The sequence below is a fragment of the Rhodococcus sp. Q1 genome, from assembly GCF_004153645.1.
GTDB lineage: Bacteria > Actinomycetota > Actinomycetes > Mycobacteriales > Mycobacteriaceae > Rhodococcus > Rhodococcus gordoniae.
In genome coordinates this window covers 1-115343 of record NZ_SDMJ01000002.1, presented here as the reverse complement: position 1 = coordinate 115343, position 115343 = coordinate 1, and the positions used below count along the sequence as shown (strand labels likewise).

Here is a 115343-nt window from a genome sequence, read left to right as displayed (position 1 = left end):
TGCGGTCCCCGGCCGACGTCGAACTCGTCCACGAGGTGATGGACCGGGTCGGCCGGCACGTGCCGGTGATCGCCAAGCTCGAGAAGCCCGAGGCCGTCGAGAACCTCGAGGCCGTGGTCCTCGCCTTCGACGCGGTCATGGTGGCGCGCGGCGATCTCGGCGTCGAGCTGCCGCTCGAGGAGGTCCCGCTCGTGCAGAAGCGCGCAATCCAGATTGCGCGCGAGAACGCCAAGCCCGTCATCGTCGCGACGCAGATGCTCGAGTCGATGATCGAGAACTCGCGTCCCACCCGCGCCGAGGCCTCCGATGTCGCGAACGCGGTGCTCGACGGCGCCGACGCTGTGATGCTCTCGGGTGAGACCTCCGTCGGGAAGTTCCCGGTCGAAACGGTCCGCACGATGGCGCGCATCATCACCGCCGTCGAATCCGATTCGACGGAAGTGCCTGCGCTGACGCACGTTCCGCGTACCAAGCGCGGTGTCATCTCGTACGCCGCCCGCGACATCGGCGAGCGTCTCGACGCCAAGGCGCTCGTCGCCTTCACCCAGTCCGGCGACACCGTGCGCCGACTGGCGCGTCTGCACACGCCGCTGCCGCTGCTCGCCTTCACGCCCGCCCCGCACATCCGTAACCAGCTGGCACTGACGTGGGGCACCGAGACCTTCTCGGTCGAACCGGTCGACACCACCGATCAGATGGTCGAACAGGTCGACGCCGCCTTGTTGTCGCTGGGCCGGTACCAGCGCGGCGACCTCGTAGTGATCGTCGCCGGTGCGCCCCCCGGACGTTCGGGTTCGACCAACCTCATCCACGTGCACCGGCTGGGTGAGAAAGACACCCGGTGACGCGTTCGGGCACAAGGGATCTCGATGTTCTCCTCGGCCTGCTCGATCTGGAGCAGGTCGAGGAGAACGTCTTCCGGGGCGGGCATCCGGCGCAGGTCGGCAGCCGCACCTTCGGCGGACAGCTCGTCGCGCAGGCGCTCGTCGCGGCCGGGCGGACCGTGGGTGATCGTCCCGTGCACGCGGTCAACGCCCACTTCATCCGGGGCGGCGACGTCAAGCGACCCATCGACTACCACGTCGTCACCCACCGGGACGGCCGGGATTTCGCCAACCGGATGGTCACCGCCTGTCAGGACGAGCAGGAACTGTTCGTCATGCTCGCCGCTTTCCAGCGATGGGGCAAGGGACTCGAACATTCGGTGACCGTCCCCGAAGTTCCACTGCCCGAAGCGCTTCCACCGATCGGCGAACGTCTGCGCGGCTTCGAGGACCAGCTGCCGCACTTCGTCGGCGCACTCAAGCCGATCGACATGCGTTACGCGAACGACCCTGCATGGGTGCTGCGGGGAGCGGGGGAGAAGCTCGGTCACAACCGTGTATGGATGCGCGCCGACGGGCAGTTGCCCGACGATCCGCTGCTCCACGTCGCCACGCTGGCCTATGCGTCCGACACGACCGTCCTCGATTCGATTCTCACCACCCACGGTCTGTCGTGGGGACTCGACCGGATCGTGGCCGCGACGGTCAACCATTCGATCTGGTTCCACCGTCCGCTGCGCTTCGACGAGTGGCATCTGTACGCCACCGAATCGCCGGTGGCCGCGGGGTCCCGCGGGATGGCGACGGGCCGTTACTTCACGATCGAGGGTGAGCTGGTGGCGACGGTCGTGCAGGAAGGGCTCATCCGTCACTTCCCGCCGCGTCGTCCGTCGGGGAGCTGATCGGCCGATCGGTCGACCGCGGCGGACAGTGCGCGCATGCCCTGCACGATCGTCATCGGGGCTTCGACGCCGGTCTCGTCGCACGGTGCGCGTGCAGCGTCGGCATGGGTCGGACCGATCGCGGAGACCGCGCCGAGCAGGTCCGTCTCGCGGTGTTCCGTCACGACCCGGACGCCATGAGCTCGCAATAGCCTCGCGGGTCGCGCTCGCCGTAGAGGGCGTACCAGGCGTCGAGGACACGCGGTTCGTACATGTCGAGCCGCGCGAAGATCGCGCGGGCGAAGTCGACCGGGGCGATGCCGCTCGCGGTGATGAGATCACCGTCCGTGACCGCGGGCGCGTCCCGGTACAGCCCCGCGCCGCCGTATCCGACACCCTGCAGGAACTCGAGGGCGTTGCTCGTATGGGGCCGCTCGTCGAGCAGTCCGGCAGCGGCGAGCGCACCGGTCGCGCCGCAGACCGCGGCCACCGGTACGCCGGCGTCGAGGAACTGCCGGGCCTTGTCGACGAAGGGGGCGTAGGCGTCGGTCGACCAGATGTCGTTGCCCGCGAGGATCAGCATCGCGCTGTCCTCCGGCGTCGCATCCGCGAGCACGGTGTCCGGGACTATCCGCAGTCCGCCCTTCGTCGTGACCGGCTCGGCGGAGACGCCGACCGTGCGGACGCGGTACCGTCCGGGATTCCGCTGCCATTCGGGATCCGCGATGTGCGCCGTGACGTATCCGATCTCCCAGTCCGCCAGGGTGTCGTACACGGCGACGTGAACCGTTTCCACCATGACAGTATGCTGGCAGGAACGTACTGTGCCGGCAACGGGCCTCGTTGCCCGTCGGGGGTGATTTGCCCGGTGGTCGCGGAGGCGATTAGCCTTGATCAGGACCACGTCGTGGCGCCACTGTCGTCGAAGGTCGCGCGCGGCCTCATCGGAGGAGAACATGGGCAACACTCACACGCAGACTGTGAGCACACGCGCTCGGGGCGCCGTGGCTCCTGCGTGTTGTCGTTGCCGCTGATCTCCCTGCCCGGGCAGCTCGTCCTGCCCTCACGATTTCCCTGAGTCCGCCGCGACCGACGGTCCGGCAAGCGACCGGGAATCCTCGCATCCGATGCGGTTCGAAAGGCACATCATGTCCGATTCGGCGGTATTACCCGTCGTCGATCTGTCCGATCTCGACGGCGACGACACAACACGTACTGCTCTGCTCGATCGTCTCCGGGTCGCCACCCACGAGATCGGGTTCTTCCATCTCGCCGGCCACGGGATCGACACCGTGCTCGCGGACGACCTCGTCGCCGCGGCCCGCGAGTTCTTCGCCCTTCCCGAGGCGGACAAGCTCGCCGTCGAGAACATTTACTCGCCTCACTTCCGCGGCTACACCCGCGTCGGTGGCGAGCGCACCCAGGGCAACGTCGACTGGCGCGAACAACTCGACATCGGTCCGGAGCGCGACGCCGTCGCCGAGATCGGCCCCGACCGTCCCTGGGAGGTGCTGCACGGCCCCAATCTGTGGCCGGAGCGGATCCCGCGACTGCGCGAACTGGCACTGCGCTGGATCGACGAGGCCGGCAACGTCGGACGCCGGCTGCTCGGTGCCTGGGCCGAATCGCTCGGCGCCCCGGCCGATCACTTCGAGAAGGCCTTTGCCGATCCCGACCCGCTGCTCAAGATCGCGCGCTATCCCGGGCACGACCGGTCGGTCACCGACCAGGGAGTAGGCAGTCACAAGGACGTCGGTGCGTTGACGCTGCTGTATCCCGAACCCGGCAGCACCGGATTCCAGGTCGAACTCGACGGTAGCTGGGTCGACATCGACCCGCTCCCAGGGCATTTCATCGTCAATATCGGGGAACTCCTCGAGGTCGCCACCGGTGGTTACCTCCAGGCGACGGTCCATCGGGTGCTGCCCCCGCCCGCGGGCACGGACCGCGTGTCGTTGCCGTTCTTCCTCAATCCCGGCCTCGACCGGGCACTCCCGCCGGTGGAGTTGCCCGCAGAACTCGCAGCAGCCGCCCGCGGTGTCGGTCCCGACGCGCACGGCGGTACCCTGCACGCCGTCTACGGCCTCAACGCACTCAAATCCCGCCTCCGGGCACACCCGAACGTGGCGGAGCGTTTTCACGCGGATCTCCTCGCCCGCTTCGCTGCACCCCGATAATCGATTCTGTCCGTCCCGCTATCCCTACGGAAGGTATCCACCCGATGTCACTGCGTCGTATCGTCGTCGCCTCCGCTGCGCTCACCCTCGCGGTGGGTCTCGCGGCCTGCTCGTCGTCCGAAGAGGACGGCACCACCCTCCGGATCTCTGCATCGTCCACTCCGCACGTCGAGATCCTCGACCACGTCGTGAGCACCGGGGCGCTGGGCGACTACACGCTCGACATCGTCGAGATCACCGGCGAGGTCGATCCCAACGAATTGCTCGAGGCCGGCGACGTCGACGCGAACTATTTCCAGCACGAGCCCTACCTGACGGACTGGCAGAAGCAGAAGGGTGTCGACGATCTCGTCGCGGTCGCCGACGTGCACCTCGAGCCGATCGGCCTGTACTCGAACAAGATCGGCTCGCTCGACGAGCTGAAGGACGGCGACACCGTCGCCGTGCCGCGCGACACCACCAACTACGCCCGCGCGCTGTACCTGCTCGAATCGGCCGGGCTGATCGAGATGGACGTGCCCTTCGAGGACGCCGACCTGTCGGTGGTCACCGAATCGAACATCACCGCCAACCCGAAGAACCTGAACCTCGTCGGCATCGAGCGTCCGCAGCTCGCCCGTCAGCTCGACGACGCGCAGATCACCGCCGCCGTGATCAACTCCAACTACGCGCTCGAAGCCGGCCTCGATCCGGCCGACGACGCCATCGTCACCGAGAAGGTGGAGAACAACCCCTTCTCCAACCTGCTCGTCGTGCGGGCCGAGAACGAGAACGACCCGGCCGTCACCGCTCTCGCCGAGGCTCTCGAATCGCCCGAGACGGCTGCCTGGATCGAGGAGACCTACTCCGGCGCCGTGCTTCCGGTTCACCCGACGAACTGATGATCGTCGTCGAGAACCTCGTCAAGACCTTCCCCGGAGCCGGGCGCTCCGGGGAGGTCGCGGCGCTGCGAGGGGTGTCGCTCGAGATCCCGGACGGCGAGATCTACGGCATCGTGGGCCCGTCCGGATCCGGCAAGTCCACCCTGTTGCGCTGCCTGAACCTGCTCGAGCGGCCCACCTCGGGACGGATCCTGCTCGGCAAGGACGATCTGTCGACGTTGTCCGGCGCCGATCTGCGTGCGGCCCGTCGCCGGATCGGGACGGTCTTCCAGCAGTTCAACCTGCTGCATTCGCGCACGGTGATCCGGAACGTGGAGTTCCCGCTCGAGGTAGCCGGGGTGAGCAAGGAGCAGCGACGGAAACGAGCCCTGGAACTGCTCGATCTCGTCGGCCTGGTGGGCAAGGGGGAGAGCTTCCCGTCGCAGCTGTCCGGTGGTCAGCAACAGCGTGTGGGTATCGCCCGCGCACTCGCGGCCGAACCGGAGGTACTGCTGTGCGACGAGGCCACGAGCGCCCTGGACCCCGACACCACCGATCAGGTTCTCGATCTCGTCGCCGAGGTGAACAGACGACTGGGTGTCACGGTCGTGGTGATCACGCACGAACTCGGGGTGCTGCGCCGGATCTGCACCTCGGCCGCACGTCTCGCCGCAGGGCAGGTCGTCGAGACCGGCCGGATCGTCGATCTCGTCGCCGATCCCGAATCGGCACTCGGGCACGCACTCGTCCCGGTCGGCACCGACCCGTCGGCGGGATCGGGTGCGGACACGGCTCTGGTCACCGCAATCGGCGATGCCGCACACGGACCGTGGCTCGCGGAGATGATCCGTGCCCTCGACACCGATGTCGCAGTGGTCGGTGGCCGGGTCGAACAGGTCGGCAGCGTCACCGTGGGCCGGATGCGCCTGCGGTTCACGGCGGGCACCGACCGGGCACGCATCGAGGGATTCGTGGCCGAACGCCCGTACCTGAGCCTTGCCTGGGGGACGGAAGGCGAACTGGAGGGACTCACGGAATGACGGTGCAGGCGCGATGAACAAGCTGCAGTGGTACGACGCCTTCCCGGAAGTGTGGGAAGCCACCCTCGAGACGCTCTACATGGTTGCCGTGTCGTTCCTGCTCACCATCGTCGGTGGTGTGCTGGTCGGGATCGTATTGCAGTTGACCTCACCGTCCGGACTGTGGCCCCGCAGGACGCTCAACACCGTTCTCGGTGTGATCGTCAACCTGTTCCGGTCGCTGCCCTTCCTCATTCTGCTGATCGCCCTGATCGGGTTCACCCGCTTCGTCGTGGGCACCGCGATCGGGCCCACCGCGGCGATCGTGCCGCTCACCATCGGCGCGATCCCGTTCTTCGGCCGGATCGTCGAATCCGCGTTGCGGGAGGTGCCGCGCGGCCGGGTCGAGGCGGCCCAGGCGATGGGAGCCACGAACCTCCAGATCGTGCGCAAGGTGCTGCTGCCGGAGGCGTTGTCGCCGCTGATCGCCGGAGCCACCCTCACGCTCGTGCTGCTGGTGGGCTACTCGGCGATGGCCGGCGTCATCGGTGGTGGCGGTCTCGGCGACTTCGCGATCGTCTACGGCTACCAGCGGTTCAACACGCCGGTGCTGCTGGTCGCGGTGGTCGTTCTCATCGTGATGGTGCAGATCATGCAGTCCATCGGTGATCTTATGATCCGCAGGCTCGCGCACCGGCGGTGACACCCGGGAGCCGAGCGCACCACCGGTGGCGTCCGGCTCAGCGGTCGAGCTTCGCGATCGCCTCGTCGATGAGCGGGATGTAGCGGTCGATCGCCCACGGCACGGTGAGCGGATTGATGATCGACGAGCCGGTGACGAAAGGTTGTTCCTTCGGCGCGACCAGCGACCCGCGGGCGACCGCCGGGATCTGCCGGTAGACCGGCTGGGCTTCGATCTCGGCGCGGTTCGCCGGGTCGGAGTAGAAGGTGAAGATCAGGTCCGATTCGGACAGCAGGCCGGCGTTCTCGAGACCGATGACCGCGGAGTCGGTGCCCTCGGTCTCCTCGAGCGTCTCCGCGACCGGGTCGACCGTCAATCCGAGTCCGCGGACCATCGCCACCCGTTGTTCATCGGGCATGAACACCCCGAGCGTGCCGGGGCCGGTGTTGTAGATGTAGGAGAACGTCACGTCGGTGTACTCGGGATGGGCAGCCGCGGCGGCCTCGAAGGTGTCCTCGATCTCGGTGATCAGGCCGAGGGACTCCTCGTGCCGGCCGAGGGCGGTGCCGATGGTCTCGATCTGGTCCTGCCAGGTGATCGTCCACGGCAGTTCGGGATAGGCGACGGTCGGGGCGATCGCGGACAACAGGTCGTACTGTTCCTGCGTGATCCCGGACCACGGAGCAAGGATGACGTCCGGCGCGAGTCGGGCGATCGCCTCGACGTCCACCTCGGCTCCGCCGGTGAACTGTTCGGGCAGCGGCTCGTCACGCTCGGTCAATTCCTCGTGGATCCAGGGCAGATATCCCGTTTCGTCGCTGCCCCAGGGATATTCCTCCACACCGATCGGGGTGACACCCAATGCGATCGCCGTCTCGGCCGAGCCCATCCCGAGCGTGACGACCCGTTCGGGTTGCGCGTCGATCTCGGCGGTCCCCAGTGCGTGTTCGATCACGACGGGCTCGAATTCGCCGGTGGGTGAGTCGTTCGGCTCGATGTCGGCTCCGGACGAGCAGGCCGTGAGGGCGACGGCGGCGGCGACCAGCACGGCGGTCGCGCGCGGAATGCGCATCAGGGCTACCGGGCGAGGCTCGCGGCCGGGGCGCAGGGATCGGAGTTTCATGGGTACCTCTCGGCGATGGGGGCAGATCAAGAGGTGAGCCTAACCTTCTTTCGAGCCCGTCGGTGACCGGCAGATTTCAGGGTGCCCGTCGGATTCGTGATGTCCCACAAACAGATCACGAGACGCATGTCACATTTGATAGTATTCTGTTATCGAAACCGCTCACGGCCCGAGCGGAGAAGGGAATGGCCGTAACCGGCTCCTGCGGGGGTTCGCTCGTCACCGACAATTCGTCGACAGGGATGGTGAGTGGACGCGGGAGTGCGGGAGGGGTCGTTCCGGGGAGGAACGGAGATGCTCATGGTTGCATCCACAGGCAAGAGGTCCGATTCGATACCACGCTCGAGTCGGCGAATTCTCGCGATCATCGCGCTCACGGGAATGCTCACGATCGGTTTCCTGGCGGCGGTGTTCACCGGGTCCTATCTGATCGGCGGTGCGTTCGCCATGCTGACCGGTGCGTGCATCGTCCTGGCGCACCTGATGATCGCGCCCGCCTCGATCATCCACGACGACGAGGCGGAGACGGCTGCCCGTTCCGATGTCCGGGGGCGGTGGCATCTTCTCGGAAGCGGATCCTGATCTCGGGCTCCGTCTCCGTACCGCCCCGCGACACGCGGGTTCCCCGGGCGAACCACCGGCCTCGGCTAGCATCGTGCCCGTGACCGACTCGCTGCGCATCCTCGTCTACAGCGACGATGCGACCGTGCGGCAGCAGGTTCGTGATGCCCTCGGTACCCGCCTGCACCCGGATCTGCCCCCGCTCGACTATGTGGAGGTCGCGACACCACCGGTCGTCGTCGAACGCATGCATGCCGGCGACATCGATCTCGCCGTGCTCGACGGTGAATCCGCTCCGGCCGGCGGAATGGGGATCGCGAAGCAGCTCGAGGACGAACTCGACTCGTGTCCGCCGATCGTCGTCCTGATCGCCCGCGCCGACGATGAATGGCTGGCCCGCTGGTCGGGCGCCGAGGTGGCGCTGCGGCGTCCGGTCGACCCGATCCGGCTCGGCCGGCAGGTCCTTGCTCTGCTCACCTCCCGCTCCCGCCACTCCTGACCCTTCGGGCGCGGCCGGCAGACCGCGAACCTGTATGAGGGGAGGGGAATCTACCCTCCTTCCCGGTGCGGAGCAGCCCGACACGCCGCCCCGAATCGGGGGTGTGAAATCGCGACAAGTCCGACGCGAACACCACTAGTGTGTGCCGTAACTCACATGCCCGCCCTGGGGCGAGGACCCCGGTGCACGGCGGAGTGGGTGCGCGGGCGACGAGAAGGCCCGCGGCCGGATTCGCGCGAGGAACCGGAGGTGGCATGAACGCCTATGTACCGATCCTGGTACTCGGTGGCATCGCGCTGGCCTTCGCGGTTTTCTCCGTCGCGGTGGCGAGCCTCGCGGGCCCGAGCCGATACAACCGCGCCAAGCTCGATGCGTACGAGTGCGGCATCGACCCCACACCCCAGCCGGTGGGAGGTGGCCGCTTCCCGGTGAAGTACTACCTCACCGCGATGCTGTTCATCATCTTCGACATCGAGATCGTCTTCCTGTACCCGTGGGCGGTCCATTTCGACGCGCTCGGCGTCTTCGGTCTGGCGGCGATGGCGCTGTTCATGTTCAACGTCTTCGTCGCCTACGCCTACGAGTGGAAACGAGGAGGCCTGACATGGGACTGACGACCCGCGTGTACGACGGGATGTCCTGCCAGCGAAGGGGTTACGAGAGCGGACGGCAAACGACCGGGCGTCCGGTCCGATTCCGGGGAAGGTGACGGGCGATGGGCATCGAGGAGAAGGTCCCCAGCGGTTTTCTGCTCAGCACCGTCGAGACCCTGGCCGGTTTCGCGCGCAAGGGCTCCTTGTGGCCGGCGTCCTTCGGGCTCGCGTGCTGCGCCATCGAGATGATGGCCACCGCCGGTGGCCGCTACGACATCGCCCGCTTCGGTATGGAGGCCTTCCGGGCCTCCCCGCGACAGGCCGACGTCATGATCGTCGCCGGCCGAGTCAGCCAGAAGATGGCTCCCGCCCTGCGCCGCGTCTACGACCAGATGGTCGAACCGAAGTGGGTGCTCGCGATGGGCGTGTGCGCCTCGTCGGGCGGCATGTTCAACAACTACGCGATCGTTCAGGGGGTCGACCACGTCGTCCCCGTCGACATCTACCTTCCGGGCTGCCCGCCCCGGCCCGAGATGCTCCTGCACGCCATCCTCATGCTGCACGAGAAGATCGCGCAGATGCCACTGGGTGTGAACCGGGCCGAGGCGATCCGCGCCGCCGAGGAAGCGGCCCTGGCCCAACGTCCCCTCATCGAACTGACGGTGCCGCCGCGATGACCGATCTCGAACGGACAGGATCCGACCACGACGACCGCGCCGACGAGGTGATCGCCGTCCGACGCGGCATGTTCGGGGTGCGTGGATCCGGTGACACCAGCGGCTACGGCCGCCTCGTGCGCCGGGTGACGCTGCCCGGCAGCACCGAGCGACCCTACGGCGGGTACCTCGACGACCTCGTCGACACGCTCGAGGACGTCCTCGACGAGCGATCCGGCGACACCGGCGTCGGCTATGCCCAGGCGGTCGAGAAGGTCGTCGCGCACCGCCACCAACTGACCGCCTTCGTCCGCCGCGAGCAGCTGCCCCTCGTGGCCGGCACCCTGCGCGACCATCCCGCGCTCCGATTCGAGCTGTGCCTCGGGGTGTCGGGCGTGCACTATCCGCAGGAGACGGGCCGGGAACTGCACGCGGTGTATCCACTCGTCTCGATCACCCACAACCGCCGCATGCGTCTCGAGGTCGCGATCCCCGACAGCGACCCGCACGTCCCGTCGCTGTACCGCATCTACCCGACGAACGACTGGCACGAACGCGAGACCTACGACTTCTTCGGGATCGTCTTCGACGGTCATCCCGCGCTCACGCGCATCGAGATGCCCGACGACTGGCGCGGGCACCCCCAGCGCAAGGACTACCCTCTCGGCGGAATCCCCGTGAAGTACAAGGGAGCCCGGATCCCGCCACCCGACGAACGGAGGGCGTACACGTGATGAGCGAACCCGCCGGCGAGACCGTCTTCGACGCCGTCGGACGCGACTGGGACGACATCGCCGCCGCCGTGCGCGACAGCGGTGAGGACCACATCGTCGTCAACATGGGACCCCAGCACCCGTCCACCCACGGCGTCCTGCGCCTGATCCTCGAGATCGACGGCGAGACGGTCACCGAGGCGCGTTGCGGAATCGGGTATCTCCACACCGGAATCGAGAAGAATCTCGAATACCGCAACTGGACCCAGGGCGTCACCTTCGTCACGCGCATGGACTACCTCGCGCCGTTCCACAACGAGACCGCCTACTGCCTCGGTGTCGAGAAACTCCTCGGCATCGAGGATCTCGTCCCCGAACGCGCGCAGGTCGTGCGGGTGATGCTGATGGAACTCAACCGCATCTCCTCGCATCTGGTGGCGCTGGCCACCGGCGGCATGGAACTCGGTGCGACGACACCGATGCTGTTCGGATTCCGCGAGCGCGAACTGATCCTCGACGTCTTCGAGACGATCACCGGACTGCGGATGAACCACTCCTACATCCGGCCCGGCGGACTCTCCCAGGACCTGCCCGACGAGGCCGTGCCGATGATCCGCGACCTGCTCGCCGCGCTGCCCGCCCGGCTCGCCGATCTCGAAGCGTTGTTCACCGACAATCCGATCTTCATCTCGCGCACCCGAGACATCGGCTGCCTCGATCTCACCGGATGCATGGCCCTCGGCGTCACCGGCCCGATCCTCCGATCCACCGGACTGCCCTACGACCTGCGCCGCGCCGAACCCTATTGCGGTTACGAGACCTACGAGTTCGACATCGTCACCGCCGAGGGATCCGACTGCTACGCGCGCTATCTCGTGCGGATCGGGGAGATGCGCGAATCGTTGAAGATCGTCGAGCAGTGCCTCGACCGGCTCCGTCCCGGCCCGGTGATGGTGCAGGACGGCAAGATCGCCTGGCCGTCGAAACTGCAGCTCGGACCGGACGGACTCGGCAACTCGCCCGACCACATCCGCCACATCATGGGCGAGTCGATGGAGGGCCTGATCCACCACTTCAAACTCGTCACAGAGGGCATCCGCGTCCCGGCGGGACAGGTCTACATCGGCGTCGAATCGCCACGCGGCGAACTCGGCGTCCACCTGGTCAGCGACGGCGGCACGCGGCCCTACCGCGTGCACTACCGCGATCCGTCGTTCACGAATCTGCAGGCCGTCGCGGCGATGTGCGAAGGCGGCATGGTCTCCGACGTCATCGCCGCCGTCGCCAGCATCGACCCGGTGATGGGGGGAGTGGACCGATGAGCACCGAATTCGTGCGCGCCGCGGGCGCGGAGACCGTCGGCACCGCGGCCACGAGCGAGACCACCGCCGCCGTGCCGATGACCGAACCCGCTGCGCGCGAACCCGTCCTCGTCCCGCTCGGACCGCGACCCGACGAGGACACCTATCTCACCCCACCCGACGCGCCGCGCCGCTATCCCGACGACGTGCGCGCCCGTCTCGACGCCGACGCCGACCGGATCGTCGCGCGCTACCCGCAGCCACGATCGGCGCTGCTACCGCTGCTGCATCTGGTGCAGGCGGAGGACGGCTACATCACGCCCGCCGGGATCGAGTTCTGTGCCCGGCGGCTGGGGCTCACCGGCGCCGAGGTCGCCGCCGTCTCGACCTTCTACACCATGTACCGCCGCTCGCCGACGGGCCGCCACCACGTGGGGGTGTGTACGAACGCGCTGTGCGCGGTGATGGGCGGCGACGAGATCTTCTCCGCGCTGTGCACCCGGCTCGGCATCGGACACGACGAGACCACCGCCGACGGCGCGATCACCCTCGAACACATCGAGTGCAACGCGGCGTGCGACTACGCCCCGGTGATGACCGTCGACTGGGAGCTGTTCGACAACCGCACCGTCGACTCCGCGGTCGAGCTCGTCGACGAACTGCTCTCCGGCGGCACGCCCACACCGACGCGCGGCGCACCGCTGCGCAGCTTCCGCGACACCGCACGCCTGCTGGCCGGTTTCCCCGACCGCCGGCCCGGCGCGCTCGACGCCGCCGGCACCGCCGGACCGGCCTCCCTGGCCGGACTCGGGGTCGCCCGCGAGCACGACATGCGGGCACCGGAACCGCCGGAGAAGGACGAGGCCGTCGTCACCGTCGGGAAATCCCCGACGGGTCTGACCCCTGTGCTCACCCGTCACTGGGACGAGGAGCGGGCGTGGACCCTCGACGCCTACCGGCGGCACGGCGGCTACGAGGCCCTGCCCATCGCGCTCGGTACGGATCCGGACGCCGTCATCGCCGCGGTGAAGGACTCCGGGATCCGCGGCCGCGGCGGTGCCGGATTCTCCACCGGCACCAAGTGGTCGTTCATCCCGCAGGGCGACGACAAGCCGCACTACCTCGTCGTCAACGCCGACGAATCCGAACCGGGAACCTGCAAGGACATCCCGTTCATGCTGGCCACCCCGCACGCCCTCGTCGAAGGCGTCATCATCGCCGCCTACGCGATCCGCGCCCGGCACGCGTTCATCTATCTGCGCGGGGAGGCCGTCCCGGTGCTGCGGCGCCTGCACGCCGCGGTCGCCGAGGCCTACGAGGCCGGCTATCTAGGACGCGACATCCTCGGTTCCGGATACGACCTCGAACTCGTCGTCCACGCCGGTGCGGGCGCGTACATCTGCGGTGAGGAGACGGCCCTGCTCGACTCCCTCGAGGGCCGACGCGGCCAGCCTCGTCTGCGCCCACCCTTTCCCGCCGTCGCCGGCCTGTACGCGTGCCCGACCGTCGTCAACAACGTCGAATCCATCGCGAACGTCCCGCTCGTCGTCCGCAACGGTGTGGACTGGTACCGCTCGATGGGCACCGAGAAATCACCGGGCTTCGCGATGTTCTCCCTGTCCGGGCACGTCACCGCCCCCGGCCAGTACGAGGCTCCGCTCGGCATCACACTGCGGGAGCTGCTCGGCTACGCCGGGGGTGTGCGCGCCGGCCACCGGCTCAAGTTCTGGACACCCGGCGGTTCGTCGACCCCGATCTTCACCGACGAACATCTCGACGTCCCTCTGGACTACGAGAACGTCGCCGCCGCCGGGTCGATGCTCGGGACCCGGGCCCTGCAGATCTTCGACGAGACCACCTGCGTCGTCCGCACGGTGCTGCGCTGGACGGAGTTCTACGCCCACGAATCGTGTGGCAAGTGCACCCCCTGCCGCGAGGGCACCTGGTGGCTCGTGCAGATCCTCGACCGGCTCGAACACGGTCGGGGTACCGAAGCCGACCTGGAGAAGCTGCTCGACATCTCCGACAACGTCCTCGGCCGGGCATTCTGCGCGCTCGGTGACGGTGCGACCAGCCCGATCACCTCCTCGGTGAAGTACTTCCGCGACGAGTATCTCGCCCACTTCGAGCACGGCGGCTGCCCGTTCGACCCGCACCTGTCGACGCTCGCCGCCGATACCCCCGCGGAAGGAGGCGAGCGATGACCGCCGTGTCCGGTGCCGGTGCGGAGAAGTCCGAGACCACCGACCTCGTGAACGTCACCATCGACGACACCGAGATCGCCGTGCCGAAGGGCACTCTCGTGATCCGCGCCGCCGAACTGATCGGGGTGCAGATCCCGCGGTTCTGCGACCACCCACTGCTCGAGCCGGTCGGCGCGTGCCGCCAGTGCCTCGTCGAGGTCGAGGGACAGCGCAAACCGCTCGCCTCGTGCACCTCGGTGGTCACCGACGGGATGGTCGTGCGCACCCAGTTCACCTCGCCGGTAGCCGACAAGGCACAGCGCGGCGTGATGGAACTGCTGCTCATCAACCATCCGCTCGACTGCCCGGTGTGCGACAAGGGTGGTGAGTGCCCGCTGCAGAACCAGGCGATGTCCAACGGCCGCGCCGAGTCCCGCTTCGAGGACACCAAACGCACCTATCCGAAACCCATCGCGATCTCCTCACAGGTGCTCCTCGACCGCGAACGGTGCGTGCTGTGCGCCCGGTGTACCCGCTTCGCCGATCAGGTCGCGGGCGACCGGTTCGTCGACATGCTCGACCGCGGAGCGCTGCAGCAGGTCGGCATCTACACCGAGGAACCGTTCGAGTCGTATTTCTCCGGCAACACCGTCCAGATCTGCCCGGTCGGTGCCCTCACGGGCGCCGCCTACCGGTTCCGCGCCCGCCCGTTCGACCTGGTCTCCACACCGAGCGTGTGCGAACACTGCGCGAGCGGTTGCGCCCAACGCACCGACCACCGTCGCGGAGCCGTGCTGCGCCGCCTCGCCGGAGACGACCCCGAGGTCAACGAGGAATGGAATTGCGACAAGGGACGCTGGGCGTTCACCTACGCCACCGCCGACGACCGCCTCACCACGCCCCTCGTCCGCGACCACACGGGAGCGCTCGTCCCCGCCTCGTGGATCGAGGCGCTCGGGGTCGCCGCCCGCGGCCTGGCGGCGGCACGTGGCAGGGCCGCAGTCCTGACCGGCGGCCGGCTCACCGTCGAGGACGCCTACGCCTACGCGAAATTCGCGCGTACGGCGCTCGGCACCAACGACATCGACTTCCGCAGCCGCGCCTTGTCGGACGAGGAGACGGCCTTCCTCGCCGCACGGGTCGCCGGACGGCACCTCGAGGTCACCTACCGCGACCTCGACCGCGCGCCGGCGGTGCTGCTCGTCGGATTCGAACCCGAGGAGGAATCGCCGATCGTCTTCCTGCGACTGCGCCAGGCGGTCCGGCGGAACAGGCTGCAGGTCTTCACGATCGCACCGTTCGCCTCGCGCGGCGTGCACAAGCTGTCGGGGCGACTCGAGCAGTGCGTACCGGGCGACGAGGCGCGTGCACTCGACGCGATCCGCACCGGGTCGTCCTCCGACGCGGCCGCCGCAATGCGAACTCCGGGTGCGATCGTGCTGGTGGGGGAGCGCGCTGCGGCATCACCCGGTGCGCTGTCTGCCGCGGCGGCCCTCACCGATGAGACCGGGGCCCGCCTGGCGTGGATCCCGCGGCGCGCCGGTGACCGCGGGGCCCTCGAAGCGGGTGCGTTCCCGACCCTGCTGCCCGGGGGCCGCCCGGTCGACGACCCGCAGGCCCGTCGCGACATCGAGTCGGCGTGGGGTATTCCGCCAGACACCCTGCCGTCCCGACCGGGCCGCGACACCGCGGCGATCCTGGCCGCAGCCACCGAGGGCGCGCTGGGCGCGCTCGTGGTGGCCGGGGTCGAACCCGCCGACCTGCCCGATCCCGATGCCGCACATGCCGGCATCGACGGCGCCGGGTTCGTCGTGAGTCTGGAAGTGCGGCGCAGCACGGTGACCGACCGCGCCGACGTCGTCTTTCCCGTCGCGCCGGTAGCCGAGAAGGCCGGGAGCTTCCTCGACTGGGAAGGGCGCGAGCGGGTGTTCCCGATCGCGCTCCGCGACACCGGGGCACTGCCCGACCACCGCGTGCTCGCGGCGATCGCCGATGCTCTGGATCCGGATACCGGACTCGACGGTCCCGGCTCCCACGACGTCGACACTCTGCGCCGCGAACTCGCGGCCCTCGGGCGATGGACGGGCGCCGTCCCCGAGACACCGGTGACGTCTCCGCGACCTGCACCTCGTCCCGTGCTCGGGGAGGCGGTCCTCGCCACCTGGCGGATGCTCCTCGACGCGGGCCGGTCGCAGGACGACGAACCCCACCTCGCCGGGACGGCCCACGAACCCGTCGCCCGCCTGTCGGCCGCGACAGCAGCGGAAATCGGGGCGGCCGAACACCGTTCGCTCACCGTCTCCACCGGGCGTGGGTCGATCACGCTTCCGCTGGTGATCGACGAGCTGCCCGACCGCGTCGTCTGGTTGCCCACCGCGTCGCCGGGATCGATGGTGCACGCCGAGCTCGGCGTCACCGCCGGTGATGTGGTGCGGATCCGAGCCGCCGCGACGACGAGCACGGGATCGGCCGAGGAGGATCCGCGATGAGCGTCACCGCCCAGCAGTCCGTGGACCTGTCGATGTTCGGTATCGATCCGTGGTGGCTCGTCGTCGTGAAGGCCCTCGCGATCTTCGCGTTCCTGGTTCTGACCACGCTCGTGATGATCCTCGCCGAACGCAAGATCATGGCCTGGATGCAGATGCGGGTCGGACCCGACCGGGTCGGACCGAAGGGGCTGTTCCAGACCGTCGCCGACGGCCTGAAACTCGCTCTCAAGGAAGGCATCATCCCTACCGGGGTGGACAAGCCGATCTATCTGCTCGCCCCGATCATCGCGACGGCCCCGGCGTTCATGGCGTTCGCGGTCGTCCCGTTCGGACCGGAGGTGTCGATCTTCGGAACTCGAACGCCGCTGCAGCTCACGGACCTTCCCGTCGCGGTCCTCTACGTCCTGGCGATCACCTCCGTCGGCGTCTACGGCATCGTGCTCGCCGGCTGGGCCTCCGGCTCGACCTACCCCCTGCTCGGTGGCCTCCGCTCCACCGCGCAGGTCATCTCCTACGAGATCGCGATGGGACTCGCGTTCGCCGCGGTCTTCCTGCAGGCGGGCACCATGTCGACCTCGGGGATCGTCGCCGCGCAGAACGATCTGTGGTTCGTCGTGCTGCTGCTCCCGTCGTTCCTGGTGTACTCGGTGTCGATGGTGGGGGAGACCAACCGCGCTCCCTTCGATCTTCCCGAAGCCGAAGGCGAACTCGTGGGCGGCTTCCACACCGAGTACTCGTCGCTGCGGTTCGCGATGTTCATGCTCGCGGAGTACGTCAACATGGTCACTGTCTCCGCGCTCGCGACCACCTTGTTCCTCGGCGGCTGGCACGCGCCGTGGCCGCTGACGCTGTGGAGCGGCGCGAACTCGGGCTGGTGGCCGCTGCTGTGGTTCGTGATCAAGGTGTGGGTCGTGCTGTTCGTCTTCGTCTGGCTGCGCAGCACTCTGCCGAGGTTGCGATACGACCAGTTCATGGCCCTGGGCTGGAAACTGCTCATCCCCGTCTCGGTGGTGTGGGTGATGGTCGTGGCCGTGCTGCGCCTCCTCGACGGCGACGATGTGCTTCCCGGCACCGCGAGTCTCATCGTCGCCGGTGTGCTGTCCACGGCGCTGCTGTTCGGCTACCTGTCCCTGCGCGCGCGGCGGACCCGGCGTACCGCACAGGCGATCGAGCTGCCCGGACCCGACGAGGAATTCGACGCCATGGCCGGTGGATTCCCCGTGCCGCCACTACCTGCCCGGTCGGGCACCCGACCGAGCCCGCCCGCTTCGGCGGGTCGTCTCCCAGGAGGATCGTGATGGTCGAATTCCGCGGCCCGCTGGCCGGTTTCGGTGTGACGCTCACGACGATGTTCAAGAAGCCCAACACCGAGCAGTATCCGGAGCAGAAGAGACCCACCGCACCCCGCTATCACGGACGCCACCAGCTGAACCGGTATCCGGACGGGCTCGAGAAATGCATCGGCTGCGAACTGTGCGCGTGGGCGTGCCCGGCCGACGCCATCCACGTCGAGGGCGCCGACAACACCGATCAGGAGCGGTACTCGCCCGGGGAACGATACGGACGTGTCTACCAGATCAACTACCTGCGGTGCATCGGCTGTGGACTGTGCATCGAGGCGTGCCCGACCCGCGCGCTCACCATGACCAACGAGTACGAGATGGCGGCGGACAACCGCACCGACATGATCTACGAGAAGGACCGGTTGCTCGCCCCCCTCGAATCCGGGATGCAGCCACCTCCGCATCCCATGGCGCCCGGCGCCACGGACGAGGACTACTACCGGGGCACGATCCCGGTGCCCGAGCACGTGTCCGCCGCCGACGGGGAGGAACACCGGTGACCACCGCCCTGCTCGCCGCCGAACTCGTCACGACCTCCACCGGGGAGGCCGTGCAGTTCTGGATCCTCGGTGCCGTCGCGGTGCTCGGGGCGCTCGGCGTCGTCGTCGCCCCGAAAGCCGTGTACTCGGCGCTGTTCCTCGCCGTGACGATGATCGTGCTCGCCGTCTTCTACATCGCGCAGGACGCCGTGTTCCTCGGTGTGGTGCAGGTCGTGGTCTACACCGGCGCGGTCATGATGCTGTTCCTGTTCGTGCTCATGCTCGTCGGCATCGACTCGTCCGATTCCCTCGTCGAAACCATCAAGGGCCAGCGCGTTCTCGCGATCGTCGTGGCGATCGGGTTCGCGGTGATGCTCATCGGCGGCATCGGGAACACCGCGGTGTCCGGATTCGCGGGACTCGACGCCGCCAACGCCGGCGGCAACGTCGAGGGCCTGGCGGTGTTGCTGTTCATCGACTTCGTCTGGGCGTTCGAACTCACCGGGGCGCTGCTCATCACCGCCACCGTGGGCGCGATGGTGCTCGCCCACCGGGAACGATCGGAGCCCAGGAAGACCCAGCGCGAACTCGCCGCACGCCGGTTCCGTGAAGGAGAACGGGTCACTCCGCTGCCGGCTGCGGGTGTCTACGCCCGCCACAACGCCGCCGACGTTCCGGCCCTGCTCCCGGACGGCTCGTTCTCCGAACTGTCGGTCGGTGAGCTGCTCGGCCGCATCGGCCGCGACTGGGACCACACCGAGCTCGGCCTGCGCGAACCCGGCGGTGACGACGCGAGGAAGGATCGGCGATGAACCCCGAGAACTACCTCTACCTGTCGGCACTGCTGTTCACCATCGGCGCAGTGGGAGTTCTCGTCCGCCGCAACGCCATCGTCGTGTTCATGTGCGTCGAACTGATGCTCAACGCCGCCAACCTGGCCTTCGTCACCTTCGCGCGGATGCACGGCAACCTCCACGGCCAGGTGTTCGCCTTCTTCACGATGGTCGTCGCGGCCGCCGAGGTCGTCGTCGGTCTCGCCATCATCGTGACGATCTTCCGGACGAGGCGATCCGCCTCCGTCGACAACGCCGACCTGCTCAAGTACTGACGACCCACGAGGACGGTGAGTGTGAGAGCCCACGACGAACCGAGAGGACACGCGACATGACGTCGTTCCTGAACTCGGCGCTGTGGACGATACCGGCACTGCCCTTGGCCGGCGCGTTCGTACTGCTGCTCCTCGGGCGGCGCAGCGACAGCTGGGGACATCTGCTCGGATGTGCCACTGCGATTGCCTCGTTCGTCGTCTGCGCCGTCATGTTCGCCGGGTTGCTCGGACTCGACGCGAACGCCCGGCTCGCACAGCAGACCTTGTTCGCCTGGGTGCCGGTCGGCGAGCTGCAGGTCGATCTCGGCCTCCGGCTCGACGCGCTGTCGATCTGCTTCGTGCTGCTCATCACGGGCGTGGGAACGCTGATCCACCTCTACTCGATCGGGTACATGGCACACGATCCGGAACGCCGGAAGTTCTTCGCCTATCTCAACCTGTTCCTCGCGGCGATGCTGGTGCTCGTCCTCGCCGACAACTTCCTCGTCCTGTATCTCGGGTGGGAAGGGGTCGGACTCGCCTCCTACCTGCTCATCGGCTTCTGGCAGTACAAGCCCACTGCCGCGACCGCCGCGAAGAAGGCGTTCGTCGTCAACCGCGTCGGCGACATGGGGCTCCTCATCGCTCTCCTGATCATGTTCGCGACCTTCGGCAGCCTCGACTACGACACGGTCTTCGCCGCGGTCCCCGCCGTGACCGAAGGCACGGTGACGGCGATCGGCCTGTGTCTGCTCCTGGCCGCGTGCGCGAAATCCGCTCAGCTGCCGCTGCAGTCGTGGCTCGGCGACGCGATGGAAGGTCCCACCCCGGTCTCGGCGCTCATCCACGCCGCGACCATGGTCACCGCCGGCGTCTATCTCGTCGTCCGGGCGAACGCGATCTTCGACGCCGCACCGGCGGCACGACTCGCCGTGGTCGTCGTCGGTGCCGCGACGTTGCTCTTCGGCGCGATCATCGGCTGCGCCAAGGACGACATCAAGAAGGCGCTCGCGGCGTCGACGATGAGCCAGATCGGCTACATGGTGCTCGCCGCCGGGCTCGGCCCCGCCGGCTACGCCTTCGCGATCCTGCACCTGCTCACCCACGGCTTCTTCAAGGCCGGGCTGTTCCTCGGCGCCGGTTCGGTGATGCACGCGATGAACGACGAAACCGACATGCGCCGCTTCGGCGGTCTCCGCGCGGTCATGCCGATCACCTTCGCCACCTTCGGGCTGGGGTATCTCGCCATCATCGGCATCCCGCCGTTCGCGGGCTTCTTCTCCAAGGACAAGATCATCGAGGTCGCCTTCGCCGCGGGTGGCGTCGAAGGAGCCGTGCTCGGTCTCGTAGCGCTGCTCGGCGCGGGGCTGACCGCCTTCTACATGACCCGCGTGATGATCCTGACCTTCTTCGGCGACCGGCGATGGGCGTCCGGCGCCACCCCGCACGAGTCGCCGGCCTCGATGACCTGGCCGATGATCGCTCTCGCCGTGGGCTCCGTCGGCGCCGGCGGGCTGCTGGTGCTCGGCGGCGCGCTGCAGCACTGGCTCGAACCCGTCGTCGGATACGACCACCACGAGGGCGGCCTGCCCGTCCTGCTCGTGACCACCCTCACTCTGGCGGTCGTGCTCGCCGGTGTCGCCGTCGCCTACCGGCAGTACGTGCGCGAACCTGTGCCCGAGACGGCACCGGAGGCGGTGTCGGCGCTGACCGTCGCCGCGCGCCGCGACCTCTACGGCGACGCGGTGAACGAAGCGGTGCTCATGCGTCCCGGCCAGGGCATGGTGCGCGCCCTGGACGCCGTCGAGTCGACCGGGATCGACGGCTCCGTCACCGGTGCGGCCACCGGGATCGGTGCGCTCTCGCGCGGACTGCGCCGATTGCAGACCGGCTTCGTCCGTTCGTACGCGTTGTACATGTTCGCCGGCGCGACCGTCGTGGTCGGCGCGCTCGTCCTGGTGACGCTGTGATGGGGGTGTACCGGTGACCACCGTTCCCTGGTTGACGATCCTGTGGGTGCTGCCGCTGCTCGGCGCCGCCGTGATCGCGGCCCTGCCCGCACGACATAGCTCCGCCGTCAGGGCGCTCGCCCTCGCGGTATCGATCGCCGTCCTGGTGGTCGCGGTGATCGTCGCCGTCGGGTTCGACCGCGCGGGCGAGCGTTTCCAGTTCCTCGAATCGCACGACTGGATCCCGTCGTTCGGTGCCGGCTACCGGCTCGGCGTCGACGGGATCGCTCTGGTGCTCGTCCTGCTCACCGCTGCACTCGTGCCGTTGCTCCTGGCCGCCGGGTGGCACGACCACCGCGCCGCCGACGAGGAGGCCGGCTCGGCGCGCCCCCGATCCGCCCACACCTATGTGGCCTTGATCCTGCTCGTCGAGTCGATGGTGCTCGTGTCGTTCACCGCCCTCGACATCCTGCTGTTCTACGTCTTCTTCGAAGCGATGCTCGTCCCGATGTACTTCCTCATCGGCGGATTCGGTTCCCCGGGAACACCGCGAGCCGACCGGGCGCGCGCCGCCGTGAAGTTCCTGCTGTACAACCTGCTCGGCGGGTTGGTGATGCTCGCCGCGTTGATCGGCTTGTACGTGGTCACCGCCCGATCCGGGTTGGGGGAGACCGCGGGTGTCGGTACCTTCGACGTCCGGACCGTCACCGCGGCGGCCGTCGCCGGCGATCTCGACGCGACCCCCGCCGTGCTCGGCGCCCTGTGTTTCGGTTTCCTCGTTGCCTTCGCGGTGAAGGCCCCGCTGTGGCCGCTGCACGGATGGTTGCCCGACGCGGCGGTGCGGACCACCCCGGTCGCCGCGGTGCTCATGATGGCCGTGGTCGACAAGGTCGGCACGTTCGGGATGCTGCGCTACTGCCTGCAGCTCTTTCCCGACGCCTCGGTGACCTTCGCGCCGGTCGTGGCGACCCTCGCCGTCATCGGCATCGTCTACGGCGCCATGCTCGCGATCGGCCAGACCGACATCATGCGCCTGATCGCCTACACATCCATCTCACATTTCGGGTTCATCGTCCTCGGTATCTTCGCGCTGACGGCGCAGGGGCAGGCCGGCTCCACCCTGTACATGGTCAACCACGGGATCTCCACGGCCGCACTGTTCCTCATCGCCGGATTCCTCGTCTCGCGGCACGGCGACCGCACGATCGCGGCGTACGGCGGCGTACAGAAGATCGCGCCGGTCCTCGCCGGAACCTTCCTCGTCGCCGGGCTGGCGACCCTGTCCCTGCCCGGACTCGCCCCGTTCGTCAGCGAATTCCTCGTCTTCGTCGGCACCTATCCCCGCTATCGGGTGGCGGCGGTGATCGCGACGCTCGCGCTCGTGCTGTCCGCGCTCTACGTGCTGTGGCTCTATCAGCGCATGATGGGAGGCCCCGTGCGCCTACCCGGCCGGGACCACGACGGGGACGACGGCGCCGAGCACACACGCAGGCTCTCCGATCTCGTGCCGCGGGAGATCGCGGTGGTCGCGCCGCTGCTCGCGTTGCTGCTCGTACTGGGGATCTATCCGAAACCGGCGCTCGATGTCATCACCCCCGCAGTCGACGACACGCTCGTCTCGATCGACATCTCCCGGCCGGAGCCGGTGGTGCCAGCCGAGCGTCCGATCGCCGAGAGTGACGTTCCGGACCACGGTTCCGAGGAAGGTGAAGCCGAATGAACCCCTCCGAGGGCATCGTCGTTCTTGCCGCGTCCCTCCCCGCCCCGGCGATCGACTACGGCCTGATCGCGCCCATCCTGATCGTGTTCGCCGCCGCCGTCGCCGGCGTACTCGTCGAATCCTTCGTGCCGGCCTCGGCGCGCTATCTCGCCCACGTGGTCCTGACGACGGTCGCGCTCGTGGCGGCGTTCGTCGCGGTCCTGATGCTCGCCGGAACCCGCGCGACCACCCTGTCGGGGGCGGTCGTGATCGACGGCCCGGCGCTGTTCCTGCAGGGATCGGTCCTGATCGTGTCGTTGCTGTCGGTCGCGCTGGTCGCGGAACGCAGCATCGAACCGGCTCGTGCACACGCCGTTCCCCGCACGGCGGTCGGTGCGCATCTCGACGCGTTCGCACCTCAGGCGTCGGCGATCCCGGGTACCGCCGCCGAACGACAGGCACTCGCGGCGGGCGGCGCACGGACCGAGGTCTTCCCGCTCCTGCTGTTCGCGGTGGGTGGGATGCTCGTGTTCCCCGCCTCGAACGACCTGCTGACGATGTTCGTCGCACTCGAAGTGCTGTCGCTGCCGCTGTACCTTCTGTGCGGGCTCGCGCGGCGCCGACGGTTGCTCTCGCAGGAAGCCGCGCTGAAGTACTTCCTGCTGGGAGCGTTCTCGTCGGCGTTCTTCCTGTACGGGGTGGCGATGCTCTACGGCTACGCCGGCACTGTTCACCTCGGAGGTATCGCCGCAGCGATCGACACGGGTGCGGGCAACGAGACCACAGCGCTCGTCGGGGTGGGCCTGCTGGCCGTCGGCCTGCTGTTCAAAGTCGGAGCGGTGCCCTTCCACTCGTGGACCCCGGACGTCTACCAGGGGGCTCCGACCCCCGTCACCGCGTTCATGGCCGCCGCGACGAAGATCGCCGCGTTCGGCGCCCTGCTGCGCGTGCTCTACGTCGCGGTCCCCGGTTCCGCCGACCAGTGGCGGCCGATCCTGTGGGCCGTCGCGATCGCGACGATGGTCGTCGGCGCGGTCCTGGCGGTGACGCAGAACGACATCAAGCGCATGCTCGCGTACTCGGCGATCAGCCACACCGGATTCGTGCTCACCGGCGTCGTCGCCGGCACTGCGTCCGGCGTGTCGTCGACACTGTTCTACCTGCTCGTCTACGGCATCGGAACGGTCGGTGTGTTCGCCGTCGTGACCCTCGTCCGCGACCCGGACGGTGAGGCCTGGGAGTTGTCGCGGTGGGCCGGCCTCGGACGGCGCTCGCCGCTGCTCGGAGGGGCCTTCGCACTGTTCCTGTTGTCACTGGCGGGCATTCCGCTCACCAGCGGGTTCATCGCCAAGTTCGCGGTCTTCGGTGCCGCGATCGCGGGAGGCGCGGCTCCACTCGTGATCGTCGGTGTGCTCGTCAGCGCGGTCGCGGCGTACTTCTACGTACGGGTGATCGTGCTGATGTTCTTCACCGAGCCGACCGCCGACGCCCCGCAGCTCGCGACCTCCACCGTGGCGACGAGCGCCGCGATCGCGTTCGCGGCGGTGGCGACGGTGCTGCTCGGCATCCTGCCGCAACCCGTCCTCGACCTCGCCGAGCAGGCGGCGATGTTCGTACTCTGACCAGGAACAGAGTGCGCGGTGGGAATGCCCGGGCTCCCGTATCGGTTCCACCACCCGAGGAGGCGTAATGACCGATACACGCACGGCGATTCTGGCAGGCGGATGCTTCTGGGGCATGGAGGAGCTGATCCGGCGGCAGCCCGGGGTGGTGTCGACACGGGTCGGCTACACCGGTGGGCAGAACGATCACCCCACCTACCGCAACCATCCGGGGCACGCGGAGTCCGTCGAGATCGTCTACGACCCCGCACGCACCGACTACCGGGCACTGCTCGAGTTCTTCTTCCGGATCCACGATCCGACCACCGTGAACCGGCAGGGAAACGACGTCGGAGCGTCCTACCGTTCGGCCGTCTTCTATCTCGACGACGAGCAGAAGCAGGTCGCGGTGGACACCATCGCCGACGTCGAGGCGTCCGGTCTGTGGCCCGGCAGGGTGGTCACCGAAGTGACTCCCGCGAGCACCTTCTGGGAAGCCGAACCCGAGCACCAGGACTATCTCCAGCGCTACCCGAACGGGTACACCTGCCACTTCCCGCGGCCGGGCTGGAAGCTGCCGAACAGCCGCATCGTCGACGCGCCGAACTGAATCGCGCGCACGGGCAGTTCCACGGAACTGCCCGTGTCGCCGACGGCGACTACTCCTCGGCGTTCCCGCATCCGTATCGTGGAAGTACCAGTTCTGATGACATACGGAGGAGTACTCGATGGGAATGTTCGGTAAGGCTATGAAGAGCGCCGCCGCGGTCAAGGCGATCCAGGTCGTCCGGCGTGAGGCGGCCAAGCCGGAGAATCAGCGCAAGGCCAAGGAGATGCTCGCGAAGCTGCAGCAGAAGCGTCGCGGTTCCCACTGAGCTGCCGCTCGACATGTGAGACCCGCCGGACAGGCGGAGAGAAGGTGAACCGTGCTGCGGTTCTTCCTCGTCGGTTTCCTGGGCCTGACTCTGGTTCTGGTCGGTGTGATCGCCGCAGTCGGAGGGTGGGGCTGGTGGGTGCTGGTCGCCCTTCTGACGTTCCTGTCGGTGGTCGGAATCTACGATCTCGTGCAGCGCCGGCATTCGGTGCTGCGCAACTATCCGGTGCTCGGCCACATGCGGTATCTGCTCGAGAGTGTGCGCCCGGAGTTCCAGCAGTACTTCGTCGAGCGGAATTTCGACGGCCGCCCCTTCGACAGGGACGTGCGCACCGTCGTCTACGAACGGGCGAAGGGAATTCACGGCGAGTTGTCGTTCGGCACCGAACGCGACGTCTACGAGGTCGGGTACGAGTATCTCGTTCACTCGACAGTGCCGGCGGCCGAACCCGACGAACCACCGCGGGTGGACATCGGAGGGCCCGACTGCAGCCGGCCGTATTCGATGTCGCTGCTGAACGTTTCATCGATGAGTTTCGGCGCTCTGTCCGCCAACGCGATCCGGGCGTTGAATCGTGGGGCGGCCCGAGGTGGGTTCGCCCACGACACCGGCGAAGGCGGGCTGACACCGTATCACCTCGACGGTGGTGGTGACCTGGTGTGGGAGATCGGATCCGGGTACTTCGGGACGCGCGACCGCGACGGACGATTCGACCCCGCAGAGTTCGCCGACAAGTCGGCTCACGACCACGTGAAGGCGATCTCCCTCAAACTCAGCCAGGGGGCGAAACCCGGCGTGGGTGGCGTGCTCCCGGCGGCGAAGGTGAGTGAGGAGATCGCACGCTATCGTGGCGTTCCGGCCCACGAGAAGTGCGTCAGTCCCGCAGCGCACACGGCCTTCACGACACCGCGCGAACTGATCCGCTTCCTCGCCGATCTTCGGGAACTGTCCGGAGGAAAACCCGTAGGTGTCAAGCTCTGCGTCGGTTCCCGCGTCGATGTGCTCGCGATCTGCAAAGCCATGCTCGCGGAAGGGACGGCACCCGATTTCGTCATCGTCGACGGGGCCGAGGGTGGCACCGCCGCAGCACCCCTCGAATACGAGGACAACATGGGGCTTCCGCTCACCGACGGGCTGATGACGGTCCACAACGCCCTCGTGGGTACCGGATTGCGGGACCGCATCAGGGTCGGCGCGAGTGGCAAGGTCGCGACCGGAAACGACATGGTGAAGCGACTGATCCACGGTGCGGACTACACCAATTCGGCACGGGCGATGATGATGGCGCTCGGATGCATCCAGGCGCAGCGATGCCACACGAACAGGTGTCCGGTCGGAGTGACGACCCAGGACCCGAAACGAGCGCGGGCGCTCGATGTGGCGGACAAGGCATTACGAGTGCAGCGGTACCACGCGAGCACGGTGCGTCAGGCGGTTCGACTCATGGCGTCGATGGGCGTCGACGAACCCGGCGGGCTCACGACGGACATGCTTCGGAAGAAGGTGTCGCCGACCACCGTTCGCTCCTACACGGAACTCTACGAATGGCTCGCTCCGGGCGAACTCCTCACCGATCCACCGCCCATGTGGTCAGCGGATTGGCGTGCAGCCACGCCGGATTCGTTCCGCCCCCGGTCTCGCTCGTGACAGATCCTCATGATCGCTGTCGCTGCTTCACGAGGGTGAACTGCTGGACGTCGACGAGGCGCCGTCGGAAGTTCGCGGCGCAACCGGTCAGATACCTGATGTATCGCTGGTAGACCTCGTCGGAGGCCATCCGGACCGCATCGTCGCGACGCGACTCGAGGGCCTGCGCCCACAGGTCGAGTGTGCGGGCGTAATGGGGTTGCAGCGACTCGATGTTCTGCACCCAGAAACTGTTGCGTTGCGCGCCGGTGATGACCAGGTCCCGGTCGGGTAGCTGCCCTCCGGGGAAGATCTCCCGCATGATGAATCGCAGGAACAGGGCGTCCTCCCGGGTGACCGGCACCTTCATCGCCTCGAGTTGGGCGCGGGAATGACCGACGATGGTGTGCAGCAACATCCGGCCGTCGTCGGGCAGGATGCGCGAGGTGCGTTCGAAGAAGGTGTCGTACCGCTGCCGGCGGAAATGCTCGAACGCCCCGATGCTGACGATGCGGTCCACAGGCTCGTCGAATTCCTCCCACCCCTGCAGGCGAACCTCGGCGGTACGGCCGCCGGCCGACATTCCCGAGAGCAGACCGGACACGTGCTCGTACTGGTTGCGGCTCAACGTCAAGCCGATGACGTGCACGTCGTATCGCTGCGTCGCCCGCACCATCGTCGAGCCCCACCCGCAACCGATGTCCAACAGCGTCATTCCGGGCCGGAGATCGCACTTGCGGAGAGCAAGGTCGACCTTCGCGATCTGCGCTTCCTCGAGGCTCATGCCGTCGCGCTCGAAATAGGCGCAACTGTACGTGCGGGTGGGGTCGAGAAACAGTTCGAAGAAGTCGTCGGACAGGTCGTAGTGGGTCTGGACCTTTTCGTAGAACGGCGTCAGCTTCTGCATTCGGACCTACTCTCCGCGAGGAGTGGGACGAGAGTTCCGGTGTCGGCGTCGATGCCTCCCGACGGACACACCGCTCTCGGTCGATAGTGCTCCCGCAGAGCGCCTTCGCACACGAGAACGGCGATTCCTGGGGCAGTTGTCCGACTCGGTCACACGAGTGTGTTACCGCTACTCCGTGACGTCAGCCTGCACGGACGGATGGCTCGTCGTCGTCCGGCTCGATGCCGAGGGCGTCCTCGAGTGCTTCGAGGGCTGCGTCGAAGTGGTCGAGCAGCGGCTGCAGTTGCGGCAGGCTGCGACTGCACGAGGTCAGGCCGAAGGCGATGGCGTCGTCGGTGCTCGTGCACGTGATGTTCAGCGCCTGGCCGTCGACGGGCACGGACAGCGGATACACCGCGTCCACCCGAGCGCCGTTCCAGTACAACGGATCCGGGGATCCCGGCACGTTCGAGACGATGACGTTGAAGGGCGGGCGGGGGAGTGCGCGATTGCGGGTGAGGATGCCCACCGCCAGTGGCGCGACGCCGAGCGCGCTGGTCGCCAACCGCGACAGGGTGGACATGCCCTGCATGGAGGCCTTGCCCTCCGTGGTCGACGCCGACACCCGGGCCAGCCGGTCGGCCGGATCGGCCAGGTCCGTACCCAGATCGCACATCAGGACGCCGAGTTCGTTTCCTGCGCAGTCCTTGTCGGGCCGGAGGCAGACGGGGACCATGGCTACGAGCGACTTGTCGGGCAGCGCTTTCTGCTCCGTGAGAAGAGCGCGCAGTGCTCCCGACGACATGGCCAGCACGACATCGTTGACGGTCGCGTCGGCCGCCCTCGCCACGGTGCGCAGACGGGCGAGCGGCCACGACCGCGCAGCGAACCGGCGCGTGCCCGAGATGGGGACGTTGATCACGGTGTTCGGTGCGGCGAGCGACAGCGATCCGCCCCCACCGCGCAGTGCCCTGTTCACGGTGCCGGCCAGCGCAGGCACGAAGCCTGTGACCTCGGCGGTTGCGGCCCGCACCGCCTGCATCGCGGCTTCGGGGAGACCGAGCGCCGTCCCGGGCGAGTGGGGGCGGCCCGGCGTGTCGAACGGGGCCCACGGCGCCGGCATGTCGGTGCGCTCGGAGTCCGGGCTCAGGGCGCGGCGCAGCAACTTCATCGCACCCACGCCGTCGGCGAGGGCGTGGTGGATCTTGGTGTAGACGGCCAGTCGGCCGTCCGTGAGACCCTCGATGACGTGCATCTGCCACAGGGGCCTGCTCCGGTCGAGCAGCGTGCTGTGCAAACGGGAGACGAGATCCCACAGTTCGTCGAGGCCGCCGGGTTGCGGCAGCGCGTTGCGCCGGACGTGGTACTCCAGGTCGAAGTCCACGTCCTGCTCCCATGCCCACTGTCCGAAGGTGCCCAGGGAACGGACCGCGCGCTTACGCCACAGCGGGGCGACCTCGCCGTTCTCTGCGGCGGCGGTGAACAGGGCCCCGAGATCCGCGGCGGTTGCTCCCTCCGGGGGACTCAGAAGGATCAATCCGCCCACATGCATCGGATGATCACGGGACTCCCCGAGAAGGAACATCGAATCGGTGGGAGACATGGGTAGACGCATGAGAACGTTTCCTCGGCTCGGAACACCGAGCAGTTCGTGGCGAGACCCCCTGCTGTCCCGCCGGCATGTGCGCCAAGCCATGACCCCCGTCACAGATTTATGACGCGACACAACTAATACGCGATCCCGGACCATGTCGCCAAGTCCGGGAGTCGATTTTCGTACCAAAACGACAATTGTTGTCCGATTTGCGAACTCCAGGTCGAATTCGAGGACGCGGTCGTGGAAGGCGTCGAGAGTGCTGCTGTGTCCGACGCCGACGATCACGGCGATCAAGACCGGGACACCGGATCGCGTAGGTCGGTCCCGTGATCGGTCACTCTTCGCCCCCACGATTGCGACGACGCCACTGCACGGCGGCCGTGAGCAATCGGATCCCGACAGCCAGGAAGACCAGATTTGCGACCATCTGCACCGACACGACGGCTCGCGCGGTCTCGGATACAGCGGCGATGTCCCCGAATCCCACCGTGGAGAAGACCGCCAGACAGAAGTACAGGGCATCGACGCGGGACAGTGGTTCGGTGAAGTGGTCCGGATCCGCCACGGACATGCGGAGGTAAAGGGTGGCGAAGACCACGAGATAGGCGGACACGATCGTGGTGAGTGCCTCGACGGCCTGGACCACCGGGTACTCGGAAGCGAGAATCCTGCGGATCTGCCACCAGCCGACCATCAGGACCGCCGTGCCGCCACCGATGAGGGTCAGGGCCTCGGAGGTGCTACGGACATGCTCGACCGGAATCACGAAGTAGACGCTGACCAGGACGAAGGCGGTGAGCGTCGGACGCGCTATCGCAGTCAGGATCAACCGTCTCCGCTCCCGCGGGTCCGGTATTCGCGGAGAATCGACCATGACGATGCCCGTTCCGGAATGGTGACTTTCGCCCCTACGGTATCGACCGGGTCGAGGCGACGATGGGAAGACCGAGGAACCGATCCGGCCCGAAAGGTCGACATGGGGCGGCGAAGCGTGGGGAGTCACCGATGACCGAACACAACCTGTGGGTTCGACCGATCGGCGAAGTAGGCGCCACCGACGCGCCGACGGTGGGCGGTAAGTCCGCGAATCTGGGGGAACTGACCCGCGCCGGGTTCCCGGTCCCCGCCGCGTTCGCCGTCACCACCGACGCCTACCTCGATGCGATGGAGGCTGCCGGAACACGAACCGAGCTGGCCGCCGAGGCGGTGCCCGCACCGGACATCGACGACGCCACACTCATCCGCACGTCTGCCGCCCTCGCCGCCCTGGTGACCGATTCGACCGTTCCGGACGAGATGCGTGCGGCGATCGTCTCCGCCTACGAACGTCTCGGACCCGATGTCCCCGTCGCGGTGCGGTCGTCGGCTCCGGCGGAGGATGCCTCCGACACGTCGTTCGCCGGGATCCACGAGTCCTACACGAACGTCATCGGCGCCGACGCAGTGGTCCGCGCGGTGCAGGCGTGCTGGGCCTCGTTGTGGTCCGAACGCGCCCGCACCTATCGCGGACTGCGCGGAGTCACCGACGAACCGTCCATCGCGGTGGTCGTCCAGGTCATGGTGAAATCCGAGTCCTCGGGTGTGGCATTCACCGCGGACCCCCGCACCGGCGACCTCGACCGCATCGTGATCGAAGCGGCGCTCGGTCTCGGCGAGGTCGTCGTCGGCGGGCAGGTGGAGCCCGACACCTACGTCGTCGCCAAGGACACCTTCGAGGTGCTCGACGTGCATCTCGGTCACCAGGAGTTCCGGATCGCCTCGACCGACACCGGGGACAGTCGTGTCGCGGTCGATCCGACTCGCAGCACCCGGGTGCTCGACGACGATCAGCTCGACCGCGTCGCGCGGCTGGCCGCCGGAGTCGAACAACACTACGGTCGGCCCCAGGATCTCGAATTCGCATTCGCGAACAACGAGCTGTGGATCGTGCAGACCCGCCCCATCACCACTCTCGATCAGCCGGCTCCTGCCGCCTCGACCGGCAACGGCGAAGCACGACCGTTGCTGACCGGCCTCGGCGCCGGCCCCGGGGCGGCGACCGGGCGTGTACGGGTGCTGCACGAACTCGTCGACGGGAAACGTCTGAGCGACGGCGAGATCATCGTGGCGCCCATGACCCGGCCGGACTGGCTGCCGATCCTGCGGCGCGCCGGTGGCATCGTCACCGACGGCGGCGGCATCACCTGCCATGCCGCCATCGTCGGACGGGAACTGGGCAAGCCCGTCGTGGTCGGTGCCCGGACCGCCACCACCGATCTGCACGACGGACAGTTGATCACGGTGGACGGCAACGCCGGGGCGGTGTTCGACGGGGCGGTCCACACCGCCGAGCGGCCCGCGGCGACGACATCCGCACCGGCGACGTCGCCTGCCGGAGCTGCGACCGTCACGGCCACAGCGGTATACGTCAATCTCGCCACTCCGGACGCGGCAGAGGCGGTCGCCGCCACCGATGTCGACGGCGTCGGCCTGCTCCGCGCGGAATTCATGATCACGGAGGCGCTCGCGGGAGAGCACCCGTCGCACATGATCGCGCAGGGCCGTCGCGACGAGTACGTGGAGAAGATGACGGAAGGCGTCGCGACGATCGCGGCGGCGTTCGCGCCACGTCCGGTGGTATATCGCGCAATCGATCTGCGCAGCAATGAGTTCGCCGATCTCGAAGGAGGCGAGATCGAGCCCCACGAGGAGAACCCCATGATCGGCTACCGCGGATGCTTCCGGTACGTGCGGGATCCTGAACTGTTCTCGCTCGATCTCGATGTGCTGCACCGCGTTCGGAGTGCACATCCGAACGTGCACCTGATGATCCCGTTCGTGCGCACCCGCTGGGAACTCCGGGACTGCCTCGCCCAACTCGACCGGCATCCACTCGGATCCGACCAGCGCATGCTGCGCTGGATCATGGCCGAAGTCCCTTCCGTCGTCTACTGGCTGCCGGAGTACGCGAAACTCGGAATCCATGGGGTGTCGATCGGCAGCAACGACCTCACACAATTGATGCTCGGGGTCGACCGGGACTCCGAGGTGTGCAAGGACCTGTTCGACACCCTCGACCCGGCCGTGCTCGACGCGATCGACCACATCATCGAACGAGCCTCGGCCGCGGGACTGACGACGTCGTTGTGCGGGCAGGCCGTGTCGACCAGCACCGACCTCGCCGAACATCTCGTGCGGCGCGGGATCACCTCGGTGTCGGTCACAACCGACGCCGCAACGCAGACGAGACGGACCGTGGCGCGAGCGGAGCAGCGCATTCTGCTCGACCGCGCCCGCAGCTCGGAGACGTGAGCGAATATCGACGTCCGCCACCCGGTGGGCCTCGAGAGGGCGTCGATAGGTCGGGTCCCCTGCCTCGGATCCGCCAGCGATCTGTTCCCACCGTCGTTTCGATCTCCCGCTGCAGGCCGCCGAGACTCGCGCTCAGTCCCGGAGCCCCTCTTCTGTGGTGGTTCGGTTCCCATCCCCGAGGTACTCGGAATCGCCCGAACGAGCCGGGGTAACTGTGCGCCTCCACCCCCACAGGGGCGCTGCGGCAGCGAGTTCCGCCGGAGTGGCGCTGCGGAACGGAGCCGCAGCGACCGGAGGAGCCTGACGGCCCCGGCCGCGGGTGACGTACAAGCTCGCAGCGATGGAGGCCCCGATGATCGTGGTCACCACGGCCAACGAGATCGTGGTGGGGATGTAGAACACGTCGATCTTCAACGCCATCTTGAATCCCACCCAGACGAGCACCAGCGCCAGGCCGACCTTCAGGTAGACGAAGCGGTGGATCAGATCGGCGAGCAGGAAGTACATCGCCCGCAGGCCCAGGATGGCGAACGCGTTGGCCGTGAACACCAGGAACGGAACGTCGGTGACCGCGAAGATCGCCGGGATGGAGTCGACGGCGAAGACGATGTCGGTGACCTCCACCAGTACCAGCACCGCCAGCAGCGGAGTGGCCAGCACCGTGCCACCGATCCGAACGAAGAACTTCTGCTCGTGGAAGGCGTCGGTCATCGGAACGTAGCGGCGGAACAGGCGTAACGTGCGCGAGCGCTCCGGATCGAGGTGCTCGTCGCGGTGGCGCAGCATCCGACAGCCCGTGAGGATCAGGAAGGCCGCGAACAGATACAGGATCGCTCCGAAACTCGCGATCAGCACCGAACCGGCAGCGATGAACAGGCCACGGAAGACCAACGCTCCGAGCACCCCGAGGAAGAGCACCCGGTGCTGCAACCGGCGGGGCACCGCGAAGTATGTGAAGATGATCGCCCACACGAAGACGTTGTCCACTGCGAGGGATTTCTCGATCAAGTATCCCGCGAAGTACTGCCGGCCGAACTCCGCGCCGGCATTGAGCCAGATCAGAACACCGAACCCGATCCCGAAGCCGACCCAGACGGCGGACCAGACCGCCGCCTCACGCACCCCGATCACATGGGCGCGGCGGTGAGCGAACAGGTCGATCGCGAGCATCACCACGATGGATCCCAGCACCGCGGCCCAGGCCCAGAACGGAACAGTCATCGACACACCTCCGGTTCGTGATCAACCGGAGGTCTTTCCCGCCCGCCGAGACAGGCCCGCTCGCCGGGTCCGGATCGCCGGACCGTCGTGACGACGAGGCGGTTGGGGGATACTCCCCTCCATCGGAGACCAGTGAAACCGATCCAGCGGAGTTCTGCAAGGAATTTCGCCGAGTGCGCTCACGGTCGTCCCCGTCGAGATTCCGAGGACTGCGCGACTCGTGGGACGGAAGGGGTCTGCCGCCTGAGCAGGACCGACATGGTCGCGCCCGTCACCGCAGCCATGGCGAGCGCCATGCCCACGCCCGCGACGAGTCCGATCGCCACGACGAGCGCCGGGGGTTGGCCGGGGTGCCAGAACGGTGGAGCTACTGCGAAGAAGACGGCGAGACCGACGAGCCAGCCGAGAGCCGTTCCGAGTATCCACCAGGTCGCACCGGACAGATGACGGCGTAGTTCGAGCCATTGAGCGAGACCGATCGACGTCAGGAGGACGACAGCACCCGCTCCGAAGAAGAGCGCCTGCGCGATCAGTGGCCAACTCGTCCACCGGGCAGCGAGTGCGGAAGGCAGGAGACCGATCGCGTACGCCGCCGTCGCCGCTGCCGCTGTGAGTGCCACCCATCTCCGTCTCGACAGTTGCGGCAGCCGCCGGTGCAGTACCGCTGCCTGCGAGATTCCCAGGATCGCACCTTCCACGGCACCCGCGGCCAGAAGCAACGGAAATGCCGATGCGGAATCCCTCGTGAGGACGCCGACTGCGGCGGGCACAGCGAAACCCGCCGCTTCTCCTGCCGTCACCACCGCGATCCACGTCGTGAGCCAGCGTCGCGTCGGTTGCTCGTTCATCCGTGCTGCGCTCCGTTCCCAGTCCGACGCCACCATCGGAACAACTCGTCGCATCCCCACACGATGACCGGTAAGGGAAGCAACAGGGTCAGCAGCCAGATGTCCGGGACTGCGGTACCGAAGACGATCTGCAGCGGGGGAAGGGTCACGACCGCTGCCGCAAAGACGATTTCGAAGGCGATGCCCCACAACAGCATCCGATTCGTGGTGAATCCGATTCGGGCGAGTGGACTGCGGCTGGTGCGGGCCGCCATGGCGGTGCCGATCTGGCAGGCGACGATGCCGAGAAAGGTCATCGTCGTCGCCTGCTGCCAGGTGTGGTGCAGTTGTCCGGTGCCGGTGTCGGCCCCGAAGGTCCATCCGCCGTCGAGGAGGGTGAGCAGGAACAGTCCCATCACGAGGACGGCCGAAACGCCACCGAGCAGGCCCCATGAGCGGGCGAGCATGGGGCCGTCGATCACCGACTGTGTACGCGGCCGAGGCGGACGCCGCATCAGATCCGGTTCGGCGTTCTCACGACCGAGTGCCAGGGCGGGAAGTGTCTCGGTGCCGAGATCCACGGCCAGGATCTGCATGATGGTCAGCGGCAGAGGGATCGCGCCGCTGGTGAGTGCGTACGCGAGGAACGGCACGACCTCCGGTGTGGCGTGCGCGAAGATGTAGACGATGAATTTGCGGACGTTGTCGTAGACGCGCCGGCCCGCTTCGATGGCGCCGACGATCGTGGCGAAATTGTCGTCGACGAGGACCATGACGGCGGCTTCGCGCGCGACGTCCGTGCCCGAACGCCCCATCGCCACTCCGATGTCGGCCTGGCGCAACGCCGGTGCGTCGTTCGCTCCGTCCCCGGTCATGGCGACGATATGGCCCGATTCCTGCAAGGCGTCGGTGATGCGCAGTTTCGTCTCCGGTGAACTACGGGCGAAGACGATCTCGTCGTGTCCTGCGAGTGCCGCGTCGAGTTCACGATCCGACATGGCGTCCGCCTCGTCCCCGCCGATGACGCGCAGACCCCTTTCCCCGATGTGCACACTCTCGGCGATCCCCCGGGCAGTGAGCGCGTGGTCGCCGGTGACGACGATCAGTCGGATCCCCGCCGAGTGACAGCGGTCCACGGCTTCGGGTACCTCGTGGCGGGGTGGATCGATCATGGCGGTGATACCGAGCAGGGTCGAGCCCTGTTCCGCCTGTTCGCGGGTGAGGTTCGCGGGGATCTCGGACGACGCGAGGGTGCGTTCGGCGATCGCGAGCAGACGCCGGCCTCGCCGCGCCCAGTCGGCGATGACCGCGTCGACCGTGGCACGATCCTCGTCCGTCAACGGTCTGGTCGAGGTCTCCTCGGCGATGTGCGTACAGCGTGCGAGGACTTCCTCGGGTGCGCCTTTGGTGTGCACGACGACGGATGTGCCGACGCGGTCCACCGTCGACATTCGTCGCAGAGCGGGATCGAAGTGGAACTGCGCCAGCCTGTCGTCCTTGCTGCGATGGGGGTCGATGCCGACCTGCGCGGCGGCCTGGAGGAGAGCGAGTTCGGTCGGGTCGCCGATGCCGGTCTTCGCGGCATGTTCACCGTCGGGTCGGATCGTGTCCGGAGCTTCGGCCGGTTCGGAATTGTTGCACCATACCGCCGCGGTCATCAGCCGGTGCGAGACCGAACGTGCGGCGGGCGGATCCGGGAGGGCTTCGAAGTCGACGACTCCGTCGCTCGTCCACGCCGTCGTGACGGTCATCCGGTTCACGGTCAGCGTGCCGGTCTTGTCGGTGCAGATGACGCTCGTCGACCCGAGTGTCTCGACGGCCGAGATCCGCTTGACCAGGGCGCCCTGTCGGGCGAGCAAGCGTACCCCGACGGCGAGAGCGAGGGTGATGGTGGGAAGCAGTCCCTCGGGAACGTTGGCAACGATCAATCCGATCGCGAAGGTCACGGAGTCTGCCAGGGACAGTCCGGCCAGCAATGTGCCGAGTGGTATGAATGCGGCGCCCATCCCGACGGCGACGACGGCGATCAGCCGCGCAACCCGTTTGACCTGCTTTTCGAGGGGACTTTCCTGATGTCCGCCGCCTTGGGACAACGCCGCGATCCGTCCGAGCTCGGTGTGCATGCCGGTGGCGAAGACCACGGCTGTCGCTTCGCCGGTGACACAGGTGGTGCCGCTGAACACGACGTCCCGCGCGTGGATCAGAGGCACGTGGCTGTCGGCGCTGTCGGCGGTCACCCGCACCGGCATCGATTCTCCGGTGAGAGCCGAGGCGTCGATTTCCGCCACGCCGTCGAGCAGTCGTGCATCGGCGGAGACCCGATCCCCCTCGGAGACCACGATGACGTCACCCGGCACCAGCTCCCGGGCGTCGATTTCCCCGTCGGTGTCGTCGCGCAGGACTCGGGCACGTTGGGGCAGGTACGCGGCGAGAGCTTCGACCGCCTGGTCGGCGTGGCGTTCCTGCACGAACGCGAACGCGGCGTTGAGGGCGATGACGACGACGATCGCAACGGCGAGAGGAACGGAGGACGACAGCGCCGCAAGGAGAGCCGCGACCCAGAGCAACAGCGCGAGCGGGTGCACGAGTTGCCGGCTCAGGGCGCGCAACCAGCCTTCGCTGCGGCGACGGACCAGTTCGTTGTAGCCCGACACGCCCAGGCGCCGCTGCGCTTCGCGGGTGGACAGGCCGGTACGGGACGAACGCAGGTCCCGTAGCAGGCGGTCGAGGGATTCGAGGGGATCGACGGGAGGGCCGTGCTCGGCGGTGTCGGTCGTGAAGTGACTCATGAGGTCTCATTCCTGCCGCATCGCACAGGGGCTCGGTGGTGGAGCACAGGGAACCGGTGTCCGCCGCGTCCGACGACCAGAAGGATCTGTTCCGCGACAGCGCCGGCGGTCACTTCTGCAGAATAGGCCTGCACGGCCGGTCGAGCAGCGGCCTCGCCGTCGACCGCGTGAACAGTGACGAGGGACCCCACGCCTCTCGCGTTCGGGCCTATCGTGGACGTCGACGGAAATCGGAGCACACGGGAGGCCGTGATGCGGTCGGTGTCGGCGGCGATCGAGGCGGTGCAGAGTCTCGGCTCGCCGGTGGGAGGGGATGCACTCGATGGGGACTACTCCACCACACACCGTCTGCGCAGATCTGGTGCTCCGCCCGCTCGGTCCGCAGGACGAGGAGCGAGTCCGCGCATTGCACGAACATCTCACCGAACGGGAGACCTATCTGCGATTCTTCACGCTCGTCCCGCGCCACCTCGACGATCTCGTGGACATGCTGTGCAATCAGGACGACCAGCACGTGAGTCTCGGGGCCTTCGACGACGGAACGCTCGTCGGAGTCGCGAACTACACCGTTCTCGAGCCCGATCGCGAGGCTCCTACGGCGGAATGTGCCGTCGCTGTCGGTCATCCGTTCCAGCATCACGGGGTCGGCACCACCTTGCTGCAGCGATTGGTGGGAATCGCGTGGCGCCGCGGCATCCGACATCTGTCGGCCTTCGTCCTGGCCGAGAACAGTACGATGTTGCAGGTGCTCGAGGACCTGGGGTGGTCGCGCGACGGACGAGCGCCGGGGCCCGTGATCGAGGTGAAGATCGACCTCGCGGATCCGAGGGGCGAGGACGACCTCCGAAACCTGATCGCCGGGCCGGTCGGTTGACGCAGTGCCACCTGTTCTTCCCGTCCGGTGGCTGCGGCGCGACGAAAACCGTGCAGTGTGCGACGCATTCGCGTTCGAAATGCGCTGCCTGCGCCCCGGAATGCGCGTAATCTCGGCACCGTGTCCCCGGCCGTGTCGGTGAATCAGCTCGTCAAGACGTTCGGCACGACCCGCGCGCTCGACGGCCTCGATCTCGAGGTCCGTCCCGGTGAGGTGCACGGTTTTCTGGGACCCAACGGGTCCGGCAAGTCCACGACCATCCGGATCCTGCTCGGATTGCTTCGTGCCGACTCCGGAGAAGTGTCACTGCTCGGTGGCGACCCGTGGCGTGAGGCGGTGTCGCTGCACCGACGTCTCGCCTACGTGCCGGGAGACGTCAACCTCTGGCCGAACCTGACCGGCGGGGAGGCGATCGATCTCCTGGCCGGACTTCGGGGAGGTCTGAACGAGACGCGACGCGCCGATCTCGTCGAACGATTCGAACTGGATCCGACGAAGAAGGTGCGGACGTATTCACGAGGCAACCGGCAGAAGGTCGCGATCGTTGCAGCGCTGGCCTCGGACGTGGACCTGTTCCTGTTCGACGAGCCCACCTCCGGTCTGGACCCTCTCAAGGAGGAGGTCTTCCGGGACTGCGTGCGCGACATGGTTGCTCTCGGCTGCTCGGTGTTGCTGTCGAGCCACATCCTGGCGGAAGTGGAGGCACTGTGCGACCGCGTGACCATCATCCGTCGTGGCCGCACCGTCGAGTCGGGCACACTCGCCGAACTGCGCCACCTGACCCGCACGTCGGTGACCGCCGAAACCGTTCGCCCGGCGGTGGGCCTCGAGACGATCGAGGGGGTGCACGATCTGGACGCGCACGACCACACCGTGCGCTTCGAAGTCGACACCGGACATCTCGAAGCGGTGTTGCGCGAACTGCTCGGATTCGGTCTGACCTCGCTGACGAGTACTCCGCCCACTCTCGAAGAACTGTTCCTGCGGCACTACGGCGACGATCTGCCGGGTGAGCACAACCATGCACCCGGAACACGCTCCGCACCGCGGTGAAGGAGCCGGATCCGTCATGAGTGCGGCATTCGTCGGAACCGGCCACCTGATACGGCTCGCCGCGCGCCGCGACCGGGTGCAGCTGCCGGTGTGGCTGGCAGCGATCACGGTCGTCTACACGGTGTCGGTGTCGAGCCTCGAGGGTTTGTATCCCACGCAGCAGGATCTGCACGTGCTTGCGGTGAGTTCTGCGGTCTCGCCGGTGGTGCTCGCCACCAACGGTCTGGTGTCGGGGGACAGCCTGGGGGCGGTGGTCGCCGCGCAGACGCTGTTGTTCCTCGCGCTGGCCGCCGGATTGATGAGCACGCTGGCGATGGTGCGGCACACGCGGCAGAACGAGGAGACCGGTCGAGCGGAGTTGGTGGGCGCCAACGTCGTCGGCCGACGCGCGATGCTCACCGCAGCTCTGGCCGTCACCGCCGGGGCGAATCTGGCGCTGGCGGTGCTGTCGAGCGTCGTGTCCATCGCTTTCGGATTGCCCGTGGACGGATCCGTGGCCCTCGGTGTCGCGACCGGTGCCGCCGGTCTCGCCTTCGCGGCCGTCGCCGCTGTGACCGCCCAGATCGCCGAGGGAGCTCGGGCGGCGAACGGGCTCGCCGGTGCCGCCCTCGGCGCGGCTTTCCTGCTGCGTGCGATCGGTGACAGTGCCGGCACGGTGGATCCGTCCGGTGTTCGCGTCACGAGCATGTGGCTGTCGTGGCTGTCGCCGATCGGATGGGCCCAGCAGATCCGGCCGTTCGACGCGAACGCATGGTGGATCCTGCAACTGTTCGTGGTGTTCGTGGTCGTGATGGTCGGGCTCGCATATGCCCTGACGGAGCGACGGGATTTCGGTGCCGGATTGATGCAGTCGCGTCCGGGACCTGCCCGTGCGGCCGAGCGGTTGCCGACGGCCTTCGGTCTCGCCTGGCGGCTGCAACGCACCACGCTGCTGTGGTGGGCGGTCGGTCTCGTGATCCTGGCTGCGACCTACGGCAGCGTGGCCGACGAGATGAACGACTTCCTCGACGAGGGCGGCGGGGTCGCCGACCTCATGAAGCAGCTCGGAGGCGGTGCGGAAGCGCTCACCGACGCGTACTTCGCCATGACCTTCCTGATGATGGCGTTGTTGACGAGCGGCTATGCGGTGCAGTCTATTCTGCGGTTGCACGGTGAGGAGACCTCCGGCCGTGTGGAATCGGTGCTCACCACCGCCCTGGGGCGGGTGCCGTGGGTGCTCACCCATCTCGTCGTCGTGGTGATCGGTGTGCTGATACTGCAGCTCCTCGTGGGGATCGTGCTGGCACTGACATACGGTGCGGCGATCGGCGACGTCGCCGGTCCGTCGGCCGATCTGCTTCCGGCGGCACTCGTGTACGTGCCGGCGATCGCGCTGGTCGCAGCCACGGCCGTGCTGTGCGTCGGGGCGCTTCCGCGTCACGGCGCGGCCGTCGCATGGGGACTCTTCGCGGTCTGGCTGCTCATCGGGCAGCTCGGGGTACTGCTCGATCTCCCGCAATTCGTGCTCGACCTGTCGCCGTTCACCCACGTACCGGCGCTCCCGGCGGCGCCGTTGCGGATCCTGCCGCTCGCTGTCCTGTCGGTGCTTGCGGCAGCCACCGCGACGGCGGGGGTGTTCGCGATGCGCCGCCGCGACCTCGTCCTCCACTGATGTCTAGGGGACGACCATCACCGGGCAGGTCACCGTGTGCAGCAGCGCCCAGGTGGTCGACCCGAGCAGCAGGTTGGGGAATCCGCCTCGTCCGCGACGGCCGAGGACCAGCAACTGCGCGTCGGCCGCGTGCGACGCCAGATAGCGGGAAGGCTGGTCCAGGACCACCACCGGCCGCACCGTGACGTCGGGGAACTGTTCACCGTGCCCGGAGAGGCTCTCCGACAACAGTGCTCGCTCCCGGTTCTCCACACTGTCCCAGTCGATCCTGAAGCGGAAAGGTGCCCGCACGTCGAGATCGGACCAGGCGTGGACGGCCACGAGCTCGGTGCCGCGCAATGCCGCTTCCTCGAACGCCGCGGCGATGGCGCGGGAACTGTGCTCCGAACCGTCGACCCCGACCACGACCGGCCCGGAGATGTCGTTGATCTCGACGTGCGGCAGGTCGCGCACGACCACTGCAGGAGCGTGCGTGTGCGTCACGAGCGCCGTGCCGACCGACCCGAACCGCTCCCAGCCGAACCGGTTGTAGCCGGCACCGACGACCACCATCGACGCCGACTTCGAGCGGTCGACCAGTTCGAGGGACGGAGAACCGGTGCACAGGTGGGTTTCGATGTCGAGTTCACGATCGGGGACCGCGCGGCGCGCATACTCGGCGGCGTCGAGAAGTAACTCGCGTCCTTCGGACTCTTCCTGTTCGAAGAAGCCGGCGGGCATACCGATGGGAACACCGAAGGTGTTGCGGACCGACACCGTGGTGACCAGTGCCAGCGAGAGCCGGCGGCGGTCGGCTTCGCGTGCCGCCCAGGCCACGGCCTGAAGGGACGCTTTCGACCCGTCGACTCCGACGACGACGGAGCGATGTGCGGACATGGCGACCACCTCGGGAATGTCCGGGCTACGGGGGCACTGTCAGTACACGCGCGTATCCATCGGTCGCACTAGAGTCGACGGTCCCGAGTCGATCGGAACGGGTGACCAAAGGCCCTCGTGGGCCGCCGACTCGATGTTCACACTGAGAACTACGAAGGGCACCGAATGCCACTACACCCGAAAGGCCTGACATGTCCGTCCTGGTCGGTTACGCGACCGCCGGAGGATCGACGCGCGGGGTCGCCGAGCGCATCGCTGCGGGGCTGGAGCGTGGCGGTGCGGTGGAACTTCGAGCGTTGACCGAGGTCGACTCGGTGCGGAAGTACGAGGCTCTGATCCTCGGAAGTGCGATCCACAACGGCCGATGGCTGCCCGAGGCCACCGCAGCCGTCGACCGGTTTCGCGCGGAACTCGCAGGGCGGCCTCTGTGGGTCTTCTCGGTCTCGTCGGTCGGGGCGACGAGCACGACCCTGTCGCCCCGGCTCGCGGGACGTCTGCGCCGGATGACTCCTGAACCACAGGCGGTCCAGGATCTCCGCTCGTCCGCGGATGTGCGCGACCACCGCTTCTTCGCAGGAGCCATCGCCCCCGGAGATTGGCCGGGAGTGGGGCGGATCGTCTTCCGTCTGATGGGCGGACACTACGGCGACGCCCGCGACTGGGACGACATCGATGCGTGGACGGGACGGATCCGGGCAGGACTCGTCGAGAACGCGCCGTGATCAGGGCGGATCGGTGCCGTCCGGGTCCGGCGACGACGTGACGGTGCTCGGTTCGACGGGTTCGACGGGTTCGCGCGCGCCCTGGTCGAACCGGAACGGCGGGTACTCGTCGCGCATCAGCGCGGCATACGCCCAGACCCGGAACAGCCACCGATCGATGCCCATCACGACATCGAACAACCCCCGCGGGTAGGTGCCGGTGATCAGCACCGCCACCGCGGCGAACAACACCAGGACGCCCAGCAGCGAGCCGAAGGCCCAGCTGCCGTTGCCGGCCGGATCGTCGTGCCCGTCGCCGGTCGCGACGCCGACGCTCCACCCGCCGACCAGCACCGCCAACACGATGTAGTGGGGGATCGCAAGCAGCCACCACTTGATCAGCACCAGCCCGCGGGAGAGCCGCTCGGGATACTCGACGTCGAAGTCCGCCGGATAGTCGGTGCGGTGGAGACCGAACGGCGGGTACCTGTCGGTGCCCAGCGCCGAGTAGGTGTAGAAGGCGACCCGCCAGGTCCACCGCAGTACACCGACGCCGAAATCGAACAGTGCTCGTGGATACCGACCGGTGAACAGGATGGCGAATCCGGCTGCGATCGTCGTCACGAGAAAGGCGATGTGCAGGAAGAACAGCACGATGAAATGGGGTATCGCAGCGGCCCACTTGATCAGCCACAGCCATCGCGAAATCGGTTCGTCCAGGTCACCGCGCAGATGTACCGGATACGGCGCTGCAGGCGGGGGCGACGGTGCGGCGGATGCGGCGGTCGTTCCGGCCTCCTGCGGGGACACCGGACCCGGTGGAGGAGGCCCGTGCCGACCGAGCCCGACGGCACCGGCGAGCACCAGCGGCACGCCGAGGACGAGGAGCACCAGGCCGAGGATCAGCAGCGCGAGCACGGCCGGTCCGAGCAGGTCGATGTGGATTCCGGCCTGCACGTCGACACCGACCCCCGCGGACCCGTCGGCGTTCATGACCACGACGGTCCACGCGCCGTCGCGCAGATCCCACTCCAGTTGCCGCGTGCCGGTCCCTTCCGCCGACGCTACCCAGAACTGTTGTGCCGCCGGTGCCGTCGGGGCGTCGCCGCCGGGAACATCCCGGTACGTGACATCGAACGGCTCGAACCGCAGGTCGGTCACCACGGTATGGGCGACACCCGACAGATAGGATTCGACGTCCTCGACCGGGGCGATGCCGACGAACACCGCCTGTGTGGGATCGGTTGCGGTGGCGCGCACCGACAGTCGGCCGATGTCCTCGCCGCGCAGCCCCGACGGAGTCTGGTCGTCGGTGACCAGGTCGAGTCGTTCGGAGACCAGCGCGTGTGTCTGCGTCCGGAAGGTCTCCGTGGGCCCGGTGAGGAATCCGCCGTCGCGCTGGAGGACGAGGAACCATCCCAGTACGAGCGCTCCGACCGCGGCAGCGGCGCCGAGAAGCGCGAGGAGAGTTCCGACGACCAGCATGATCACTCTGCCGACGTTCATCGATCCGTCCTCCGGACAATCGTGGCGGCCCTCGACGTGCGATTCGTTCACGATAGCTGTCGTCCGGGACGGATCTCCAGCAACGCTCGGTCGCCGCAGCCCAGGTGGACGTGGCTGTCCGGCTTCTCGCCGGCGAACGAGAAGCCGGACAGGGTCAGAGGGCGAGTTCCGCTCGGGCGCGGCTCAGCCAGTCCATCGCGGCGCGGGGGTCGTCCACTGTCCCTCCGCCGAAGCCGAGCACGAGACCGCGTCGCAGCTCCTCGAACGTGCGGACCGGCCAGCCGCCCATCTCGTATCCGGCGTCCTGGATCCGGGTGACGAGGTCGTCGGTCAGCCCGTCCCAGCCGCAGTAGAACGCCTCGGCCTCGACCTCGGCGAGCACCTGTTCGATTCCACCGGGATGTCGTTCCGCATCGGGCCACCCGTGCGTGATCAACCCGCGCGGGACGTGCGGCGCAAGCACGAGCATCCGGTGCAGGGCTTCGGGCCGGAAGCTCGTGAAGCGGATCCGCGGGGTGTCCTCCGGACGATCGGCTATCGCCGCGGCGACAGCCTCGCACGCCTCGACGGCCTTGATCTCGACCTGCAGGAACACGGTCGTGGCGTCGAGGACCTCGGTCAGGGTGGGCACGTGGCGGCCCTCGCCGACGTCGACGGCCCGGATGCGCTCGTAGGCGAGTTCCGCGACAGGACCGAGCCCGTGGGCGGAGGGGTCGACCGCGGTGCGGTCGAGGGTCGCGTCGTGCAGCACGACGGGCACACCGTCGGCGGACACGCGTACGTCGAATTCGAGTTCGTGGACTCCGATCTCCTCGGCGAGCCGGAACGATTCGATGGTGTTCTCGGGGGACAGATCCTTGGCGCCGCGGTGCCCGACGACGTGGTAGACGGCGCGATCGGGGGTCGATCCGGTGGTGGTCATCAGGCGACGAGCTCCTCGTAGCGGCTGCGGATGTCCTCGGTGTCGCGCCGGATCACCGTTGCGGCGGCGGCGAGCGCGGCGGCCGGATCGGCGTTCTCGGTGTAGAGCTTCTGGATCACGGTGCGCATCTCGAGGATGGTCGACGACACGTACCGGCGGACCGCGTCGGGCTGGCGGGCACGGTCGAGTTGTTCCACGGCCAGGCCGTAATTGGGGTTCTCGGCAATGCGGCTCGTGACGATCGGAGACGTCGTCGCCCCCTTCGTCGCCGGCAGGTACCCGGTGCCGACCGCCCATTCTGCTGCCGCGTCGTCGCCGGCGAGGAACTCGATCACCTTGGCTGCGGCCGCCTTCCGCTCGGGGTCGGCGTGCTTGAGGATGCCGAGCCCGGCACCGCCGGTGGGCACACCGGTGTCCTGTGCGACGGGAAGGAATCCGGCTCCGAGCTCGAACCCGGCCGCTTCGGCGCCCTTCGTCAGACCGCTCAGCGAACCTGTCGAGTTGCAGACGGTGGCCACGAGCCCGTTCGTGAAGTCGGTGTTCATCTCCTGGGCGAGATAGCCGATCCGGTCGTCGTTGACACAGGCGCGGTCGAACTCGGCGGCGGCGATCGCGGCTGCGGAGTCGACGGTGACGTCGAGCCCGTCGGAGATCGAGCCGCCGAAGTTCCACAGCAGCCCCTGCATGTACCAGTCGTCGGCGCCGGTGTAGGCACGCATCATCAGCCTGTTGCCGCGGTAGTCGCGCCCGGTGATGCGATTGCCCCACTCGCGGAACTCGTCCCAGGTCTCGGGTGCGCGATCGGGCAGACCGGCGTCGGCGAAGATCTCCTTGTTGTAATAGAACAACGGTGTCGACCGGCCGAACGGAACCCAGAACGCTTCGCCGCGCACGACACCCTCCTGGAAGAGGCGGTCGTGGTAGGTGCCGGCGTTCCACGTGTCGGTGAAATAGCCGTTCATCGGTTCGAGATGCCCGGACAGGAAGAATTTGTTCCACGACACATCCGAGAAGATCGCCAGGTCGGGGATCTGGCGGGCCTGCAGACCGGCCGAAAGTTTCTCGGTGAGTCCGTCGTAACCCTGGAACTGCTGGATCTCGACGTAGATGTCGTTCTGCGATTCGTTGAAACGGCGGATCAGCGACGCGAGGACCTCACCGTTCGTGCCGGCCCAGCCGCTCCAGAAGACCACATCGGTACGCCCGGCGAACTCACCGGGTGGATTCACATCGGGCTGACCGAACGAACCGGACGACCCGCCGGCAGGCGAGCCGCACGCGGCCAGGATGGGAACGGACGCCGCGGCGATTCCGGCCACGGCCAGGAAACGACGCCGGCTGAGCGACGCAACCGGTGCAGTGTTTCGTCGGATGGACGGGAACATGGATTCTCCTCGAAGGGGATTCGTGGGGGAGGGGAGGTCAGCGCCGCGTGGCGGCGCCGGCGAAACCGGCGATGATGTAGCGCTGGGCGAACAGGAACAGCAGGAGCATCGGCAGGATCACCAGGACGGTGCCGGCCATGATCGGACCCCATTGGTCGACACCTTCGGTCTCCTTGAGGAACATCAGACCGATGGGCAGGGTGCGGGCCTGCAGGGTGTTGGTCACGAGCAGCGGCCAGATGAAGTCGTTCCACTCGTCGATGACCGCGATCAGCGCCACCGTGACGACGGCGGGGCGCGACATCGGAAGAACGAAGTGCACGAGGCGGCGCAGATGGCCGCACCCGTCGAGTTCCGCGGCCTCGAGTACTTCTTTCGGTAGTGCCAGGAAGTGCTGGCGCAGAAGGAAGGTCCCGAAGGCGCTGGCGAGACCGGGCAGGAAGATGCCCGCATAGGTGTTGATCAGGCCGAGGTTGCCGATGGTGATGTAGTTGATCAGCAGGGTGACGTGACCCGGCACCATGAGCGCGCCGAGCACGGCGAGGAAGAAGATCCTCTTGCCGGGAAAACGCAGGAACGCGAAGGCGTAGGCGCTGAAGACCGCGAGCAGCACCTTCAGTGTCGATCCGGCCGCCGTGACGATCAGCGAGTTGACGAAGAACTGTCCGAAGGGCACAGCCTCCCATGCGCGGGCCAGATGCTCGAGTGTGATCGTCGACGGAATCCATTGCGGCGGCCACGAATAGATCTCGTGTTCCGGCTTGAACGCCGAGGAGACCATCCAGTAGAAGGGGACGAGGAAGACCGCGGCGACGACGACGAGCCCGACGACGGTGAGGGGATTGCCGACTCGTCGTCGGCGGGGACGGCGGCCGGGCTTCGTGCTGCGTTCCCGGGAGGGGCGTTCGACGGTGGTGATCATCGGTAGTGCACCTTCTTCTCGACGAAGCGCATCTGCAGAACCGTGACGACCATGAGCAGGACGAACATGATCATCGCGCCGGCCGCGGCGGATCCGGCCTTGAACTGCCGGAATCCCTCGTTGTAGATGAACCAGCTCAACGTGGTGGTCGCTCCGGCCGGTCCGCCGCCGGTCATCATCGCGATGAGGTCGAACGACTGGAACGCGCCGATCACCTGGGTGACGAGGAGGAAGAACGTCGTGGGGGAGAGCAGGGGCAACGTGATGTGCCGGAAGGTCTGCCACCGCGACGCGCCGTCGAGTCGCGCGGCCTCCATCACGTCCCGGGGGAGCGCCAGGATCGCCGCGAGATAGACGATGGCGACGAACCCCACTCCCTTCCAGATGGCCACGATGATGAGCGCGGGCAGTGCCCAACCGCTCGAGGTCGTCCAGTGCGGGGAGTCGAGTCCGAAGGTGTCGAACAGGATGCGGGACAACCCGTAGTTGGGATCGAACAGGAACAGCCAGATGGCGGCGACCGCGGCACCGGAGAGGATGTGGGGCGAGAATGCCAGTGCCGAGACCGCCGACCGCCCTCGGGTTCCGGAGGCGAACAGCAGGGCCAGTGCGAGACCGCCGGTGAGGCTGATGCCGACGACGGCGAGGACCCAGATCGCGGTGATGCGAAGAACTCTCAGGAACGACGGGTCGCTCAGCAGGGTGACGTAGTTGTCGAGGCCGACGAAGGTGGGGGACGGCGCGATCATGTCCCACCGCGTCAGGCTCAGCGCGGCGTTACCGAGCACCGGCCAGTAGGCGAACACGACGATCAACGCGAGATTGGGGAATGCGAACAGCGCGAACAACAGGTACTCGCGCCGTTTTCGGGCGCGGGCGCGTTCGGGCCGCCGGGCCGGGGGAGTCGCTGGGGCGACGGGCGCCACCGCTGCCCGCACGGGTGTGTCGGGAGCGCGCTGGGCGGTGACGGACATGTCCGCCCTCCTTCCGAATTATCAACGAACTGTTATCTCCAACGTGGGATGACGATCATGGTGGCACTGCCGACGGAGGTGGTCAAAACGCATGCCGGCGCTTCCGGCGCACGTGCCCGGTATGCCGAGATATGCGCTTCAAGCTTGTGTTGCAACGGGATTCGTGTGAAGCGCGGTCGTCACTCGTGGTGGGTGTCAAGTTCCGTTGGGTCGGGATCCGGCGAAGTTTCCCTTCGTGTTCATGGCCCGTTAATCACATGAAAAGTGATATAAACAGCGTCACCGATCCCCGATTCGATGATGGAGGCGACCGCCGTGCACTCGAGAGCCATCAGCACATCACGCCAGGAACGGCTCGACGCGATCATCGAAGTGCTGCTCGCCGACGACACGACCTCGGCGCAAGTGCTCGCCGAGACCTTCGGTGTCTCGCTCATGACCGTCCACCGCGATCTCGACGAACTCCAGCGGCGCGGCATCGTCCGCAAGTTCCGCGGTGGAGTCAGTGTGGCGCGTACGAGCACGTACGAGATCAGTGCCGCGCTGCGCCGACGCCTGGCAGTACCGGAGAAATCTGCGATCGCCGCAGCGGCGGCCCGGACGGTGACGCCCGGAAGCTCGATCCTGCTCGATGATTCGACCACCGTGGCGACCATGATCGACCACCTGCTCGACATCGAGGACCTGCACGTGGTCACCAACTATCTGCCCACCCTCACCCGTCTTGCGCGTGCCGCCACCGGAGCGGGAAGCAGCACCGTGACGGGGCTCGGGGGCACCTACAACGTGGGTCACGAATCGTTCCTCGGGGTCGGCGCCGTGAACGCGATCCGGGCGCTCCGCGTCGACGTCGCCTTCCTGTCCACCACGACGGTCGACACGGCAGGCCTCTACCATCAGGAGGAATCGATCGTGGCGGTCAAGTCCGCCATGATCCGCTCCGCGCGCCGCAGTGTGCTGCTGGCCGATTCGACCAAGCTCGGCGCCACGTCGCTGCACCGCATCTGCGACTGGGATGTCGTCGACGAGCTGATCACCGATACCGCGGCTCCCGTCGAACTACTCGACACGATCCGTGCGCGCGGGGTGCGGGTGATCACGGTCGACCCCGATCGGACCGAGAACGCTACCGCCTGCTCCGAACGAGAGCAGGGCGCCGAAGAATACGACGAGGAGAACACGTGAGCCAGACGGACACCGACCGGACACCGCGGGTGCGGACCGATACCGGCGTACATGCCGTGCTGTGGGACATGGACGGCACGCTCGTCGACACCGAACCGTACTGGTTCCGGGCCGAGACCTCGCTCACCGCCGAACACGGCGTTCCGTGGACGCACGAGCAGGCGACCGCTCTGGTGGGCAACTCGCTGCCCACGTCCGCTGCGATCCTGCGGGAGGCCGGCGTCGGCCTCGGCATCCGGCAGATCATCGACACCCTGGTCGATTCGGTGATCGACCAGGTCCGGGAAGCCGTGCCGTGGCGGCCCGGCGCCCGGGAACTGCTCGCCGAGATCCGGGAGGCCGACGTCCCGTGTGTCATGGTCACGATGAGCGAGCGAAAGCTGGCCTCCGAGATTCACCGGCTCCTGCCCTCCGGCACCTTCGAATTCGTGATCAGCGGCGACATGGTCGAGCGCGGAAAGCCCGATCCGCAGCCCTACGATCTGGCCGTGGAACGACTCTCCGCGACCCGCGGAGTCCTCTCGCGTGAGCGGATCGTGGCCATCGAGGACTCTCTACCCGGTCTCGCGTCGGCCAAGGCGGCGGGTGTGGTGACCCTCGGCGTGCCGAACATGGTGGCGTTGCCCGACGGTCCCGGTCACACGTTGTGGCCGACACTCGAAGGTCGTGGTCTCGCCGACCTCCGCCACTTGCTCGACGCGGGCTGACAGTGGCGGCGGGACCCGCGCGGGTCCCGCCGCGGTCGGTCTATGCGCTCAGCCGAAGACCGGTGACCCCGTCGAAGAGGTGCACCGCCGACGCATCCGGACGCACGCGCACCGTCGTGTCCACCGCAGGATGATCGTTTCCGTCGGTGCGCACGGTGAGCGGGTACGAGTGCTCCGCACCGATCACCCGCCCGTACAGATAGGCATCGGCACCGAGAACCTCCACGGCATCGACGATCATGTCCACACCGTCGGCATCCCCGGTGAGTTGCGCGGATTCGGGTCGAACACCCACCGTGACCTGCCCGCTCGTGACCGCCCGCACTATCGTCCGCTCCACGGGAACGACGGTGCCCGCGAAGTCGACACCACCGTCGACGAGCGGAAGGTCGAACAGACTCATGGCAGGTGACCCGATGAACCCGGCGACGAACCGGTTCGCCGGACGTTCGTAGAGTGCGCGCGGCGTATCGACCTGCTGCAGGATGCCGCCGTCGAGCACTGCGACGCGGTCGCCCATCGTCATCGCCTCGACCTGATCGTGTGTGACGTACAAGGTCGTGACGCCGAGACGGCGTGTCAGCCGCGAGATCTCGTTCCGGGTCTGCACACGCAGCTTGGCATCCAGATTCGACAACGGCTCGTCCATGAGGAAGACCTGCGGATTGCGGACGATGGCGCGTCCCATCGCCACCCGCTGTCGTTGCCCGCCGGACAGTGCGGCGGGCCTACGCCCGAGATACGGTTCGAGATCGAGCATGCGCGCTGCCTCCGTGATGCGGCGGGTGCGTTCGTCTTTCGACACCCCGGCGATCTTCAGAGCGAATCCCATGTTCTCGGCGACGGTCATGTGCGGATAGAGCGCGTAGTTCTGGAACACCATCGCGATGTCGCGTCGCGAGGACTCGACATCGGTGACGTCGGTGTCGCCGATGAACAGATGCCCCGCATCGATCTCCTCGAGACCGGCGAGCATGCGCAACGAGGTCGTCTTGCCGCAGCCGGACGGGCCCACGAGCACGAGGAACTCGCCGTCGGCGATGTCGAGGTCGAGCGCGTCGACCGCGGGACGCGGCGCACCGGAATAATGCCGGGTGACGCCGTCGAAGGTAACTGTTGCCACGAATATTCCTCTCACGGGCAGGAACGTGCCCGACGATCCGAAGTGAAGAGACGTCCGAGACGGACCGATGCATCACATCGGGTCTGCGTGAACGGCATGCAGCGTCGATCCGAACGGGATATGGACCGCGTGAGAGGAGTGCGTGGAGACCGTTCGAGCGCCGGGACTCCGAGTGCGTTACGTGATCAGCGAACGGTGTTCGTCGGTCGGTCCGCACCTCGTCGCGCAACGATGTCGTCGAACGCATCGATGAGCCCGGCGGGATACCAGCGGGAATTCGTATCCGCCGTGGTGGCGACGAGCAGGAGTTGCCGTTCGCTCGCGCCGGTCGCGATCGCCGCGAGCCGCTCCCGCCCCTCCTCGTCGAGCGCTGCGACCGTCGCCGCGAGGTCGGCGACGAGAAGCACGCGCGGGGGTCCGACGATCGGGGAATCGAGTGCGGCCACGACGCGGGTGATCTGCTCGGCGGTCGTGGCCCAGCAGATCGGCCCCGAGGGAAGCGGGGCCGATCCTCCGAGCCAGCGATGCCTCCGATGAGGGTCGACGACGACGAGATCGTGCGTGTCGCCGGTCAGTGTCGTCATGGCGATCAGATCGAGCGACACGCTGGGTACCGAGCGGCGCTCGTCGCGGTGGATCAGCAGGTGCCGTCCGGCGGAGAGATCCCACGAGACGGGTGTGCCGTCGCTGTCGCGCCCGAACGGGATCGTCGTCCGGCATGCGGTGATCCGCCGGGGGAGTCCACGAGCGGATCGCATCGGGACGGAAGACCGGCACGATCGAGGTGTGTGCGGCATGGCGGGCGTCGGCATGGCGGTTCCGTTTCGTATCGCTGGGTTCGGAGCGAATCCCGGACGACAGAACTGTAGAGGGGGCCACCGACAGGAACGTTCGAGTGCAGGTCGCCGCCCCGAGCAGTACGCAGATCCCGTTCGGTCACACCCGGAGCGGTCTGCGGACCGGCACCGCGAACGAACACGTGTCCCGTGGGTGTGTCGATCGTCGAGATGTATCCGGCCGAGTACGTCCTCACCTACGGTGACCCCGCGACCATGCGAACGCGACCGAGATGATCCGGTCGTCACCGATCCGACCTGCGGCCGACCTCGGCAGGGGTCAGATGCGGCGCATGACGGACACGACCGTGCCCAGCACGATTGCCTCGTCACCGTCGAGGACGGGGTACGCGGAGTTCCGGGGTTCGAGGTAGACGTGGCCGCTGCGGCGCCGGTACACCTTGACCGTCGCTTCGCCGTCGATCATCGCCGCGACGATCTGCCCGGAGTGGGCCTCGTGCTGTCGCCGAACCACCACTGTGTCACCGTCGCAGATCGCCGCATCGACCATCGAATCGCCGCGCACACGCAACGCGAAGACGGTGCCGGAGCCCACCAGATCGCGAGGGAGCGTGAGCAGATCTTCGGTGTGCTCCTCGGCGAGAATCGGTGCGCCCGCAGCGATGTCGCCGACGACCGGCACGGTCACGGTGTCGTCGGACGCTCGTTCCCCACCGGGTGATCCGAGGAACGGACGTACGTCGAGCTGGCGGGCCACGGCGCTGCCGCGACGCAGGAAACCCTTCTCTCCGAGGCTCTTCAGATGCTTCGAGACCGTCGACGTCGACCGCAGACCGACCGAATCGGCGATCTGCCGGGTGCTCGGCGAAGACCCCTGAGCGACGACCCAGTCCCGGATCGCGGCCAGGATCTGCTGCTGGCGCAGCGGCAGGGAAGCAGGGTCGAGGCCCCCGAACATGTCGAACTCGTCGTAACCGGTCACCCGGCGAATCGTAGTGGGCGAGACGAACTCGGCTCGCTGCGGGCAGAGACCCGTACGAGAGAGCGGATCAGGCGCCGCTACGCCGTCTCCGCCAGCTCCGAGGAAGTGCCGGCAGACGAACCCGGTCCGTTCTGCAGCTGCTCCATGGCGCGGCGTTCCCGCAACGCACGGACGAGCTGTCGGTCCTGCATCTCCGCCGGATCGACGGACAAGGCCGGAATCGAGAATCCGACCAGGGCGCCACCCAGCAGGGCGAGAGCCACCCGGAGCGAGTCGTCCTCCCGGATGTTCAGGACGAGTTCCAGGAGCGCGAGGGCGCCGACGACGACGAGTGCGACTCCGGCCAGAGCCAGGATCCGGCGCACTCGAGGCTTCGGGCGCGATCCCGGCGGCAGCGGCATCGACCGGGCCGCCAACTGCCACAGCCTTGCGTCGATGCTCTCCCGGACGGGACGCTTGCGGAACTCGTCGCCGAGTGCGTTGTAGATGGCGAGATCGGCTGCGATCCGGGTCCGGAGGTTTCGGCGGCCCAGCTCGCGCGTCAGACGCACGACTGCCCATGACACTGTCCCGGTGACGAGTGCGACGACGACAAGAACCCAGATACCCACGTCGGAACATTACGACAGGGAGGAAGGAATCGGCGGGAGGCGGGCTGCTTCCCGCGGCCGCGCCGCGCCGCGGAGTGAAAAGCGGTGCCCCCGGTGAGACTCGAACTCACACTGGACGGGTTTTGAATCCGTTTCCTCTGCCAATTGGGATACGGGGGCGTTGCGGACACCACTGTAGAGGATCGGGCGAAGCGGGCGCGCACCGGTACCCTTTCTTACGTTCCACTCCCGCACCCGGGGACCGCCAGTACCGAGGGGAAGGCCCGACCATGACCTCCGCGCCGCACGACAGCACACCAACTCCTCGTCGGGTCGTCGTAGCGGAAGACGAGGCCCTGATCAGGCTCGATCTCGTCGAGATGCTGCGTGAAGAGGGCTTCGAGGTGGTCGGCGAGGCGGGCGACGGACAGCGTGCCGTCGAACTCGCCGACGAGCTCCGCCCCGATCTGGTGATCATGGACGTCAAGATGCCGCGTCGCGACGGCATCGACGCCGCGTCCGAGATCGCACAGCGCCGCATCGCCCCTGTGGTCATTCTCACAGCCTTCAGCCAGCGCGAACTCGTCGAACGCGCCCGCGACGCAGGCGCTATGGCCTACCTCGTCAAGCCGTTCTCGAAAAGTGATCTCGTGCCCGCCATCGAGGTGGCCGTGAGCCGTTTCTCCGAGCTGCGCGAGCTCGAGCGCGAGGTGCAGGGTCTCAACGAACGCTTCGAGACCCGCAAGCTCGTCGACCGGGCCAAGGGTCTGCTCATGGAGAAGCACGCGATGACCGAGCCGGAAGCGTTCCGGTGGATCCAGCGGGCGGCGATGGACCGCCGCACCACCATGAGGCAGGTCGCCGTCGTGGTTCTGGAGACCCTCGGGGGCGACACCACCGAGTAGCTGCCCGAACCGGTTTCGCGTGCTCACGGCGCCGTGCCGCGTTACCGCCACATCACATCTCCGCTCCGCAGATAACGGTCGTATCACAAGGATTTCGGCACGGTTCACGGGGTTCGTCCGACCGCTATGTTTCGACCACATCCGGAATCCGCCGGATGCGGTGTCAGGCGTTCGAAGGAGAGTTGAATGGCAAGACGGACTCTGGTCCGCGCCGTAGCGGTACTCGGTGCTGCGACGCTCGCCCTCGCCGGGTGCAGTTCGGACGGTGACGATTCGACGTCCGGCACGTCGGCCGGCGACGACGGATCGGCGGCCGCGACGACCGTCGAGACCGACTGCGAACCGCAACAGGCCACAGCCGGGACGACTCCCGCCACAGGACCGCTGAAGATCGGCACGATCCTCCCCGAGACCGGCAGCCTCGCCTTCCTCGGCCCGCCCGAGGTCGCCGCCGTCCGACTCGCCGTCGACGAGATCAACGCCGCCGGCGGGGTTCTCGATCAACCGGTCGAACTGTTCCCCGGCGATTCCGGCGATACGACGACCGACACCGCGAACACCACCGTCGACCGACACCTCGCCAACGGCACCCAGGTGATCGTGGGCGCCGCGTCGTCGTCGGTCTCGCTCAAGGTGATCGACAAGATCGTCAGCGCCGGCGTCGTGCAGTTCTCGCCGGCGAACACGTCCGACCAGTTCGTCTGTTATCCCGACCGCGGGTTGTACTTCCGTACCGCCCCGACCGACGTGCTCCAGGCTCAGGCGCTCGCGCAGTTGATCGCCGAGGACGGAGCGCAGCGCGTGTCGATCCTGGCGCTGAACGACCCGTACGGCACCGGACTCGCCGAGAACACCGTGACCAACCTCGTCGACGCCGGTATCCCGGAGGACCAGATCCAGAAGATCATCTACGACCCCAACGCGCAGTCGTTCAACGCGGAGGTCGACCAGGTGGTCAACTTCGGACCGGATGCGGTGGCGCTCATCGGGTTCGAGGAGTCGGCGAAGATCATCACCCGCATGCACGAGGTGGGCATCGGCCCGTCCGACGGCACGGCCGTGTTCGGCGTCGACGGCAACATGGGTAATGCGCTGGGCGAGAACGTCGCCGAGGGACTGCTCGACGGCATGGCCGGCACCACGCCGCTGACCGACACCGGGGAGGAGTTCCGGCAGCGGCTGCTCGGTGTCGATCCGGCTCTGATCGACTTCAACTACGCCGGTGAGTCGTACGACGCCGTGGTGGTCTCGGCGCTGGCCGCAGTGCAGGCGGGGTCGACCGCCGGGGTGGACATCGCCGCGAACATCAACTCGGTGACCCGTGACGGGCGGAAGTGCACCAGCTACCAGCAGTGCCTGGATCTTCTTCGTACGGGTGAGGACATCGACTACGACGGTGCCACCGGCGAACTCAGCTTCGTGGACGCGGGCGAACCGGGTGTGGGCTCGTACGGCCGACTCGTGTTCGGTCCCGACAACACACTGACCACCGAGGACTACATCGTGGTCGGGGAGTGACCGGAAGGTCGTGTGCGAAGGGGTGGCCGCCGATGGGCGGTCACCCCTTCGGCTTCTCCCGGCTGCCGGCGAGAGTACCGAGATACAGTTCCACGACCTTCGGGTCGTGCAGCAGATTCGTGCCGGTGTCGGTGTAGGCGTTGCGGCCCTGGTCGAGAACGTAACCACGGTCGCAGATCTGCAGGCAGCGCCGCGCGTTCTGCTCGACCATGATGATCGAGACCCCAGCGGCGTTGATCTTCTTGCAACGGATGAAGACCTCGTCCTGGAACATCGGCGACAGTCCGGCCGACGGCTCGTCGAGAAGCAGCACCGACGGCTCCATCATCAATGCCCGCCCCATCGCGACCATCTGCCGTTCACCGCCGGACAGTGCCCCCGCCTTGACCTTCCGGCGCTCGGCGAGCAGTGGGAACAGCGACGCCACCCGCTCGAACTGCTTCTCGAACGCCTTGGGGCGCAGATAGATCCCCATCTCGAGGTTTTCCTCGATGGTCAGTGAGGGGAACACGTTCTGCGTCTGTGGTACGTAGCCGATCCCTTTGCGCACGAGGACGTGTGCGGGTGCCGACGTGATCGCGTCCCCGCCGAGCGTGACGGTACCGCTGCGGATGGGGATGAGACCGAACAACGCCTTGAGCAGAGTGGACTTGCCGGCACCGTTCGGGCCGATGATGCCCACGATCTCACCGTCGCGCAGGTAGAAGTTGCAGCCGCGCAGGATGTCCACCCCGGGGAAGTAACCGGCCACGAGATCGTCGGCGCGCAGGAGTGCGTCGGCCGCGAGGCGGGCATGCCCCTCCGGGGACGCCGCACGTTCGGCCGGCGTCGTGCCGGTGGGCGTCGTGTCGGTCGGACCAGGACGGATGTTGTCGCTCACGGCTTCTCCACTGTTCTCGCCGTCGTGTCCGTCGACGCGGCATCGGCCGGATCGCCTCCGGCTCCGGGGTCCGACAGGTCGCCTCCGGCTCCGGGATCCGACAGGTCGCCTCCGGCTTCGAGGGTCTGCGCCTCCGCGTCGGCGAGGGCGTCGGCGAGTTCGGCGGTCGCGCCCACGGGATTGCCGTCGTCGTCGAATTCGAGCGCCTGGTCGTGGTGACTGCCGAGATAGGCGTCGACCACGGCCGGATCGGACGACAACGCGTCCGGGGGTGCCTCCGCGATCACCGAGCCCTGCGCCATCACCACCACCCAGTCGGAGATGTCGCGGATGACGTCCATGTCGTGCTCGACGAACACCACCGTCGTCCCGTCGTCGCGCAGGGTCTTGATGTGCCCGAGCAGACTCTGTGTGAGCGCCGGATTGACCCCGGCCATCGGCTCGTCGAGCATGACGACGGTCGGCTCGGTCATCAACGCCCGTGCCATCTCGAGCAGTTTGCGCTGGCCGCCGGACAGGGAACCGGCGAAGTCGTCGGCCTTCGCCGCCAGACCGAAGCGGTCGAGCAGTTCGTGCGCGCGTGCGGTGATCTCGCGTTCCTGCCGGCGCCACGTCCACGGCAGCAGCGCACCGGCCATGCGCTCCCCGGTCTGGTGCCGGGCGCCGAGGCGGACGTTGTCGAGGACGGTCATCTTCGACAGTGCCTTGGTGAGCTGGAAGGTGCGCACGATCCCGCGGCGTGCCACCTGATGGGGGTGGAGTCGGCCGAGCGGGACGCCGTCCATCGCCCACGTGCCGGTGTCGGGCCGGTCGAAGCCGGTGAGGAGATTGAACAGAGTGGTCTTGCCGGCGCCGTTCGGGCCGATCAGGCCGGTGATGCAGGAGCGCTGGATCTCGAGATGGCCGACATCCACGGCCGTGAGGCCCCCGAAGGTGCGGCGCAGGTCGTCGACGACGAGGATCGGGTCGGGCTTGGCGACGCCGGGCGTGCGGGAGACGCCGGCGAACAGGACGGCGCGTTCGTCCGCGCCGAGTACCGTCCGGGACGGCTGCGGGTCGGGTCGGATCGTGTCAGGCATCGAGTTGCACCTTCCGCTTGCTTCCCAGGATGCCTTGTGGCCGGAAGACCATCATCACCGCGATGAGAACGCCGAGCAGTACGTACCGCATCGCGCCGACCTGCTGTTCGGTGAGGGGAAGCAGCGGGTCGGGTCCGGCGATCGCCTGTCGCAGGAAGGCGTCCGGGAGGGTGAGCAGGAACCAGAACACCATCGCACCGAGCACCGGTCCGAAGACCGTTCCCGCCCCGCCGAGGATGAGTGCGCCGAATGCGAAGAAGGTCTGTGCCGTCGAGTAGAAGTCGGGGTTGATCGACTTGGTCTGCAGCGCGTTGAAGATTCCGCCGAGGCCGCCGATCATGCCGCCGAGCACGAGGGCCTGCATCTTGTAGGCGAAGACGTTCTTGCCGAGTGCGCGGGCCGCGTCCTCGTCTTCGCGCACCGCTTCGAGGACCCGTCCCCACGGACTGTGGGAGAGGAGGTGGACCAGACCGCACAGCAGCAGCACGAGCGTCCACCCGACGACCATCGCCCACAGGTCGTCGCCGTAGAACCGCATACCGAGCAGGTTGTACTGGCGACTCGAATCGAACGGGCTCAGGGAGGTGAACGGCTCGGCGAATCCCCACAGGCCGCGGGTGGAGCCGGTCACCGAGTCGGACGCGGTGGAGCGGAACATCAGGCGCAGGATCTCCGCCGCGGCGATCGTGGCGACGGCGAGATAGTCGGCGCGCAATCGCAGGGTGGGGATACCGAGGACCAGGGCGAGCAGACCTGCCAGGGCGAGGCCTACGAGGATGCCCACCCACAACGGCTGGTCGTAGGTGACGGTCATGATGCCCACGCCGTAACCGCCCAGCAGTGCGAAGCCGATCTGCCCGAAGTTCAGCAGGCCGGCGTAGCCGTAGTGCAGGTTCAGCCCGATCGCGAGCAGAGCGTAGAAGATCGCCGACGGGCCGATGAGCTGGGCGAAGGAAACCTGGAGTACCGCAACGATATCCATGGGTCACCCGATCCTTGTCCGACTGCCGAGGATGCCCTGGGGGCGGATGACCAGGATGACGATGAGGACGAGCAGGCCGCCGATGTACTTCAGGTCCGGATTGATCACGAGGGTGGACAGCTGGACGAGCAGGCCCACCACGACGCATCCGACCAGCGCGCCGTAGGCGGTACCGAGACCGCCGAGGATGATGCCGGCGAACATCAGCAGCAGCAGCTTGAAGCCCATCTCCCACTGCACGCGCCCGCCGAGCTCCGACAGGCCGAAGAGCACACCGCCGAGTGCGGCGAGCCCGCCGCCGAGCCCCCACACGAAACGGATGACGTGTTCGACGTCGATCCCCGACGACGCCGCGAGGTCGCGGTTGTCGGCCACGGCGCGCATGGCCTTGCCGATCCGGGTGCGCTGCAGCAGCAGTGCCACCCCGACGAGCACCACCAGGCTGATCACGATGCACGCGAGGTTGACCGGTGTGATCGCGATCGGCCCCCACACCAGCTGTTGCTGGGCCTGGTAGTCGTCGAACGCCTGTGTACGGTCGGAGAAGAAGGCCAGGATGAGATAGCGCAACGAGATCGCGAGCCCGATCGACACCACCAGCTGCGCGATCAGGCCGGTGTGGCGCCGCCGGAGCGGAGCCCAGATCAGCGTGTTGTTGAGCAGGCCGATGACGATGCCGACGATCACCGCCAGGATCGTGGCCGGTATCAACCGGATGCCGAGCGTGACATTGAAGATCCACGCCGCGACCGCCCCGAGGGTCACCAATTCTCCGTGGGCGAAGTTCGTCAGGCCCGTGGTGCCGAAGATGAGGCTCAGGCCCACCCCGGCGATGGCGATGACCAGGCCGAAACGCAGACCGTCGACGATCGTGCGGATCAGCGTCTCGCTCCAGGCCACCGTCGAGCCGGTGCGGGCCTCGCCGAACGAGAAGATCACCGTGTTCGCCTGTCCCGGCGCCACTCCACGGGTGACGGAGGTCTGGACGGTGACGTCGTCGGGCAGACTCCCGGTGTCGACCTCGAAGACGTAGGTGCCGGGTGGGACGCTGAGTTCCCAGCGTCCGCCGTCGGCCGACTCGGCTTCCGCGACCACCTCGCCGCCAGTCGTCGTCGCACGGACGACGACGCCGTCGAGACGTTCACCGGCGTTGTTCAGCGTGCCGCGGACGGTCACCCCTGCCGCGGGCTCCTCGTCGGGGGACGCCGGTGCCGTGGTCGCGGGCGGGGAGGGTGGATCCGGTGGATCCTGCGCGGAGGAGAATCCGGCGCCGAGAAGAACGAACAGGACACCCGTGAGCGTGACGAGTACGGCGCGAACCGATCGGCGGAGTGTCGACGTCGGTGGTCGCCGACATCCCGAGGTTGGGGCCACGCGGGTCCTCCCGGTCGGTGCGCTGTCATCGAGCGCGGCGCCGCGCCCGAGGCGTCATCCGAACAGGGATGACGCCGGACTACGGTGTCGTGAGAGGGGACTCTAGCGGCTGCGACGCGGCTCGAGGGAAAAATTGGATCACCCGGACGTTTCGGTCTCGTTTCTTCGGTTCACGAGCGTTCGCAGATACCGGCGGGAAGCAGGTCGGGCGGTGTGGCCGACGCTGTCGCCCTCGGTCCCTAGACTGGCACGCGTGACCCGTGCATCCACTTCCGCGACGTCCATCGCGGCCACCGACGACCGCCCGACCCTGCTGCTCCTCGACGGCCATTCGCTCGCGTTCCGCGCGTTCTACGCGCTGCCCGCCGAGAACTTCAAGACCCACAGCGGGCAGACCACGAACGCGGTCTACGGGTTCACCTCCATGCTCATCAACCTGCTGCGCGACGAACAGCCCACGCACGTCGCGGCGGCATTCGACGTCAGCCGCAAGACCTTCCGCGCCGAACTGTTCGCTGCCTACAAAGCTCAGCGCAGCGCCGCGCCCGACGACTTCAAGGGCCAGATCGACCTCACCAAGGACGTCCTCGGGGCGATGGGGATCCCGGTGATGGCGATCGAGGGTTACGAGGCCGACGACATCATCGCCACGCTCGCCACACAGGCGCATGCGCGAGGCTTCAAGGTGCTCGTGGTGACGGGCGACCGCGACGCGCTCCAGCTCGTCAACGGCGAGATCACGGTGCTGTACCCGCGGCGCGGCGTCTCCGACCTGACGCGCTTCACCCCCGAGGCGGTGGAGGAGAAGTACGGGCTCACCCCCGAGCAGTATCCCGATTTCGCGGCGCTGCGCGGCGACCCGAGCGACAATCTGCCCGGCATCCCCGGTGTCGGTGAGAAGACCGCCGCGAAGTGGATCCGGGAGTACGGAAGCCTGAGCGGACTCGTCGACCGCGTCGACGAGGTGCGCGGGAAGACCGGCGACGCGCTGCGCGAGAATCTGTCCAACGTGCTGCTCAACCGTCAGCTCACCGAGATGGTGCGCGACGTGGCGGTGCCCTACACCCCCGAGCAGCTCGCGCTCGCCCCGTGGGATCGCGACCGGATCCACCGCCTGTTCGACGATCTCGAGTTCAAGGTGCTGCGCGACCGGCTGTTCGAGACGCTCTCGTCGGCCGAGCCCGAGGCCGAGGAGGGCTTCGAGGTACGCGGCGGGATCGTCGAGCCGGGTGCCCTCGGGGACTGGCTGACCGAACATGCTCCGGCGGGCCGACGGCACGGCCTCGCCGTGGTGGGCACCGGCACCCCTTACGGCGGCGACGCGACCGCGATAGCCGTCGCCGGTGCCGACGGCGAGGGTGCCTACGTGAGCACCGTGGCGCTCACCCCGGAGGACGAGAACGCTCTCGCCGCGTGGCTCGCGAATTCTGCGGTGGAGAAGGCCGTGCACGAGGCGAAGCCCGCCATCCACGCGCTGCGCGGTCGTGGCTGGTCGCTCGCCGGCATCACCAGCGACACGGCGCTCGCCGCCTATCTGGTGCGGCCCGGGCAGCGCTCGTTCAAGCTCGACGACCTGTCGCTGCGCTACCTCAAGCGTGAGCTTCGGGTGGAAGACACCGGGGCGCAACAACTCTCGCTGCTCGACGACGAGGACGCGGCCGACGCGCAGGCGGCCGAGACCCAGATCCTCGCCGCGCGCGCCGTCGTCGACCTCGCCGCGTCCCTCGACACCGAACTCGGAGACATCGAGTCGGTGCGGCTGCTCACCGAGATGGAACTGCCCCTGCTCGAGGTCCTTGCGGACCTCGAGGCCACCGGCATCGCCGTCGACGCGACACACCTGCACGACCTGCAGTCCGAGTTCGCGGCCCAGGTGGCCGCGGCCGCGAACGCCGCCTACGAGGTCATCGGCAAGCAGATCAATCTCGGTTCGCCGAAGCAGCTGCAGGTGGTGTTGTTCGACGAGCTCGAGATGCCGAAGACGAAGAAGACCAAGACCGGATACACCACCGACGCCGACGCGCTGCAGAACCTGTTCGACAAGACGGGTCACCCTTTCCTCGAACATCTGCTCGCGCACCGTGAGCACACCAAGATGAAGACCACCGTCGACGGGCTGATCAAATCCGTCGCCGACGACGGCCGCATCCACACCACCTTCAACCAGACCGTCGCGGCGACGGGCCGGCTCTCGTCGACCGAGCCGAATCTGCAGAACATCCCGGTGCGGACCGAGGCCGGTCGCCGGATCCGCGACGGCTTCGTCGTGGGCGACGGCTTCGACGTGCTGCTCACCGCCGACTACAGCCAGATCGAGATGCGCATCATGGCGCACCTGTCGGCCGACGAAGGACTCATCGAAGCCTTCCGCACCGGCGAGGACCTGCACACCTTCGTGGCGTCGCGCGCGTTCGGGCTGCCGCTCGAGGAGGTCACACCGGAACTGCGTCGCCGGGTCAAGGCGATGTCCTACGGCCTCGCCTACGGGCTCAGCGCCTACGGGCTGGCGCAGCAGCTGAAGATCTCCACCGACGAGGCCCGCGAACACATGGAGGCCTATTTCACCCGCTTCGGCGGCGTGCGCGACTACCTCTACAACGTGGTCGAGGAGGCCCGCAAGGTCGGCTACACGTCCACGTTGTACGGCCGCCGGCGGTACCTTCCCGACCTCAACAGCGACAACAGGCAGCGCCGGGAGATCGCCGAACGCGCCGCGCTCAACGCCCCCATCCAGGGCACGGCCGCCGACATCATCAAGGTCGCGATGATCGACGTGCAGAAGGCGCTGAACGAGGCGGGGTTGCGGTCGCGGATGCTGCTGCAGGTGCACGACGAGCTCGTGCTCGAGGTGGTCGAATCCGAACGCGAGCAGGTCGAGGCGCTCGTGCGCGACAAGATGGACTCGGTGATCGAGCTGTCGGTGCCGCTCGAGGTCTCGGTCGGCTACGGCCGCAGCTGGGACGCCGCCGCACACTGAGCCGTACAGGAAGACCGCGACGCACGGACGACGACGCCCGCCCCCGAATGCCGGGAGCGGGCGCCGTCGATGCGAGTGGGTCAGCCCTGCTCGGCGCGAGCCTCGGCGATCTGCTTGCGCACATCGTCCATGTCGAGGTTCTTGACCTGCGAGACCAGGTCCTCGAGCGCGGCAGGCGGAAGAGCACCGGCCTGGTTGTAGACGAGGATGCCTTCGCGGAACGCCATGATCGTGGGGATCGAGCGGATGTTCGCCGCTGCCGCGATGGCCTGCTCGGCCTCGGTGTCGACCTTCGCGTGCACGACGTCGGGGTGTTTGTCCGACGATGCCTCGAAGGTGGGGGCGAACTGCTTGCAGGGGCCGCACCAGTCGGCCCAGAAGTCGACGAGCACGATGTCGTTGCTCGTGACGACCTCGTCGAAGTCCTGCTGGGTGAGAGCCTTGGTTGCCACGGAAATCCTTTCGGTCGGGCGTGTCGACGGGTCCAACATCCGGCCGCAGTTGTTTCTTCCCGTCACGTCTTCCTTCCGCCCACGCTACGTGACGGCACCGCGTCGGGGGACGCGTCGAGACGGGCGAACCGAGGGATGCGTCACACGCTCACCGGCTCGAGGGATCGGCGGAACGTACGGCGATAGGCCTGCGGCGTCGTCTGGCGCAACCGCAGGAAATGCCGACGCAACACCGCTGCGGTGCCGAACCCGACGCGGTCGGCCACCACGTCGACGGGCAGGTCGGTCTCCTCGAGAAGCCGCTGAGCGGCCAGGACCCGCTGGTCGCGGAGCCAGCGCGCGGGGGTGACCCCGACCTCGGCGACGAACCGCCGCGCGAACGTGCGCGCCGACATGTGCGCCTTCTGTGCCAACGCGGCCACCGGGAGTTCCCGGTCGAGGTGCTCGCTCATCCAGTCGAGCAGAGGCGCGAGCGACTCGTCCTTGCATTCGGGCAGCGGCATCGCGACGTACTGGGCCTGCCCACCGTCGCGATGCGGCGGCACGACCATGCGCCGGGCGATCGTGTTGGCGACCTGCGCCCCCTGCACGGTGCGCACGATGTGCAGGCACAGGTCGATGCCGGCCGCGGTGCCTGCGGCGGTGAGGACGGGATGGTCGTCGACGTAGAGCACGTCCCGGTCCACTTGCGCCGTCGGATACATCCGGGCGAGGCGATCGGCGTGCATCCAGTGGGTCGTGCAGCGGCGCCCGTCGAGCAGTCCCGCCGCGCCGAGGACGAACGCGCCGGTGCACATGCTCGCCACGCGCGCACCCCGGTCGACGGCGGCGCGCAGCTTCGCACACAGCGGTTCGAGGCGCTCGTCGTCGAGACCGATGCCTTCGCTGTCCACCGCGGGCAGCAGGATCAGGTCGGCGTCGTCGAGCAGATCGAGCATGTGGGGCACGTCGATGGTGTAGCCGAAGCGGGTGCGCACGGGCTCGGTGCTCGCGGCGACGAGGTGGAAGTCGTAGGTGGGCAGGCCGTCGTCGGAGCGGTCGAATCCGAACACCTCGCACGCCACGCCGAGCTCGAACGTCTCGACGTAGGGGAGGAGGGGAACGACCACCTTCTCGAGCCGGCCGCTGATTCGCGGTGTTCCGGACACGGCAACGAGTGTGACAGTGCGGTGGCAGAAAATCGAGGTTTCCTGACGATTCTGCCACTGTCGGGCCGGGTCCCGACGCAGCAGACTCGACGCATGATCCTGCTGGTCCTCGTACTCCTGGCGATCTTCCTCCTCCTCGACGTGCTCGCGCTCACCGAACGCACGCCCGACACCCATCGGGAAGTGACGCAGTTCGGCGACTATCGCTTCTGAACCATCTGCTCACCGCTCAGGTGAGCAACCATTCCCGCTTGGCGTCGCCGTCCCAGCGCCGCACTCCCGCGCTCGAACCGGTCGGTTGCCGTTCCGGGCTCTGCACCGCCACGATCGCCGTCCCGACCCGTGCGGCCGGCACTCTCCGCGCCAGGGTGACGTGCGGTGTCCACTCACCCGGACGGATGTGCGCCGGGATCCCCGGGCACCCCGAGAGCGCCTCGAACACCCGCGCCTGGAGTTCGAGCAGTTCGATCGACGGCACGACCGCGCGGGCGAGCGTCGCGTACCGGCCGCCGAAGATCACCACACCACCGAGTCGGAGCGTGATCCGCCGGACCCTGATCGCGGCCCGCACCGCATCCTCGAGTTCGGGCGGCACGGCGTGGGCGACGAACAGCGTGACGTGCGGACGGTTGGATTCGGAACGGACGCACGCCTGACTGTGCAGGCCCGCATCGAGCAGCCGGATCCACTCGTCGCGCACCGCCGCGTCGAGCGAGGTGTCGAGGAGGAGTTCCACCGACTGGACCACGGTAGGCAATGATGACGGGGTGACCGACGACACCGCAATGCTCCACCGCCACCGCATCGGACTTCTCGAGGGCGACGGCATAGGCCTCGAGATCGTGCCGGCGACCCGCACGGTCGTCGACACCGCCGTCGCGGCGGCCGGGGTCGCTATCGACTGGGTGCCGTTGCCGGTGGGTGCCACCGCGATCGACACCCACGGCAGTCCCCTGCCGCAGGTGACCCTCGACACCCTCGCCGAGCTCGACGCGTGGATCCTCGGCCCGCACGACAATGCCTCCTACCCACCCGAGTTCCGGGGTCAGCTCACCCCGGGCGGACGGATCCGCAAACACTTCGACCTGTACGCGAACATCCGGCCCGCCTCCGCGTTGCCCGGGGTGCCGTCGGTCTCGCCGAGGATGGATCTCGTCGTCGTCCGGGAGAACACCGAGGGCTTCTACGCCGACCGCAACATGGCCGTCGGCAGCGGCGAGTTCATGCCCACCCCCGACATCGCCCTCGCGGTCGGGGTGATCACGCGCGCTGCCTGTGAACGCATCGCGCACACCGCCTTCGACCTCGCGTCGCGTCGCCGCAAGCGCGTCACCATCGTGCACAAGGCGAACGTGCTCTCCCTCACGACCGGCCTGTTCCGGGACGTGTGCCAGGAGGTGGGGCGTCTCTACCCGAGCGTCACCGTCGACGACCAGCACGTCGACGCGATGGCCGCGCTGCTCGTGCGCCGCGGCGCGGAGTTCGACGTCATCGTGACGGAGAACATGTTCGGCGACATCCTGTCGGACCTCGCGGCCGAACTGTCCGGCTCGCTCGGCACCGCGGCGTCGATCAACGCATCGCGCACGAAGGCCATGGCGCAGGCCGCGCACGGCGCGGCACCGGACATCGCCGGGCAGGGCCGTGCCAATCCGATCGCGCTGATCCTGTCCGCCGCCATGCTTCTCGACCGTCTCGGGGCGCGCGCGGACATCGAGTTCTCCGCGGCCGCCCGCAGCATCGAGGACGCGGTGCGCGCGACGGTCGCGGCGGGTGTCGCCACCGCCGATCTCGGTGGCACCGCCTCGACGGACGAGTTCACCGCCGCCGTCGTCGCTCGCCTCGAGGCCTGAGCTTCGGTTTGCGTTCGCCCCCCTCCCGGGTTGGATACTGTTCGACTGTGAAACGAGCAGTGCACACCCGCCGCGCGACCTCGTGGGTGCGTGGTCGCGCCCGGACCCTGAGCAGGCTGGCGGGGGGAGTGGCGGTGCTCGCCCTCGCGACCGGGTGCGTGGTGAACACCGAATCGACCGTCCCGCCCGGCGACCGGATCGGCGTCGAGAAGGTCGACGCCATCGCGAGCCGACTGCCACCAGACGTCGCCGACGGCGGAACCCTCGAGGTCGGGGTGAACGTGCCCTACGCCCCCAACGAGTTCAAGGACGACGACGGAACCATCGTCGGTTTCGGCGTCGAGCTCGTCCAGGCCGTCGGCGACGTCCTCGGTCTCGAGGCGGTGTTCAACGAAGCGGACTTCGACCGGATCATCCCGGCCGTCCAGGCCGGCACGTTCGAGATGGGCTCGTCGTCGTTCACCGACACGAAGGAACGCGAGGAATCGGTCGACTTCGTCACCTACTACAGCGCCGGGGTGCGGTGGGCGCAGCGCACCGGCGAATCCGTCGACCCCGACGACGCGTGCGGACTGCGGGTGGCGGTGCAGACCACCACGATCGAGGACCTCGAAGAGGTCCCGGCCAAGAGCGAGGAGTGTGTCGCCCGCGGGCTGCCGCCCATCGACAAGGTCAAGTACGACAGCCAGGACGAGGCCGCCAACGCCCTGATCCTCGGCCGGGTGGACGCACTGTCCGCCGACTCGCCGGTCACGGCGTACGTCGTCTCCCGCAGCGAGGGACGGCTCGAACCGGCCGGTGAGGTCTTCGACGCCGCGCCCTACGGATTCGTCGTCGACAAGGGCTCGCCGTTCGGTCCCGTACTGCAGCAGGCGGTGCAGTATCTCATCGACTCCGGTGCGTACGGCGAGATCACCGCGCGCTGGGGCATGGAGGACGGCGCGATCACCACGTCGCAGATCAACGGCGCGACGAGCTGAGAAAGGGAACCATGAGCGAGTCCACGTCCGCGAGAACCGCGGAACAGCGACCGGACGAACCGGAGCCGATACGCGCAGTACCCCTGCGTCATCCCGGACGATGGATCTCCGGCGCGATCGTCCTGATCGCACTCGGGTTGTTCGCCTGGGGAGCGGCCACCAACGAGGCCTACCGCTGGGACATCTACGCCCGGTACCTGTTCGATGCCCGTATCACCGCGGCCGCGTGGAAGACCGTGCAGCTGACGGTGCTGGCGATGCTCATCGCCGTGCTCCTCGGCGTGGTGCTCGCGGTGATGCGCCTGTCCCCGAATCCCGTCCTGCGTTCCGTCGCATGGCTGTACCTGTGGGTCTTCCGCGGAACCCCCGTGTACGTGCAACTCGTGCTGTGGGGGCTGTTCCCGTCGATCTACAAGCAGATCGACCTCGGAATCCCGTTCGTCCACCAGTTCGTCCACATCGACGTGCAGGGCCTGAACGCGGCGTTCCTGTTCGCCGTGATCGGCTTGGCGCTCAACGAAGCGGCGTACATGGCGGAGATCGTGCGCGCCGGCATCACTTCCGTGCCCGAAGGACAGCTCGAGGCGTCCACCGCGCTCGGCATGTCGTGGTCGCAGACGATCCGCCGCACCGTCCTCCCGCAGGCGATGCGGGTGATCATCCCGCCCACCGGCAACGAGCTGATCAGCATGCTCAAGACCACGTCGCTGGTCGCCGCCGTGCCGTACAGCCTCGAGCTGTACGGTCGCGCCCGCGACATCTCGGGCGCGAACTTCCAGCCGATCCCACTGCTGCTCGTCGCCGCGACCTGGTACCTGGCGATCACCAGCCTGCTCATGATCGGCCAGTACTACCTCGAACGGCACTACTCGAAGGGTCTGACCCGGCAGCTCACCGCCCGTCAGCTGCAGGCACTCGCCGACGCACAGAACGCACCGGTCACCGAGGCCGGCAAGCCGACGCCGAAGCCCGGCGCACCGGGGGAGGAACGCATATGACGTCCGTCGACACGCCGATGGTGCGGGCCGACCGGGTCTGCAAGAGCTTCGGCGCCGTGAAGGTGCTCAAGGGCATCTCGCTCGAGGTCGGACGCGGCCAGGTGACCTGTCTGATCGGCCCGTCCGGATCGGGCAAGTCGACCTTCCTCCGGTGCATCAACCACCTCGAACGCGTCGATGCCGGTCGCCTGTACGTCGACGGGGATCTCGTCGGTTATGCCGAGCGCGGCTCGAAACTGTACGAACTGCACCCGCGTGCCGCCGCGAAGCAGCGCCGCGACATCGGCATGGTGTTCCAGCATTTCAACCTGTTCCCGCACCGCACCGTGCTGGACAACGTCGTCGAGGCACCGATCCTCGTGAAGAGGATCAAGCGCGGCGAGGCGGTCGAGAAGGCCCGCGATCTGCTCGCCCGGGTGGGGCTGGCCGACAAGGTCGACGCCTATCCCGCGCAGCTCTCGGGCGGCCAGCAGCAGCGCGTGGCGATCGCCCGCGCGCTCGCCATGGATCCCAAGCTCATGCTGTTCGACGAGCCCACCTCGGCCCTCGACCCCGAACTCGTCGGCGAGGTACTCGCGGTGATGCGCGATCTCGCGGACGGCGGCATGACGATGGTCGTCGTCACGCACGAGATGGGCTTCGCGCGGGAGGTCGCAGATCAACTGGTCTTCATGGACGGCGGTGTCGTGGTCGAGGCCGGCGATCCCCGCAAGATCCTGGCCGACCCGAAGGAGAGCCGTACCCGGGAGTTCCTGTCCCGGCTGCTGTGAACGCCGGACCCTGAACCCGGCGGGGGTCGGGAGCCGGGATCAAGCGGGTTTGCGGCTGCAGAAGATGGCGGTGCCCGGGAAGATCGATCCGCGCAGCGGGCTCCACTGCCCCCACTCGCGATCGAGATGCTCGGGCCACTCGGGTTCGACGATGTCGTAGACCTCGAGCCCGGCGGCGACGAGTTCGCGCACCCGGTCGCCCACCGTGCGGTGGTGCTCGGCGTAGGTCGCGCGACCCGTCGGGTCGACCTCCACGTAAGGGGTCCGGTCGAAATAGGGGAACATCGCGACGAGGCCCTGTTCGCCGGGGTCGTCGGGGAAGATCCACCGCATCGGGTGGTTCACGGAGAACACCCATCGTCCGCCGGGGCGCAGCACCCGCGCGACCTCGCGCATCACCCGGGCGGAATCGGCGACGAAGGGCACCCCGCCGAAGGCCGAACACACGATGTCGAAGCTCGCATCGGCGAACGGCAGGTTCTCGGCGCCGGCCTGTACGAGCGGAACCGCCCGGCCGGAGGCGGCCGTCGCCGTGCGTCCGCGCTGCAGCATCCCCATGGAGATGTCCAGTCCGACCGCGCGGGCGCCCTGTCCCGCCAGCCAGCGGGCGCACGGGGCCGAACCGCATCCGAGTTCGAGGACGTCGCGTCCGGAGACCGGTCCGAGCAACTGCACATCGGCCTCGTGCAGACCCTCCGGGCACCACACGAACTCGCCGTCGGCCGAATCCGCGCCGAGGAAATCGCCGTGGGTGCGGTGGTAGTCCTCGGCGTCGGCGTCCCACCACACCCGGTTCGCGCGCTCGCTCTCGAGGGAGCCGAGGCGGGTGCGGGTGGGCCGGGTCTCGCCGAGGACGGTCTGCGCGTTCGCGTGCCGCGCGGTCTCGTCGTCGGTCCCGTCCGAGTCGCCGGACGAGTCTGGAGAAAGGGGGTTCACGGAGCCCGACATGTGCGTGAGCCTAACGGGTCGGCAGGACGGTCCACGATATCGGTTTGCCCGGGTCCCCTCGAGGCGCGTAGCCTGGTGATCGCGAGTGTCCGCAGTTCGGCTCCACGGCCGAGCGGGGAACTCGCCGTGACTCACACATCGCCGTATCGCAGTGGGTGTTTCACGTGCCCGACCGAATTTCACCAACCGACTATCAACCCGTCCGGAGCAACTCAACACATGGCCTCCACCACCGTCACCTCGCCGCAGGTAGCCGTCAACGACATCGGCTCTGCCGAGGATTTCCTCGCCGCCATCGATGCCACGATCAAGTACTTCAACGATGGCGACATCGTCGAGGGCACCATCGTCAAGGTCGATCGCGACGAGGTGCTGCTCGACATCGGTTACAAGACCGAAGGCGTCATCCCGTCCCGCGAGCTCTCCATCAAGCACGATGTCGACCCCAACGAGGTCGTGTCGGTGGGCGATGAGGTCGAGGCACTTGTTCTCACCAAGGAGGACAAGGAAGGCCGTCTGATCCTGTCCAAGAAGCGTGCGCAGTACGAGCGCGCCTGGGGCACGATCGAGGAGCTCAAGGAGAAGGACGAGGCCGTCAAGGGCACCGTCATCGAGGTCGTCAAGGGCGGCCTGATCCTCGACATCGGCCTGCGCGGCTTCCTGCCCGCCTCGCTCGTCGAGATGCGTCGCGTCCGCGACCTCCAGCCGTACGTCGGCAAGGAGATCGAGGCCAAGATCATCGAGCTCGACAAGAACCGCAACAACGTGGTCCTGTCGCGCCGCGCATGGCTCGAGCAGACCCAGTCCGAGGTCCGCAGCGAGTTCCTGCACCAGCTCCAGAAGGGCCAGGTCCGCAAGGGCGTCGTGTCCTCCATCGTCAACTTCGGCGCCTTCGTCGATCTCGGCGGTGTCGACGGCCTCGTGCACGTCTCCGAGCTGTCCTGGAAGCACATCGATCACCCGTCCGAGGTCGTCGAGGTCGGCACCGAGGTCACCGTCGAGGTTCTCGACGTCGATCTCGATCGCGAGCGCGTCTCCCTGTCGCTCAAGGCCACGCAGGAAGATCCGTGGCGTCAGTTCGCCCGCACCCATGCGATCGGTCAGATCGTGCCGGGCAAGGTCACCAAGCTCGTTCCGTTCGGCGCGTTCGTCCGCGTCGAGGAGGGCATCGAGGGCCTCGTCCACATCTCCGAGCTGGCCGAGCGCCACGTCGAGGTCCCGGACCAGGTCGTCGCGGTCGGCGACGACGCGATGGTCAAGGTCATCGACATCGACCTCGAGCGTCGTCGTATCTCGCTGTCGCTGAAGCAGGCGAACGAGGACTACACCGCCGAGTTCGACCCGTCGAAGTACGGCATGGCCGACAGCTACGACGAGCAAGGCAACTACATCTTCCCCGAAGGCTTCGATCCCGAGACCAACGAATGGCTCGAGGGCTACGAGAAGCAGCGTGAGGAGTGGGAGTCCCGCTACGCGGAGGCCGAGCGTCGCCACAAGATGCACACCGCTCAGATCGAGAAGATGGCTGCCGACGAGGCTGCCGAAGCTGCGGCCGGCGTGTCCGGTGGCAACTACTCGTCCGAGTCGGGTGCCGAGGCTGCTCCGGAGACCACCGGCGGATCGCTCGCGAGCGACGCCCAGCTCGCCGCTCTGCGCGAGAAGCTGTCGGGCAACGCCTGACATATCGTTCCCACGGACGGCCCCGCACCTTTCGGTGCGGGGCCGTCCGCGTTCCGGGGAAGCGCTTCCTCCCGCCTCGCGCTCGTTTCGGAGCAACGGCTCCGGGACGACGACGAGACCGGCCCCTTCCGAAACGGAAAGGGCCGGTCTTCGTATGTCGTCGGCAGCAGGTGCTCAGCTCGGGGGCGAGTTCACCCCACGGCGGGAGTGGCCCACTGTGCGGGCAGGGCCGTCGCGCGCTTGCGCATCGCGGCGTGGCTGTGGCGCGCGTTCGTCAGCAGCGCGGTGAACCAGTTCCGCCGGTGCTCGGCGAGGGCGGCAGCGACCTCGGGGATGAGGATGCAGTGAACCCCGTTTTCCATGCCGAGGCGATGCCGACCTGTGGTGGAGGTGGAGGATCGCATGGCCTGCCTTCTCGAATGCTCCGGACGAGCCGGGAGGGACGATTCGCACCGACGATATCGGACAGTCCCGCAAATTCTGCGCATTTACCCCAGGTCGGAGGGGGTGTGTCCGGTCGTCGAGCGGTGTTGCGACCGCCCCGTGACCCCACCGTGATCGGGGTGTGATCCCGGGGAGCCCGGGCACCGTGGTCCTCGCCGCCTACGCCCACTCGATCCCCACCCGCGCCGGATCTCGGCGGATGCTCGGACGGGAATCCGAACCCGCCCGGTCACGCCCCGGGGATCCCCTACGGCGCACCTCATGTCGACATGCACTTCTCCACGACGGGCGCCGACCACGGAGTCGGCCCGGCCGCAACGGATTCCGTGGAGCGCGCGGCGCGACTTCCCGGTCCGCACTCCGTTCCGGAGGGTTGCATTCCGCCTCCGGGTTGGCCGCTCGAGAACACCGCCCCGGTCGTGGGGATGCACTGAGCGGGCGCGGAGGACCACGTGATTCCCGGATCGTTCGAATTCACCGAGGTGCTGTCGACGGCTCGTGGGACGGGGAGTTCATCGTCATCGAGCCGATGATGACCCGAGAATCGCCGGCGGCGAAGCCGTCCCTGCGGGAGGTCGTGGCGCAGCCCGCGTCCGGCCGGCCCCTACCCGACGCTGTACACCGTCGACTTCGACGAGGAGACGGACGAATATGTCGTCTCGCCGTCGGGGCCGACGATGCGCGAAGCGTCGCAGGGACCGCGAAGATGCCTCGACGGCGTGGTGATGCGAGACTGGCAGCGTGCTGCGAATGGGGTTGACCGGAGGTATCGGCGCGGGCAAGTCGACCGTCGCCAAGGAGCTCGTCGAACTCGGGGCGGTGATCGTCGACTCCGATGTCGTCGCCCGGGAGATCGTCGCTCCGGGCTCCGACGGCCTCGCCGAACTCGTCGACGCCTTCGGCGAGGACATCCTGCACGCCGACGGCACGCTCGACCGCCCCGCGCTCGCGGCGAAGGCGTTCGCGAGCGACGACGCGCGCGCCGTCCTCAACGCCATCACCCATCCGCGGGTCGGCCGCCGCACCGCCGAACTGGTCGCATCCGCGCCCGGCGACGCGGTGGTGGTGCAGGACATCCCGCTGCTCGTCGAAGGTGGCATGGCGCCGGCCTTCCATCTCGTCGCCGTGGTGCACGCCGACGAGTCCGAGCGGGTCCGCCGCCTCGTCGAGCTGCGGGGTATGCCCGAGGCCGACGCCCGGGCGCGCATCGCGGCGCAGGCGACGGAGGAGCAGCGGCGTGAGGTCGCCGACGTCTGGCTCGACAACACCGGCGATCAGCAGGTGCTGGTCGAGCAGGTCCGCAGACTGTGGAACGAGCGCCTGATGCCCTTCGAGGAGAATCTGCGCACCGGTGTCGCGGTGGAGGCGGAACCGGTGCTCGTGCACGCCCGCGAGGAGTGGCATCGTCAGGCCCAGCGGCTCATCGCCCGGCTGGCCCTCGCCGCCGGGGGCGCAGCGAAGCGCATCGACCACATCGGGTCCACCGCCGTGCCCGGTCTGGCCGCTGTCGACGTCCTCGACCTGCAGATCACCGTCGGTGATCTCGCGGCGGCCGACGCGCTCGCACCCGCGCTCGCTGCCGCGGGTTTCCCGCGCATCGACGACGTGGTCACCGACGAACCGAAGCCGTCCTACGGTGCCGGGGGCGAGACCGACCCGGCCGTGTGGGAGATGCGGTTGCACGGCAGCGCCGATCCCGGCCGTCCCGCGCGGGTGGCTGTCCGCGTGGACGGCTGGCCCGCCCAGCAGTTCGCGTTGCTGCTGCGCGACTGGCTGTCCGCGGTCGACACCGCGAAGCGCGAGTACGCGGATCTCAAGGCCGGCGCCGCGGCCGACGCGGCGCAGCGGTCCGACCCCGCCGAGGCGGCCGCCGCCTATGCGGCGCTCAAGGCGCCGTGGTTCGACCATGCGCACCATCGCGCATGGGAGTGGGCCGCGAACACCGGTTGGTCGGCCTAGCGGCGTCCGGATCCCGCTGGATTCCCACCCGGGAATGTTCCGGACGCCCCGTCCGTTAGGGTAGTTGACAGTTCAACTATTTGACGGAGGTTCCATCGTGCAGTTCGGCATCTTCACCATCGGCGACGTGACGCGCGACCCCACGACGGGCCGGGTCCCCACCGAACACGAGCGCATCCTTGCGATGACGAAGATCGCGCTGAAGGCCGAGGAGGTGGGGCTCGACGTCTTCGCGTCCGGCGAGCACCACAATCCGCCCTTCGTCCCGTCCTCGCCGACGACAATGCTCGGCTGGATCGCTGCGAGGACCGAGAAGCTCATCCTGTCGACCGCGACCACGCTCATCACCACCAACGACCCGGTGAAGATCGCCGAGGACTTCGCGATGCTGCAGCATCTCTCCGGTGGCCGCGTCGACCTCATGATGGGGCGCGGCAACACCGGGCCCGTCTACCCGTGGTTCGGCAAGGACATCCGACAGGGCATTCCCCTCGCCATCGAGAACTACCACCTGCTGCGACGGCTCTGGCGCGAACGCGTCGTCGACTGGGAAGGCAAGTTCCGCACGCCGCTGCACGGCTACACCTCCACCCCGTGGCCGCTCGACGACACCGCGCCCTTCGTCTGGCACGGCTCCATCCGTTCGCCCGAGATCGCCGAACAGGCCGCCTTCTACGGCGACGGCTTCTTCCACAACAACATCTTCTGGAACAAGGAACACATCGAGCAGATGATCACCCTCTACCGGCAGCGGTTCGAGCAGTACGGACACGGCGCCGCCGACCAGGCGATCGTCGGGCTCGGCGGCCAGGCGTTCATGGCCGGGACCGAGGCCGAGGCGAAGCGGATCTTCCGTCCCTACTTCGACAATGCTCCCGTCTACGGCCACGGCCCGTCGCTCGAGGACTTCTCGACGATGACACCACTGACCGTCGGCACACCCGAGCAGGTCGTCGAACGTACGCTCGGCTTCGCGGACTATGCGGGCGACTACCAGCGTCAGCTGTTCCTCATGGACCACGCCGGCCTGCCGCTCGACGTCGTGCTCGAACAGATCGAGATCCTGGGGCGAGAGGTCGTGCCGGTGCTGCGAACGGAATTCGAACGCCGCCGCCCCGCCCACGTGCCGTCCGACCCGCCCACGCACAGCACTCTCGCCGCGCAGGGCGCCGACTCGGCGCACCGACAGGTGATCCCGGCCCGCGTGGACCTCGTGCCGGAGGAGGCCGACGCCCCCTGACCCGCCACCGAGGACTTCGGCGCGGGAAAGGCCTCCGCCGCGCCGACGAGCCGGATCGGCAGGGCGGCGCGAGAACTCGCCGAAGAGATCACTCGTGGTGCCGGACGGGCACCGGCATCCCGGACGCCGCGCCCGCCGGGCTGCCACGTTCCTCCGAGGATCACCTGGCGTTCCCCGAATCGAGTGGTCAGATCAGATCCTTGCCGTCCCGTCGCGCTTGCAGCCACTCCTCGAAGAACCCGCGGCACAGCACCGCCAGGACACCGGCGACCAGCACGGGCCAGATCAGGACGTAGATCGTCAGCGTGAGCATGTTCATCGATTCTCCTTCTCCGGACTGGTTGCTGCAGGATCGTTCCCGGCCGTCGCGGTGTCCTCCTCCACGTCGAAGTCACCGACGCGCTGCGCGATGACCTCGAAATCGAAGTTCTCCGCAGAGTTCACGGACATCGCCCAGCACACCACAGTGCTGGCCGCGTACGCGACGAGCGATGCGCTGAGCACCGCGTACTCGTGGACCGCGCCGAGCGCGAAGGGTGCGGCCGCCACTGCGGCGACGGTGCCGACGATGCGCGCGACCCGAATTCCGAAGAACCCGAACGCCATCAGGCCCGCGATCACGCCGACGCCGATCACCGAGGCGATGTCCACCGCCCAGGCGATCACTCCGTCCATCGGGAACCATCCGAACCGCACCGGCAGGAACGCTGCGAGGGCGACGAGCACCGACGTCGTGAACGCCTTGTTGGTGACCTTGTCCCAGTAGAAGCTCGCGATGACGGGGAAGACCAGTGCGCCCCACAGCGCCCCGACGAAGACCAGCAGGTCGAGGATGCTCAGCCGCATGCTTGCGAACGCGACGGCGGCGGCGGTCGCGACGATCATCGTGGCGCGCCCGACGAAAAGCATGCGCTTGGGATCGGCGTTGCGGGTGCCCCCGGCGATGTTCTGACCGTAGATGTCCGCCATCACGATCGACGACAGGGCCGACAGGTCGGAATCGGCGGTGGACGACAGCGCGCCGATGATCATGACGAAGAACACGACGACCAGTGCCGTGGGCAGGAACGACGCCACCATCTGCGGCACGATGTTGTTGACGTCGCCGTCCATCGGGTCGATGCCCAGATACAGCGCGAGCACACCGAACATGCCGACCCCGATGACGGTCGCCCCGTAACCGATCGTCGCGGTGACGAAGGTCGGTTTGATGAGATCCTCCCGCACCGCGAACAGCCGCTGCGCGATCGTCTGGTTTCCGATGGCGTACGCGAGCACGGCCGCGATGTACGGCGCGCCCTGGTTCAGGAACGCCTCGCTCGAGAAGAAATCTCCCTGCTGGTCGCTGAGATTGCCGGCACCGCTGTCGAAGGCGCCGGGAAAGCCCGTGAGGAAGAAGACCGCCGGGATGATGACGACGACGGCACCGAGCATCGCCACGACCTGCACGAAATCGGTGAGGACGGACGCGCGGAAGCCGGACCACAGGGTGTAGAGCAGCACCCCGACAGCGATGAACACCACGCCCTGAACGAAATCGAACGGGGAGAGCAGCGAGATGAGCACGCCCCCCGCGATGAAGTTGGACATCAGGCTGATCAGGCTGCCGACGAGATTCGAGCCGGCGAGCATGAGCTGGCTCGACCGGCCGTGCCGGGCGAACATGACTTCCGCCAGAGTGTGGGCTTTCGGTGCGACCGCGCGGATCCGCTTGCCGAAGGGGTAGATGAACAGGATCATCAGTGCACCCCACAGCCCGTAGTGGATGGGGCCGGAGACGCCGTAGGTGTATCCGGAGGTCGCGGAGGCGTACAGCGAGGACGCCCAGATCCAGGTGGCGGTCATGCTGGCCGCCGACACCCCGAAACCGACCTTGTTGCCGGCGGTCATGTAACCGTCGGCGTTCTCGTCCTTCTTCCCGATCCGGGCGGAGATGAGAAGCGTTCCGCCATAGAAGAATACGAGCAGGGTAACGATCGTCGCGGCGCTGAAATGAACGAGCTCGGTGCCGTCCACTGCGACCTCCTTCGTCTTCGCGTCGTGTCCACGGCGATCGGAGCGCAGCGCGGATCCACGGGGCGCGTTGCACGCGTCCGTTCGCGGTTCCGCTTCGGCGTCTGTCCGATTCACCCCCGGACGGTGGGCATGCGTCGAACACCCGATCGGGCGTGGCATACCGCTCCAGCAGGGCACACCCGGATCCGGGCGTGTGCCGACGAAGAGGCGGCGGCGTTCTCGGTGGCGCCCGTGAACTGCGCGGGCGCGCGCCGCCGGCACGAGGGGTTACCTCGGTCGGGCGATGTGCACGCGGAGAGGCGATCCGGGCCGGCCCGATGGTCGCCTTCTCGGTGCACTGCTTCGCCGGCCGAGGCAGATTATCATGTCCTTTGCGACAGTAACTTTTTCGCTCCCGTGCCCTGTGTTTCTGTGCAGGTGGCACCCACGTCGACGGCGTGAGCGTCAGCGCCAGGAGACGGGCGCGCCCCGCTCCCGGAGCCATGCGTCGAGATCGTGACCGTGCGCGGCGATGCCGTCCACCGCCCGCAGCGCCGTCTCGATCGCGATCTCGGCCGCCCCGGCATCGATCAGACCGGCGGTGACCGCGACGACCAGTTCGTCGATGTCCTCGACGGTGGTGTCGCGACCGGTGCGGACGATCAGGTCGAGATAGTGGTCGTGGGAGTGCCAGACGTCACCGTCGCGCCTGAACTCGCCGACGTCGACGTACCGGTCCTGATCGCGTTCGTTGCCCGGTGTGAAATGGAAGATCGAAGCCCGTAGCCGCAACTCCGGAAGCAGCCACGACTCGAGATAGTGGAACTGCGGGTGATCGGACGGTCGCGCCATGTACAGGCCCCACGCCTCGACGCGGTACTCGTCGACGGCGCGCACGAAACCCTTCGGGTCGATGTTGGTCTTCGCGGCGACGTCGAACGTCTCGGTCTTCACGGGATGCGGGGTCGCGGACACGGGATGCAGGCTAGCGGCCGGACCGTCCCGCACGTAGGAGCACGGTGCGTGTCGGTGGGAGCGCTTACTCTGGTTTCCATGGCGTTCGCAAGTGAACATCCCGTCGTCGCCCACTCCGAGTTCCGGCCGGTGGGTGAGATCGAACGCACCGAGGCCCGCTTCGAAGTCGTCAGCGAATACGAGCCGGCGGGTGACCAGCCCGCCGCCATCGACGAGCTCGAGCGGCGGCTGAGGGCGGGGGAGAAGGATGTCGTCCTGCTCGGTGCCACCGGTACCGGCAAATCCGCCACCACCGCGTGGCTCATCGAGCGCGTCCAGCGACCCACCCTCGTGATGGCGCCCAACAAGACCCTCGCCGCGCAGCTCGCCAACGAGCTGCGAGACATGTTGCCCAACAACTCGGTCGAGTACTTCGTCTCGTACTACGACTACTACCAGCCCGAGGCGTACATCGCGCAGACCGACACCTACATCGAGAAGGACTCGTCGATCAACGACGACGTGGAGCGGCTGCGGCACTCGGCCACCTCGTCGCTGCTGTCGCGTCGCGACGTCGTGGTGGTCGCGTCCGTCTCGTGCATCTACGGTCTCGGTACCCCGCAGTCCTATCTCGACCGGTCCATCCAGCTCGAAGTGGGTGTGGAGGTGCCGCGCGACGCGCTGCTGCGCCTGCTCGTCGATGTCCAGTACGCCCGCAACGACATGGCGTTCACCCGCGGATCGTTCCGCGTCAAGGGCGACACCGTCGACATCATCCCCGCCTACGAGGAACTCGCCGTGCGGATCGAGTTCTTCGGCGACGAGATCGACGCGCTGTACTACCTGCACCCGCTCACCGGCGATGTCGTGCGCAAGGTCGACTCCCTGCGCATCTTCCCCGCCACCCACTACGTCGCCGGTCCCGAACGCATGGAACGCGCCGTCGCGAGCATCGAGGCCGAACTCGAGGAGCGCCTCGCCGATCTGGAGAACCGCGGCAAGCTGCTCGAGGCGCAGCGTCTGCGCATGCGCACCCAGTACGACATCGAGATGATCCGGCAGGTCGGCTTCTGCTCCGGCATCGAGAACTATTCCCGTCACATCGACGGTCGCCCCGCCGGGTCCGCTCCCGCGACCCTCATCGACTACTTCCCGGAGGACTTCCTCCTGGTCATCGACGAGTCGCACGTCACGGTGCCGCAGATCGGCGCGATGTACGAGGGTGACATGTCGCGCAAGCGCAACCTCGTCGACTTCGGCTTCCGCCTGCCCTCGGCGGTCGACAACCGGCCCCTGACCTGGGAGGAGTTCGCCGCCCGCATCGGGCAGACGGTCTACCTGTCGGCCACCCCCGGCCCCTACGAGCTCGGGCAGACCGGCGGCGAGTTCGTCGAGCAGGTCATCCGTCCCACCGGTCTCGTCGACCCGGAGGTGGTCGTCAAGCCCACCAAGGGCCAGATCGACGATCTCGTGCACGAGATCCGCGAGCGCGCCGACCGCGACGAGCGCGTCCTCGTCACCACACTCACCAAGAAGATGGCCGAGGACCTCACCGATTACCTGCTCGAACTCGGCATCCGGGTGCGCTATCTGCACTCCGACATCGACACTCTGCGGCGTGTCGAACTACTGCGGCAGCTGCGCCTCGGCGAATACGACGTCCTCGTCGGCATCAACCTGCTCCGTGAGGGCCTCGATCTTCCCGAGGTGTCCCTGGTGGCGATCCTCGACGCCGACAAGGAAGGCTTCCTGCGGTCGACGACCTCGCTGATCCAGACCATCGGCCGCGCTGCGCGCAACGTCTCGGGCGAGGTCCACATGTACGCCGACAAGATCACCGACTCCATGGCCCGGGCCATCGAGGAAACCGAGCGGCGCCGCGAGAAGCAGGTCGCCTACAACACCGAACACGGTCTGGATCCGAAGCCGCTGCGCAAGAAGATCGCCGACATCCTCGATCAGGTCTACCAGGAGGCCGAGGACACCGAGATCGTCGAGGTGGGCGGTTCCGGACGCAACGCCTCGCGCGGCCGGCGCGCGCAGGGCGAGTCCGGGCGCGCAGTCAGCTCCGGTGTCGTGGAAGGTCGCGACACCTCGACGATGCCGCGGGCCGAGCTCGCCGATCTCGTGCAGCAGCTCACCGATCAGATGATGCAGGCCGCACGCGACCTGCAGTTCGAGCTGGCGGCGCGACTGCGCGACGAGATCTCCGACCTGAAGAAGGAACTGCGCGGCATGGACGCCGCGGGGCTGAAGTAGCCGCCCTGCCCGGTCGGCGCCGGAGACTCGGTAGGGTCCTTTCCCATGGATCCCTCCTCGGCCGGGCGTACGGCCCGCGCGCTCGAACTGCTGCATTCGGTCGTCTACTTCGCGCCGGACACCGCGAGTGAACTCGCCGCGCTGGGCGTCGACGGGCCGGCCGCACACTATTTCGGTGGGCGCTCGGCAGCCATGGGTGCCGTGGGCCCCGGCCTCGTGACGGCGACGTTCTACAGTTTCTCGCCCCGTCTGGTGGCCTCGGCCGTCCCGGCGGTGTGGCAGAGCGCCGAGCCTGCCGCGATCCTTGCGGCGCGGTTGCGCGGGCTGGACGCTCTCTACCGGCGGGTCCTCGGGCAGGACGTGCTCGATTCCGCGGAGATGAACGAGGCCACGGATCTCGCCGTCACCGCGGCGCAGGCGATCCCGGGCCCCGACGGGCGACCGCTCTACGCCGCCCACGCCGACCTGCCCTGGCCCGAGGAAGCGCATCTCCGGTTGTGGCACGCGCTGACATTGCTGCGCGAGTACCGCGGCGACGGGCACATCGCGGCGCTGCAGACGGCGGGGCTGTCGGGGATCGAATCGCTGGTCACCCACACGGCGACCGGCATCGGATTCGCCGTCGATCCTGCCCGGAAGCTTCGGGGATGGTCGCGGGACGAGTGGGCGGACGCCGAGAAGGGATTGCGCGGACGCGGCCTGCTGGACAAGCGCGGAGAACTCACCGGTGAAGGGTTCGAGGTCCGCGAGCTCGTCGAGGACCTGACCGACGACCTGGCGGCCGCGCCCTGGGGCGCGCTCGGCGAGGACGGCGTGGAGCGTCTGCTCGACCTCGCGTTGCCGTGGCGCGATGCCTTCGTCGACGCCGAGGTGTTCCCCTCCGGCCTCTTCGGCCCGCGTTACGGTGACGCACGGTAACATCAAACCGGATTGTGGGATGAGACCCAAACGTCCCACCCGGGCCGCCCATCCCGCTACTGTCGACGCAGCGTATGGCGGGGGAGCGTGCGTGTCCTCCGTCGACGACGGCATCGGCGGCACACGTCGATGAACCACACACTCGATGGAGGATGAATGAGCGCCTACCGGACCATAGTCGTCGGAACCGACGGTTCCGAATCGTCGTATCGGGCCGTGGAGAAGGCAGCTGCTCTGGCCGGCGACGCCGGCGCCCAACTGGTGATCGCCTGCGCCTACTACCCGGCCGACCCCAAGGACACCGCGCAGGCCGCCGATGCGCTGCGCGACGAGGCGTACCAGATCACCGGTTCGGCCCCGACCTACGAGATCCTGCGCACCGCACGGGAGAAGGCGACCGTGGCGGGCGCCCGCAAGATCACCGAGCGCCCCATCGTCGGTGCTCCCGTCGAGTCGCTCCTCACACTCGTCGAAGAGGTCGACGCCGATCTCATCGTCATCGGTAACCGCGGTCTCAACACGCTGACCGGCCGCCTGCTCGGTTCCGTCCCCTCGGACGTCGCCCGCAAGGCCCTGTGCGACGTGCTGGTGGTGCACACCGTCCGCTGACGGATCAGCAGTACTCCTCGCGAGTGACCTCGAGGTAGCGCACGGCAGCGGCGTCCGCCGACATCCGCGAGTGTGTGGCCCCCGCGGCGTAGGCGGCGATCGGCCGAAGCGTGGCGAGGACGTCATGCTCCGGCACTCCCGCACTCAGCTGGTCGCACACCCCTCGCACCACCGCCAGGACGGTGTCGTCCCCGACGTCGGCGACCAGACCGGACGCCTCCAGCATCTCCTTCACCCGCAGGAACCGCGCGTCGGGCGGCATCGTGGAGGGTGCGGGCGCGGTCGACGTCGTGGAGGGGGCGGCCTGCGCCTCGTCCGGGGCCGGCGCCACCGACCCGCAGGCGGCGGAGACGAGGAACCCGCTCAGCGCCGCGACCGCTGCGCACCCCGCTCGACGTACCCGATGGTGCGCTGCCCGATAGGTCACTTGTTCGTTCCCTCCGCGGATGATCCGTCCCGTGTCCCTGCCCGGAAGGACGGTACCGTCCTTCCGGCCGGTCGTGGGCTGCCCTCAGCAGTGGGTGGGGGCCACGAGACCCGTGAGCACGTCCGGCAGCGGCTCCGAGTGCACCACCCCGAGACGCTGGGTCGCGCGGGTCAACGCCACGTACAGATCGTTCATCCCGCGCGACGAGTCGGTGAGGATCTCGGCCGGTTCGACGAGCAGAACCGCATCGAACTCCAGGCCCTTGACCTCCTTGACGGTCGCGACCGTGACCGACTCGGATGCGAGAGGTTCCCATTCGCGTACGAGGCGTGCGGGCGCGAGCACGGCCGTCGTGCCCGGGCCGGTCTCGGCGTCGAGAGCGGCCCGCACGGTCGCCGACAGCGCCTCCGCGTCGACCTGCTGCGCCCACGGCTCGAAACCGGATTCGCGCACCGACTGCGGCGGCACCTGATCGGGATCGATCTCGGCGAGCACCGCATGTGCGATCCGCATGATCTCCGCCGGCGTGCGGTAATTGACCGTCAGTTCGGTCTTCTTCCACCGGTTCGCGACGTACGGTTCGAGGATCTGCTGCCACGACTCGGTTCCCGCCGGATCACCGGTCTGCGCGGTGTCGCCCACGAGGGTCATCCAGCGATTCGGGATGCGGCGCATGATCGTTCGCCACGCCATCGCGGACAGCTCCTGCGCCTCGTCGACGATCACATGACCGTAGGTCCACGTGCGATCACCCGCCGCGCGTTCGGCCGTGGTCTCGTGGCGGCGGTGGTTCTGCCGTTCGGCGAGCTGGGTGGCATCGATGAGGTCGTACGCCATGAGCAGTTCGGGATCGAGATCGTCCTCGAGATCCTGCGGCGCCGAACCGGTGAGGATGTCGAGTGCACCCTGCGCGTCGGCGATCTGCTTGCGCCAGCGCCGCTTCGCGCGTTCGCGCTCGGCGGCGTCGTCGACACCGAGCAGTTCGGCGAGTTCGTCGAGCAGGGGAGCGTCGGCCGCGCTGAAACGTCCCGGTGCGTCGGGGCGGTACAGCGCGTCGATCTGCTCGTCGGACAACGCCGGAGCCGCCGACGCGATCCGGTCGCGCGAAGCCAGCAGATCCGAGAGTACTTGCTGGGGGGACAGTTCCGGCCACAATGCGTCGATCGCGGCGATGATGTCACGGTCCGAACGCATCTCGGACCGGATGTCCTGGATGTCCTCCCGGCTCAACAGATTCGCGCCGCCGAGCGGATTCGATCCGATGATCCCCGCGAGCTGATCGGCGAGTGCGTCGATCACCCCGCCCACGAAGATCGGCCGGGCCAGGTTGTGCGGTCGGCGGGACGACCGAGCGCGACCGCGTGCGCGGGTGACGATCTTGCGGTCGAGCGTGAGCGCATAGGTGTCGAAGCTCAGGTGCACGGGGGAGCGGGGCACCTCCTGCCGGTCGCGGACGGCCTTCTCGAGCACCTTCACCATGTCCAGGGAACCTTTGAGCTCGCCGCCCTCCGGGTTGTCCGTGACGGTGGGCGTCACCCCCGGATACAGATCACCGACCGTGGAGAGCAGCACTCCGGTCTCACCGAGCGAGGGCAGCACCTGACCGATGTAGTCGAGGAAGCGGCTGTTCGGGCCCACGATGAGTACGCCGCTCTTGGCCAGCTGCTTGCGGTAGGTGTAGAGCAGGTAGGCCGCCCGGTGCAGCGCCACCGCGGTCTTGCCGGTTCCCGGACCGCCCTGGACGACGAGCACGCTGCGATGCTCCGAGCGGATGACCGTGTCCTGTTCGGCCTGGATGGTCGCCACGATGTCGTGCATCTGCCCGGTGCGCGCGGCGTTCAGCGCGGCAAGCAACGCCGACTCACCGGCCACACCCCCCGCCGCCTGGGTATCGGCATGCTCGAGGGCGGCGTCGAGGTCGAGATATTCGTCGTGCAGAGCGGTGACGGTCCGGCTGCGGCTGCGGATATGACGTCGCAGTACGACCCCGTCGGGAGCGGCGGGGGTGGCGAGGTAGAACGGGCGGGCCTGCGGTGCCCGCCAGTCGAGCAGCAGCGACTCGTAGTCGTTGTCCTCGTCGAGGATGCCGAGCCGACCGATGTACCGGGTCTCCGCGCCGTCCTCGGTCGTCACTGCCGCATCGGTGCCGTCGTCGCGGACGTCGATGCGGCCGAAACACAGGCCGTGCTCGGCGGCGTCGTACTTCGCGATGTCCTCGGTGTACATCTGCGTGAAGGACTCGCGCTCGCTGCGTGCCTGCGGAGTGCCTCCCGTCTCCTTCAGCACGCGGGTCAACCGAGTCCGGGCGTAGTCGCGCAGCCCGTCGAGATGCGTGTAGAGCATCGCCACGTAGGCCTGCTCGCGATCGAGCTCCGGATGGGACGCGCCATCAACCGGCACAGGGACTCCTCGGGATAGACAGGACGAGATCGCTCCGCCGTGCGCAGGATGATGCGCTGACGAAAGTGCCCGAGAAGTCTAGTCGTCGCCGTAAGAAAACAGGCAGAAATCCTGGTCACAGCAGTGCGGGCGTGCGACCGAGTCGCACGCCCGCACTGCTGTGCCGTACTCGATTACTTCTTCTTCTCGATGTTCTTCTCGAGCGCCCTGATGTTCTTCGCCAGCTTCTTCTCCGCCTTCGTGCCCTGCTTGCGCGCAGCCTCGGCACGCAAGCGCGCCTTCTCCGCGGCGACGTGCGCCCGGGCGTTGAGGATCGCGGACTGTTCCTCGGCGAGCTTCGCCCACTCCGAGCTGCGATCGACCGTCGTGTCCCACAGCTTCGAGCCGCGCTTGCGGGCGGCGTCGGCGATCTCGGGGGTACGCTCCCGCGCAAGCTCGAGCAGCTCGGTGCCGCGTTCACGGGCGCCTTCGGCGAGTTCGGGAGCGCGTTCGCGGGCCACACCGAGGATCTCGGCGCTGCGATCGCGCGCCCGCTCGGTCAGCACCGGACCGCGGTCGCGGGCGACCTCGAGCAGTCCGCTGCCGCGTTCGCGCGCCACCTCTGCGATTTCCGGCCCACGCTCCTTGGCGATCTCCAGGAGATGGCCACCTTGCTCGCCGGCCTCCTCTGTCAGTGCCTTCACCCGTTCGGCGACCGTGTGCAGCGCCTCCGCCGTGTGCCCGTCCGAGGAGTGGCCCGGCAGGGCGGCGGCCACCGACTTCTGCGCGGCTCGCGCGGCACGGCGGCCCCGCCAGCCGAGCGACGGCTTGCCCTCGGTGTCGACGGCCGCGATGAGCAGTCCGCCCATCAGGCTCACGTTCTTGATGAGCTGAGTGCGCTGCTGGGCGCGGGCCTCCGGGTTCTCGGCGTTCCAGAAGTCGTGGCCCGCAACGGTGGTCGGCACGAGGCTGCCGATCAGGGCGAGAGCGGACAGACGCGGTGCCTTGCCGAGGGCGAACAGGGTGCCGGCGCCGATCTGGACGGCGGCGTTGATCTGTACGAGAGTCTCGGGATTGCTGGGGAGCCGGTCGGTGATCGATGCCGGCAGCGCGTTCACAGCCTGATCGAGCCCGGGCTGCGCAGCACCTGCCTTCGGCTCGGGCTTCCGCAGGGCGTCGATGCCCCCTGCGATGAAGATGGACGCGAGCATGGGCCGCGCGATTCTCCGGACGAGCATGTGGTTCCTCCCGTGGTCGGCTGTGTTTCCAAACCTTGACACAGGTACCCCGGGAGTCACGGAAATATGCGCGAAGCAGGGACAAAGGGCACCGGCCGATATTTCGGATGGTACGGAAAGCATTGAATAACGGAATTCCTCACCGGTGGGATGCCGTTCTCACGTCTCACTTCGACAGCCCGCCCGCCGCGCCTGCCGGCGAGATCCGGGGCGGCCGATCCTCGGAGGTCAACAGCAACTCCGCGACCTTCTCGAACAGATGCGTACCTGCTGCGGTGTCGATGCTTCGCTCGACGGTCAGATGTGCGACGCGACCGTGCGTCCGGAGCGTGGCGATCTGATTTCCGAAAGTCGGACCCGACACCCTCGACCACGAGAACGACGCGACGGGAACGGCCGTCACGCGACCCAGCAGTAGCCGCACGACATGCTCCGCCGTGCGGCTCCATGCAGCGCGGAAGGCGACCCGGACGGCTGCGGGGACATGGTTGTGCAACGGTGAACAGGTCAGCTGGTAGACCGCACCGGCGGTCGGTGTCCCGAACCGGACACGGGCGGCATACGCATGGTGCACGTCGCCCGAGAGGACACAGATCGTCGCGGGCGCACGACCGGACGTCCCGGCGCGCCGTCCGGCGGCGACGTCCCGCAGCAGGCGTCCGAGCCGCTCGAAGGAGTCGCGGAAGGCCGACCAGTGTTCGAGGTCCGCAGCACGACGAAGTTTCTCGGCCCAGCGAGCCCAGTGGTCACCTCGCACACCGGACGCGAGTTTCTCGTCCCACGCCTCGAGGTCGTGCATCGCGCGGGGGAGCAGCCACGGCAGCGACGTGCCGACCAGCAGATGGTCGTAGTCGCCGTCGGTCTGCTGCTCGATCCAGTCGAACTCCGGATCGGACACCATGTCCCGCCGCTCGGGCGCGAGCACCCGCCCGCACCGCGAGTCGATCACCAGCAGACGCACCGACCCGAAATCACGGCGGTAGGACCACCGCGCACCCGGAGCCCCGTCCGCTTCTTCGTCGGCACCGGATGCGAAGGCGCGCAGAATGGGCTCGGCGTCACCGGTACAGTTCCGCACCCGCCCGTAGAGCGGCTCCTCGTCCAGCTCGTCGGGGGAGAGGTTCCCGAGATGCTGATAGATCCAGTACGACGCGAGTGCCCCGACGATGCGTTCCTCCCACCACGCGGACGATTCCATTTCCCTGCGCCACGAGTAGGAGGTGTTCCAGTCGTCGTGCACGTCGTGGTCGTCGAAGATCATCGACGTCGGCACGTTCGACAACAGCCACCGGACGTCGTCTTCGGACCACGACCGGTGGTACAGCCAGGTGTACTCCTCGAAGTCGCGTACCTGCGCCCCAGGTGGTTCCGACAGATCGTGCCGCTCACCGACCCGCTGCTTCATCTCCTGTGACAACTCGTCGGCATACACCTGATCGCCGAGCAGCAAGAGGGCATCGGGCCATTCGTCGGTGGGTAGAGAACGCATGCGCTGCGCGTACGCGACGAGCGCGTCCTTCCCCAGGACGGCCGTCGGTTCCGCGCTCTCCGACGCCACGCGGCACGAACCGAAGGCGAGCACGAAGGTGTCGGTGTCGTCCCCCGAGGTCCGGATCGAGGGGGGCGCGTCACCGGCCGGCGGCCACACGAGGTGTCCGTCCACCCGCACCTCGTAGGGCGTCTCCGATCCGGGTTCGAGCTCTCGGACGACGACGAGCGCGTAGTGATGGCCCGCGACGGTCCACGTACGCTCCGCACTGCCGAGCACCTCGACCGTGCAGGGTGCGGACGTCTCCACCCAGATCGTGGCGTCCGTGTCGCCGATGTGCCGGAGTACCGGCCCGAGTACGAGATCCGCCACGGTGTCAGCGCCTTCGTGCTCGAGCGAGCGAGCTCGTCATGGGTTTCGAGCGTACTCGCAGCGCTCCTGTCCAGGATGGTTCCGGCGAACTTCGATACCGGTTCGCCCTCCGGGATGCCGCGACGGGGAGCACCCTGGAACGGACGCACCCGAATCGACCCGCGCGGGTCGGTGCCGCGTAGTGGAAAGGGGGACCGGACATGACCGACGCAGAGGAGCCGACCCGCTGGGACACGCTCGACAACGAAGAGAAACGACAGGCACGGGAGAAGGCCGAGGAGATCGACCGGATGTACGAGCCGGGGGTTCGGCCGACCACGGTCGTGCCGGGGACGAACGGGATGGTCTCGGGAACGGCCTTCGCAGACATGGCCGACGAACACTTGGGCAGGACCGAGGAGGTCGAGGCGGAGAACGGTGCATCGGCTCCGGGTACGGAACGCGCACGCGAGTGAATTGCCTCAATGACCGGTACGCGTGCTCCTGGGTGACCGTAGCGTCCATCGCTTCACTCGGATTCCTCCACCAGCAGGAATCCGGAGGTGGTCACCACGTGTGATTCGCCCGAATCGGCTTCCATGCGACTGGAACTTCCGACGAACAAACAACCGCGCATCGGCTCGATCGAGAAGCCTCCGTACATGCCGGTGATCGGGTACCGCAGGATGCCGGTCGGGATCTCCGACAGGATCTCGGTACTGGGATGGCGCAATTCCCTTGACGATTCAGGCCGGATGCGTGCCTCGATCGAGCGGGCCGGCCGCTCGTCGAACAGTGTTGTCTTGTCTCGGTCGAGGCGGTTGCACACTTCCGGGCTCAGGGCGGCTTCGACCCCCCGTGCCAGACGGCGTCGGCTGGGGTGTCCGTCATCGGAGAGTTCCTGTATGCAGAACAGATCACCAGCCGCGCTCACGCCACTCTCCGAGATGCGGACGCTCGGCTCCGAGGGTCGAGTCCTTGCCGTGCCCGGGATAGAAGATCGTCTCGTCGTCGAACCGGTCGAAGATCTTCGCCTCGACGTCGCCGAGCAGAGAGCGGAATGCATCGTCGTCCGGGGTCTTGCCGACCCCGCCGGGGAACAGGGAGTCGCCGGTGAAGATGTGCGCGCGGCCCGTGCCCTGCTCCGTGAGGACCAGTGCGACCGACCCCGGGGTATGTCCTGAGAGGTGGATCACCTCGAGATTCAGCTCACCGATCTGCACGGTGTCGCCCTCGGTCAGGATCCGCTCGGGCGTCACCGGCAGGGGAGCGGCATCGAGCTCGTGCGCCGCCGTCGGCACACCGGTCGCCGCGGCCACCCGCTCGAGGCCCTGCCAGTGATCCCAGTGCTGGTGGGTGGTGACGATCAGCTCGAGTTCCGGTGCGTTGTCGCGGAGGAACTGCACGAGTCGTTCGGGTTCGTTTGCGGCATCGATGAACACGGACTTGCCGGTCGTGTCGTCGGTGACGAGATAGGTGTTGTTGTTCATCTCGCCGACGGCGAGTTTGACGATGCTCGCTCCGGGAATCCTTCGGCGTTGCGCGGGTCCGCCGGGAGTGACGTCGCCGGTGTAGGTGTCCTCGATGATCACGGGCTGCTGCGTCATGCAGTCAACCTACCTTCGCGTGCGCGCGCATGAGCACCGGACGCGTGGTTCGTCGACGGGGAGTGGTTCTTCGGCACGGAAACGTGTCGGTACCCGCGCCTACCATGGCTGAGGGCCGAACTGCGGCCTTGTCTACAGGAAGGATGTGGCGTGGCAGACCGCCTGATCGTGCGAGGAGCCAGGGAACACAACCTGCGTGGTGTCGACCTGGATCTGCCGCGCGACAGTCTGATCGTGTTCACCGGACTGTCGGGTTCGGGCAAGTCGAGCCTCGCGTTCGACACCATCTTCGCCGAGGGGCAACGGCGCTATGTCGAGTCTCTGTCGGCCTATGCCCGTCAGTTCCTCGGGCAGATGGACAAGCCGGACGTCGATTTCATCGAGGGTCTTTCGCCCGCGGTGTCGATCGACCAGAAGTCCACCAACCGCAACCCGCGGTCCACCGTCGGCACCATCACCGAGGTCTACGACTACCTGCGTCTGCTCTACGCCCGCGCCGGAACCCCGCACTGTCCGGTGTGCGGTGAGCAGATCTCCCGGCAGACGCCGCAGCAGATCGTCGACCAGGTGCTCGAGATGGAGCCCGGTGCCCGCTTCCAGGTCCTCGCGCCCGTCGTGCGTACCCGCAAGGGCGAGTTCGTCGACCTGTTCGAGCAGCTCACCATCCAGGGTTACTCCCGCGTGCGTGTCGACGGGGTGGTCCACACCCTGTCCGATCCGCCGAAGCTCAAGAAGCAGGAGAAGCACGACATCGAGGTCGTCGTCGACCGCCTCGCCGTCAAGCCCAGCGCGCAGCAGCGCCTCACCGACTCCATCGAGACCGCGCTCCGGCTCGCCGAAGGGGTCGTCGTGCTCGACTTCGTCGATCGCGAGGAGGACGCACCCGACCGCGAACGCCGGTTCTCCGAGACGCTCGCGTGCCCCAATTCGCACCCGCTGTCCATCGACGAACTCGAACCACGGTCGTTCTCGTTCAACTCGCCGTACGGTGCGTGCCCCGAGTGCGCCGGCCTGGGCGTGCGCAAGGAGGTCGACCCCGATCTCGTCGTTCCCGACCCGGATCTGAGCCTGGCCGACGGCGCGATCGCCCCGTGGTCGATGGGCCAGAGCGCCGAGTACTTCGGCCGGTTGCTGTCCGGTCTGGCCGATGCGCTCGGATTCGACATCGACACCCCGTGGCGGAAGCTGCCCGCCAAGGTGCGCAAGGCCGTGCTGGAAGGCAGCACCGAGCAGGTGCACGTGCGATACAAGAACCGCTACGGCCGCGTCCGCTCGTACTACGCCGAATTCGAAGGCGTCATGCCGTTCCTGCACCGCCGCCTCGAACAATCCGAATCCGACCAGGCCAAGGAACGCTACGAAGGCTATATGCGGGAGATCCCGTGTCCGGCCTGCGCCGGTGCGCGGTTGCGCCCCGAGATCCTGGCCGTGACGGTCAGCGCGGGCGACTTCGGCGCGATGTCCATCGCCGAGGTGAGCGATTTGTCGATCGCCGAGTGCGCGCGCTTCCTCGACGGTCTCGTCCTGGGCACGCGGGAGGCAGCCATCGCCGGGCAGGTCCTCAAGGAGATCCAGGCCCGGCTCGGCTTCCTGCTCGACGTCGGACTCGACTACCTCACCCTGTCGCGCGCGGCGGGCACCCTCTCCGGCGGTGAAGCGCAACGTATCCGTCTCGCCACCCAGATCGGCTCCGGTCTCGTCGGCGTGCTGTACGTGCTCGACGAGCCGTCCATCGGTCTGCACCAGCGCGACAACCGTCGCCTCATCGACACCCTCACCCGGCTGCGCGATCTCGGCAACACGCTCATCGTCGTCGAACACGACGAGGACACCGTCCGCGCCTCCGACTGGGTCGTCGACATCGGCCCACGCGCGGGTGAGCACGGTGGCAAGGTCGTGCACAGCGGCACCTACAAGGAGCTGCTCGACAATCCCGACTCGCTCACCGGGGCCTATCTGTCCGGGCGCGAGGAGATCGAGATTCCGGCGGTTCGCCGGCCCATCGACAAGGGGCGGCAGGTCACCGTCGTCGGTGCCCGCGAGAACAACCTGCGCGAGATCGACGTGTCGTTCCCGCTCGGCGTGCTCACCTGCATCACCGGTGTCTCCGGCTCCGGGAAGTCGACGCTCGTCAACGACATCCTCGCCACCGTGATGGCCAACAAGCTCAACGGTGCGCGACAGGTGCCGGGACGGCACACCCGCATCAACGGACTCGACCAGCTCGACAAGCTCGTCCAGGTCGACCAGTCGCCGATCGGCCGCACGCCGCGTTCCAACCCGGCTACCTACACGGGGGTGTTCGACAAGATCCGCACCCTGTTCGCGTCCACCACCGAGGCGAAGGTGCGCGGCTACCAGCCGGGCCGGTTCTCCTTCAACGTCAAGGGCGGCCGGTGCGAGGCGTGCTCGGGCGACGGCACGTTGAAGATCGAGATGAACTTCCTGCCCGACGTGTACGTGCCGTGCGAGGTGTGCCACGGCGCCCGCTACAACCGCGAGACGCTCGAGGTGCACTACAAGGGCAAGACCATCGCCGAGGTGCTCGACATGTCGATCGAGGAGGCCGCCGGGTTCTTCCAGCCGGTCACCTCCATCCACCGCTACCTCAATACGCTGGTGGAGGTCGGTCTCGGCTACGTCCGCCTCGGCCAGCCGGCGACGACCCTGTCCGGTGGTGAGGCGCAGCGCGTCAAGCTCGCCGCCGAACTGCAGAAGCGCTCCAACGGGCGTACCGCCTACATCCTCGACGAGCCCACCACGGGTCTGCACTTCGAGGACATCCGCAAACTGCTCGGGGTCATCAACGGTCTGGTCGACAAGGGCAACAGCGTGATCGTCATCGAGCACAACCTCGACGTCATCAAGACCGCCGACTGGATCATCGACATGGGTCCGGAGGGCGGCTCCGGGGGCGGCACGGTGGTTGCGCAGGGCACCCCGGACGAGGTCGTCACGGTGGAGGAGAGCTACACCGGACGCTTCCTTGCGGAGATCCTCGACGGCCGGGCCGCCGCGCCCACTCGCGCTCCGGCACGCAAGCGCGCCGCGAAGACGAAGACCACCGCGACGAAGACGACCGCAAAGGCCAAGACCACCACGAAGAAGGTGGCTGCCGCGAGCTGACGACCCGATCCGCCCGCCGCGACGGCGGGCGGATCCGGTCGTGGGAGTCGGAAGTGGGGTCGGAACCGGTGCCGCGTCGGATCAGTAGACCGGGCCGGTGTACTTCTCGCCCGGGCCCTTGCCCGGTTCGTCGGGCACCGCGGATGCCTCGCGGAAGGCGCGCTGCAGTGCCTGCAGTCCTTCGCGCAGCGGGCCGGCGTGCGGACCGAGATATTCCACCGACGAGGTGATCAGTCCGGCGAGGGCCGTGATCACGCGGCGAGCCTCGTCGAGGTCGCGTCGTGCGCTGCTGTCCGGATCCTCGTCGGCGAGACCGAGCTTCTCGGCAGCCGAACTCATCAGCATCACGGCTGCGCGGCTGATCACCTCGACGGCCGGAATGTCGGCGAGCTCGCGCACATCCTGTGCCGCAGCATCCTGATCGGGGGTCTCGGGAGCGTCCGTCATAGCGATGAGCATAGGGTCGCTTCGCTCGTCGCCGATGGCGCGGGTGGGGCGCGGATTCCCCGATTCGTCGCCGACGTGCATTTTTGTTAGACTGGACCGCACGACCGCCCACGGTGATCCTCCGTGGGCAGCAAAGTGGAGTCCGACTCCCACCTCTGGCGGCACATCGATGCAGCTCAGGGGTCCGGTCCCCCGGGTGCGCATGCCCCGGATGTCCGCCCTTCACCGGGCGGTGCGGATCACGCAGCGCGAGCTGGGTGCCGTCGACCGGTCGGTATCGGACCCCGTGTGGAGCCTCGGCACCACAGCGGGGTCTTCTTGTCGAGGAGTAGGGCCACGTGCTGCGGTGCGGTCAGACCGACCACACCGCTCTACCTAGGAGGCCCCATCAGCGCTGAGACCCGCATCAACGAACGCATCCGAGTTCCCGAGGTCCGACTCGTCGGACCCGGCGGTGAACAGGTCGGAATCGTGCGTGTTGAAGATGCCCTCCGCCTGGCAATCGAAGCCGACCTCGACCTCGTCGAGGTGGCACCCGACGCCCGGCCGCCGGTCTGCAAGATCATGGACTACGGCAAGTTCAAGTACGAAGCCGCGCAGAAGGCGCGCGAATCGCGCAAGAACCAGCAGCAGACCGTGATCAAGGAGCAGAAGCTCCGCCCGAAGATCGACGACCACGACTACGAGACCAAGAAGCGCAACGTCGTGCGCTTCCTCGAAGCCGGTTCGAAGGTCAAGGTCACCATCATGTTCCGTGGCCGCGAGCAGTCGCGCCCCGAACTCGGATTCCGGTTGCTGCAGCGCCTCGGCGCCGATGTCGCCGAGCTCGGCTTCATCGAGACCAGTCCGAAGCAGGACGGCCGGAACATGACCATGGTGCTGGCCCCGCACAAGGGTGCGAAGACCCGCGCGAAGGCTCAGGAAGCCGCGCAGGCCGCACCGGCGCAGGCCGCTCCGCGCCCGGCAGCCTCCGCCGCCCCGTCCACGGAGGCCGCGCCGGCTCCCGAGACGGGCGACGCCCCGAGCAACTAGCCCGCTCAGGCAGCACATCCGGTGCTGTCCGTGAGCACCGATGTACGCACACGACAAGAACTGAGGACTCCATGCCCAAGTCGAAGACCCACAGCGGCACCGCGAAGCGATTCAAGGTGTCCGGTAGCGGAAAGGTCCTGCGCCAGAAGGCGGGTCGCCGCCACCTGCTCGAGCACAAGTCCTCGCGGGTGACGCGTCGTCTCGACGGCAAGGCCGTCGTCTCCGACGCCGACACCCCGCGCGTCAAGCGCATGCTCGGGCTCTGAGCCTCTCCGACCGATCCACCCGGGGACGGACATCTCGTCCCCCGAACTCTGACAGGACATAACCAGTGGCACGCGTGAAGAGGGCCGTCAACGCCCAGAAGAAGCGTCGTTCGATTCTCGAGGCCTCGAAGGGCTACCGCGGACAGCGCTCGCGCCTGTACCGCAAGGCCAAGGAGCAGCAGCTCCACTCGCTGACCTACGCATACCGCGACCGTCGCGCCCGCAAGGGTGATTTCCGCAAGCTGTGGATCAGCCGCATCAACGCTGCTGCCCGCGCCAACGACATCACCTACAACCGCTTCATCCAGGGCCTCAAGGCCGCCGGTGTCGAGGTCGACCGCAAGATCCTCGCCGAGCTCGCCGTCTCCGACGCCGAGGCCTTCGCCGGTCTCGTCGCCGTCGCCAAGGCTGCACTGCCGGCCGACGTCAACGCTCCGGCTGCCTGAGTGCTGCCCTGAGCAACGACAATCTCCAGGAACGGCCCGTGGACACGCTCACCGAGCGCACCCCACGGGTCGTTTCTGCTGTGAAACTGCTCCGGACCGCCGAGCGTCGCAAGACCGGTCGGTTCCTCGCCGAGGGTGAGAACTCCGTCACCGAAGCGCTCGCCGCCGCACGGGTGCACGAGTTGTTCGTCACCGAGGCCGCCGCCGGTCGCTACGGCCGACTCGTCGACGACGCGCGCGGTCGCGGTGTGCGCGTGGGGATCGTCACCGAACGCGCCGCCGCCCGGCTGTCCGACACCGTGACCCCACCCGGTCTCGTCGCCGTGTGCGACACCCTCGACGTGCCGCTCGCCGAAGCGGTGACGTCCCGGTCGCGGCTGCTCGCCGTGCCGGTCGCCGTCGCCGAGCCCGGCAACGCCGGCACCCTCATTCGCGTGTCCGACGCGGTCGGCGCCGACGCCGTGGTGCTCGCCGGCGACAGCGTCGACCCGCACAACGGCAAGTGCGTGCGCTCCTCGGCCGGCAGCATCTTTCACCTGCCGGTCGCCCGCGAACGCGACATCGACCGGGTCCTGGCCGCCCTCACCGACGCCGGCGTGCAGATCCTTGCGACCGCCGCCGACGGCGAGATCGACCTCGACGACGCCGACGACCTGCTCGCCGCCCCCACTGCGTGGCTGTTCGGCAACGAGGCCCACGGACTCGACCCGCAGGTCGCCGCCCGCGCCGACCATCGCGTCCGAATCCCCATTCGCGGACGCGCCGAATCGCTCAACCTCGCCACCGCCGCCTCGATCTGCCTGTATGCGAGCGCGCGGGTGCAACATCGGGCCGCTCGGCCCATCACATAGGATTTCCTCCGGTGCGCCGCGGACTCCGGCCCGCACCGCGCCTGGAGAGATCACCCGTTCGTCCGAAGAAGGAGATGCACCGGTCGTGGCCAAGAAAGAGGGCGGCACCCCGCCGGCAGTCGATCCGAGCGCTCTGACCGAGGACGCGCTCACCGCCGCCGAGAAGTCCGCGATCGACGCATTCGCCGCTGCGACCGACCTCGACGCACTCGCCCAGGCGAAGATCGACCACCTCGGCGACAAGGCGCCCCTCTCCCTCGCGAAGCGTGCCCTGGGCTCGCTGCCCGGCAACGAACGCGCCGACGCCGGCAAGCGGGTCAACGCGCACCGCACGGCGGTGCAGGCCGCCTTCGACGACCGCAAGGCGGCGTTGCAGGCCGAACGTGATGCCGCGGTCCTCGTCGCCGAGGCCGTCGACGTCACCCTGCCCGCGACCCGCAGCGCGCTCGGCGCCCGGCACCCGATCTCGATCATCTCCGACGAGATCGCCGACGTCTTCGTCGCGATGGGCTGGGAGGTCGCCGAAGGCCCCGAGGTCGAGACCGAGCACTTCAACTTCGACGCCCTGAACTTCCTGCCCGACCATCCGGCACGCACGATGCAGGACACCTTCCACATCGCCCCGGAAGGTTCGCGGCAGGTGCTGCGCACCCACACCTCGCCCGTGCAGGTCCGCACCATGCTGCACCGCGACATCCCGATCTACGTCGTGTGCCCGGGCCGTACCTTCCGCACCGACGAACTCGATGCCACCCATACGCCGGTCTTCTCGCAGGTCGAAGGTCTCGCGGTGGACAAGGGTCTGACCATGGCGCATCTGCGCGGCACCCTCGACGCGTTCGCGCGGGCACTGTTCGGGCCGGAGACCCGCACCCGGATGCGACCGAACTACTTCCCGTTCACCGAACCGTCCGCCGAGGTCGACGTGTGGTTCCCGAACAAGAAGGGCGGTGCCGGCTGGGTCGAATGGGGTGGCTGCGGCATGGTCAACCCCAACGTGCTCCGGGCCTCGGGCATCGATCCCGACGTCTACACCGGGTTCGCCTTCGGTATGGGTCTCGAACGCACCCTGCAGTTCCGCAACGGCATCCCCGACATGCGCGACATCGTCGAGGGCGACGTCCGCTTCACCCTGCCGTTCGGTGTGCAGGGCTGAGAGCCCTCTCCCCACCCCGACTCCACCGACGACCGAACGAAAGAGCTGAGCACAAGTGCGAGTAGCGCAGTCCTGGCTGACCGAGATCCTGCAGCGCGCCACCCCGGAGTGGGACGTCACCGCCGAGGAACTCGACGCGGGATTCGTCCGGGTCGGGCTCGAGGTCGAGGACGTCGAGACCCTTGCCCGCATCGACAACCTCGTCGTCGGGCGGGTCGCGGAGATCACCGAGCTCACCGAGTTCAAGAAGCCCATCCGCTTCTGCAAGGTCGACGTCGGCGAGGACGAACCGCGTGGCATCGTGTGCGGCGCCCGTAACTTCGCCGAGGGCGACCTCGTCGTCGCGGCGCTGCCCGGCGCCGTGCTCCCGGGCGACTTCGTCATCGCCTCCCGCAAGACCTACGGCCACATCTCCGACGGCATGATCTGCTCGCTGTCCGAACTGGGCATCGGCAAGGACCACTCCGGCATCCTCGTGCTCGAACCGGGCAGTGCCGAACCCGGCACCGACGCCAACGACCTGCTCGGCCTCGGCGACACCCTCATCGAACTCAACATCACCCCCGACCGCGGTTACTGCTTCTCCGTCCGCGGGCTCACTCGCGAACTCGCGTGCGGCTTCGACCTCGAGTTCGCCGATCCGGCGAGCGTGCCGGCGCTGCCGTCCGACGGCGGGGAGTCCTACCCGATCCGGCTCGAGGCCGAGACGAACGCGACCCGGTTCGCCGCGCGCCGCGTCACCGGCATCGACCCGAAGGCCGTGAGCCCCTGGTGGATGCAGCGTCGCCTGCACACCGCCGGTGTCCGCCCGATCTCGCCCGCGGTCGACGTGACCAACTACGTCATGCTCGAGCTCGGCCAGCCGCTGCACGCCTTCGACGCCGCGACCCTGCGGGGTGAGCTGGTCGTGCGGCGTGCCCGGGCAGGGGAGAAACTCACCACCCTCGACGGTGTCGAGCGCGACCTCGATCCCGAGGACGTCGTCATCACCGACGACTCCGGGGTGATCTCCCTCGCCGGCATCATGGGCGGCTCCACCACCGAGGTCAGTGACTCGACCACCGACGTGTTGCTCGAGGCCGCCACCTGGGATCCGCTCGCCGTCTTCCGCGGCAACCGCCGGCACAAGCTCAGCAGCGAGGCCGGCAAGCGCTTCGAGCGCACCGTCGACCCGGCCGTGGCCCGTGCCGCGCTCGACCGGGCCGCGAGCCTGCTCGTCGAGATCGCCGGTGGCCGGGTCGAGCCGACCCTCACCGACATCGTCGTGCCCACCGAGAGCCCGACGATCCGCATGGACATCGACCTGCCCGACCGTATGGCCGGGGTGAGTTACCCGAACGGCACCGCCGCCCGCCGCCTCACGCAGATCGGCTGCACCGTCGAGGTCGGCGTCGGCGAGGACGGCCACGGCCAGCTCGTGGTTACCCCGCCGACCTGGCGTCCCGACCTGCGTCAGCCCGCCGACCTGGTCGAGGAGGTGCTGCGTTTGGAGGGACTCGAGCAGATCCCGTCGGTGCTGCCCAGCGCCCCGGCCGGGCGCGGCCTGACGGCCCCGCAGAAGCGTCGCCGCTCCGTCTCCCGCGCCCTGGCCTACGACGGCTACGTCGAGGTCCTCGCCCCCGTCTTCCTGCCCGCCGGTGTGTTCGACATCTGGGGACTGGACGCCGACGATCCGCGACGCGTGACCACGAAGGTCCTCAACCCGCTCGAGGCCGACCGCCCCGAACTGGCGACCACCCTGCTGCCGGGGCTGCTCGAGATCCTCGGGCGCAACGTCTCCCGCGGGCAGCGGGATCTGTCGCTGTACGCGATCGCCCAGGTCGTCCGGCCCACCCCGGAGACCACGCCGGTGCAGGCCCTGCCGGTGGACCGTCGCCCCAGCGACGACGAGATCGCGCTGCTCGAAGGGTCGTTGCCGGCGCAGCCCGTCCACGTCGGTGGTGTGCTCGCCGGTCTGCGCGAACCGGCCGGACCGTGGGGGCCGGGCCGGGCCGCCGATGCCTTCGACGCCTTCGCCGCCGCGGAGAGCGTGGCACGCGCCGCGGGGGTGCGCCTCGAGCGCCGCGCCGCACAGTACCTGCCGTGGCATCCCGGCCGCTGCGCCGAACTGCTCGTCGACGGCGTGGTCGTCGGTCATGCCGGAGAATTGCATCCGGCCGTGATCGAGCGTGCCGGGCTGCCGGCCCGCACCTGCGCCTTCGAGCTCGATCTCGATGCCCTGCCGATCGTGGAATCTCTTCCCGCCCCGCTCGTCTCGCCGTTCCCGGCGGTCCTGCAGGACGTCGCGGTCGTCGTCGATGCGAGCGTGCCGGCCGCCGATGTCGAGAGCGCGTTGCGCTCCGGTGGCGGCGACCTGCTCGAGGACATCCGCCTGTTCGACGTGTACGAGGGCGCCCAGCTGGGGGAGAACCGCAAGTCGCTCGCGTTCGCGCTGCGCTTCCGTGCCGCAGACCGCACCCTCACCGAGGACGAGGCCAGCGCCGCCCGCGAGGCGGCCGTCGCCGCCGCGGCCACCGCGGTCGGCGCGCAGCTACGCGCCTGAGGGGACGCGCGTGTCCCCGCCCGGCAGCCACACGTCGGGCGGGACCGTGGCGACCGTGCGACCCGCCCGGTCGAGGACGTGTCCGGCGAGCGTGTGGATTCGCGGCACGAGGACACGATCGCGCACCGTCGGATCGGGGCCCGCGCGAGCAGGCAGGCTCGCGCCGAACAGGACGCAGCGGGAGCCGGGCGACGTAGCCTGGATGCATGAGCAAGGATGAAGACGGCCGGGTGCCGTCCCCGGAGGAGCCCGACAGGCCGGAGCAACCCGTCCCCGACGTGACTCCCGCCGGTCCGGAGACGCCGACGGTGCCGGATGTGCCACCGGGCCCGGACATCCCGGACGTGCCGCCGATCGACCCGGAACCGAGCCCCGATCCCGACGTGACCCCGCGCGATGCGGCGACGCCGCACGATGTGCAGGTCCACGACGCCGAGATCGTCGACCCGGGGAAGGTCGACGCGGGAGTCGTCGGCACCGGTGTCCGTGCTCCGACGATCGAGGAGATCGCCGGCTACACCGCGGACGGGGTGCCGACCTTCGAGTCGGTGCGTGAGAAGATCGAGCAGCGCTCGGCAACCGCGCTCGGCGCCGAGGAACTGGCTCGTGCGACCGGGGTGGGTCGCACGCTCGACGAGCAGTACGAGGATCGTAGGGCGGCCGCCGCCGACCGTCTCGCCGAGATCCGGCGGTCACTGCGGTCGGAGTGAGTTCCCCCCGAACGGGACACCCGGTATGAAACGATTTGCATGAGAGTGCATAATCATTCGTATGGGTACTTCACCGGACTTCACCGCCACCCCCGAGTCGCCGCTACGGGTCGCCGTGGCCGGCGCCAGCGGCTACGCGGGCGGCGAGATCCTGCGCCTGCTCCTCGGCCACCCCGCCTGCCAGGACGGATCCCTCGTCATCGGCGCACTCACCGCCGGGGGCAACGCCGGCGCCACCCTACGTGAGTTCCATCCCCACCTGCTGCCGCTCGCCGACCGCGTGCTCGGTGCCACCGACATCGACACCCTGCTCGGACACGACGTCGTCTTCCTCGGCCTGCCGCACGGCCACTCCGCCGTGATCGCCGCGCAGCTGCCCGACACCACCGTCGTGATCGATTGCGGTGCCGACTTCCGGCTCGAGAACGCCGCCGACTGGCAACGCTGGTACGGCAGCGACCACGCCGGAACCTGGCCCTACGGGATGCCCGAGCTGCCCGGCAAGCGCGACGCTCTCGTCGGCGCCACCCGCATCGCGGTCCCCGGTTGCTATCCCACCTCCGCCTCGCTCGCCCTCGCCCCAGCCGTCGCCGCGGGCATCGTCGAACCCGTCGTGCAGGTCGTGGCGGTCTCCGGCACCTCCGGCGCCGGGAAGTCCCCGAAGGTCGACCTCCTCGGCTCCGAGGTCATGGGCTCGGTCCGTGCCTACGGCGTCGGCGGCGCCCACCGCCACACCCCCGAGATCAAGCAGAACCTCTCCGCCCTCGCCGGCACCGACGTGAAGGTCTCGTTCACCCCGGTCCTCGCTCCCATGCCCCGCGGCATCCTGGCGACCTGCACCGCGCCGACCACGGTGACCGCCGCGGAGGCCCGTGCGGTCTACGAGAAGGCCTACGCCGACGAACCCTTCGTGCAGCTGCTGCCCGAGGGTGCACTGCCCACCACCGGCGCGGTGGTCGGCTCGAACGCCGTGCAGATCGCCGTCACCGTCGACCCCGACGCCGGCCTGCTCGTCGTCGTCGCCGCGCTCGACAACCTCACCAAGGGCACCGCCGGTGCCGCCGTGCAATCGATGAACCTGGCGCTCGGTCTGCCCGAGACCGCCGGCCTGTCCACCGTGGGAGTGGCTCCGTGACCGAGAACAAGTACGCCGACGACGTCTACACCGGCGCCACCGAGATCGCCGGGGGACGCCTGATCCGCAGCCAGGGCGTCACCAGCCCCGCCGGATTCCGGGCCGCCGGCATCCCCGCGGGCATCAAGATCTCCGGCCGGCAGGACCTCGCCCTCGTGGTCAACGAAGGCCCCGAACTCACCGCCGCCGGCGTCTTCACCATGAACAAGGTCAAGGCCGCCCCCGTCCTGTGGTCCCAGCAGGTCCTGAAGTCGGGCAGCCTGCGCGCGGTGATCCTCAACTCCGGCGGCGCCAACGCATGCACCGGCGCCGGGGGGTTCCAGGACACCCACGCCACCGCCGAGGCCGTCGCCGACGCCCTGAGCAACTGGGGCACCGAGACCGGGGCCGGTGAGGTCGCCGTGTGCTCGACCGGCCTGATCGGCGACCGCCTGCCGATGGACAAGGTGCTCTCCGGCGTGCAGGAGATCGTCCACGAGCTCGCCGGTGGCATCTCCGGCGGCACCGACGCCGCCTACGCCATCATGACCACCGACACCGTGCCCAAGCAGGCTGCCCTGCACCACGCCGACAAGTGGAACGTCGGCGGCATGGCCAAGGGCGCCGGCATGCTCGCCCCCGCCCTGGCGACCATGCTGTGCGTGGTCACCACCGACGCCGTCGCCACCGCCGAGCAACTCGACACCGCGCTGCGCCACGCGTCCCGGCTCACCTTCGACCGCCTCGACGTCGACGGCGCGACCTCCACCAACGACACCGTGCTGCTGCTGGCCTCCGGCGCCAGCGGGATCACCCCGAGCCAGGACGATCTGAACGCCGCCGTCCTCGCCGTGTGCGACGACCTCGCCGAGCAGATGATGGCCGACGCCGAAGGAGTCACCAAGCGCGTCACCGTCACTGTCCGTGGTGCCGTCAGCGAGGCCGACGCCCTGATCGGGGCGCGCACCGTCGCCCGCGACAGCCTCGTCAAGACCGCCCTGTTCGGTTCCGACCCCAACTGGGGACGTGTGCTCGCCGCCATCGGCATCGCCCCGATCGAACTCGACCCCGACAAGATCTCGGTGTCGTTCAACGGCAATCCCGTGTGCATCGACGGCGTCGGCGCCCCCGGCGCCCGCGAGGTCGACCTGTCCGCCGCCGATATCGCCCTCGACATCGACCTCGGTCTCGGCGACGCGCAGGTGTCCATCCGCACCACCGACCTCTCGCACGCCTACGTCGAAGAGAACTCGGCGTACTCGTCGTGACCGGCACGAGCACAGGAGACGACGTGACCGACGCACTGATCGCCGACCTCACCTCGCACCAGAAGGCGTTCGTCCTCGCCGAGGCCCTGCCGTGGCTGCAGAAGTTCCGCGACAAGATCGTGGTCGTCAAGTACGGCGGCAACGCCATGATCGACGACACCCTCAAGTCCGCCTTCGCCGCCGACATGGCGTTCCTGCGCACCGTCGGCATCCACCCCGTGGTGGTCCACGGCGGCGGCCCGCAGATCAACGCCATGCTGAAGCGCCTCGGCCTCGAAGGCGAGTTCCGCGGCGGCTTCCGCGTCACCACCCCCGAGGTCATGGACGTCGTGCGGATGGTGCTCTTCGGGCAGGTCGGCCGCGAACTCGTCGGCCTGATCAACAGCCACGGCCCGTACGCCGTCGGCACCTCCGGCGAAGACGCCGGGCTGTTCACCGCGACCCGCCGCACGGTCGTCGTCGACGGCGAGGACACCGACATCGGTCTCGTCGGCGACGTCACCGCCGTCGACCCCGGTGCGGTGCTCGACCTCATCGCCGCCGGCCGTATCCCCGTGGTCTCCACGATCGCGCCCGACGCCGACGGGGTGGTGCACAACATCAACGCCGACACCGCCGCAGCGGCCCTGGCCGAAGCGCTCGGCGCGGAGAAGCTGGTCGTGCTCACCGACGTCGAGGGCCTCTACACGAACTGGCCCGATCGCGGCTCGCTCACCTCCCGGATCGACGCCGATGCCCTCACCGCGCTGCTGCCGTCGCTCGACTCCGGCATGGTCCCCAAGATGGAGGCGTGCCTGCGTGCCGTGCAGGGCGGAGTGCCCAGCGCGCATGTCATCGACGGCCGCCGAGCGCACTCCGTGCTCCTCGAACTGTTCACCGAAGAAGGCATCGGCACCATGGTGGTGCCGGTCTCCGAGAAGGAAGGCCCCGCATGACCGGCACGTCCGAACTCCAGCAGCGCTGGGCGGGTTCGCTGATGAACAACTACGGCGTGCCCAAGGTCGCCCTGGTCGCCGGTGACGGCGCCGTGCTCACCGACGCCGACGGCAAGCAGTACCTCGATCTGCTCGGCGGCATCGCCGTCAACAGCCTCGGCCACCGTCACCCGGCGATCATCGAGGCCGTGACCGCGCAGCTGAACCAGCTCGGCCACGTGTCGAACCTGTACGCCTCGCCGCCGGTGCTCGAACTCGCCGAGAAACTCCTCGCGCACTTCGGTCACGAGGGCCGCGCCTTCTTCTGCAACTCCGGCACCGAGGCCAACGAGGCGGCGTTCAAGATCGCCCGGCTCACCGGACGGCCGAAGATCGTCGCGTGCGAGAAGGCCTTCCACGGCCGCACCATGGGCGCTCTCGCCCTCACCGGCCAGCCCGACAAGCGTGCGCCCTTCGAGCCGATGCCCGCGGGCGTCGAGTTCGTACCCTACGGCGATCTCGCCGCGCTCGACGCCGCGATCGACGAGAACACCGCCGCCGTCTTCCTCGAACCGATCATGGGCGAATCCGGCGTCGTCGTCCCGCCCGAGGGCTATCTCGCCGGCGCGCGCCGCCTCACCACCGAACGCGGCGCCCTGCTCGTGCTCGACGAGGTCCAGACCGGCATCGCCCGCACCGGCACCTTCTTCGCCCACCAGGCTGCGGGAATCACCCCCGATGTGATGACCCTTGCCAAGGGCCTCGGCGGTGGTCTGCCCATCGGCGCCGTTCTCGCGACCGGCCCGGCCGCCGAGCTGTTCCAGCCCGGCAAGCACGGCACCACCTTCGGCGGCAACCCGGTGTGCGCGGCGGCGGCACTCGCGGTGCTTCGCACGATCGACGAACAGAACCTGCTCGATCACGTGAACGCCGTCGGCAAGACCCTCGCCGCCGGCATCGAGGACATCGGGCATCCGCTCGTGTCGCACGTGCGCGGGTCCGGGCTGCTGCGTGGCATCGTCCTCACCGCCGCGAAGGCACCGGCCGTCGAAACCGCTGCCCGCGAGGCCGGTTTCCTCGTCAACGCCGCTGCCCCCGACGTGATCCGTCTCGCGCCCCCGCTGATCCTCACCGAACCGCAGGCCGAGAGCTTCGTGACAGCGCTGCCCGCGATCCTCGACACCGCCGACCGGGAAGGAAACTGACCGTGCTCCGCCACTTCCTGCGCGACGACGACCTCACCCCGGCCGAACAGACCGAGGTACTCGAACTCGCCGCCGAACTCAAGAAGGCACCGCTGTCCCGCCGCCCCCTCGAAGGGCCCCTCAGCGTCGCCGTGCTGTTCGACAAGACCTCCACCCGCACCCGCTTCTCGTTCGACGCCGGCATTGCCCAGCTGGGTGGCCACGCCATCGTCGTCGACACCGGCGCCACCCAGATCGGTAAGGGCGAAACCCTCGAGGACACCGCCCGGATGTTCTCCCGCTTCACCGAAGCGGTGGTGTGGCGCACCTACGGCCAGGACCGCATCGAGATGCTCGCCGCGCACTCGACCGTGCCCGTCGTCAACGCGCTCACCGACACCTTCCACCCCTGCCAGGTCCTCGCCGACCTGCAGACCGTCCGCGAGCGCAAGGGCAGCACCGCAGGGCTGCGCATGACCTATTTCGGCGACGGCGCGAACAACATGGCGCATTCGCTCATGCTCGGCGGCGTCACCGCCGGCATGCACGTGACCATCGCGTCCCCGGCCGGATTCACCCCCGACCCGCAGGTCGTCGCCGCGACCCGCGCGCGGGCCGAGCAGACCGGCGGCACCGTCACCGTCACCGACGACCCGCGCGCCGGAGCCGCCGACGCCGACGTGCTCGTCACCGATACCTGGGTGTCGATGGGGCAGGAGGACGACGGCAAGGACCGCGAGGCCCCCTTCCGGCCGTTCCAACTGAACGACGAGCTCGTCTCCCTCGCCGACGCCGACTCGATCGTGCTGCACTGCCTGCCCGCCTACCGCGGCAAGGAGATCACCGCCGAGGTCATCGACGGGCCGCGGTCGGTGGTGTGGGACGAGGCCGAGAACCGCCTGCACGCGCAGAAGGCCCTGCTCGTGTGGCTGCTCGAGCAGAGCCGGAGCTGACCGTGAGCACGGCGGCGAACCATGCGGACAGCGCGGCGAGCGCGCCGACACGCGCGGCACGGCAGGCCCGTATCGTCGCTCTGCTCGCCGCACATCCCGTGCGCAGCCACACCGAACTCGCCGCTCTGCTCGCCGCGGACGGCATCGAGGTGTCCACCGCCACCCTCTCCCGCGACCTCGAGGAACTCGGGGCCGTGAAGCTCCGCGGGGCCGACGGGGGAGCGGGGGTGTACGTCGTCCCGGAGGACGGCAGCCCCGTGCGCGGCGTGACCGGCGGCACCGACCGCCTGTCCCGTCTCCTCGGTGAACTGCTGGTGTCGACCGACTCGAGCGGCAACATCGCCGTGCTGCGCACCCCGCCGGGGGCAGCGCACTATCTGGCCAGTGCACTCGATCGGGCATCATTACCCGAGGTGGTCGGAACGATCGCCGGCGACGACACCATCGCGGTCATCGCCCGCGAACCGACGACGGGAGCCGAACTGGCCGCGAAAATCGAATCACTCACCTGACCTACCACTCATAGACGCACGTCGAAATACAAAGGAGCACAAAGACAATGGCCGAACGCGTCGTACTCGCCTATTCGGGCGGGCTGGACACCTCCGTCGCCATCAGCTGGATCGGCAAGGAGACCGGCAAGGAGGTCGTCGCCGTCGCCATCGACCTCGGCCAGGGTGGCGAGGACATGGAGGTCGTGCGTCAGCGCGCCCTCGACTGCGGTGCCGTCGAATCGATCGTCGTCGACGCCAAGGACGAGTTCGCCAACGAGTACTGCCTGCCCACCGTCCAGGCCAACGCGCTCTACATGGATCGCTACCCGCTGGTCTCGGCCATCAGCCGCCCGCTGATCGTCAAGCACATCGTGCAGGCCGCCCGCGAGCACGGCGGCACCGTCGTCTCGCACGGCTGCACCGGCAAGGGCAACGACCAGGTCCGCTTCGAGGTCGGCTTCGGTGCCCTCGCTCCCGACCTCCAGGTCATCGCACCGGTCCGCGACTACGCCTGGACCCGCGAGAAGGCCATCGCCTTCGCCGAGGAGCACGGCCTTCCCATCAACGTCACCAAGCGCTCGCCGTTCTCCATCGATCAGAACGTGTGGGGCCGCGCCGTCGAGACCGGCTTCCTCGAAGACCTGTGGAACGCCCCCACCAAGGACGTCTACGACTACACCGAGGACCCCACCGCCCACTGGCAGGCCCCCGACGAGCTGATCGTCAGCTTCGAGGCCGGCCGCCCCGTCGCCATCGACGGCAAGCACGTCACCGTCCTCGAGGCGATCCAGGAACTCAACCGTCGCGCCGGTGCCCAGGGTGTGGGCCGTCTCGACATGGTCGAGGACCGCCTCGTCGGCATCAAGAGCCGCGAGATCTACGAGGCACCCGGCGCCATCGCGCTGATCACCGCGCACCAGGAACTCGAGCACGTCACCCTCGAGCGCGAACTCGGCCGCTACAAGCGGCGCGTCGAGGAGCGCTGGAGCGAACTGGTCTACGACGGCCTGTGGTTCTCCCCGCTGAAGACCGCCCTCGACGCCTTCGTCGCGAACACCCAGGAACGCGTCACCGGCGACATCCGCATGGTGCTCCACGGTGGGCACATCACCGTCAACGGCCGCCGCAGCCCCGAGTCGCTCTACGATTTCAACCTCGCCACCTACGACGAAGGCGACAGCTTCGACCAGTCCAACGCCAAGGGCTTCGTGCAGATCCACGGCCTGTCGTCGAAGGTCGCCGCGAAGCGCGATCTGGGCCTGTAGTCATGACGGCTCACGGCACCAACGAAGGTGCCCTGTGGGGCGGCCGGTTCGCATCCGGACCGGCCGCCGCCATGGCGGCGCTGAGCAAGTCCACGCACTTCGACTGGGCCCTGGCCCCGTACGACGTGCGCGCCTCGCAGGCCCATGCCAAGGTCCTGCACCGCGCCGGACTCCTCACCGGCGACGACCTCGCCACGATGCTCGACGGCCTCGACCGACTCGCCGCCGATGTGGCCTCGGGTGCGTTCGGTCCCGCCGAATCCGACGAGGACGTGCACGGCGCGCTCGAACGGGGACTCATCGAGCGGGTCGGTCCCGAGGTCGGCGGCCGGCTCCGCGCGGGCCGCTCCCGCAACGACCAGGTCGCGACGCTGTTCCGGATGTGGCTGCGCGACAGCGCGCGGCGCATCGCCGACGGTGTCCTCGACGTGGTGGAAGCGATCGCCGGCCAGGCCGCGGCCCACCCCGATGCCGTGATGCCCGGCAAGACGCACCTGCAGGCGGCGCAGCCCGTGCTGCTCGCACACCACCTGCTGGCCCACGCACACCCGCTGTTGCGCGACGTCGACCGGTTGCGCGACTTCGACAAGCGCGCGGCGGTGTCGCCGTACGGGTCGGGTGCGCTGGCCGGATCGTCGCTCGGTCTCGACCCCGACGCGATCGCGGCCGATCTGGGCTTCGACTCCGCGGCCGACAACTCCATCGACGCGACCAGTTCTCGTGACTTCGCGGCGGAAGCGGCCTTCGTCTTCGCGCAGATCGCCGTCGACCTCTCCCGCATGGCGGAGGAGGTCATCCTGTGGAGCACTCCCGAGTTCGGATACGTCACCCTCGCGGACGAATGGTCGACCGGGTCGTCGATCATGCCGCAGAAGAAGAACCCGGACGTCTCCGAGCTCACCCGCGGTAAGGCCGGTCGCCTCATCGGCAACCTCACCGGACTGCTGGCCACCCTCAAGGCGCAGCCGCTGGCCTACAACCGCGACCTGCAGGAGGACAAGGAGCCGGTCTTCGACTCGGTGGCGCAGCTCGAGCTGCTGCTCCCGGCCATTGCCGGTCTCGTCTCGACGCTGACCTTCCACACCGAGCGCATGGCCGAACTCGCTCCCGCCGGCTTCACCCTCGCGACCGACATCGCCGAGTGGATGGTCCGGCAGGGCGTACCGTTCCGCGTCGCCCACGAGGCGGCCGGTGCGTGCGTGCGGCTCGCCGAGGGGCGCGGAGTCGGCCTCGAGGACCTCACCGACGACGAACTGGCCGGTGTCGATCCGGCACTGACCCCGCAGGTGCGGGACGTGCTCACGGTCGAAGGCTCGATCGCCTCGCGCGACGCGCGCGGCGGTACCGCGGGCGTGCGGGTCGTCGAGCAGCTCGGCCGCGTGCGCGATGCCGCGGTGCAGTTGCGCGACTGGGTCCGCGGCTGACCCACCTGCCGTCCCGGGCACCCCGAGTTGCCCGGGACGGTCACGGTGGTGTGGCAGGCTGGCACATACTCTCGGCACGCAGCGGGTACCGGTGTAGAACCGCAGGTGCCGGGGACCCGTGCGGATACATCGTCGAGAGGGGAGCGGACCGTGGGACTGGACGCCGATGTAGTGGCCGAGTCGATGCGACGGCTCGTCGCCACCGCCCAGAACGGTCTCGACGTCCTGCGGTTCGGTGGCCTCGAACCGGATCGGTCGTCCTCGCCGTACCAGGTCGTCGAACGCACCGCGATGTACCGACTCCGCCGGTACTTCCCCGAATCGGACACCGCTTCCACGGGCATCCCGATCGTCCTCGTACCGCCCATGATGGTGTCCGCCGAGGTCTACGACGTCACCCGTGACGCCGGCGCCGTCGGCACCCTCCACGCCGCGGGACTCGACCCGTGGGTCGTGGACTTCGGCTCGCCCGACCAGGAGGAGGGCGGCTGGAAGCGCACCCTCACCGATCATCTCCTCGCCCTCGACGAGATCGTCGACCGCGTGCGCGCCTACACCGGCCACGACGTCCACCTCGGTGGATACTCGCAGGGCGGAATGTTCTGCTATCAGGTGGCCGCGTACCGGCGCAGCCGCGGCATCGCGAGCCTGATCACTTTCGGCAGCCCCGTCGACACTCTCGCCGCGCTGCCCTTCGGGATCCCCGAGATCGTCGCGACCCACTCCGCGGACTTCCTCGCCGACCACGTCTTCAACCGCCTCGCGATCACCGGATGGATGGCGCGCACCGGCTTCCAGCTGCTCGATCCGGTCAAGACCGTGCGATCGCGCATCGACTTCCTGCTCCAGCTCCACGACAGGGAAGCGCTGTTGCCGCGCGAGCCGCAACGCCGGTTCCTCGACACCGAGGGGTGGGTGGCGTGGTCCGGTCCGGCCGTCGCCGAGATGCTGCGCCAGTTCATCGCCCACAATCGCATGGTCAGTGGCGGTTTCGTCGTCAACGACCGGGTGGTGAGCCTCGCCGAGATCACCTGTCCCGTCCTTGCGTTCGTCGGCGAGGTCGACGACATCGGGCAACCGCTCGCCGTGCGCGGTATCCGCAAAGCGGCACCCCGCGCGGAGATCTACGAATGCACTTTGCGTGCAGGGCATTTCGGGCTCGTCGTGGGCAGCGTTGCCGGCCAGCAGACGTGGCCCTCGGTCGGCGAATGGGTGCAGTGGCGCGAGGGAGTCGGTGATCGTCCCGTCGGTATGGCGCCGATGGTCGTGCCCGATCCGAAGGACGAGGGCACCGGCGTCTCGGTCGCATCCCGCATCACCCACACCGTCGCGACCCTCGCCGACGTGGGAACGGACTTCGGTAGAGGAGTTGCGGGGATCGCCGTCGGCGCCGTCCGCGGCGCACGCGATCTCACCGGTGAGGCCGCACGCGCGTTGCCCCGGCTCGCGCGGCTCGGACAGATCCAGTCGCGCACCCGCATCTCCGTCGGGGGTCTGCTCGCCGAGATCGGCCGCAAGTCGCCGAAACGGGAGTGCTTCATCTTCGAGGACCGCGTCTACACATTCGACGCTGTGAACCGCCGGATCGACAACGTCGTGCTCGGTCTCGTCGACAACGGCGTCCGCCCCGCGATGCACGTCGGGATCCTCATGGACGTGCGTCCCAGTGCTATGGCCGCGGTCGCCGCGATCTCCCGCCTCGGCGGTGTCTCCGTGCTGATCCCGCCCGGACCGGACGTCGCGGAGGCCGTGCGCCTCGGCGGTGTCGAGAAGATCGTGGCCGATCCGGAGAACCTCGATGCGGCCGTGGCGACCGGTCTGCCCGTGCTGGTGCTCGGTGGTGGCGACGTTCGCGACCTCGACATCGAACCCGGCACCGACGTCGTCGATCTCGAACGACTCGACATCTCGTCGGTGCAACTGCCGGGGTGGTACGTCCCCGATCCCGGTCTTGCGCGGGAGCTCGCGTTCGTCCTCTTCTCCGGCAGCGGCGACACGCTCGCGGTGCGGCGGGTCACCAACTACCGGTGGGCGCTGTCGGCCTTCGGTACGGCGACCGCTGCCTCGCTCGGTCGCGGCGACACGATGTATTGCCTTGCACCTCTGCATCATTCGTCCGGTCTTCTGGTCAGTTTCGGTGGGGCGCTGGCGGGTGGAGCGCGTATCGCGTTGTCCCGCGGGCTGAACCCCTCGCTGTTCAGCGATGAGGTGCACCGCTACGGCGTCACCGTCGTCACCTACACCTGGGCGATGTTGCGTGAGGTGCTCGACAGCCCCTCGCTGCACATCGACGCCATCCATCCCATCCGGTTGTTCATCGGATCCGGTATGCCACCGGGGTTGTGGCGCCGCACGCTCGACAGGTTCCAGCCTGCGCGGGTGCTCGAGTTCTACGCCTCGACCGAGGGCAACGTCGTGCTCGCGAACGTCTCCGGTTCGAAGATCGGCTCGAAGGGCCGGCCGTTGCCCGGCAGCGCCGACGTGCGGCTCGCCGCCTACGACGCCGGCGCGGGCCGACTCGTCGAGGACGACCGCGGGTTCGTGCGGGAGGCGCGGGTCGGTGAGGTCGGACTGCTGCTCGGCAAACCCGGGCCCGCCGCCTCGGCGCTCACCGGCGTCATGCGCGGGGTGTTCGAACCGGGCGACGTGTGGGTGCCCACCGACAACCTGTTCCGGCGCGACGCCGACGGCGACTTCTGGCTGCTCGACAGCCGACGGACGGTGATCCCCACCTTCCACGGTCCGGTCTTCACCCAGAGCGTGACCGACGTCCTCGAAGCGATCCCGCGCGTCGACCTCGCCGTCGCCTACGGGATCTCGGTGGGCGGACGCGACATCGCGGTGGCCGCGTGCACGTTGCGGGGCAACCGGGCACCGACGGCGGCAGAGATCACCGCAGCGTTCGACGCGATTGCGCCCGACGAACGGCCGGATCTGGTGCACATCGTGCACGACATCCCCTTGGGGCCGTCCTATCGTCCGGCGGCCGACGGGCTGCGCGAACAGGGATTGCCCGTTCCCACCGTCCGCACCTGGTACCTGAGCCCCGACACGGGGACGTACAAGAGATTCACCAAGGCCGTCGCGCTGGCCTGGAAGGCGGGCACGGCCGGTTCGCCCGCCGGGGCGCGGTAGCCTGGTTCCGGTTCGGTTCCGCCCTTCGAAAGGACATCCGTGGCTGTCGATCCCACGTTGCTGAGCATTCTGGCCTGTCCCGAGGACAAGGGGCCGTTGCTTCTCGTCGACGACGCGGTCCTCTACAACCCCCGCCTGCGGCGGGCGTATCCGATCGAGAACGGCATCCCCGTCCTCCTCGTCGACGAGGCCCGCGAGGTCACCGATGCCGATCACAACGACTTCACCGCGCGCGGTGTCGCCGGATGGAGTGCAGACTGAGCCGCTGCAGCAGATCCGTTCGCGGCGCGCTCGAGGGACTCGATCCGGTCGAGGCAGCCGCCGCGCTGCTCGGAGCGACTGTCCGGGTAGGGGAGACCACCGTCCTGCTGACCGAGGTCGAGGCCTACGGCGGGCCCGAGGACGGACCGTGGCCCGACCCGGCAGCGCACTCGTATCGAGGACCGACCCCGCGCAATTCCGTCATGTTCGGGCCCGCAGGACATCTGTACGTCTACCGGAGCTACGGCCTGCACTTCTGCGCGAACATCTCCCTCGGTCCCGATGGCACCGCCGCAGCAGTGCTGTTACGGGGCGGTGAGGTCGTCGACGGAGAACAGGCCGCCCGGGCCCGTCGCACCCCCGGCACGCCGTTCGCCAACCTCGCCCGGGGACCCGGAAATCTGGCCGCTGCCCTCGGTCTCGACCTGGCCGACAACGGCATCGACGTGGGCGTCTCCGATGCCCGGGTGCGCGTGGAACTTCCGGTAGAGCCGCTGGTCGGCGAGGTCGCACGCGGTCCACGGGTGGGGATCAGCGTCGCCGCCGACAGGCCGTGGCGGTTGTGGATTCCCGGCGCCGTCGGAGTCTCCGCGTACCGGCGCAGCCCACGCGCGCCCGCCGCTCCTCACGGGTGATGGGATGATCGAACGGTGACTGAGCACATCCTCGACGAACTGACCTGGCGCGGTCTCATCGCGCAATCGACCGATCTCGACGCACTTCGAGGCGAACTCGACAAGGGTCCGATCACCCTCTATGCCGGTTTCGATCCGACCGGTCCGAGCCTGCACGCCGGTCACCTCGTACCGCTCCTCGCTCTCAAACGTTTCCAGCGCGCCGGCCACCGGCCCATCGTTCTCGCAGGTGGCGCGACCGGCATGATCGGCGACCCACGGGACGTCGGGGAGCGGACCATGAACTCCGCCGACACCGTCGCCGAGTGGGCCGGACGGATCCGGGGACAGCTCGAACGGTTCGTCGAGTTCGACGACTCTCGGACGGGAGCCGTGGTCGTGAACAACCTCGACTGGACCCGCAATCTGTCGGTGATCGACTTCCTGCGCGACATCGGCAAGCACTTCTCGGTCAACGTGATGCTCGCTCGAGACACAGTCAAGCGCCGGCTCGAAGCCGACGGCATCTCGTACACCGAGTTCAGCTACATGCTGCTGCAGGCGAACGACTACGTGCAGCTCCGCCGCGAGCACGGGTGTGCGCTGCAGGTCGGTGGTTCCGACCAGTGGGGCAACATCATCGCCGGCGTCGAGCTCAACCGCCGAACCGACGGCGCGAGCGTGCACGCGCTGACCGTCCCGCTCGTGACCTCCTCGGACGGCAAGAAGTTCGGCAAGTCCACCGGCGGTGGCAGTCTGTGGCTCGACCCCGAGATGACCAGCCCGTACGCCTGGTACCAGTACTTCGTCAACGCGGCCGACGCCGACGTCATGAAGTACCTGCGCTGGTTCACCTTCCTCGACAAGGACGAACTCGCCGAACTCGAGACCGCCACCACGGAGCGTCCGCACGCGCGCGAGGCCCAGAAGCGGCTCGCCGCGGAGATGACGACGCTCGTCCACGGTGCGCACAACACCGCCTCGGTCGAACTGGCCAGTCGCGCACTGTTCGGCCGGGGGGAGCTCGGCGACCTCGACGAGTCCACACTCGCGGCCGCATTGACCGAGGCGTCCGTGACCGAGCTCCATGCCGGCGAACCGGACACGATCGTGGATCTGCTCGTCGCGTCGGGACTGTGCGAGAGCAAGGGCGCTGCACGGCGCACCGTCAAGGAAGGCGGGGCATCGGTCAACAACGTCCGGATCTCCTCGGAGGAGTGGACCGCGCGCGACGGAGAGCTGCTGCACGGCAGCTGGCTCGTCCTGCGCCGGGGCAAGCGGAACTTCGCCGGTGTCCGCGTCGTCCACGACTGATGCTGTTTGCCGACGCTGACGAGCCTCTGACCAGCGGATTTGACGGCTCGTTAGCGTCGGCGTAACTTAGTCGTCGTTCGAGCGACACCGAACAGCCCGCCGGACCGAGAGGTTCGGAAATAGGCATGTTCGATGTCGCATCGATCGGCTCTCACAGAAGAGACGGGGAACGCAACGAGTTTGCTTCCCTGAAATCGGATGTGATAGCTTGGAACGGTTGCCTCGGAGCGGGTCGGACGACAGTCCGGAACGTGACGATGTGTGCGTGTTCTTTGAGAACTCAACAGTGTGCCGATGAATGTCAGTGCCAAATAATATTTGGTGCGACCACTTCA

The 115343-nt window shown here is 68.1% G+C and carries 103 protein-coding genes and 1 tRNA gene (1 of these 104 running past the window's edge); 65 read left to right on the top strand and 39 right to left on the bottom strand.

What is annotated here, in order from left to right; all coding sequences use genetic code 11:
* Together pyk and EQ874_RS05345 are read left to right on the top strand one after the other, a co-directional pair.
* Positions 1-845, top strand: the 3' portion of a protein-coding gene (pyk, locus tag EQ874_RS05350) for a pyruvate kinase (protein ID WP_064062977.1). It extends 577 nt beyond the left edge of the window; only the last 845 of its 1422 coding nucleotides appear in the window; its start codon lies beyond the left edge, outside the window; it ends in the stop codon at positions 843-845.
* Positions 842-1726 (top strand): acyl-CoA thioesterase II, encoded by an 885-nt coding sequence (locus EQ874_RS05345; RefSeq protein WP_129976118.1) that lies wholly within the window; start codon positions 842-844, stop codon positions 1724-1726. The genes pyk and EQ874_RS05345 overlap by 4 nt, the downstream gene beginning before the upstream one ends.
* On the opposite strand, the gene EQ874_RS05340 is transcribed toward EQ874_RS05345, so the two are convergent.
* The gene (locus tag EQ874_RS05340) at positions 1693-1890 is read right to left on the bottom strand and encodes a hypothetical protein (RefSeq protein ID WP_016935355.1); all 198 of its coding nucleotides are present in this window, start codon (positions 1888-1890) and stop codon (positions 1693-1695) included. The two genes, EQ874_RS05345 and EQ874_RS05340, sit on opposite strands and share 34 nt — an antisense overlap.
* The gene (locus tag EQ874_RS05335) at positions 1887-2504 is read right to left on the bottom strand and encodes a DJ-1/PfpI family protein (RefSeq protein ID WP_207213495.1); all 618 of its coding nucleotides are present in this window, start codon (positions 2502-2504) and stop codon (positions 1887-1889) included. The genes EQ874_RS05340 and EQ874_RS05335 overlap by 4 nt, the downstream gene beginning before the upstream one ends.
* Positions 2505-2853: 349 nt before the next feature.
* On the opposite strand from EQ874_RS05335, the gene EQ874_RS05330 reads away from it, so the two are divergent.
* From EQ874_RS05330 to EQ874_RS05315, 4 genes are read left to right on the top strand one after another with little or no spacing between them, the layout of a single operon-like run.
* A complete protein-coding gene (locus EQ874_RS05330) occupies positions 2854-3882 on the top strand; it encodes a 2-oxoglutarate and iron-dependent oxygenase domain-containing protein (RefSeq protein ID WP_064063033.1) in 1029 nt (342 codons plus the stop codon).
* A gap of 44 nt (positions 3883-3926) precedes the next feature.
* Positions 3927-4763, top strand: coding sequence for a MetQ/NlpA family ABC transporter substrate-binding protein (locus tag EQ874_RS05325; RefSeq protein WP_129976116.1), 837 nt, complete (start codon positions 3927-3929; stop codon positions 4761-4763).
* Positions 4763-5782: a methionine ABC transporter ATP-binding protein gene (locus tag EQ874_RS05320; RefSeq protein ID WP_064062981.1), complete on the top strand. Its 1020-nt coding sequence runs from the start codon at positions 4763-4765 to the stop codon at positions 5780-5782. Before EQ874_RS05325 ends, EQ874_RS05320 begins: the two co-directional genes overlap by 1 nt.
* Positions 5783-5795: 13 nt before the next feature.
* Positions 5796-6464, top strand: coding sequence for a methionine ABC transporter permease (locus EQ874_RS05315; RefSeq protein ID WP_129976114.1), 669 nt, complete (start codon positions 5796-5798; stop codon positions 6462-6464).
* Between the two features lie 37 nt (positions 6465-6501).
* Here the strand turns inward: EQ874_RS05315 and EQ874_RS05310 are convergent, their stop codons facing one another.
* A complete protein-coding gene (locus tag EQ874_RS05310; RefSeq protein ID WP_129976501.1) occupies positions 6502-7515 on the bottom strand; it encodes an iron-siderophore ABC transporter substrate-binding protein in 1014 nt (337 codons plus the stop codon).
* Positions 7516-7866: 351 nt separating this feature from the next.
* On the opposite strand from EQ874_RS05310, the gene EQ874_RS05305 reads away from it, so the two are divergent.
* From EQ874_RS05305 to EQ874_RS05225, 18 genes are all read left to right on the top strand, one after another.
* Positions 7867-8148, top strand: coding sequence for a hypothetical protein (locus EQ874_RS05305; protein ID WP_232284797.1), 282 nt, complete (start codon positions 7867-7869; stop codon positions 8146-8148).
* 73 nt (positions 8149-8221) lie between these two features.
* Positions 8222-8626 (top strand): response regulator transcription factor, encoded by a 405-nt coding sequence (locus EQ874_RS05300; RefSeq protein WP_129976112.1) that lies wholly within the window; start codon positions 8222-8224, stop codon positions 8624-8626.
* Positions 8627-8880: 254 nt separating this feature from the next.
* Entirely contained in the window at positions 8881-9240 is a 360-nt protein-coding gene (locus EQ874_RS05295) for an NADH-quinone oxidoreductase subunit A (protein ID WP_016935086.1), read from the top strand.
* Between the two features lie 101 nt (positions 9241-9341).
* A complete protein-coding gene (locus EQ874_RS05290; protein ID WP_006554043.1) occupies positions 9342-9896 on the top strand; it encodes an NADH-quinone oxidoreductase subunit B in 555 nt (184 codons plus the stop codon).
* On the top strand, positions 9893-10609 hold the full coding sequence (locus EQ874_RS05285; protein ID WP_129976110.1) for an NADH-quinone oxidoreductase subunit C: 717 nt from the start codon (positions 9893-9895) through the stop codon (positions 10607-10609). The genes EQ874_RS05290 and EQ874_RS05285 overlap by 4 nt, the downstream gene beginning before the upstream one ends.
* A complete protein-coding gene (locus EQ874_RS05280; protein WP_242496659.1) occupies positions 10609-11910 on the top strand; it encodes an NADH-quinone oxidoreductase subunit D in 1302 nt (433 codons plus the stop codon). Before EQ874_RS05285 ends, EQ874_RS05280 begins: the two co-directional genes overlap by 1 nt.
* Complete coding sequence (gene nuoF / locus EQ874_RS05275) at positions 11907-14093, top strand: NADH-quinone oxidoreductase subunit NuoF (protein ID WP_129976106.1); 2187 nt, start codon at positions 11907-11909, stop codon at positions 14091-14093. The genes EQ874_RS05280 and nuoF overlap by 4 nt, the downstream gene beginning before the upstream one ends.
* On the top strand, positions 14090-16561 hold the full coding sequence (locus EQ874_RS05270) for an NADH-quinone oxidoreductase subunit G (RefSeq protein ID WP_129976104.1): 2472 nt from the start codon (positions 14090-14092) through the stop codon (positions 16559-16561). The genes nuoF and EQ874_RS05270 overlap by 4 nt, the downstream gene beginning before the upstream one ends.
* A complete protein-coding gene (nuoH, locus tag EQ874_RS05265; protein WP_129976102.1) occupies positions 16558-17859 on the top strand; it encodes an NADH-quinone oxidoreductase subunit NuoH in 1302 nt (433 codons plus the stop codon). The genes EQ874_RS05270 and nuoH overlap by 4 nt, the downstream gene beginning before the upstream one ends.
* On the top strand, positions 17859-18404 hold the full coding sequence (gene nuoI, locus EQ874_RS05260; protein WP_064062988.1) for an NADH-quinone oxidoreductase subunit NuoI: 546 nt from the start codon (positions 17859-17861) through the stop codon (positions 18402-18404). Before nuoH ends, nuoI begins: the two co-directional genes overlap by 1 nt.
* Complete coding sequence (locus EQ874_RS05255; protein WP_129976100.1) at positions 18401-19195, top strand: NADH-quinone oxidoreductase subunit J; 795 nt, start codon at positions 18401-18403, stop codon at positions 19193-19195. Before nuoI ends, EQ874_RS05255 begins: the two co-directional genes overlap by 4 nt.
* A complete protein-coding gene (gene nuoK, locus EQ874_RS05250; protein WP_016935375.1) occupies positions 19192-19491 on the top strand; it encodes an NADH-quinone oxidoreductase subunit NuoK in 300 nt (99 codons plus the stop codon). The genes EQ874_RS05255 and nuoK overlap by 4 nt, the downstream gene beginning before the upstream one ends.
* 56 nt (positions 19492-19547) lie before the next feature.
* A complete protein-coding gene (nuoL, locus tag EQ874_RS05245; protein ID WP_129976098.1) occupies positions 19548-21440 on the top strand; it encodes an NADH-quinone oxidoreductase subunit L in 1893 nt (630 codons plus the stop codon).
* A 13-nt stretch (positions 21441-21453) separates the two neighbouring features.
* Positions 21454-23139 carry an NADH-quinone oxidoreductase subunit M gene (locus EQ874_RS05240; protein ID WP_129976096.1) on the top strand — a complete coding sequence of 562 codons (1686 nt, stop codon included), beginning with the start codon at positions 21454-21456 and terminating at the stop codon, positions 23137-23139.
* Complete coding sequence (nuoN, locus tag EQ874_RS05235; RefSeq protein ID WP_129976094.1) at positions 23136-24740, top strand: NADH-quinone oxidoreductase subunit NuoN; 1605 nt, start codon at positions 23136-23138, stop codon at positions 24738-24740. The genes EQ874_RS05240 and nuoN overlap by 4 nt, the downstream gene beginning before the upstream one ends.
* Positions 24741-24807: 67 nt before the next feature.
* A complete protein-coding gene (gene msrA, locus EQ874_RS05230; RefSeq protein ID WP_064062993.1) occupies positions 24808-25329 on the top strand; it encodes a peptide-methionine (S)-S-oxide reductase MsrA in 522 nt (173 codons plus the stop codon).
* A gap of 118 nt (positions 25330-25447) precedes the next feature.
* Positions 25448-25594, top strand: a complete 147-nt coding sequence (locus tag EQ874_RS22850; protein WP_165369208.1) for a hypothetical protein — start codon at positions 25448-25450, stop codon at positions 25592-25594.
* Between the two features lie 105 nt (positions 25595-25699).
* The gene (locus EQ874_RS05225) at positions 25700-27241 is read left to right on the top strand and encodes an FMN-binding glutamate synthase family protein (RefSeq protein ID WP_347400866.1); all 1542 of its coding nucleotides are present in this window, start codon (positions 25700-25702) and stop codon (positions 27239-27241) included.
* A 7-nt stretch (positions 27242-27248) separates the two neighbouring features.
* Here EQ874_RS05225 and EQ874_RS05220 read toward each other — a convergent pair whose 3' ends face one another.
* From EQ874_RS05220 to EQ874_RS05210, 3 genes are all read right to left on the bottom strand, one after another.
* Positions 27249-28127 (bottom strand): cyclopropane mycolic acid synthase family methyltransferase, encoded by an 879-nt coding sequence (locus EQ874_RS05220; protein ID WP_129976092.1) that lies wholly within the window; start codon positions 28125-28127, stop codon positions 27249-27251.
* A 181-nt stretch (positions 28128-28308) separates the two neighbouring features.
* Entirely contained in the window at positions 28309-29721 is a 1413-nt protein-coding gene (locus tag EQ874_RS05215; protein ID WP_207213493.1) for a wax ester/triacylglycerol synthase family O-acyltransferase, read from the bottom strand.
* Between the two features lie 316 nt (positions 29722-30037).
* Positions 30038-30532 carry a potassium channel family protein gene (locus EQ874_RS05210; RefSeq protein WP_242496658.1) on the bottom strand — a complete coding sequence of 165 codons (495 nt, stop codon included), beginning with the start codon at positions 30530-30532 and terminating at the stop codon, positions 30038-30040.
* A 176-nt stretch (positions 30533-30708) separates the two neighbouring features.
* Here EQ874_RS05210 and ppsA point away from each other — a divergent pair, with 176 nt between their 5' ends.
* Positions 30709-32994, top strand: coding sequence for a phosphoenolpyruvate synthase (ppsA, locus tag EQ874_RS05205; protein ID WP_129976088.1), 2286 nt, complete (start codon positions 30709-30711; stop codon positions 32992-32994).
* A gap of 132 nt (positions 32995-33126) precedes the next feature.
* Here ppsA and EQ874_RS05200 read toward each other — a convergent pair whose 3' ends face one another.
* From EQ874_RS05200 to EQ874_RS05190, 3 genes are all read right to left on the bottom strand, one after another.
* Positions 33127-34215, bottom strand: coding sequence for a TerC family protein (locus tag EQ874_RS05200; RefSeq protein ID WP_207213492.1), 1089 nt, complete (start codon positions 34213-34215; stop codon positions 33127-33129).
* A 179-nt stretch (positions 34216-34394) separates the two neighbouring features.
* Positions 34395-35063, bottom strand: a complete 669-nt coding sequence (locus EQ874_RS05195; RefSeq protein WP_129976084.1) for a hypothetical protein — start codon at positions 35061-35063, stop codon at positions 34395-34397.
* On the bottom strand, positions 35060-37831 hold the full coding sequence (locus EQ874_RS05190) for a cation-transporting P-type ATPase (RefSeq protein ID WP_129976082.1): 2772 nt from the start codon (positions 37829-37831) through the stop codon (positions 35060-35062). Before EQ874_RS05190 ends, EQ874_RS05195 begins: the two co-directional genes overlap by 4 nt.
* 322 nt (positions 37832-38153) lie before the next feature.
* Between EQ874_RS05190 and EQ874_RS05185 the strand changes: the two genes are divergently transcribed.
* From EQ874_RS05185 to EQ874_RS05175, 3 genes are all read left to right on the top strand, one after another.
* On the top strand, positions 38154-38705 hold the full coding sequence (locus EQ874_RS05185; protein ID WP_242496657.1) for a GNAT family N-acetyltransferase: 552 nt from the start codon (positions 38154-38156) through the stop codon (positions 38703-38705).
* Positions 38706-38825: 120 nt separating this feature from the next.
* The gene (locus tag EQ874_RS05180) at positions 38826-39758 is read left to right on the top strand and encodes an ABC transporter ATP-binding protein (protein ID WP_129976080.1); all 933 of its coding nucleotides are present in this window, start codon (positions 38826-38828) and stop codon (positions 39756-39758) included.
* Between the two features lie 16 nt (positions 39759-39774).
* On the top strand, positions 39775-41409 hold the full coding sequence (locus EQ874_RS05175; RefSeq protein WP_129976079.1) for an anibiotic ABC transporter: 1635 nt from the start codon (positions 39775-39777) through the stop codon (positions 41407-41409).
* A gap of 3 nt (positions 41410-41412) precedes the next feature.
* Here EQ874_RS05175 and EQ874_RS05170 read toward each other — a convergent pair whose 3' ends face one another.
* On the bottom strand, positions 41413-42285 hold the full coding sequence (locus tag EQ874_RS05170; protein WP_026003649.1) for a universal stress protein: 873 nt from the start codon (positions 42283-42285) through the stop codon (positions 41413-41415).
* Positions 42286-42476: 191 nt separating this feature from the next.
* Between EQ874_RS05170 and EQ874_RS05165 the strand changes: the two genes are divergently transcribed.
* The gene (locus EQ874_RS05165; RefSeq protein WP_064063001.1) at positions 42477-43007 is read left to right on the top strand and encodes a flavodoxin domain-containing protein; all 531 of its coding nucleotides are present in this window, start codon (positions 42477-42479) and stop codon (positions 43005-43007) included.
* Here EQ874_RS05165 and EQ874_RS05160 read toward each other — a convergent pair whose 3' ends face one another.
* The 5 genes from EQ874_RS05160 to EQ874_RS05140 form a co-directional block, all read right to left on the bottom strand.
* Positions 43008-44492: a DUF4389 domain-containing protein gene (locus EQ874_RS05160; protein ID WP_129976077.1), complete on the bottom strand. Its 1485-nt coding sequence runs from the start codon at positions 44490-44492 to the stop codon at positions 43008-43010.
* 154 nt (positions 44493-44646) lie between these two features.
* Positions 44647-45414 (bottom strand): glycerophosphodiester phosphodiesterase family protein, encoded by a 768-nt coding sequence (locus EQ874_RS05155; RefSeq protein ID WP_064063002.1) that lies wholly within the window; start codon positions 45412-45414, stop codon positions 44647-44649.
* Positions 45414-46799, bottom strand: coding sequence for an ABC transporter substrate-binding protein (locus EQ874_RS05150; protein ID WP_064063003.1), 1386 nt, complete (start codon positions 46797-46799; stop codon positions 45414-45416). The genes EQ874_RS05155 and EQ874_RS05150 overlap by 1 nt, the downstream gene beginning before the upstream one ends.
* A 37-nt stretch (positions 46800-46836) precedes the next feature.
* Positions 46837-47721: a carbohydrate ABC transporter permease gene (locus tag EQ874_RS05145; protein ID WP_129976075.1), complete on the bottom strand. Its 885-nt coding sequence runs from the start codon at positions 47719-47721 to the stop codon at positions 46837-46839.
* On the bottom strand, positions 47718-48695 hold the full coding sequence (locus tag EQ874_RS05140; RefSeq protein ID WP_016933696.1) for a sugar ABC transporter permease: 978 nt from the start codon (positions 48693-48695) through the stop codon (positions 47718-47720). The genes EQ874_RS05145 and EQ874_RS05140 overlap by 4 nt, the downstream gene beginning before the upstream one ends.
* A 315-nt stretch (positions 48696-49010) precedes the next feature.
* Here EQ874_RS05140 and EQ874_RS05135 point away from each other — a divergent pair, with 315 nt between their 5' ends.
* Complete coding sequence (locus tag EQ874_RS05135; RefSeq protein WP_242496656.1) at positions 49011-49880, top strand: DeoR/GlpR family DNA-binding transcription regulator; 870 nt, start codon at positions 49011-49013, stop codon at positions 49878-49880.
* The gene (locus EQ874_RS05130; protein ID WP_016933698.1) at positions 49877-50587 is read left to right on the top strand and encodes an HAD family phosphatase; all 711 of its coding nucleotides are present in this window, start codon (positions 49877-49879) and stop codon (positions 50585-50587) included. Before EQ874_RS05135 ends, EQ874_RS05130 begins: the two co-directional genes overlap by 4 nt.
* A gap of 40 nt (positions 50588-50627) precedes the next feature.
* On the opposite strand, the gene ugpC is transcribed toward EQ874_RS05130, so the two are convergent.
* The 5 genes from ugpC to EQ874_RS05105 form a co-directional block, all read right to left on the bottom strand.
* Positions 50628-51710: a sn-glycerol-3-phosphate ABC transporter ATP-binding protein UgpC gene (gene ugpC / locus EQ874_RS05125; RefSeq protein ID WP_016933699.1), complete on the bottom strand. Its 1083-nt coding sequence runs from the start codon at positions 51708-51710 to the stop codon at positions 50628-50630.
* 185 nt (positions 51711-51895) lie between these two features.
* Entirely contained in the window at positions 51896-52468 is a 573-nt protein-coding gene (locus tag EQ874_RS05120; protein WP_064063008.1) for a hypothetical protein, read from the bottom strand.
* Positions 52469-52826: 358 nt separating this feature from the next.
* A complete protein-coding gene (lexA, locus tag EQ874_RS05115) occupies positions 52827-53489 on the bottom strand; it encodes a transcriptional repressor LexA (RefSeq protein ID WP_064063009.1) in 663 nt (220 codons plus the stop codon).
* Positions 53490-53566: 77 nt separating this feature from the next.
* Positions 53567-54100 carry a hypothetical protein gene (locus EQ874_RS05110; protein ID WP_129976073.1) on the bottom strand — a complete coding sequence of 178 codons (534 nt, stop codon included), beginning with the start codon at positions 54098-54100 and terminating at the stop codon, positions 53567-53569.
* A gap of 85 nt (positions 54101-54185) precedes the next feature.
* Positions 54186-54259: transfer RNA gene (locus EQ874_RS05105), tRNA-Leu, on the bottom strand.
* A 110-nt stretch (positions 54260-54369) separates the two neighbouring features.
* Here EQ874_RS05105 and EQ874_RS05100 point away from each other — a divergent pair.
* Together EQ874_RS05100 and EQ874_RS05095 are read left to right on the top strand one after the other, a co-directional pair.
* Positions 54370-54984 (top strand): response regulator, encoded by a 615-nt coding sequence (locus tag EQ874_RS05100; RefSeq protein WP_016934206.1) that lies wholly within the window; start codon positions 54370-54372, stop codon positions 54982-54984.
* 186 nt (positions 54985-55170) lie between these two features.
* The gene (locus EQ874_RS05095) at positions 55171-56502 is read left to right on the top strand and encodes an ABC transporter substrate-binding protein (RefSeq protein ID WP_129976071.1); all 1332 of its coding nucleotides are present in this window, start codon (positions 55171-55173) and stop codon (positions 56500-56502) included.
* Between the two features lie 40 nt (positions 56503-56542).
* On the opposite strand, the gene EQ874_RS05090 is transcribed toward EQ874_RS05095, so the two are convergent.
* Genes EQ874_RS05090 through EQ874_RS05075 form a run of 4 tightly spaced genes read right to left on the bottom strand, consistent with a single transcriptional unit; the run spans position 56543 to position 60817 of the window.
* Entirely contained in the window at positions 56543-57382 is an 840-nt protein-coding gene (locus EQ874_RS05090) for an ABC transporter ATP-binding protein (protein ID WP_207213491.1), read from the bottom strand.
* Positions 57379-58461 (bottom strand): ABC transporter ATP-binding protein, encoded by a 1083-nt coding sequence (locus EQ874_RS05085; protein ID WP_129976069.1) that lies wholly within the window; start codon positions 58459-58461, stop codon positions 57379-57381. The genes EQ874_RS05090 and EQ874_RS05085 overlap by 4 nt, the downstream gene beginning before the upstream one ends.
* On the bottom strand, positions 58454-59443 hold the full coding sequence (locus tag EQ874_RS05080; protein WP_016934864.1) for a branched-chain amino acid ABC transporter permease: 990 nt from the start codon (positions 59441-59443) through the stop codon (positions 58454-58456). The genes EQ874_RS05085 and EQ874_RS05080 overlap by 8 nt, the downstream gene beginning before the upstream one ends.
* 3 nt (positions 59444-59446) lie before the next feature.
* Complete coding sequence (locus EQ874_RS05075) at positions 59447-60817, bottom strand: branched-chain amino acid ABC transporter permease (protein ID WP_129976067.1); 1371 nt, start codon at positions 60815-60817, stop codon at positions 59447-59449.
* Between the two features lie 253 nt (positions 60818-61070).
* Between EQ874_RS05075 and polA the strand changes: the two genes are divergently transcribed.
* Complete coding sequence (polA, locus tag EQ874_RS05070) at positions 61071-63794, top strand: DNA polymerase I (RefSeq protein ID WP_129976065.1); 2724 nt, start codon at positions 61071-61073, stop codon at positions 63792-63794.
* A gap of 80 nt (positions 63795-63874) precedes the next feature.
* On the opposite strand, the gene trxA is transcribed toward polA, so the two are convergent.
* From trxA to EQ874_RS05055, 3 genes are all read right to left on the bottom strand, one after another.
* The gene (gene trxA, locus EQ874_RS05065) at positions 63875-64246 is read right to left on the bottom strand and encodes a thioredoxin (protein ID WP_016691445.1); all 372 of its coding nucleotides are present in this window, start codon (positions 64244-64246) and stop codon (positions 63875-63877) included.
* A gap of 140 nt (positions 64247-64386) precedes the next feature.
* Positions 64387-65355 carry a helix-turn-helix domain-containing protein gene (locus EQ874_RS05060; protein ID WP_026003425.1) on the bottom strand — a complete coding sequence of 323 codons (969 nt, stop codon included), beginning with the start codon at positions 65353-65355 and terminating at the stop codon, positions 64387-64389.
* A gap of 268 nt (positions 65356-65623) precedes the next feature.
* On the bottom strand, positions 65624-66142 hold the full coding sequence (locus EQ874_RS05055; RefSeq protein ID WP_129976064.1) for a 2'-5' RNA ligase family protein: 519 nt from the start codon (positions 66140-66142) through the stop codon (positions 65624-65626).
* 37 nt (positions 66143-66179) lie between these two features.
* Here EQ874_RS05055 and EQ874_RS05050 point away from each other — a divergent pair, with 37 nt between their 5' ends.
* From EQ874_RS05050 to EQ874_RS05035, 4 genes are all read left to right on the top strand, one after another.
* Entirely contained in the window at positions 66180-67247 is a 1068-nt protein-coding gene (locus EQ874_RS05050) for an isocitrate/isopropylmalate family dehydrogenase (RefSeq protein ID WP_207213509.1), read from the top strand.
* An 86-nt stretch (positions 67248-67333) separates the two neighbouring features.
* Positions 67334-68227 (top strand): ABC transporter substrate-binding protein, encoded by an 894-nt coding sequence (locus tag EQ874_RS05045; RefSeq protein WP_207213508.1) that lies wholly within the window; start codon positions 67334-67336, stop codon positions 68225-68227.
* Between the two features lie 11 nt (positions 68228-68238).
* Positions 68239-69225 carry an amino acid ABC transporter permease gene (locus tag EQ874_RS05040; RefSeq protein WP_016934440.1) on the top strand — a complete coding sequence of 329 codons (987 nt, stop codon included), beginning with the start codon at positions 68239-68241 and terminating at the stop codon, positions 69223-69225.
* Positions 69222-69995, top strand: coding sequence for an amino acid ABC transporter ATP-binding protein (locus EQ874_RS05035; protein WP_064063017.1), 774 nt, complete (start codon positions 69222-69224; stop codon positions 69993-69995). The genes EQ874_RS05040 and EQ874_RS05035 overlap by 4 nt, the downstream gene beginning before the upstream one ends.
* 39 nt (positions 69996-70034) lie before the next feature.
* On the opposite strand, the gene EQ874_RS05030 is transcribed toward EQ874_RS05035, so the two are convergent.
* Positions 70035-70943 (bottom strand): class I SAM-dependent methyltransferase, encoded by a 909-nt coding sequence (locus EQ874_RS05030; RefSeq protein WP_064063018.1) that lies wholly within the window; start codon positions 70941-70943, stop codon positions 70035-70037.
* Between the two features lie 219 nt (positions 70944-71162).
* Between EQ874_RS05030 and rpsA the strand changes: the two genes are divergently transcribed.
* A complete protein-coding gene (rpsA, locus tag EQ874_RS05025; RefSeq protein WP_016934980.1) occupies positions 71163-72623 on the top strand; it encodes a 30S ribosomal protein S1 in 1461 nt (486 codons plus the stop codon).
* A gap of 191 nt (positions 72624-72814) precedes the next feature.
* Here rpsA and EQ874_RS05020 read toward each other — a convergent pair whose 3' ends face one another.
* Entirely contained in the window at positions 72815-73027 is a 213-nt protein-coding gene (locus EQ874_RS05020; RefSeq protein ID WP_016934979.1) for a hypothetical protein, read from the bottom strand.
* 781 nt (positions 73028-73808) lie between these two features.
* Between EQ874_RS05020 and coaE the strand changes: the two genes are divergently transcribed.
* Positions 73809-75026: a dephospho-CoA kinase gene (gene coaE, locus EQ874_RS05015; RefSeq protein WP_207213490.1), complete on the top strand. Its 1218-nt coding sequence runs from the start codon at positions 73809-73811 to the stop codon at positions 75024-75026.
* Between the two features lie 97 nt (positions 75027-75123).
* On the top strand, positions 75124-76266 hold the full coding sequence (locus EQ874_RS05010; protein WP_129976061.1) for an LLM class flavin-dependent oxidoreductase: 1143 nt from the start codon (positions 75124-75126) through the stop codon (positions 76264-76266).
* 187 nt (positions 76267-76453) lie between these two features.
* Here EQ874_RS05010 and EQ874_RS23115 read toward each other — a convergent pair whose 3' ends face one another.
* The 3 genes from EQ874_RS23115 to EQ874_RS05000 all read right to left on the bottom strand — a co-directional run bounded on the left by EQ874_RS23115 (position 76454) and on the right by EQ874_RS05000 (position 79245).
* Positions 76454-76585: a putative transporter small subunit gene (locus tag EQ874_RS23115; protein WP_016935144.1), complete on the bottom strand. Its 132-nt coding sequence runs from the start codon at positions 76583-76585 to the stop codon at positions 76454-76456.
* Positions 76582-78282 carry a sodium:solute symporter family protein gene (locus EQ874_RS05005; RefSeq protein ID WP_129976494.1) on the bottom strand — a complete coding sequence of 567 codons (1701 nt, stop codon included), beginning with the start codon at positions 78280-78282 and terminating at the stop codon, positions 76582-76584. Before EQ874_RS05005 ends, EQ874_RS23115 begins: the two co-directional genes overlap by 4 nt.
* Positions 78283-78726: 444 nt before the next feature.
* Positions 78727-79245 carry a DUF402 domain-containing protein gene (locus EQ874_RS05000; protein ID WP_064063046.1) on the bottom strand — a complete coding sequence of 173 codons (519 nt, stop codon included), beginning with the start codon at positions 79243-79245 and terminating at the stop codon, positions 78727-78729.
* Positions 79246-79314: 69 nt separating this feature from the next.
* Between EQ874_RS05000 and uvrB the strand changes: the two genes are divergently transcribed.
* The 3 genes from uvrB to EQ874_RS04985 all read left to right on the top strand — a co-directional run bounded on the left by uvrB (position 79315) and on the right by EQ874_RS04985 (position 83001).
* Entirely contained in the window at positions 79315-81474 is a 2160-nt protein-coding gene (gene uvrB / locus EQ874_RS04995) for an excinuclease ABC subunit UvrB (protein WP_064063021.1), read from the top strand.
* 45 nt (positions 81475-81519) lie between these two features.
* Positions 81520-82392, top strand: a complete 873-nt coding sequence (locus EQ874_RS04990; protein ID WP_129976060.1) for a hypothetical protein — start codon at positions 81520-81522, stop codon at positions 82390-82392.
* Between the two features lie 156 nt (positions 82393-82548).
* Positions 82549-83001, top strand: a complete 453-nt coding sequence (locus EQ874_RS04985; RefSeq protein ID WP_064063023.1) for a universal stress protein — start codon at positions 82549-82551, stop codon at positions 82999-83001.
* Between the two features lie 4 nt (positions 83002-83005).
* Here the strand turns inward: EQ874_RS04985 and EQ874_RS04980 are convergent, their stop codons facing one another.
* From EQ874_RS04980 to EQ874_RS04965, 4 genes are all read right to left on the bottom strand, one after another.
* Positions 83006-83428, bottom strand: a complete 423-nt coding sequence (locus EQ874_RS04980; RefSeq protein ID WP_129976059.1) for a DUF732 domain-containing protein — start codon at positions 83426-83428, stop codon at positions 83006-83008.
* An 84-nt stretch (positions 83429-83512) separates the two neighbouring features.
* A complete protein-coding gene (locus tag EQ874_RS04975; RefSeq protein ID WP_165369220.1) occupies positions 83513-85771 on the bottom strand; it encodes an ATP-binding domain-containing protein in 2259 nt (752 codons plus the stop codon).
* Positions 85772-86001: 230 nt separating this feature from the next.
* Positions 86002-87045 carry a DoxX family membrane protein gene (locus tag EQ874_RS04970; protein ID WP_207213489.1) on the bottom strand — a complete coding sequence of 348 codons (1044 nt, stop codon included), beginning with the start codon at positions 87043-87045 and terminating at the stop codon, positions 86002-86004.
* 166 nt (positions 87046-87211) lie between these two features.
* Positions 87212-88906, bottom strand: coding sequence for an alkaline phosphatase D family protein (locus tag EQ874_RS04965; protein ID WP_129976057.1), 1695 nt, complete (start codon positions 88904-88906; stop codon positions 87212-87214).
* Between the two features lie 200 nt (positions 88907-89106).
* Between EQ874_RS04965 and EQ874_RS04960 the strand changes: the two genes are divergently transcribed.
* Positions 89107-89361: a hypothetical protein gene (locus EQ874_RS04960; RefSeq protein WP_129976056.1), complete on the top strand. Its 255-nt coding sequence runs from the start codon at positions 89107-89109 to the stop codon at positions 89359-89361.
* A 53-nt stretch (positions 89362-89414) separates the two neighbouring features.
* Here the strand turns inward: EQ874_RS04960 and EQ874_RS04955 are convergent, their stop codons facing one another.
* Positions 89415-89618 (bottom strand): hypothetical protein, encoded by a 204-nt coding sequence (locus EQ874_RS04955; protein ID WP_129976054.1) that lies wholly within the window; start codon positions 89616-89618, stop codon positions 89415-89417.
* A gap of 184 nt (positions 89619-89802) precedes the next feature.
* A complete protein-coding gene (locus EQ874_RS04950; RefSeq protein ID WP_016934935.1) occupies positions 89803-90492 on the bottom strand; it encodes an MBL fold metallo-hydrolase in 690 nt (229 codons plus the stop codon).
* A gap of 150 nt (positions 90493-90642) precedes the next feature.
* Between EQ874_RS04950 and uvrA the strand changes: the two genes are divergently transcribed.
* Complete coding sequence (gene uvrA / locus EQ874_RS04945) at positions 90643-93618, top strand: excinuclease ABC subunit UvrA (protein ID WP_129976052.1); 2976 nt, start codon at positions 90643-90645, stop codon at positions 93616-93618.
* Positions 93619-93699: 81 nt separating this feature from the next.
* Here uvrA and EQ874_RS04940 read toward each other — a convergent pair whose 3' ends face one another.
* Positions 93700-94065: a DUF1844 domain-containing protein gene (locus EQ874_RS04940; RefSeq protein ID WP_026003566.1), complete on the bottom strand. Its 366-nt coding sequence runs from the start codon at positions 94063-94065 to the stop codon at positions 93700-93702.
* A gap of 318 nt (positions 94066-94383) precedes the next feature.
* Between EQ874_RS04940 and infC the strand changes: the two genes are divergently transcribed.
* The 19 genes from infC (at position 94384) to tyrS (ending at position 115008) form a co-directional block, all read left to right on the top strand.
* Positions 94384-95097: a translation initiation factor IF-3 gene (gene infC / locus EQ874_RS04935; RefSeq protein WP_084421781.1), complete on the top strand. Its 714-nt coding sequence runs from the start codon at positions 94384-94386 to the stop codon at positions 95095-95097.
* Between the two features lie 71 nt (positions 95098-95168).
* Positions 95169-95363 carry a 50S ribosomal protein L35 gene (rpmI, locus tag EQ874_RS04930; protein ID WP_016935462.1) on the top strand — a complete coding sequence of 65 codons (195 nt, stop codon included), beginning with the start codon at positions 95169-95171 and terminating at the stop codon, positions 95361-95363.
* Between the two features lie 65 nt (positions 95364-95428).
* Positions 95429-95809, top strand: a complete 381-nt coding sequence (rplT, locus tag EQ874_RS04925) for a 50S ribosomal protein L20 (RefSeq protein WP_006553977.1) — start codon at positions 95429-95431, stop codon at positions 95807-95809.
* A 38-nt stretch (positions 95810-95847) separates the two neighbouring features.
* Positions 95848-96660, top strand: a complete 813-nt coding sequence (locus tag EQ874_RS04920; protein WP_129976050.1) for an RNA methyltransferase — start codon at positions 95848-95850, stop codon at positions 96658-96660.
* An 85-nt stretch (positions 96661-96745) separates the two neighbouring features.
* On the top strand, positions 96746-97816 hold the full coding sequence (pheS, locus tag EQ874_RS04915) for a phenylalanine--tRNA ligase subunit alpha (RefSeq protein ID WP_064064223.1): 1071 nt from the start codon (positions 96746-96748) through the stop codon (positions 97814-97816).
* 55 nt (positions 97817-97871) lie between these two features.
* Positions 97872-100358 carry a phenylalanine--tRNA ligase subunit beta gene (pheT, locus tag EQ874_RS04910; RefSeq protein ID WP_129976048.1) on the top strand — a complete coding sequence of 829 codons (2487 nt, stop codon included), beginning with the start codon at positions 97872-97874 and terminating at the stop codon, positions 100356-100358.
* A 206-nt stretch (positions 100359-100564) separates the two neighbouring features.
* Positions 100565-101068 (top strand): hypothetical protein, encoded by a 504-nt coding sequence (locus tag EQ874_RS04905; RefSeq protein ID WP_129976046.1) that lies wholly within the window; start codon positions 100565-100567, stop codon positions 101066-101068.
* Positions 101069-101129: 61 nt separating this feature from the next.
* Complete coding sequence (argC, locus tag EQ874_RS04900; protein ID WP_129976044.1) at positions 101130-102203, top strand: N-acetyl-gamma-glutamyl-phosphate reductase; 1074 nt, start codon at positions 101130-101132, stop codon at positions 102201-102203.
* On the top strand, positions 102200-103450 hold the full coding sequence (argJ, locus tag EQ874_RS04895) for a bifunctional glutamate N-acetyltransferase/amino-acid acetyltransferase ArgJ (protein ID WP_064064219.1): 1251 nt from the start codon (positions 102200-102202) through the stop codon (positions 103448-103450). Before argC ends, argJ begins: the two co-directional genes overlap by 4 nt.
* Positions 103447-104385 (top strand): acetylglutamate kinase, encoded by a 939-nt coding sequence (gene argB / locus EQ874_RS04890; protein ID WP_016934580.1) that lies wholly within the window; start codon positions 103447-103449, stop codon positions 104383-104385. The genes argJ and argB overlap by 4 nt, the downstream gene beginning before the upstream one ends.
* Positions 104382-105569, top strand: a complete 1188-nt coding sequence (locus tag EQ874_RS04885) for an acetylornithine transaminase (protein WP_129976042.1) — start codon at positions 104382-104384, stop codon at positions 105567-105569. The genes argB and EQ874_RS04885 overlap by 4 nt, the downstream gene beginning before the upstream one ends.
* Positions 105570-105571: 2 nt before the next feature.
* Positions 105572-106501 carry an ornithine carbamoyltransferase gene (gene argF, locus EQ874_RS04880; RefSeq protein ID WP_129976040.1) on the top strand — a complete coding sequence of 310 codons (930 nt, stop codon included), beginning with the start codon at positions 105572-105574 and terminating at the stop codon, positions 106499-106501.
* Positions 106502-106503: 2 nt separating this feature from the next.
* Positions 106504-107013, top strand: a complete 510-nt coding sequence (locus EQ874_RS04875; RefSeq protein WP_064064218.1) for an arginine repressor — start codon at positions 106504-106506, stop codon at positions 107011-107013.
* A gap of 47 nt (positions 107014-107060) precedes the next feature.
* Positions 107061-108260 (top strand): argininosuccinate synthase, encoded by a 1200-nt coding sequence (locus tag EQ874_RS04870; protein WP_064064217.1) that lies wholly within the window; start codon positions 107061-107063, stop codon positions 108258-108260.
* 2 nt (positions 108261-108262) lie between these two features.
* Positions 108263-109684: an argininosuccinate lyase gene (gene argH / locus EQ874_RS04865; RefSeq protein WP_129976038.1), complete on the top strand. Its 1422-nt coding sequence runs from the start codon at positions 108263-108265 to the stop codon at positions 109682-109684.
* Positions 109685-109834: 150 nt separating this feature from the next.
* The gene (locus tag EQ874_RS04860; RefSeq protein WP_129976036.1) at positions 109835-112819 is read left to right on the top strand and encodes an AMP-binding protein; all 2985 of its coding nucleotides are present in this window, start codon (positions 109835-109837) and stop codon (positions 112817-112819) included.
* A 39-nt stretch (positions 112820-112858) separates the two neighbouring features.
* Positions 112859-113080, top strand: a complete 222-nt coding sequence (locus EQ874_RS04855) for a Trm112 family protein (RefSeq protein ID WP_129976034.1) — start codon at positions 112859-112861, stop codon at positions 113078-113080.
* Positions 113065-113715, top strand: a complete 651-nt coding sequence (locus EQ874_RS04850; protein WP_129976032.1) for a DNA-3-methyladenine glycosylase — start codon at positions 113065-113067, stop codon at positions 113713-113715. The genes EQ874_RS04855 and EQ874_RS04850 overlap by 16 nt, the downstream gene beginning before the upstream one ends.
* Before the next feature lie 15 nt (positions 113716-113730).
* Positions 113731-115008 carry a tyrosine--tRNA ligase gene (tyrS, locus tag EQ874_RS04845; RefSeq protein WP_016934278.1) on the top strand — a complete coding sequence of 426 codons (1278 nt, stop codon included), beginning with the start codon at positions 113731-113733 and terminating at the stop codon, positions 115006-115008.
* Positions 115009-115343 lie beyond the last annotated feature (335 nt).

Bases quoted from the DNA above. Each gene is read 5' to 3' on its own strand.
- EQ874_RS04990 (WP_129976060.1), top strand. From the start codon at position 81,520: ATGGATCCCTCCTCGGCCGGGCGTACGGCCCGCGCGCTCGAACTGCTG.
- EQ874_RS05165 (WP_064063001.1), top strand. From the start codon at position 42,477: ATGTCCGTCCTGGTCGGTTACGCGACCGCCGGAGGATCGACGCGCGGG.
- EQ874_RS05120 (WP_064063008.1), bottom strand. From the start codon at position 52,468: ATGCGATCCGCTCGTGGACTCCCCCGGCGGATCACCGCATGCCGGACG.
- EQ874_RS05095 (WP_129976071.1), top strand. From the start codon at position 55,171: ATGGCAAGACGGACTCTGGTCCGCGCCGTAGCGGTACTCGGTGCTGCG.
- uvrB (WP_064063021.1), top strand. From the start codon at position 79,315: ATGGCGTTCGCAAGTGAACATCCCGTCGTCGCCCACTCCGAGTTCCGG.
- EQ874_RS05330 (WP_064063033.1), top strand. From the start codon at position 2,854: ATGTCCGATTCGGCGGTATTACCCGTCGTCGATCTGTCCGATCTCGAC.
- EQ874_RS05175 (WP_129976079.1), top strand. From the start codon at position 39,775: ATGAGTGCGGCATTCGTCGGAACCGGCCACCTGATACGGCTCGCCGCG.
- rpmI (WP_016935462.1), top strand. From the start codon at position 95,169: ATGCCCAAGTCGAAGACCCACAGCGGCACCGCGAAGCGATTCAAGGTG.
- EQ874_RS05080 (WP_016934864.1), bottom strand. From the start codon at position 59,443: ATGGATATCGTTGCGGTACTCCAGGTTTCCTTCGCCCAGCTCATCGGC.
- nuoH (WP_129976102.1), top strand. From the start codon at position 16,558: ATGAGCGTCACCGCCCAGCAGTCCGTGGACCTGTCGATGTTCGGTATC.
- EQ874_RS05305 (WP_232284797.1), top strand. From the start codon at position 7,867: ATGGTTGCATCCACAGGCAAGAGGTCCGATTCGATACCACGCTCGAGT.
- EQ874_RS05035 (WP_064063017.1), top strand. From the start codon at position 69,222: ATGACGTCCGTCGACACGCCGATGGTGCGGGCCGACCGGGTCTGCAAG.
- EQ874_RS05310 (WP_129976501.1), bottom strand. From the start codon at position 7,515: ATGCGCATTCCGCGCGCGACCGCCGTGCTGGTCGCCGCCGCCGTCGCC.
- msrA (WP_064062993.1), top strand. From the start codon at position 24,808: ATGACCGATACACGCACGGCGATTCTGGCAGGCGGATGCTTCTGGGGC.
- EQ874_RS05270 (WP_129976104.1), top strand. From the start codon at position 14,090: ATGACCGCCGTGTCCGGTGCCGGTGCGGAGAAGTCCGAGACCACCGAC.
- EQ874_RS04850 (WP_129976032.1), top strand. From the start codon at position 113,065: ATGGAGTGCAGACTGAGCCGCTGCAGCAGATCCGTTCGCGGCGCGCTC.
- EQ874_RS23115 (WP_016935144.1), bottom strand. From the start codon at position 76,585: ATGAACATGCTCACGCTGACGATCTACGTCCTGATCTGGCCCGTGCTG.
- nuoN (WP_129976094.1), top strand. From the start codon at position 23,136: ATGAACCCCTCCGAGGGCATCGTCGTTCTTGCCGCGTCCCTCCCCGCC.
- EQ874_RS04970 (WP_207213489.1), bottom strand. From the start codon at position 87,045: ATGCTCGTCCGGAGAATCGCGCGGCCCATGCTCGCGTCCATCTTCATC.
- nuoF (WP_129976106.1), top strand. From the start codon at position 11,907: ATGAGCACCGAATTCGTGCGCGCCGCGGGCGCGGAGACCGTCGGCACC.
- EQ874_RS04985 (WP_064063023.1), top strand. From the start codon at position 82,549: ATGAGCGCCTACCGGACCATAGTCGTCGGAACCGACGGTTCCGAATCG.
- EQ874_RS04905 (WP_129976046.1), top strand. From the start codon at position 100,565: ATGAGCAAGGATGAAGACGGCCGGGTGCCGTCCCCGGAGGAGCCCGAC.
- EQ874_RS04940 (WP_026003566.1), bottom strand. From the start codon at position 94,065: ATGACGGACGCTCCCGAGACCCCCGATCAGGATGCTGCGGCACAGGAT.
- EQ874_RS05040 (WP_016934440.1), top strand. From the start codon at position 68,239: ATGAGCGAGTCCACGTCCGCGAGAACCGCGGAACAGCGACCGGACGAA.
- nuoI (WP_064062988.1), top strand. From the start codon at position 17,859: ATGGTCGAATTCCGCGGCCCGCTGGCCGGTTTCGGTGTGACGCTCACG.
- EQ874_RS05335 (WP_207213495.1), bottom strand. From the start codon at position 2,504: ATGGTGGAAACGGTTCACGTCGCCGTGTACGACACCCTGGCGGACTGG.
- EQ874_RS05150 (WP_064063003.1), bottom strand. From the start codon at position 46,799: ATGTTCCCGTCCATCCGACGAAACACTGCACCGGTTGCGTCGCTCAGC.
- EQ874_RS05050 (WP_207213509.1), top strand. From the start codon at position 66,180: ATGCTCCACCGCCACCGCATCGGACTTCTCGAGGGCGACGGCATAGGC.
- EQ874_RS05185 (WP_242496657.1), top strand. From the start codon at position 38,154: ATGGGGACTACTCCACCACACACCGTCTGCGCAGATCTGGTGCTCCGC.
- EQ874_RS05200 (WP_207213492.1), bottom strand. From the start codon at position 34,215: ATGACTGTTCCGTTCTGGGCCTGGGCCGCGGTGCTGGGATCCATCGTG.
- EQ874_RS05315 (WP_129976114.1), top strand. From the start codon at position 5,796: ATGAACAAGCTGCAGTGGTACGACGCCTTCCCGGAAGTGTGGGAAGCC.
- EQ874_RS05295 (WP_016935086.1), top strand. From the start codon at position 8,881: ATGAACGCCTATGTACCGATCCTGGTACTCGGTGGCATCGCGCTGGCC.
- EQ874_RS05220 (WP_129976092.1), bottom strand. From the start codon at position 28,127: ATGCAGAAGCTGACGCCGTTCTACGAAAAGGTCCAGACCCACTACGAC.
- EQ874_RS05320 (WP_064062981.1), top strand. From the start codon at position 4,763: ATGATCGTCGTCGAGAACCTCGTCAAGACCTTCCCCGGAGCCGGGCGC.
- argC (WP_129976044.1), top strand. From the start codon at position 101,130: ATGGGTACTTCACCGGACTTCACCGCCACCCCCGAGTCGCCGCTACGG.
- EQ874_RS05145 (WP_129976075.1), bottom strand. From the start codon at position 47,721: ATGATCACCACCGTCGAACGCCCCTCCCGGGAACGCAGCACGAAGCCC.
- EQ874_RS05290 (WP_006554043.1), top strand. From the start codon at position 9,342: ATGGGCATCGAGGAGAAGGTCCCCAGCGGTTTTCTGCTCAGCACCGTC.
- EQ874_RS05160 (WP_129976077.1), bottom strand. From the start codon at position 44,492: ATGAACGTCGGCAGAGTGATCATGCTGGTCGTCGGAACTCTCCTCGCG.
- EQ874_RS05325 (WP_129976116.1), top strand. From the start codon at position 3,927: ATGTCACTGCGTCGTATCGTCGTCGCCTCCGCTGCGCTCACCCTCGCG.
- nuoK (WP_016935375.1), top strand. From the start codon at position 19,192: ATGAACCCCGAGAACTACCTCTACCTGTCGGCACTGCTGTTCACCATC.
- EQ874_RS05280 (WP_242496659.1), top strand. From the start codon at position 10,609: ATGAGCGAACCCGCCGGCGAGACCGTCTTCGACGCCGTCGGACGCGAC.
- EQ874_RS05190 (WP_129976082.1), bottom strand. From the start codon at position 37,831: ATGAGTCACTTCACGACCGACACCGCCGAGCACGGCCCTCCCGTCGAT.
- EQ874_RS04960 (WP_129976056.1), top strand. From the start codon at position 89,107: ATGACCGACGCAGAGGAGCCGACCCGCTGGGACACGCTCGACAACGAA.
- EQ874_RS04870 (WP_064064217.1), top strand. From the start codon at position 107,061: ATGGCCGAACGCGTCGTACTCGCCTATTCGGGCGGGCTGGACACCTCC.
- EQ874_RS05170 (WP_026003649.1), bottom strand. From the start codon at position 42,285: ATGTCCGCACATCGCTCCGTCGTCGTCGGAGTCGACGGGTCGAAAGCG.
- ppsA (WP_129976088.1), top strand. From the start codon at position 30,709: ATGACCGAACACAACCTGTGGGTTCGACCGATCGGCGAAGTAGGCGCC.
- EQ874_RS05195 (WP_129976084.1), bottom strand. From the start codon at position 35,063: ATGAACGAGCAACCGACGCGACGCTGGCTCACGACGTGGATCGCGGTG.
- argH (WP_129976038.1), top strand. From the start codon at position 108,263: ATGACGGCTCACGGCACCAACGAAGGTGCCCTGTGGGGCGGCCGGTTC.
- EQ874_RS05140 (WP_016933696.1), bottom strand. From the start codon at position 48,695: ATGTCCGTCACCGCCCAGCGCGCTCCCGACACACCCGTGCGGGCAGCG.
- EQ874_RS05155 (WP_064063002.1), bottom strand. From the start codon at position 45,414: ATGACCACCACCGGATCGACCCCCGATCGCGCCGTCTACCACGTCGTC.
- EQ874_RS05285 (WP_129976110.1), top strand. From the start codon at position 9,893: ATGACCGATCTCGAACGGACAGGATCCGACCACGACGACCGCGCCGAC.
- EQ874_RS04975 (WP_165369220.1), bottom strand. From the start codon at position 85,771: ATGCTCTACACGCATCTCGACGGGCTGCGCGACTACGCCCGGACTCGG.
- EQ874_RS04885 (WP_129976042.1), top strand. From the start codon at position 104,382: ATGACCGGCACGTCCGAACTCCAGCAGCGCTGGGCGGGTTCGCTGATG.
- EQ874_RS05020 (WP_016934979.1), bottom strand. From the start codon at position 73,027: ATGCGATCCTCCACCTCCACCACAGGTCGGCATCGCCTCGGCATGGAA.
- EQ874_RS22850 (WP_165369208.1), top strand. From the start codon at position 25,448: ATGGGAATGTTCGGTAAGGCTATGAAGAGCGCCGCCGCGGTCAAGGCG.
- nuoL (WP_129976098.1), top strand. From the start codon at position 19,548: ATGACGTCGTTCCTGAACTCGGCGCTGTGGACGATACCGGCACTGCCC.
- EQ874_RS05085 (WP_129976069.1), bottom strand. From the start codon at position 58,461: ATGCCTGACACGATCCGACCCGACCCGCAGCCGTCCCGGACGGTACTC.
- EQ874_RS05100 (WP_016934206.1), top strand. From the start codon at position 54,370: ATGACCTCCGCGCCGCACGACAGCACACCAACTCCTCGTCGGGTCGTC.
- EQ874_RS04950 (WP_016934935.1), bottom strand. From the start codon at position 90,492: ATGACGCAGCAGCCCGTGATCATCGAGGACACCTACACCGGCGACGTC.
- EQ874_RS05215 (WP_207213493.1), bottom strand. From the start codon at position 29,721: ATGCGTCTACCCATGTCTCCCACCGATTCGATGTTCCTTCTCGGGGAG.
- EQ874_RS05030 (WP_064063018.1), bottom strand. From the start codon at position 70,943: ATGTCGGGCTCCGTGAACCCCCTTTCTCCAGACTCGTCCGGCGACTCG.
- rpsA (WP_016934980.1), top strand. From the start codon at position 71,163: ATGGCCTCCACCACCGTCACCTCGCCGCAGGTAGCCGTCAACGACATC.